Genomic DNA, 112,792 nt, shown 5'->3' with positions numbered 1-112,792 from the left:
AGGAACCAGCACACCAGGTACCAGGCGACCACCGCGGTGACCAGCCAGGGCACGAACGGGTCGTGGGTGGCGACCCGGAGGATCAGCAGGAGCGACGCCCCGGTCGTGGCGAGCAGCAGCACCAGGCCGATGAAGGTCAGCCGGGCCGCCCACTGCACCGCGCGGGGCTTGATGAGCCGCCCGGACACCAGCCGGTGCAGGGAGACCGGGCCGATGAGGGCGCCGGTGGCGGTGGCGCCCAGGACGACCGTCACGATGTAGATGGTCTTCTCGGTGTCCCCGAGGTCGGCGTACTTCGGGGTGAAGACGACGGTCAGCAGGAAGCCGAACAGGATCTGCACGCCCATCTGGGCGACACGGATCTCCTGCATGAGCTCGCCCCACATGCGGTCGGCGCGCTCGTCCTCGGTCTCGTCACGTCCCGTGCGCGTTTCGGCTGCCTGCACCATGCGGGACGGGTAACCCGGCGTCTGATCGTTCAAACAGCCGGGTGCCCCGCCCACCGGACTACCAGCGGCTCTCGACCTGGTCCTTGATCCGCCGCTCGTAGAGGTCCCGGATCGCGGCGAGCGTCTCGTCCGAGAGCTCCGGCAGCGCCGCGGCGGCCGCGTTGGCCCGGGCCTGCTCGGGGTTGCGGGCCCCGGGGATCACGGTGGTCACACCCGGCTGCTGGATGATCCAGCGCAGCGCCAGCTGGGCCGGGGTGTACCCCTCGGGCGCGAGGGCGGAGAACTCGGCGGCCGCCTCCACGCCCGTCACGTAGTCGACGCCGGAGAAGGTCTCGCCGACGTCGAAGGACTCGCCGTGCCGGTTGTAGGTCCGGTGGTCGTTCTCCGGGAAGACCGTGTCCTTGGTGTACTTGCCGGACAGCAGGCCGGAGGCCAGCGGGACCCGCACGATGATGCCGACGCCCGCCTCCTGCGCCGCGGGGAGCACCTGGGCCAGCGGCTTCATACGGAAGGCGTTGAAGATGATCTGCACGCTCGCCACACCCGGCCGGGCGATCGCGGTCAGGGCCTCCTCGCAGGTCTCCACGCTGACGCCGTAGGCGGCGATGCGCTCCTCCGCGACGAGGGTGTCCAGCGCGTCGTACACCTCGTCCGTCGAGTAGACCGGGGTCGGCGGGCAGTGCAGCTGCACCAGGTCCAGCCGGTCGACGCCGAGGTTGCGTCGGGAACGGTCGTTCCAGGCGCGGAAGTTGTCGAGAACGTAGTTCTCCGGGAGCTGCTCGACCCGGCGACCCATCTTGGTGGCGACCAGCACATGCAGGTCGGGCCGGCTCCGCAGGAACGCGGCGATCGTCTGCTCGCTGCGTCCGTCGCCGTACACATCGGCGGTGTCGAAGAAGGTCACGCCGGACTCGGCGGCGGCCTCCAGTACCGAAAGGGCTTCCTTGTCGTCGACGTCTCCCCAGTCGGCACCCAACTGCCACGTGCCGAGACCGACGACGGATGCCTGCTGACCCAACCTGCGGAAAGTGCGCTCGTCCATGGCGTCAGTCTGTCATCCGTCACCGACGTACGCGGAACGGGCTCCTCCATCCCGCCACCTGTGGATGATTCACTCACATGAGTGATTCATTTCGACGGACAAGCGCTCTCTGTCAACCCGGTCCCTAGCTTGTGCCCGTGACGGACAACTGGACCCGCAGAAGCTTCCTCCTGAGCGCAGCCGCTCTCACCCTGCTCCCGGCGGACCCGGCCGTGGCCGCGCAGGAACTGCCGGACTTCCCGGCCGGCGTCGCCCTCCACCGCTCGGCGTACCGCAACTGGGCCGGCGAGATCACCGCGGACGGCCTGTGGGCCTGTGCGCCGGCCGACGGCGAGCAGGTGGTCTCCGTCGTCAACTGGGCCTGGCGCAACGGCTGGCGGGTGCGCCCCCGCGGCTACGCGCACGGCTGGTCCCCGCTGACGATCACCGAGGGCACGGCGTCGGACGCGCCCGTGCTGCTCGTCGACACGACCACGCATCTGACCGGCCTGTCCGTTGAGGCGCCGCACGCCGTACGGGCCGGCGCCGGCGTCTCCCTGGAGACCCTGCTGACCTTCCTGGAGGGGCACGGCCTCGGACTCACCGCCGCGCCCGCCCCCGGCGACCTCACCCTCGGTGGCGCCCTCGCGATCGACGCGCACGGCAGTGCCGTCCCGGCGCAGGGCGAGCAGCGGCTGCCGGGGCAGACGTACGGCTCGCTCAGCAACCGGGTGCTGTCGGTGACGGCGGTGGTGTGGGACGAGAGCACCGGGGCCTACGCCCTGCGGACCTACGGGCGCGACGAGGCCGACGCCGCGGCGTTGCTGACCCACCTCGGGCGGACCTTCGTCACCGAGGTGGTGCTGCGGGTCGGCGAAAACTCGAACCTGCGCTGCGTCAGCCGTACGGACATCCCGGCCGGCGAGCTCTTCGCCGCACCCGGCGGCGACGGGCGCACGCTCGCCGGTTTCCTCGACGAGGCCGGTCGGGTGGAGGCGATCTGGTTCGCGTTCACGGAGTTCCCCTGGTTCAAGGTGTGGTCCGTCGAGCCGGTGAAGCCGCTGACCTCACGGCGCGTGACCTCGCCGTACAACTACCCCTTCTCCGACAACGTCCCGACGCCGGTGGCGGAGCTCGCGGGGCGGATGGTGTCGGACGCGGCCTGGTATCTGGCGCCGGTGCTCGGCAACGCACAGTACGACGCCGCCGCACTCGGCCTGGTGGCGACACTGTCCGCCGACATCTGGGGGCCGTCGAAGAACACGCTGCTGTACATCAGACCGACCACGCTGCGGGTCAACGCCAACGGGTACGCGGTGCTCACCTCCCGGGGCCAGGTGCAGCGGGTGGTGGCCGGGTTCACCGCGTTCTACCGGGAGCGGCTCATGGCGTACGCCGCTCTGGGGCGCTTCCCGGTCAACGGCTCGGTGGAGATCCGCGTGACGGGCCTCGACGACCCGGCCGAGGCCGAACTGGCCGGTGCCCGGGCCCCCTTGCTCTCCGCGCTGCGGCCCGACGGCGAGCACCCGGAGTGGGACACCGCCGTCTGGCTGGACGTGCTGACGCTGCCGGGGACGCCGTACGCGGAGGAGTTCCTGCGCGAGCTGGAGCAGTTCCTGCTGGACAGCCATGACGGCACGGACGCGCTCACCCGCGTCGAGTGGTCCAAGGGCTGGGCCTACACGCGAGACGCGGTGTGGGACGACGAGGAGGTGCTGGGCACGGTGGTGCCGGCGTCCCTCGGTGAGGGCGTCTGGGGACAGGCCGCCGGGATCCTGGACCGCCTCGACCCGCACCGCATGTTCGGCAACGCCTTCCTTGACCGGCTGTTCCGTTAGGGCGTGAGCTGTGCCTGCACCACGGGCGCGTACCGGTCGACGATGTCGTCGACCGTGCTCGCCCTCAGCCGGGCCCCGCGGGCGACGCCGTACATCACGCCGAGGCCCAGCAGGGTGCCGACGGCGAGTTCGGCGCGCAGACCGGTGTCGGGGCCGGTGAGGCGGTCGGCGAGGCGGTCGGTGACCTGGGTGCGGAAGTTGTCGCGGAGGATGTCGCCCTGCTCGCCGTGCAGGGGTGCGAAGGCGATCCGCAGCAGGGGGTCGGCGCCACGCTCGGTCTGGCTCAGCAGGACGTGCCGGACCATGTGGCGGCCGAGTTCCTCCAGCGGGGCGTCCAGCAGGGCCTCCGCGTCGGCCTCGAAGGACATGACGCGGGCGAAGAGGGCGTCCTTGTTGCCGAAGTACTTCAGGATCAACGGCGGGCTCACGCCGGCGCGTTCGGCGACCGCCTTGAGCGTGATGTCGGCGTGGGCGTGCCGGGCCAGGAGATAGCGGGCAGACCTGAGGATGGCGGCCTTGGTCGCCTCGGCGTCCCGGCGTACGGACGTGGACGTCGCCGCGGACGTGGACGTGGCGGCGGTCGGTGGAGTGCTCACAGGACTCATGCTCGCTCCATCACCTCCTTGCGGGCACCCCGGGCCCGGCGTGTCTCGCCGGCCGCCGGGTCGCCGGGGATGCACAGCGCGGTCGCGGCCCCCAGCAGCGCGACCACACCGGCGATGCCGAACGCCACCAGATAGGCGCGCAGGGTGGCCACCGGGAGTCCCCCGACCGGGCTCGTGTGCTGGACCAGCACCGCCGCCACCGCGGCGCTCGACACCGCCTGCCCGATCGTGCGCATCAGGACGTTGACGCCGTTGGCGGAGGCGGTCTGTCCGGCCGGGACGGCGTGCAGGATGAGGGTGGGCAACGCCGAGTAGGCCAAGGTCGTGCCCGTACCCACGACCGCGGCCCCGACCATGATCATCCACAGGTCGTGGCTGTCGACGATCCGCACGCCATAGCCGGCCGCGATGACGAGCGCCCCGAGGGCGAGCGTCACGCGCGGCCCACGGGCGGCCGAGATCCGCGCCGAGACCGGCGAGAACAGCAGCATGATGAGGCCGCCCGGCAGCAGCACGAGTCCGGTCTGCACGATCGACAGCCCGAGCCCGTACCCGGTCGCCTCGGGCGCCTGCACGAGCTGCGCGGTGACCAGGGAGTTGGCGTAGAACGCGAACCCGGTCAGCAGCGCGGCCACGTGCGACAGCCCGACCCGCGGCTTCGACACCAGCCGCAGATCGACCAGCGGCCGTTCGGCCCGCAGCTGGTACCACCACCACAGCGCCGTCACCACGGCGGCGGCACCGAAGAGACCCAGGATCCGCGGGCTGCCCCACCCCCACTGCCCGCCCCGCGAGACCCCGAGCAGCAGACACACCAGACCGGCGGCCAGACCGACGGTGCCGGGGATGTCGAACCGCCCGCGCTCCCGCACCGGGGACTCCCGCACCGCCCACCACACCCCGGCCACGCCGATGGCGCCCAGGGCGGCGGTCACCCAGAACATGGTGTGCCAGTCGGCGTACTGCACGATGAGCGCCGCGAGCGGCAGGCCCAGCGCGGCGCCGATGCCGACGGTCGAGCTCATCAGCGCCACCGCGTGACCCCGGCGCTCCGGCGGGAGCTCGTCGCGCAGGACGCTGATGGACAGCGGTACGACGGCGGAGGCGGCGCCGGACAGGGCGCGGGCGGCGATGAGCACCCGGATGTCGTCGGAGAGCGCGCACAGCACCGAGCCGACGGTCATCAGTCCGAGCGCCGCCATCAGGACCCGGCGTTTGCCGTACATGTCCCCGGCCCGGCCGAGGACCGGGGTGAGGACGGCGCCGGAGAGCAGGGTCGCGGTGACCATCCAGGAGACGGTGCCGGGAGAGGCGCCGGTGAGCCGCGGCAGGGCCGGGAGCAGGGGCACGACCACGGTCTGCATGACGGCCATGAGGATGCCGCCGAAGGCCAGCACCGGGATGGTCAGCCGCTCCCGCGGAGGCCGGGGTATCGCAGCGGGCTCGTCCATCGAAACTCCAGCGAGACGCGAAATGGTGGGTGAATGGCTATTCACCATAGCCGGTGAATAGCCATTCACCCAAGAGGAGATCCGGCTGCCTCCGCTCGCTCAGCGTCCTGGCGTGGACGTTGCGCGCGAGCTTCGGACCCAGCCGGCGCTTGAGCCGCCACAGGTTGGCGAGGGTGCGGAAGTTCAGACACTGGGCGTTGCCGTCGGAGGAGGCGCGCCCGATCAGGGGGTGGCCGTCCAGGACGTCGGCGAAGAGCTTCTCCAGCAGGGTCAGCCCCTCGGCCTCGTCCGCGCGGTCCAGGTCAGCGTCGGGCAGGTTCTCCGGGGTGATCCGGTGCTCGGCTTGTCGAGCGGTCCGCGCCAGCAGGTGACGCCCCAGCCATAGGTCGGGCCTTCGGGGTTGCGCTCGTGGACGGTGATGTCGAGGGACGGGTTCTGCAGCTTGAGCAGGACGGACAGATACAGGCCGACGGGCCCGCCTCCGACGCAGGGCAGCAGGGCTTTGCGTCAGCTTCCGCGGGTGAGGCAGGTCACCGGCGGGGCGCCGACACGGGAAAGATCATCCGGAAGGCGGGGCCGCGCGGCGGAATTTCCCCTTCCAGGCCCCCACGGGCACACCTCACAGCAAGATCATCTTCGTTCAAACTTGCACGAGATATCAGTAATTGTCCGGATCGTAGCCAACCGGTCGCAGATGCCGCTTCGGCACCGATAGGCATGCGGGGTCACCCGACGCACCGATCCGAAAGGACAGCCCCTGTGCCCGAACTGACCCGGCGTCACGCCCTCGCCGCGGCGGCCGCCGTCGCCGCCACGGCCGCCGTCACCCCGCAGGCCTTCGCCCATGACCACCACTCCCCCGAAACCTTCGACGAGGTCTACAAGGGCCGCCGGATACAGGGCCGCCCGGCCTCGGGCGGCGGCCACCACCACGGTGCCGGATACGCCGTGTTCATCGACGGGGTCGAACTGCATGTGATGCAGAACGCCGACGGCAGCTGGATCAGCGTCGTCAGCCACTACGACCCGGTGCCGACGCCGAAGGCCGCCGCACGAGCCGCGGTCGACGAACTGCAGGGCGCGGGGCTCGTCCCGTTCCCGGCCAACTGACCAGCCCCGTAAGCACTTTGGAGTACCGCACATGACCGTCCGCAAGAACCAGGCGAGCCTGACCGCCGACGAGAAGCGGCGGTTCGTCGCCGCCGTCCTGGAGCTGAAGCGCAGCGGCCGCTACGACGCCTTCGTCACCACGCACAACGCGTTCATCATGTCCGACACCGACAACAGCGAGCGCACGGGCCACCGTTCACCGTCGTTCCTGCCCTGGCACCGCAGATATCTCCTGGAGTTCGAGCGGGCGCTGCAGTCGGTGGACGCGTCCGTCGCGCTGCCGTACTGGGACTGGTCGACCGACCGCTCCCCGCGCGCCTCGCTGTGGGGGCCGGACTTCCTCGGCGGTACCGGGCGCAGCCGGGACGGCCGGGTGATGGACGGGCCGTTCGCCGCGGCGGCCGGCAACTGGCCGATATCCGTGCGGGTGGACGGCCGCACGTTCCTGCGCCGGTCGCTCGGTACGTCCGTACGGGAGCTGCCGACCCGGGCGGAGGTCGACTCGGTGCTCGCCATGCCGACGTACGACATGGCGCCCTGGAACAGCGCCTCGGACGGGTTCCGCAACCATCTGGAGGGCTGGCGCGGGGTCAATCTGCACAACCGGGTCCATGTGTGGGTCGGCGGGCAGATGGCGACCGGTGTCTCCCCCAACGACCCGGTGTTCTGGCTGCATCACGCCTACGTCGACAAGCTGTGGGCCGAGTGGCAGCGCAGACACCCGGGCTCGGCGTATCTGCCGGGCGGCGGGACGCCGGACGTCGTCGACCTCGACGAGACCATGAAGCCATGGAACGACGTGCGCCCGACGGATCTGCTGGACCACCGGCCGCACTACACGTTCGACACGGACTGAGACCGGGTGTCACCCGCTGATCAGGCCTCCGCCGTACGGCACTCCGGGTGCCCCCAGCCCTGTGCGTTCTTGGTGATGTCCGCGCCGGCCGCGTAGGGGCGGCCGCACAGGCAGCGGCCGGGGAACTTGGCCTTGATCGTGCGGGAGGACGAGCCCGACGAACCCGGACCGCCGCTCCGCCGGGCCGGCTTGGCCTTGGCGGGGCGGGCGGACTTCGGGGTGTCCGGGGAGGGCGGCGGCTCGGGCGAGCCCTGGTCGCTGCCCGCGGGCTCCTGGACGGTGGCGGCCTGGCTGGCGGCCCGGTCCGCGAAGTCGTTGAGGCGGTCGCCGTCGACCTGGTGGGCGGGCACGTAGCGGAAGTCGACCGTGCGGCCGTCCAGCAGTTCGTCGATGCGGACGACCAGCTCCTGGTTGGCGACCGGCTTGCCGGCGGACGTCTTCCAGCCGTTGCGCTTCCAGCCGGGCAGCCAGGTGGTGACGGCCTTGATGGCGTACTGGGAGTCCATGCGGATCTCCAGCTCCACCTCGGGGTCGACCGCCGTCAGCAGGCGTTCCAGCGCGGTCAGTTCCGCGACGTTGTTGGTGGCCTTGCCGAGCGGCCCCGCCTCCCAGCGGGCCGGGGTCTCCGTCTCGTCGGCGACGACCCAGGCCCATCCCGCCGGTCCGGGGTTTCCCTTCGAAGCGCCGTCGCAAGCGGCCACCACACGTTCACGCATGGCCCCGATCATGCCACGGACGGGCGGGGCGCCCGGCCGGAGGTCTCAGACCTCCGTGATGGTCGGCATCTCACCCTGCGTGGTGGTGAGGTCGATCACCGAGAAGCTCGCGCCCTGCGGATCGCTCAGCGCGGCGAACCGGCCGAAGGGGCTGTCCATCGGCCCGAAGCGCAGGACGCCGCCGAGCTTGGTGGCCTTGGCGACGGCGTCGTCGCAGTCGGGGACGGCGAAGTAGACGTTGACGTACGAGGGCACCTCGGGCGGGAACTCGTCCGTCATCTTCATGCGGCCGAGGACCGTGTTCTCGCCGACGTCGTAGATGCGGAAGTCGATCGCGTCGTCCTGCATCTGCTTGGCGCGGTACGGGAAGACGGCCGTGAGGAACGCGTCGGTCTTCTCGGGCTCGCGGGTGAAGACCTCGGCCCAGGCGTACGCGCCGGGCTCGCCGACGGCCTCGAAGCCCTCGTGCGCTCCGGCCTGCCAGACGCCGAAGACGGCGCCGCTCGGGTCGCGGCCCAGGCACATGGTGCCGAAGTCGCCGACGGCCATGGGCTCCATCAGCACCTCCCCGCCGTTCTCACGGATCTTGCCGGCGGTGGCCGCGGCGTCCGGGGAGGCGAAGTAGAGGCACCACTGCGACTGGCCCTCCTGGCCGGGCATGGGCGGTACGACGGCGGCGACGGCTTTGCCGTCCGCGTAGGCCTGGGTGTAGTTGCCGAACTCCGACGACGCCTCGCCGAAGGTCCAGCCGAGGACGTCGCCGTAGAAACTCTTCGCTCCCTCGACGTCACTGAACATCGCGTCGGCCCAACAGGGGGTTCCCTCAGGTTGCACGGCCATGGCTGCGGCCCTCTCCGGTTCGTCGGATGCTGCGGGGTTCGTGGATGGTCCGGTTTCTCACGCTAGCCATCAGTCCGTCGGGCCGCGCGCCGAACGGTTGGGTCTGTTTCAGACTGGAAAGGGGCGTTCACGGAGAGGGGGCATCGCATGGCGGCCGCGACGATGCGGGCGTGGTCCGTGGTGCGGCCCGGGCCCATGGAGGACTCCGGGGAGGGGTCCCTCCGGTTCACCCTCGCCGAGAAGCCGGTACCCGTGCCGGAGCACGACGAGCTGCTCGTGCGGGTGACCGCGTGCGGGGTGTGCCGCACGGATCTGCATGTCGCCGAGGGGGATCTGCCGGTGCACCGGGCCGGGGTGACGCCGGGGCACGAGGTGGTCGGCGTGGTGGCGCGGGCGGCGGGCGATTTCACCGTGGGTGACCGGGTGGGCGTGGCCTGGCTGCGCTCCACGGACGGCACCTGCGCTTACTGCCTGCGGGGCGCCGAGAACCTCTGCCCGGCCTCCCGGTACACGGGCTGGGACGCCGACGGCGGTTACGCCGAGTACACGACCGTGCCCGCCGCCTTCGCCCACCGGCTGCCGGACGGCCTGGACGACGTGGCGGCGGCGCCCCTGCTCTGCGCGGGCATCATCGGCCACCGCGCGCTGCGACGGGCGGCCCTCCCGCCGGGCGGACGGCTCGGGCTGTACGGGTTCGGCGGCAGCGCCCATCTGTGCGCTCAGGTCGCGCTCGCGGAGGGTGCCCGGGTGCACGTACTGACTCGTGGGGAGGCGGCCCGGCGGCTGGCGCTCGATCTGGGTGCCGTCTCGGCGCAGGACGCCTACGCCCTGCCGCCCGAGCCCCTGGACAGCGCGATCCTGTTCGCCCCGGTCGGCGATCTGGTCCCGGTGGCGCTGCGGGCCCTGGACCGGGGCGGGACGCTGGCGATCGCCGGGATCCATCTCTCCGACACCCCGCCGCTGCACTACGAGAGCGAGCTGTTCTACGAGAAACAGGTCCGCAGCGTCACGTCCAACACCCGCGATGACGCGCGGGAGTTCCTGGCCCTCGCCGCCCGGTACGGCGTACGCGCCACCACGCACACCTATCCGTTGGCGCGGGCCGACCAGGCGCTGCGGGATCTCAGGGCCGGCCGTTTCGACGGGGCGGCGGTGCTGGTTCCATGAGGCCGGACACCGCCTCGGCCAGGGTGGTGGAGGGGTTCAGCAGCTCCAGGGTGCCGTGGGCGCGCAGCAGCCGCAGTTGGCCGGGGTCACACAGAAGGGCGAATCCGCGGTCCGTCTCGATGACGCGGCGCCGGAAGCGCAGCAGCAGATTCAGACCCGTGGAGTCGAAGAAGGAGACCTCGCGCAGGTCGACGACGTAGGCCGGGCTGACCACCGCCACCAGGGAATCGAGCCAGAAGCTCAGGTGGGTGGCGGTGGCCAGGTCCATGTCGCCACGCAGTCCGGCCACCAGGAGGCCGTCGGCCGCGCGGCGGAGAGTGTGCTCGCCGGGAGGCCAGGTGACCGTGTCGACGGCCTCCAGGATGTTGTCGTGCAAATCGTCCGTCTCTCTGCCGTGCCGGCCACAGATTCCGGCACGGGCGCCTGCGGTGACCACGTCATCCCCGCACCGCACGCGCCCGCGCCGGAACTCCCCCTGGGTGGCTCCCCCTTGAACCGTGGGCAATTACTGTTCTACCTTCGCCACATGGTCGGGGCATCAACGCCCGCTCACCGGTTGCACAACGAGCGGACTGCAGTTGGGCCAGGTGATGCGGTATGCGTCCGCACCTCGCCCTGATCGAGGACGATTCCGATTTCGCACTGATGTGCCGTTCCTATCTGGAGCGGGAGGGCTTCACCGTCACCTGGGCCATGGACGCCCGCGTCGGCAAGTCGGCCCTGTACGAGGACGGTGTCGATCTGGCCGTCCTCGACCTGGGGCTTCCCGACGGCAGTGGCCTGGAGCTGCTGCGGGCGCTGCGCTCCACCAGCCGCCTCCCAGTCATCGTCGTCACGGGCCGCGGGGAGGAGGCGGACCGGGTGGCGGGCCTGGAGATCGGCGCCGACGACTACCTCGTCAAACCGTTCTCCCAGCGGGAGCTGGTGGCCCGCATCCGTGCGGTGCTGCGCCGCTCCCAGCCGCCGCAGACGCCGACCGTGCTGCAGATCGGCTCCCTGCGCATCGACACGGCCGCGCGCCAGGCCTCCTCCGACGGCTTCCTGCTCGCCCTGCGCCCCAAGGAGTACGCCCTGCTCGAGCTGCTGGCCGCCGCGCCCGGCCGGGTCTTCTCCGCGGAACAGCTCCTGGAGCGGATCTGGGGCGCCTCCTGGCAACAGCCCGCCACCGTCGTCGAGCACGTCTACCGGCTGCGCGGCAAACTCGCCCGGCTGCCGGCCCCCGCCCCGCGGATCACCACCGTCCGCGGCTACGGCTACCGACTGGACCCCTGAGCGCCCCGGAGAGACGCCATGGCCGACGCCCCGGACTTCCGGCGCCTCTTCGACGCCGTCCTGTCCCCGCTGCTGATCCTGACCCCCGACTTCACCATCGTCGAGGTCAACCGCGCCTATCTCACAGCCACCCGCACCGGGCGCGAGATCGTCGGGCACCCGATCTTCGAGATCTTCCCCGACAACCCGGACGACCCCTCGGCGGACGGGGTCGCCAATCTGCGGCGCTCGCTGGAGGAGGTGGTGGCCACGGGGCGTACGGACACCATGGCGCTGCAGCGCTACGACATCCCCACCGGCGAGGAGGGCGGTTTCGACGAGAAGTACTGGAGTCCGGTCAACACCCCGGTGCTGGACGCCGAGGGGCGGGTCTCGCACATCATCCACAGGGTCGAGGACGTCACGGAGTTCGTGCATGTGCGCCGGGTGGGGCGGGAGCAGCAGCGGGTGGCCGCCGAGGCGCAGATGCGCGCGGAGGGCATGGAGATCGACCTGTTCGTGCGGGCCCGGGAGATCCGTGAGGTCAACGAGCAGCTGCAGCGGGCCAACTCCGAACTGGACGCGGCCGGGCAGCGGCTCAGGGAGGAGCAGCAGGCCAAGGACCGGTTCATCGCGACCCTCTCGCACGAGCTGCGCAACCCGCTCGCGGCGGCCACCGCGGCCACCGAACTGCTGGCGCTCGACATGCCCGGCGGGCACCCCGCGCTCTCGGTGCTGGAGCGGCAGCTGGCCACGCTGGTGCGGATGAGCAACGACCTGCTGGACGGCACACGGGCGGTGACCGGGCGGCTGGAGCTGGTGCGGGAGCGGGTCGATGTCCGGTCCGTCGTCGAGAGCGCCTGCGCCGACATCCGCGGGCTGTTCGGGCACGAGGGCCGCAAACTGGACGTCGGTGTACCGGCCGAGCCGGTGGTCGTGGACGGTGACCGGCTGCGGCTGGCGCAGGTCCTGACGAACCTGCTGTCGAACGCCCTCAAGTACACGCCGCCGGGCGGGCGCACCGAGGTCGTCCTGGGCGCGGCGGAGGGCATGGCCCGGTTGACGGTCCGGGACGACGGGATCGGCTTCGACCCCGCCCGGTCCGAGGATCTGTTCGGGGTGTTCATGCGGGCCGCCCCGGCCGGTCCGGACACCCCGGAGGGCCTGGGTCTGGGGCTGGCGGTGGCGCGGACGGTGGTGGAGCTGCACGGCGGCCGGATCTCCGCGCACAGCGAAGGACCGGGCCGGGGAGCGGCGTTCACGGTCGTACTGCCCGTCGCCGACCCGGCGGCGCCGGAACCGGCCCGGCCCGTCGTGGTCCGCCCGGCGAAGCGTCAGCTGTCCATCCTCATCGTCGAGGACAACGCCGACCTCGCCCTCACCTACCGCTCCCTGCTCCAGCGGCAGGGCCACCACGTGACCGCGGTGCACACGGGTGCCGACGCCCTCACCGCGACCGGGGACGACCTCTTCGACGTCGTGCTCTGCGACCTGGGCCTGCCCGATGTCGACGGCTACACGGTGGCCCGTACGGTGCGCGCCCGGCCGCACGGGGAACGGCTGCGGCTGATCGCCGTGTCCGGTTTCAGCCAGGGCACCGACCGCGCACAGTCCCGGGCGGCCGGGTTCGACGCGCACCTGGCCAAGCCGCTGCCGCTGAACGACCTGATCGACCTCCTGGAGCGCTTCGACGCCGAGTGACCGGCCTACGTCTTCCCCCTTGTGCCCTCCTGTGCTTGCCTGGGGAACCGTTTTCGGTGTCCGGGGCGGGAGTTGCTGCATGCGGAAGCCGTGGATCGTGGGGATGCTGCTGACCGGAGTGCTGCTCGGCGCGTGCTCAGACCCGGCGTCGGGTCCCGAGGCGGCACCGCCGTCCCTTTCGGCACCGGAGTCGGCCGCCACCACTCATCAGCGGGCCGCCGGCAGCCCCGGCCCGTCGGCGAAGGCCCCCGTGGTGCTCTATCTCGGAGACTCCCTCGCCATGGAGGCCCAGGACGTGGTCGGCCGGGAGCTCCGCCGGGACCTGCGCGCGAAGTACACGGGCAAGCCCTATTCGGGGACCACGGTCTGCGACTACCTGGAGGGCACCGGCGCGAAGTCGCTCGTGCCGGACCGGGACAAGGCGGCCGCGCTGGTGCGCACGCTGCGGCCGGACTTCGTGGTGCTGCAGTTCTGGGGCAACGCGTGGGGCTACACCTGGTGCATGGACGGCATCACCCATGCCGAGCAGCCGACGACGTACTTCAAGCGGTACAAGGCCGACATGACCCGGCTGACCGCGCAGATCACCAAGGCGGGCGGCGGCCACCGGCCGCGGATCGTGTGGGTGGCGCAGGGCCCGGACCCGATCACCCCGGACCGGGTCCGACGCGTGAACGAGCTCTACGCCGAGCAGGCCGCCGCCTCGGACGATCTCGTCGCCGACGCGGGCGCCAAGGTGAGTGCGCCCGGCGCCCGCTACACCTGGGTGCAGTACCTGCCGTGCACCGCCTACGAGCGCGAGCACTCCGCCTACTGCACCCAGCCGGGCCGGGACCGGACGGCCCTCCACCTCGACAAGGACTATCTGCACTTCTGTCTGGCGCCGACGACGTCCACGCCGAAGCCCTGCCCGGTGCCCTCCCCCGGGATCGCGCGGATCGCGAGGGAGATCACGCGGGTGATCGGCGCGCACCCCGCCGGCTGAGGGGGCGGGGTCACTCCCCCGCGTAGGCCCGCTCCAGGGCCGCGATGTCGAACTTCCCCATCGCCATGAACGCCTGGGTCACGCGGGCCGCCTTCGCCGGGTCCGGGTCGGTCACCATGGCGTCGAGCGTGTCGGGGACGACCTGCCAGGACAGGCCGTACTTGTCCTTGAGCCAGCCGCAGGGGCCGGGCTCGCCGCCGCCCTCGGTGAGCTTGGTCCAGTAGTAGTCGATCTCCTCCTGGTTCTCACAGAAGATCATGAAGGAGGTCGCCTCGGTGAACTTGAACTCGGGGCCGCCGTTGAGGGCGATGAACTTGTGACCGTTGGCCGTGAACTCGACGGTCAGCACGGTGCCGGCGGGCAGGGGCATCCCCTCGGAGTAGTGGGCGACCTTGCCGATGCTGGAGTTCTTGAAGACGGAGACGTAGAAGTGGGCGGCCTCCTCGGCCTGGCTTTCGAACCAGAGACACGTGGTGAAACCGTCGGTTGCCATGGGTACCTCCTGGGCCTGCGGAACGCTGTCACCTCTGTCGACCGATCCTCGCCCGGAAACTCATCGGTCGCGTGGCCGGCTAATCCAGGTGGCCGCTACACCCTTCGGAACTAGCATCGCCGCCATGATGTCTTCGCCCGCCCACAGCGGCAGCAGTCTCCGTCCCTTCCGCATCGACATACCGCAGGCCGACCTCGACGATCTCCACGACCGCCTCGACAGGACCCGCTGGCCGGACGAGCTGCCCGGGGTGGGCTGGGCGTACGGCGTCCCGTCGGGCTATCTGCGCGAACTGGTGCGGTACTGGCGGCACGAGTACGACTGGCGAGCGGCGGAGGCGCGGCTGAACGAGTGGCCGCAGTTCACCACCGAGATCGACGGCGCCCACGTCCACTTCGCACACATCCGCTCCCCCGAGCCCGCTGCCACCCCGCTGATCGTCACCCACGGCTGGCCGGGGTCGATCGTCGAATTCCTCGACATCGTCGGCCCGTTGACGGATCCGGCGGCCCATGGCGGCGACCCCGCCGACGCCTTCCATGTCGTCCTGCCGAGCATTCCCGGCTTCGGGTTCTCCGGGCCCACCCGGGAGACCGGCTGGGGCGCCCGCCGGATCGCCGACGCCTGGACCGAGCTGATGACCCGCCTCGGCTACCAGCGCTTCGGCGCCCAGGGCGGCGACTGGGGCTCGGCCGTCTCCCGCGAGCTGGGCCGCGTCCACCCCGAGCGGGTCATCGGCATCCACCTCAATCTGCTGCCCGGCGCACAGGCGATGACCGAGCCGACCGAGGAGGAACTGGCGGCGCTGAGCCCCGCAGAGCGCGAGCGGACGCTGCTCTCGTGGCGCAAGTGGGACGCGTGGTTCCGGGACGGGGTCGGCTACTTCCACCTCCAGTCCACCCGCCCGCAGACCCTGTCGTACGCGCTCACGGACTCCCCGGTCGGCCAACTCGCCTGGATCGTGGAGAAGTTCCAGGAGTGGACGGACTCCCGGGAACTGCCCGAGGAGGCCGTCGACCGGGACCAGATGCTCACCAACGTGATGCTGTACTGGCTGACGGGCACGGCCGGTTCGTCCGCCCGGGTCTACTACGAGCGCGCCCATCCCAAGGGCGACCGGGTCGCGGCACAGCACCTGCCCTCGACCGCGCCCACCGCGGTCGCGTCCTTCCCCGGTGACCCGCAGATCCCGCTGCGCCACAAGGCCGAGCGGACGGAGAACATCGTGCGCTGGACGGAGCTGGACCGGGGCGGCCACTTCGCGGCGATGGAGGAGCCCGACCTGCTGGTGGACGACGTACGGGCGTTCTTCCGGCAGGTGCGCGAGAAGGGCTGAGCCCCGCCGCGGAGTACGCGCTCTGCCGTCGGCGAATCTGCCGCGGGCAGAGAAAGCGCTGAAGGGCGTCGCCCGAGGCCAAGAGTGGAGTCGACGGCACTTCCGCGACTCGAGGAGAACCGATGACTCCACTCACCACGCTCACCCCGCGGGCGGAGGAGGGCGACACACCGCCCTCCCGCTTCGACGACCAGCTGGCCGCCCAGCTTCTCGGCCAGCGGATCGTCCTGCTCGGCACGCAGGTCGACGAGGTCTCCGCGAACCGGGTCTGCTCCCAGCTGCTGATCCTGTCGGCCGAGGACCCGCGCACCGACATCAGCCTGTACATCAACAGCCCGGGCGGCTCGGTGTACGCGGGCCTCGCCGTCTACGACACCATGCGGCTCATCCCCAACGACGTGTCGACGCTCGCCATGGGATTCGCCGCGAGCATGGGCCAGTTCCTGCTCTGCGGCGGCACACCCGGCAAGCGCTACGCCCTGCCGAACGCGCGGATCATGATGCACCAGGGGTCGGCGGGCATCGGCGGCACCACGGCCGACATCGAGATCCAGGCGGAGAACCTGGACCACAGCAAGCGGACCATGGAGCGTCTCCTCGCCGAGAACACCGGCCAGACACCGGAGACCATCGCCCGGGACGGCGACCGCGACCGCTGGTTCACGGCCGAGGAGGCCCGGCGGTACGGCATGGTGGACCGGGTCGTGGCATCGCTCGCCGACGTCCGCCCGGCCGCCTCGAAGCGACGGATGGGGCTGTGACATGGCGAACTACACGATTCCGTACGTCGTCGAGCGCACCGCGCACGGCGAGCGCTCCTCGGACGTCTTCAGCCGGCTGCTGTCGGAGCGGATCATCTTCCTCGGCACCGAGATCGACGACGGCGTCGCCAATGTCGTCATCGCGCAACTCCTCCATCTGGAGTCGGCGGCACCGGACCACGAGATCGCGATCTACATCAACTCCCCCGGCGGCTCGTTCACTTCGCTCATGGCGATCTACGACACGATGACGTTCGTGCAGGCGCCGATCTCGACGTTCTGCGTCGGACAGGCGGCCTCCACGGCGGCCGTGCTGCTCGCCGGGGGCGATCCCGGGCGGCGGTTCGTGCTGGAGCACGCGCGTGTGCTGCTCGGTCAGCCGGCGAGCGGCGGCAGCCGGGGCTCGATCTCCGATCTCGCCCTCCAGGCCAAGGAGATGGTCCGCATCCGCGGCCAGGTCGAGGAGGTGCTGTCCCGCCACACCCACCACGACGTGGCGACCCTGCGTGCCGACATGGACCGCGACAAGGTGTTCACCGCCGAGGAGGCGGTCACGTACGGGCTGGCCGACGAGGTGGTGAGCCGGCGCCTCGTGACGGTGTGAGGCGCCGGGTCCCGCTCAGGCCGCCAGGCAGAGCCCGTCGTAGGACGAAGTGGACGCCCTGCGGCTGCCGGCCGAATGCCGGCTGGTGATCCGGACGAGTTCGCCCTGCGCCCGTCCCAGCAGGTCGCTAAGGCCCAGGCCGAGGGCGTGGGCAGCGGCCGCGAGGACCTCCGACGAGGCCTCCTTGCGGCCGCGCTCGACCTCGGAGAGATAGGGCATGGAGATCCGCGCCGCGTCGGCCACGTCCTTCAACGTGCGTTCCTGGGCTAGGCGTTCCCTGCGCAGGACGTCGCCGACGAGGTCGCGCCACAGGGGTTCCCTGGGGGCGGGTCCCGGAGGTACCGGGGCGACGGTGGCGGGGCGTTCGGACATCGGGCGGGCGGTCCCGGGGCGCGCGGCGGCCGGGCGCAGCGGGATCACGCGGGCTTGGTTCGTCGCTTCTTCGCTCACCTTCCCAGCCTAGAAGCGCCGGACGCGGAGGGAAGGGATCAGCGTTCTGCCCTGGGTGGAATCACCGGGGACGCAGGGCGCGGGCACGGTGTGGAGGGCCGGCGCATCTGCGGCGCGGTCCGGTCGTCGCCACTCGTGACGTACGCCACGCGCATGCGATGTCACGCACCGGGTAGGTGCTTTGAGAGGGCCCGCGGGCAACCCGCTGGTCAGCGGCAGGCGTACGCATAGCTCGTCGCGATCCGGGTACTCGCGGAACCGCGAAGCACAGTCTCGGAAACAAGCCGGGGCTGAAGAGGCTGACGTCAAGCCGTGACCCGCGTGGGAGAGGTAAATGGACACCGCCGTGATCCGGTCGGAGGGACAGGTCGTCGGGATCGACAGGACCGCCGGGACCAGCACGGGCGACACATCACTGCCTGGAATCGTGGAGCCGCGGAGCGTCGCACCGCGCGACGCCCGGGAGCTGTCCCGTCAGTTCTTCCAGCGTCTGACCGAGCTCGAAGAAGGCACGCACGAATACCAGTACGCGCGCAACACGCTGATCGAGATGAACATGTCCCTGGTGCGGTTCGCCGCCGGCCGGTTCCGCGGCCGCGGGGACGACATGGAGGACATCGTCCAGACCGGCATGATCGGCCTGATCAAGGCCATCGACCGGTTCGACCTGACCCGGGAGGTCGAGTTCACGTCGTTCGCGCTGCCCTACATCGTCGGCGAGATCAAGCGGTTCTTCCGGGACACCACCTGGGCGGTGCACGTACCGCGCAGGCTCCAGGAGCTGCGGGTCGAGCTGGCCAAGGCGCGCGAGGAACTGGCCAGCCGGCTGGACCGGGAGCCCACGGTGGCCGAGCTGGCCACCCTGATGAACATCGAGGCCGGCGAGGTGGTCGAGGCCCAGATCGCCGCCAACGGCTACAACTCCTCGTCCCTGGACGCCGCGCTCACCGGTGACGGGCCCGAGGGCGGCGAGGCGGTGCTCGCCGACTTCATCGGTGTGGAGGAGGACGGACTGCGGCTGGTCGAGGACTTCCATTCGCTCGCCCCGCTGATGGCCGAACTGAGCGAACGCGACCGGCAGATCCTGCACATGAGGTTCGTGGAGGAGGCCACGCAGGCGGAGATCGGCGAGCGTCTGGGCTGCTCGCAGATGCATGTGTCCCGGCTGATCAAGCGGATCATCACGCGACTGCGCACGGGCATGCTGGGTGAGCTGGGCTGCGCCTGAGAAAGAGTGCCGGTCCGGACGGGGAGTGACTGACGAAGGCGCCTTCGCCGGTCACCCCCTGTCGAGTCCTCCGGTCACGCCCTGTCGAGTCTCAGGACGGCGCTCACTCTCTTCCCGACCGGCACCCGCTCCGCGCTGACCTCGGCCGCCAGCGCGTGGACGATCTCCAGTCCGTGCCGGCCGACCCGTTCGGGGTCCTTCGGGAAGCGCAGGGGCAGGGCCGCGCTGCTGTCGTAGACGGACACGGTGACGGCCGCGTCCGTGCCCTCCAGGTCGAGGATGTACGGCCCGTTGCTGTGCCGGTCGGCGTTGGTGACCAGTTCGCTCACCACCAGGAGCACCTCGCCGTCGGCCCGGTCACCGATCTCGGCGCACCACTCGGTCCTGAGCTGGTCGAGGAAGTGCGCGGCGAAGTTCCGGGCCTCGGCGATGCATCCCGGTTCGCCCGTGTAATGGGCCGCCCGCCTGAGTGGGTCCACGGGCACGTCGAAACCAGTCGGTACCACTGCCCCGTCCAGGTGCTCGATCATGCAATTCTCTCTCGGAAGCCGGACTGGCCGGACGCTGCTGCACCAGTGCTCGTACCCCGAGCGGGGCCCCGCAGTCCCCGAAGCGGGTCGTGTCGGTCACACGGCCGGTGAGTCCACGGCGTCCCCCGGGGCACTGTACGTGTCCGCCGACCGGGTCGTCGTCTCGGATGCCAACGGGGGCTGTGGTGCCGAGGTGTCGGGCGGGGGCTCCTCCTCGGTCGTCCCCGGCGTGAGCGGCTCCGGGCTCGGGGGTGCCGAGGACGGCGCGGTCGAGGACGGCGCGGTCGAGGTCGGTGCGGTCGAGGTCGGCGGGCACGGGGTGGCCGAGCCGGTCGGGGTGCCCGTCGGGGTCCCGGTGGGCGTGCCGGTGGAGGTCGACACGCACGGCTGCGGGGAGGAGGGCGAGGCGGAGGGCGACGTGGAGGGCGACGTGGTCGAGCCGGATGACGAGGGTGCCGTCGGTGTGATCACGCTCGCGGACGGGGAGGCCGGGTCCACGGGCGGCTCGGTCGGCTTGTCCTTGTCGCCGGTGTCGCCGCGGTGCCGGGCGACCCAGTCGTCGGAGTCGGGGTCGTAGATCACGAAGATGTTGACGACGGTCACCGAGGGCGCGACCACGACGACGTTGGAGGGCCGGTACCCCGACCAGGTGTCGCCGGTCCGCTTCGGTGTGCTCTGCTGCGCGACCGGCGGGCTCAGCGGATTGCCGCAGGCGCAGCGCACCCGCGGTACGCCGCGGTCGTCGACCAGGACGGCGGTGCCGGCCTGGAGGACGGCCTGGTAGCTGGTGGCCTGCCCGTCGCGGTAGCCGTGGTTGGTGACGCGGGTGTCCATGCGCAGCTGGACCGGGGTGAGCGAGCGCAGATAGGCGGGGACGCCGGACGGCTGGACGCCGGCGACCGAGGCGAAGGCCTGGTTGACGGAGGACTTCGCCTGGAGGGCCTTGATCTGGGCCTCCACGTCGCAGCTGGAGATGTTCCGGGTGCCGCCGTAGAGACCGGGTGCGCCGCCGTCGACTCCGCGCACCGCGTTCGCCGACGCGGCGGCGGACTCGGTGGCCGGCGAGGGGGAGACGGGCGCTGCCGAGCTGTCGGTGGCGGTCGACTCGGTGAAGGGGTCGGGGCCCGTCTTGGCGGCGGCCTGGAGGAAGACCTCGCCGTCCTTGCCGGAACCTCCGCCGTCGGAGCGGCTGAAGACGAGGGCCAGGACCACGGCGGCCACGACCGCGGTGGCGAGCACGGCGACCCGGGGCACGGATCGCCACCAGGGGCGGTGCGGCTCCGGCGAGGGTGCTCCCCCGCTGCTGCCCGGGGGCTGTGAGGGCGGCCCGGAGGGCGGCTGGGAGGGTCCCGACAGCGGACCGGAGGGCGGTCCTGTGGGCCGGCCGGAGGACGGAGGTTCGACGCTCACGAGCCCTTCTTCCCGACGTGGGACTGCGGCGACTTTCTTGCGCTTTTACTGCATTTACGCCGCTTTTATCCACATCGTTCTCATTGTGTGCTCCGGTCCCCTGCCGCTCGCAAGCCGACGCGGACGGCCCTCCCGGCGGGCGGGGTCCGCGGCCGCTGCCTAGCGTGGACAGGGTGAGCCCGAGAACCCGCTCCGACCAGGCCATTGCCCCGCACGGCTGGGTGCAGGCCGTCCTCACAGTCCTGTCCGGGCTGATCGCCATGGGCGTGACCGCGGCCCTCGGACTGTGGGCGGCCGGGGCGACGGACCTCCCCGACGGCGCCTTCCCCCGGGTCGTGGCGGCGACGGTCGTCACCGCGGTCGGCGGCACGATCCGGCTCTCCGGCGACGCCGGCGGACTGGCCGACACCCAGGCGGGCCTGACCGTGATCCCGCTGTCGGTCACGCTGGTCGGGGCCCTGGTGATCGCGGCGGGTTTTCTGCGGCCCCTGCGTCACCGGGCGGTCGCGGGCGCCGGGGAACTGGCCGGCTGGGCGGGCCGGATCGCCGTGCTGTGGCTGCTCGGGCTGTTCGCCCTGGCCCTGGCCGCCCGCCAGACGTTCCAGCTCTCGCTAGGCGACAGCACGGTCTCCGATCTCGGCGACCTGTTCGGGGTCTCCCCGAAGATCGGCTTCGAGACGGACGTACCGGCGACGCTGCTCTTCGGCCTGCTGTGGGTGGCCGGAGTCCTGATCCTGGCGCTGCTGGTCTCGCACGGCGCACCGCTCCCGCCCCGACTGCTGCGCTTCCAGGCGACGGTACGGCCCGCGGCGTACGCGATGGTGGTGCTGCTCCTCGCCTGCGTCGCCCTGGGCAGCCTCATCGGGCTCGTCGTGGCGCTCACGCGCGGACACGCGCCCGAGACCCTCGCCGTGATCCTTCTCGGTATGCCGAACCTGGTCTGGCTGACGCTCACGATCGGTCTGGGCGCCACCTGGAACGGCCGGGTGGAGGGCCCCTTCGGGCTCCCGATGCCGCACGTCCTCGACGAGGTGCTGCGCGGCAAGGACACCGCCACGCTCGATCTGAGCACGCTCGCCGAGTACGACGGCCGGGTGTGGTGGCTCGTCGCCGTGGACGCGGTCCTGCTGCTGGCCGCCGCGTTCGTGATGGCGGCCCGCTCCCCGGCCCGCATGCGCGCCTGGCAGCACGCCCTGCACATGGCGGTCGCGCTCGCGCTCACCGTGCTGATGATCTGTCTGATGGGCCGTATCACCGCGCACTTCGGCCTGTCGGTCCTCGGCATCGGAGACCTGGGCGGCGACCTCGGCGGGGAGCTGCTGCTGAAACCCGAGCTGTGGAGCGCGGTCGGTCTGGCCGCGCTGTGGGGGCTGGTCGCGGGCTTCCTCGGCGCCCTGCTGGCACATCCGGTCCGGCGGACCGGCGAGGCGAGAACAGCCCGGACCTCCACGGCCTAGCCGTCCCTGAAGACCGGTCGCGCCCAGGACGGCGGCTGCTTCGGCCCCTCCTCGGGCGCGGATACGACCCTCAGGTCCACCTCCGTCGGTGCGTGTCCCCCGAGCCGGTCACCGGTCGTGGCCGCGCGCAGGGCCGCGACGAACGCGAGGCAGGTGTCGTAGCGGGCGTCCGGGCTCTTGGCCAGCCCCCGGGCGAAGACGGTGTCGGTCTCCCGGGCGAGGTCGGGGCGGAATTCGGTCAGGGGTGGCGGGTCGTCGTACTGATGGGCCCACAGCAGGGCCATGTCGTCGTCGCGGCGGAAGGGCGGGCGGCCCGCCAGGGACTCGTAGACGACACACGCGAAGCCGTAGACGTCGCAGCGGCCGTCCACCGGCTTGCCCGAGATCTGCTCCGGGGCCACGTAGTCCAGCGTGCCGACGAACTGGCCGACCGTCGTGAAGCCGGTCAGTGACAGGGACTTCTTCGTCAGGCCGAAATCGGTCAGGTAGGCGTGCTCGGGGTGCTCGCTGTCGGTGCCTCGGGCGACCAGGATGTTGCCGGGCTTGACGTCCCGGTGGACCAGGCCGTGTTCGTGGGCCGCGTCCAGTGCCGAGGCGACCTGGGCGGCGATCCGCACAGCGGTCGCGGGCGCCAACGGGCCCTGCCGGTCGAGGAGATGACGGAGGTCGCTGCCCTCGACGTAGCGCATCGCGATGTACAGGACGCCGTCTGTCTCGCCCGCCTCGAAGACGGGGACGATGTGCGGGTGGTCGATCGCGGCCGCGGCGCGCGACTCGTGGGTGAAGCGGCGGCGGAAGGTGTCGTTGCGGGCCAGTTCCGGGGCGAGGAGCTTGAGGGCGACCGTGCGGTCCAGGCGCAGGTCGCGGGCGCGGTAGACGACGGCCATGCCGCCGCGGCCGATCTCGCGCTCGATGCGGTAGCCCGCGATCTTCCGGCCGATCAGCTCGGAGGGCCGGCCGGAGAAGAGGCTTGTGTCACGGGCCATCGGGGGTCACGACCTGGGTCGGGGCGTGGTCCTCGGGGGCGGCGGCGGACCGTGGCGGCTCGTCCGTCGCGTACGTGCTCAGGCGGCTGCCGTCCGCGTACACCCAGCGGCCGTGCTGGGCGTCGTAGAGCCAGACCGACTCGCCGTCGACGACGACCCCGATGCGCCCGCCGCGGGTCCGTGCCTGGAAGGCCTCGCCGTCGAGGCCGCCCGCGGCCAGCTCCTCGACCGCGGCCCGGTAGCCGGCCAGCGTCTGCTCCGCGCGAGCCAGCAGGGGGCGCGGGTCGGCGGTACGGGCGAGGGGGCCGTCCGCGGCGGGCGGATCCGGCGGTACGGCGACCAGGAAGCGGCCGTCGACCCAGGCCGACCAGCCGTTGGCGCACAGCACGTGCGCCCAGTCGCCGTGCCGCTCCACCAGCTGGACCGGCAGCAGCGGGTCCAGGGGAACGGTGGGCCGGGCCGGGTCGGGGGTCTCCCAGGCGGGCATGCCGTGCTGGGGGACGACGTGGGTGGGCCGGAAGCCGGGGGTCGCCATCAGGCCCGCCCGCGGGTCGGAGTCGCTGTCATGGCCTGCCTCCCCAGCCGGGTCGCCATCGCCCGCGCCTACTTCCGCAGCACGGCCGGTTCGTGCCGGCGCAGCAGCCGGGACACGACGTAGCCGAAGACGGCCGACAGCACGACCAGCATGGCCACGTTGAGCAGCCACACCCCCGTCGAGTGCCGGAACAGCGGATCACCGGTGAGCTCTCCGGGCACGATCCGGGCGAGGCCGATCGTGCCGGCCATCGCACCGAGCGCCCAGCGCGAGGGCACGAGCCAGGACAGCTGCTCCAGGCCCGGCACCCCGTCGAGTTTCAACAGGGCACCGCAGAACACCACTTGGACGATGGCGAGCAGCACGAGCAGCGGCATCGTCACCTCCTCCTTGCGCACCAGCGCGGAGACGAGCAGGCCGAGCATCATCGCGGTGAACGCCAGCAGGGCGACGGCGACGGTGATTTCGACAAGGGGCGGCATCAACACGCCTTCGCCGCCGGGCGCGTTGAGATCGACGCCGAACAGGGCGACCAGGGTCAGTACGACCGCCTGGAGCACGGTGATCGTGCCGAGGACGACGACCTTGGACAGCAGGTACGCCGATCTGGACAGACCGACGGCCCGCTCCCGCTGATAGATCACCCGCTCCTTGACCAGCTCGCGCACGGCGTTGGCGGCGCCCGTCAGCACGCCGCCGACGCACAGGATGAGCAGCGCGTTCATCGCCGTCTCCTGCGTGAGCTTGCTGCCGGCCAGTGCGCGGGCCATGGCGCCCATCACGAAGGGCAGCGCGACCATGATGACGAGGAAGGTCCGGTCGGCGCTGAGCGCGGCGGCGTAGCGGCGGATCAGTGTGCCGAGCTGGGCGCCGCGACTGCGGGGCCGGGGCGGCGGGGTGATGACGACCGGCCCGGAGCGAGGCACCCGGGGCTGACCGGTGGCCTCGGTGACGTACTGCCGCTGGAAGGACGAGGTGCGGAACTCCCCCGCCCAGTCCCGGCCCTGGTCCCGCTCGAAGGCCTCGAACGCCTCCGGCCACTGTTCGTAGCCGAAGTAGGCGAGGGTGTCCTCGGGCGGGCCGTAGTAGGCGATCCTCCCGCCGGGGGCGAGGACGAGGAGCCGGTCGCAGACGTCCAGGCTGAGGACGCTGTGGGTGACGACGATGACGGTCCGGCCGTCGTCGGCGAGGCCGCGCAGCATGTGCATCACGGAGCGGTCCATGCCGGGGTCGAGGCCCGAGGTCGGCTCGTCGAGGAAGAGCAGCGAGGGCTTGGTGAGCAGTTCCAGGGCGACGCTGACCCGTTTGCGCTGGCCCCCGGAGAGGCTGTGCACGGGCTGGTCGGCGCGCTGTTCGAGGCCCAGTTCGCGGATGACCTCCTCGACGCGCGCCTGCCGTTCGGCCTTGGCGGTGTCCTGCGGGAAGCGCAGTTCGGCCGCGTACGACAGGGCGGCGCGGACGGTGAGCTGGGCGTGCAGGATGTCGTCCTGCGGGACGAGGCCGATGCGCTGGCGCAGTTCGGCGTAGTCGCGGTAGAGGTCGCGGCCGTCGTACAGGACCGTGCCGTGGTCGGCGGGGCGCTGGCCGGTGAGGGCGCCCAGCAGCGTGGACTTTCCGGCGCCGCTCGGGCCGACGACCGCGAGCAGGCACTTCTCCCCCACCGGGAAGGACACGTGGTCCAGGAGGGTCTTGCGGCCGCGGTCCACGGCGACCGTGAGGTCCTGTACGTCGAGGGAGACCTCGCCGGTGTCGACGTACTCCTGGAGCTCGTCGCCGACCAGGCAGAACGCGGAGTGGCCGATCCCGACGACGTCGCCGGGGCCGAGCGGGGCCCGGGTGACGGGGCCGCCGTTGAGATAGGTGCCGTTGTGGCTGCCGAGGTCGACGATCTCGTACGTGCCGTCGGGGTGGGCGCGCAGCTCGGCGTGCCGACGGGAGACGACGAGGTCGTCGATGACCAGGTCGTTGTCGGCGGCGCGGCCGATGCGGACGGTGCGGGTGGGCAGCGGGCGGACGGTGGTGGGCTGCCGGAAGGTGCCGGTGAGGGCAGGCATCGACACGGCCACCGCCGACGGGCGTTCGCGGGCGACCACCGGAGCCGGGCTGGTCAGCACCGCTCTCGGGCCGTCGGCGGGGTTGCCGAACCGGATCACACTGCCGGCGCCGACACTCCACTCGTCGATACGGCGGCCGTCGGCGTAGGTGCCGTTCGTGCTGTGCTCGTCCTCCAGCGTCCAGTGGTCGGCCTCGGGCCGCAGCACCGCGTGGTGCCACGAGACCCGGGCATCGTCGATCACGATGTCGCTCGACGGGTCGCGTCCGACGTGGTAGTCGCGGCTCGGACTCATCACCGTGGAGCCCGCCTCGGTCTCCAGGACGAGTTCGGGCGCAGTCGGCGTCACAGGCCGGTCTGCCATGCCGAAATTCTACCGATTCGCCCACATGTACGCCTGGCGTCGCGCTGCGGGCTCAGCCCACAGACACGACCAGCGCCGGGATGGTCCGCTGCATCCGCAGGGCGTCCACCGACTCGGCGAGCAGTTCATACTCGGTGGTCTCGTCGCTGGTGGCGATCCGGATCAGCCGTCCGGCCGCCAACTCGTCCGCGACCAGCTCCTGTTGGACGTCGTCGGCGCACCAGGTACGCAGGACGGCCGGCACGTCGGGCACATTGCCGGCGACCGGGACGAGCGCGCTCGGCGGGATGTTCCCGATCTCCGGCTGCGGGTCAAGGCGCTCGGCGATCCAGGACGCCCGGTCGCGCAGCCACCACAGCGCGAGCGCGAGGGTGGGAGCCCGGTAGCTGCCCAGGGGCACGCCGATACGTTTCCCCTCGCAGATTCCGTACGCGGTGACATGGCACAGGAATTCGTCGTGCACGTTCACTCCCCCGGTGCGTAGTGCGCCTGTCGGCTTGCCTCGCTTTCGGTGCGGCTCTCGTGCTGCGGGCACCGCGGCTCATGTGCGGTGTGTGATGACATCCTCGCTGGATGTGAATGCCCTTTCAGATGAGTATGTTCACTACTGAAACACTGTCACCACGACTTTCCGGCCAGTCTCCTGGCATATTCACAAAGGGAGTTGGCCGAAATCCGGCGACCGTCGCCATTACCCGAGAGGCAATCGACGGCCCGCGGCGCGGCGGGCAGGGGTGAGGCACCGGGTCACCCCCCTCGGGACCTGGGTCCTGACCAGCGGATACGACCTCGACGGAGGCTGATCTCCCATGCCCGCGAACACCAACCGGTACGAGAGTGCCGTCGCCCGTCACTTCGACGCCTGGAACGCCCTCGACGAGGAGACCCCGACCAAGGCGGTGGCGGCAACGAGGCCGACGGGAGCGCGCCCGTCGCGGGCTCCGACGTGATCACGCTGGACGAGCGGGGCCGCATCCGGTCGGTGCTCGGCTTTCTGGACCGGGTGCCCACGGGAGCGTGATGAGTTTTCGCCCTCGCGGTGGTCTCTTGAGAGGAGACCACCGCGAGCGAAAGGCATCAGCCATGAGTACGACCGAGAAACTGGACCGGCAATTCACCGCCGAGCTGGTCAAGAGCCCGGACAAAGGCGGCTGGACCTATCTCGTCTGGCCCGGGTCCGTCGCGTTCTTCGGCACGCGCGGCCTGGTCAAGGTGCGCGGCACGATCGACGGGCACCCCTTCCGCAGCTCCTTCATGGCCCTGGGGGACGGCAGGCACAAGCTGCCGGTGAAGGCCGAGGTGCGCAGGGCGATCGGGAAGGAGGCGGGCGACACGGTGACCGTCCGCCTCCAGGAGCGGCTCACTTCCTGAGCGAGCCGCCTACTTCTTGATCACGGCGTCGATACGGGCCAGCTCGTCCGCGTCGAAGTCCAGGTTGCCGATCGTGCCCACGCTGTCCTCGATCTGCTGCGGGCTGCTCGCGCCGACGAGGGCGGAGGTCACCCGGCCGCCGCGCAGGACCCAGGCCAGGGCCAGCTGGGCCAGGGTCTGGCCGCGGGACTTGGCAATGTCGTTCAGCTCGCGCAGCTGGGCGACCAGGTCCTCGGTGAGGGCGTCGGAGTTCAGGAACGGGCTGTCGCTCGCGGCCCGGGAGTCCTCCGGGATGCCGTCGAGGTAACGGCCGGTGAGCAGGCCCTGCTCCAGCGGCGAGAAGACGATCGAGCCAGCCTGGAGCTCGTCCAGGGCGTCCAGCAGGCCCTCGTCCTCGGGGCGCCGGTCGAGCATCGAGTAGCGCGGCTGGTGGATGAGGAGCGGAGTGCCGAGCTCGCCCAGGATCCGGGCGGCCTCGCGGGTCTGCTCCGCGGAGTAGTTGGAGATGCCGACGTAGAGCGCCTTGCCCTGCTGCACCGCGGAGTGCAGGGCGCCCATCGTCTCCTCCAGGGGAGTCTCCGGGTCGGGGCGGTGCGAGTAGAAGATGTCGACGTAGTCCAGGCCCATCCGCTTCAGGCTCTGGTCCAGCGAGGACAGCAGGTACTTGCGGGAGCCCCACTCGCCGTAGGGGCCGGGCCACATCAGATAGCCGGCCTTGGTGGAGATGATCAGCTCGTCGCGGTAGGCGGCCAGGTCGGACTTCAGGGCCTCGCCGAACGCGGACTCGGCGGCGCCGGGCGGCGGGCCGTAGTTGTTGGCCAGGTCGAAGTGGGTGACACCGAGGTCGAAGGCGCGGCGCAGGATGGCGCGCTGCGTCTCGACGGTGCGGTCCGCGGGGCCGAAGTTGTGCCACAGGCCGAGCGAGATCGCGGGAAGCTTCAGCCCGCTGCGTCCGGTGCGCCGGTAGGGCATGTCCGCGTAGCGGTCGGGGTGTGCGGTGTACAACGCGACTCCTGAGGGGTTGGCACGGTTTCCTGAGAACCAGGGTCATCTGAGAACCGTTGTCCACTCTTTCGTGACCTGGGCGCATTGGTCCAACAGAAGAATGCGATGGAATTCAGCGGAGCCGCTTCTGAGTGACGGATAGGCTTCCGGTTCATGGAACTCCGCCATCTCCAGCACTTCGTCGCGGTCGCCGAGGATCAGCACTTCACCCGCGCGGCCGAACGGCTGCTGGTCTCCCAGTCGGGGCTGTCCGCCTCGATCCGGGCACTGGAGCGGGAGCTGCAGACGCCGCTGTTCGTGCGCACCACCCGACGGGTGACGCTCACCCCGGCCGGGCGGGCCCTGCTGGGCGAGGCTGAGCGGATCCTGGCCCAGGTGCGCTCGGCCCATGAGGCGGTGGCCGCGGTGCAGGGCGTGCTGCGCGGGATGCTCGCGCTCGGCTCGGAGCAGTGCATCGCCGGCGTGCATGTGGCGGGTCTGCTCGCCGCGTTCCGGCGGCAGCACCCGGACGTGGAGATCTGTCTGCGGCAGGCCGGCTCGGGCGCGCTCGCCGAGGAGGTCGCGGCCGGGCGCCTCGATCTCGCCTTCGCGGTGCGCACCGCCCAGGAGGACACCGACCAGCTGCGTGTCGTACCGCTGGCCGACGAGCCGCTGACCGTCCTGTGCCACCCGGACCACCGGCTCGCGCGCGCCGGAGCGGCCGTCACCCCGGAGGACCTGGGCGGCGAGGTCTTCGTCGACTTCCACCCCGACTGGGGGCCGCGCCGCACCACGGACGCCGCGTTCGCCGCCGCGGGTGTACGGCGGGCGGTGGCGCTGGAGGTGAACGACGTGCACAGCCTCCTCGACCTGGTGGACGAGAACCTGGGCGTGGCCGTCGTACCGCGCCACTTCCGGCACAAGCGCCCCTCGCTCACCGCGCTGCCGGTGAAGGGCACCGCGGAGACCGTGTACGAGACGGTGGCCCTGCTGCCGCCCGAGCAGGCCACCAGTCCGGCGGCGCGGGCGCTGATGGCGCTCCTGGAGAAGGAGGGCGAAACAGGGGGCGTAGCTACACCCCAGGAGGGGGCTCACCCCTCCTGACCGGGCCCGTTCCCGACCGCAGACTCGTGACTGTTCTTCACGACAACTGCGGTCAGGAGTACGGGACATGACACGACCCACACGACGGAACGTACTGCGCGGAGCGGCGGCGATCGCGGCGGCGGGCGGCTTGATCGGCACAGGCGCGGGGGCGGGCGCGAGTCCGGCAGTCGCGGCTCCGCAGGCGTCCGCGGCACGCCGGTTCCCCTTCCTGGAGGGCGCGTTCGAGCCCGTGACGGAGGAACTGACGGCCTTCGACCTGCCGGTCACCGGACGCATCCCGCGCGAGCTGAACGGGCGCTGTCTGCGCAACGGCCCCAATGCCCTGGGTCTGGAGGATCCACGCGCACATCACTGGATGCTCGGTGAGGGCATGGTGCACGGCGTCCGGCTGCGCGACGGCCGCGCCGAGTGGTACCGCAACCGCTGGGTGCGCTCCTCGCAGGTGGCGAAGAAGCTCGGCGAGCCCTATCCGGGGCCGGTGCCGCCGGACGACTTCCCGTGCAACACGCACGTGATCCCGTACCGGGGGCGGATCCTCGCCCTCCAGGAGAGCGGTCCGCTGCCGTACGAACTCGACGACGAGCTGGGCACCGTGGGGACGTACGACTTCCGGGGCACCCTGAAGGGCCCGCTCACCGCGCACACCAAGTTCGACGTGGAGGCCGGTGAGCTGCACGCCATCGCCTACTACCCGACCTGGGACCATGTGCGGCACCTGGTCGTGGACCCGGCGGGACGGGTGTCCCGTACCACCAGGATCCCGGTGGCGGACGCGCCGATGATCCATGACTTCGCCCTCACCGAGCACCACGTCGTTCTCCTCGACATGCCGGTCACCTTCGACCCGGCGGGCGCCGAGCGGGGCGACCTCGTCCCGTACGTCTGGAACGACAGGCATCCGGCGCGGGTCGGGGTGCTGCCACGGAAGGGCGGGGCGGTGCGCTGGTTCGAGGTCGACCCGGTCTACTACTCGCACACGCTGAACGCGTACGAGGAGGGCTCGCAGATCGTCGTCGACATGACGAACTTCGACGCGCCCTTCTTCGTCGCCGGGAAGGGCTCGGGCGGCCCCTACGGGGCGGGCACCCCGCGCCTCGACCGGTGGACGATCGACCTGCACCACGGCCGGGTGCGGACCCGGACCCTCGACGACCGCCCGCAGGAGTTCCCGCGCGTGAACGAGTCGTTGGTGTCGCGGCGGCACCGCTACGGATACGCGGCGGCGTCCGCGGAGATGGCGCTGGCCTATATGACGGTGGACGGCAACCCGCCCGACCGGGTGTTCAGCAACGCGCTGATCAAGCAGGACCTGCTGCGGGGAACGACCCAGGTGCACCGGCTGCCGCGCGGGGCGGCCGCGAGCGAGGCCGTGTTCGTGCCGCGCGAGCACAGTGCGGCCGAGGACGACGGATACGTGATCGCGTACGTCCACGATCCGGATCGGGGTGCGTCCGATCTGCTCATCCTCGCCGCGCAGGACTTCACCGGGGAGCCGGTCGCCCGTATCCATCTGCCGGGACGGGTGCCGCTCGGTTTCCACGGGAGCTGGATTCCCGACGCGTGAGGCGCCGAGGTGCGATGGTGGAGGGCATGCATGCCAAGGACATCCTCATCGACGGTTTCAGCCGCATCCGGGAAGAAGTCCATGCCGCCGTCGAGGGACTGACCCCCGACGACCTCAACCGTCGTCCGAGCCCCGACGCCAACTCCATCACATGGCTCGTCTGGCACCTCACCCGGATCCAGGACGACCACGTGGCCGACGCCTTCGGCCTCGACCAGGTCTGGCTCACCCAGGACTGGGAGAAGCGCTTCGGCCTCGACCTGCCGCCCCGCGACCACGGGTACGGCCACACCTCCGCGCAGGTCGCGAAGGTGCGCGTCGACTCCGCCGAGCTGCTGACCGGCTATTACGACGCCGTCCACGCGCAGAGTCTGGAGGCGCTGCGCGGGGTGACCGCGGCGGACCTGGAACGTGTCGTGGACACGAGCTGGGATCCGCCGGTCACCCTGGGCGTCCGGCTCGTCAGCGTCCTGGCCGACGATCTGGAGCACGTCGGACAGGCCGCCTATGTGCGGGGGCTGCGTCAGAGCGCGGCTTCGTAACCCGGCAGGACGACGTCCTCGATGAGGGCCTTGCGCTCGTCGAACGGGATGAACGCGCTCTTGACGGCGTTCACCGTGACCGTGCGCAGGTCCTCGACCGTCCAGCCCGCCTCCTCGACCAGCAGGGACATCTCGCGGGTCATCGTCGTACCGGACACCAGACGGTTGTCGGTGTTGAGGGTGACCCGGAAGCCGAGGTCCTTGAGCGCGGTGATCGGGTGCTCGGCGATCGATGTGGCGGCACCGGTCTGGAGGTTGGAGGTGGGGCACATCTCCAGGGCGATCCGGCGGTCGCGGACCCAGCCCGCGAGCCGGCCGAGCTTGCCGTCCACGATGTCCTCGGTGATCCGGACGCCGTGGCCGATGCGCTGGGCGCCGCAGACCTGGAGGGCCTGGTGGATGCTGGGCAGGCCGTGGGCCTCGCCGGCGTGGATGGTGAACGGGACGCTCTCGCGGCGCAGCTTCTCGAAGGCGGCGAGGTGGTCGGCGGGCGGGAAGCCGTCCTCGGCGCCGGCGATGTCGAAGCCGACGACACCCGCGTCACGGAAGGCGACGGCGAGGCCGGCGGCCTCCTCGACCCGGTCGAACATGCGCATGCCGCACAGCAGGGTGCCGACGCGGACGGGGGTGCCGGCGGCGGCCGCCTTGGCCATACCGGCGGCGAGCCCTTCCTGCACGGTCTCGACGACCTCGGCCATCGTCAGCCCGCCCTGCGTGTTCAGCTCGGGGGCGTAGCGCACCTCGCCGTACACGACACCGTCGGCGGCCAGGTCGAGGACGTACTCCTCGGCGACGCGCAGCAGGCCCTCACGGTTCTGCATCACGGCGAGGGTGTGCTCGAAGGTGGCTATGTAGCGGACCAGGTCGCCGGAGTTCGCGGCATCGTAGTACCAGGCGGCCAGCTCGTCCGGGTCGGTGCTGGGCAGGGTGTGACCGACCTCGGCCGCGAGCTCGATCACGGTGGCCGGGCGCAGGCCGCCGTCGAGGTGGTCGTGCAGGGACGCCTTGGGGAGGCGGCGGATCACATCGGCGTCTACGCGCGTAGCAGTCATGGCGGGGTCTTTCGTCGAGCGGGGCGGAACGGCGGGAGGAGGGTCAGACGGCGGGCTGGAGCAGGTCCCAGCGATTGCCGTACAGGTCCTGGAAGACGGCGACCGAGCCGTAGGGCTCGTGACGGGGTTCCTCCAGGAAGGTCACGCCCGCGGCGACCATGCGGGCGTGGTCGCGGGCGAAGTCGTCGGTGTGCAGGAAGAACCCGACGCGCCCGCCGGTCTGGTCACCGACGCGGGCGCGCTGCCCGTCGTCCTTGGCGCGGGCCAGTACGAGCCCGGTGCCCTGGTCGCCCGGCGTCACGACGACCCAGCGGGAGCCGTCGGGGCGCGGGGCGTCCTCGGCGAGCCGGAAGCCGAGGGCCTCGGTGTAGAAGCGGATCGCCTCGTCGTAGTCGTCGACGACGAGGGTGACCAGGGCGATGCGTCTCATCGGGGCCTTTCGGAGGGCTTGATTAGCGGGAGAGGTTATACGTAAAACGTCGCGGGCGCCAGTCACCTTCCGATTCGGGGCTCCACGGATACGGACCGTGCCCGGACCTAGGCCTCGCGCCCGAGCCGGAGCGGGCCCCGGGACCGACGCGAGGTCGGCCGCATGCCGACTACCGTCCCGTCTCATGAAGATCGACAAGCCCGTCCGGCACCCCGAGGAGCGGAAGCGGGACGTCCTGGCCCGCCTGGAGCAGGAGGCAGACATCTGGGTGGCCTCGGCGGACGCCGATGGGCTGCCCTGCATGGTTCCGCTCTGGTTCGTGTGGCACGCCGAGTCCGTGTGGCTGGCGACCCGGCTCACCAATCCGACCGGGCGGAACCTGCGGGACGGCCGCCGCGCGCGGCTGGCGTTCGCGGACACGCAGGACGTGGTGCTGATCGACGGTTCCATCGAGACGTACACGCTCCAGGAGGTGCCGGAGGCCGCGGCGGAGGCGTTCCTCGCGAAGCACGGTTGGGATCCGCGGGGGGACAGCCCGTCGTACGCCTTCTTCGAGGTGCGCCCCACTGCGGTGCAGGCGTGGCACGGGGTGCGTGAGCTGGCGGGGCGGCATGTCATGCGGGACGGGGAGTGGGTGGTCCAGGGGTGAGGCGCCTTCGGCTGACGGCTGGGCTTCATCCTGTTACCGCACGGGAGTTACCTGAGAGTAATCCCCGGTGGTTTGATGTGCGGCGCCACTCAGCCCCCTCCACCCTCAAGGGAGATCCAGTGACGCCTCTCACACCGCGCCGCACCCTGGGCGCGACCGTGCTCGCGCTCGCCCTCGCGGTCACCGCCGCGCCCACCGCCACGGCCGCCGAACAGGTGCCGTCCGTGCGGGTGTTGACGTACAACGCGTTTCTGTTCAGCAAGACCCTGTATCCGAACTGGGGCCAGGATCACCGAGCCGCGGAGATCGTGAAGGCGTCCTTCTTCCACGGGAACGACGTCGTGGTGCTGCAGGAGGCGTTCGACAACTCCTCGTCGAACGCGCTGAAGAGCGCCGCGGCGGGCGAGTATCCCTACCAGACACCGGTGGTGGGGCGGAGCAAGGACGGGTGGGACGCGACCGGTGGGGCCTACTCGGCGACGACGCCCGAGGACGGCGGGGTCACGGTGCTCAGCAAGTGGCCCGTGCTGCGCAAGGAGCAGTACGTCTACAAGGACGCGTGCGGCGCCGACTGGTGGTCCAACAAGGGGTTCGCGTACGTGGTGTTGAACGTGAACGGCACCAAGGTGCATGTCGTCGGCACGCACGCCCAGTCGACCGATCCCGGGTGCGCCGCGGGTGAGGCCGCCGCGATGCGCAGTCGGCAGTTCAAGGCGATCGACGCGTTCCTGGACGCCAAGAACATCCCGGCGAGCGAACAGGTCCTGGTCGCCGGGGACATGAACGTCGACTCGCGCACCGCCGAGTACGCCACGATGCTCGCCGACGCGGGGCTCGCCGGCGCCGACGCGCGGACCGGGCACCCGTACTCCTTCGACACCGCGGAGAACTCCATCGCCCGCGACCGCTACCCGGACGACCCGCGCGAGGACCTCGACCACGTCCTGCACCGCACGGGTCACGCCCGGCCGGCGGCGTGGCGGAACGAGGTCGTCAAGGAGGAGTCTGCTCCCTGGACGGTGTCCAGCTGGGGCACCGACTACACGTACACGAACCTGTCCGACCACTACCCCGTGATCGGGTACACGGACTGATCAACCCGCCTTCGGGTGCGACGAGTCGAGCCGGGCCAGTTCGTCGTCGGCGAGGCGGATACCGCCGGCCGCCACGTTCTCGACGAGGTGGCCGGGGTTGCCCGTGCCGGGGATGGCCAGCACGTGCGGGCCCTGGTGCAGTGTCCAGGCGATACGGATCTGCGCGGGGCTCGCGTCGTGCGCCTTCGCGATGGCGAGCACCTCGTCCTCGTGGTGCGTGGTCGCGCCGTGCTCGCCCGCCGTGCCGGCCACCGCGTAGAACGGGACGTACGCGATCCCCTGCTCCCCGCAGATACGGAGGAGTTCGTCGGGGTGATCCAGTGCGTACCGGTTCTGGACGCTCACCACCGGGGCGATGGCCTGGGCCTCGGCGAGGTGGCGGGGTTCCACGTTCGAGATGCCCAGATGCCGGATCAGCCCCGCCTCGCGCAGTTCGGCCAGCGCGCCGAAGTGCTCAGCGATCGAGTCCTGCCGCATCCGCCTCAGGTACACGACGTCCAGGTGGTCGCGGCCCAACTGCCGCAGGTTCTCCTCGACATGGCCGCGCAGGTCCTCGGGGCGGGCCGAGGCGCCCCACTCCCCCGAGTAGTCCCGGAAGGGTCCGACCTTGGTGACGACGACCAGGTCGTCCGGGTAGGGGGCCAGCGCCGTGTTGATCAGTTCGTTGGCGGAGCGCAGGGAGGAGAAGTAGAAGGCCGCCGTGTCGATGTGGTTGACGCCCAGTTCCCTCGCCTTGTGCAGCACGGCGATCGACGTCGCGCGGTCGCTCGGCTCGCCGTGGTGGAAGGCGGCGCTGCCCGTCAGACGCATCGCGCCGAGGCCGAGCCGGTTGACGGTCAGGTCGCCGAGTTTCCAGGTGCCCGCGGCGTCCGCGGTGATCGTTTCGGAGGTCATCGGCGGAGTGTCACACACGTTCGCCCCCGCAGGCGCGCCCTTCGCGAACGCATGGGTGGCTCAGGAGACGGTTCAGGAGACGGTTCAGGAGGCGATCCGCACCCCGTACGTCGGCCGGTCGCCCGCCAGCGCTCGGCCCGTGACCAGCTCGGACTCGATACGGACGAAGGCTTCCCTGGACGCCGGCATCCACGAGCGCGGGCCGACGCGGGACAGTCGTTCGCGCTCGGCCGGGTCCGTCACCACGGCGGCGTGGCCGGTGACGACGACGCTCCAGCCGGCCCGGGCGGTGGCGTCGACCTCGTCGGCCTCGAAGGCGACCACGGCGCCGTCGACGGCCCGCGCCAGTTCGGACGTGGCCGAGGTCCGCAGGAGCACGGCTCCGTCACCGTCGAGGGCGAAGTTCACGGGCAGGACGGCGGGAAGGGCCTGACGGGTGTGCACGATGCGCCCGATGGGCGCGGTCGCCAGCAGGCGGAGACACTCCTCGCGATCGAGTTCGCGGAATCCGTCGTTGGAGTACATGGTCGTCCTTCGCGAGGTGCCGGTGTCTACGGTCCATCCTCCTGGGGTCGCGCGGAGCAGGTCAGAGGCGACCGACCCTCATCACATGGACGGTGGTCCCGGGTTGCCGGGCCGCATGTCCGGATGCGGAGCGGAACCGCCGAGTGCGATCCGGGGCGGCGGAGGCCCGAGGGATGATGAGACCTTCGATCAGTCAGGGGACGGGGGCTTCGGGTGGCGTACGAGTTGCAGGCGGTGATCGCGGGAGACGAGCTGCTGCGTGCGGCGTCGCGGGACGTCCCCGGTGCGCACGTGGTGCCCCTGCTCCAGGGCCTGTCGCTGCTGCCGATGACCGACGAGGTCTTCGACGCCGTCACGGACGGCGGCGCCGTCGGCGCTCTCGGGTTCTGGAAACTGCCCGGAGGCTTCGAGCAGGTGCTCGCCCAGTGGTCCGCGGCCGGGCCCGTCGCCTATGTCGAGGCCGAGTATTTCGGGGGCGCCGGCGAACAGCGCGCCGCGGTATGGGCCGAGGGGGCCCTGGCCCTGGGGCCCCTGGAGGCGGCAACGCGCCACGGTTCTCGCACCGTCACGCCTGTCTCGCAGGCCCTTCGGCGGCTCGGCGCACGCAGCAGTCTCGGGGAGGACGAGTTCTCGGCCGTCGGGCTGGACCGCCACCGCGACACCGACGACTGGATCCCGTCGGGCATGGGGTGAGGCCGGGCCGGTCCGTCGGCCCGGCCTGTGGTTCAGGCCAGCGGCTTGTCCAGTACCGCCTTGCGGTGGCTGAACGTCTCGATCGAGTACCGCCCGTGGTAGCTGCCCATGCCGCTCTCCCCCACGCCGCCGAACGGCAGGTCGGAGACGGTGAGGTGGGCGAGCGGGAGGCCGTGGCCGAGCCCGCCGGAGGAGGTCTCGGCGGCGATCCGGTTGCGTGTGTCCTGCGACTCGGCGAAGACGTACAGGGCGAGCGGCTTGTCGCGGTCGTTGATGAAGTCGATGGCCTCGTCCAGGCCGGGCACGGTGACGATCGGCAGGATCGGACCGAAGATCTCCTCCTGCATGACGGGCGAGGCCGGGTCGACGTCGGCGAGGACGGTGGGCGCGATGTACTTGGTGGAGCGGTCGGTGTCACCGCCGACGACCACGCGCCCCGAGTCGAGCAGGCCGCTGAGCCGGTCGAAGTGGCGCTCATTGACGATCCGGCCGTACTCACCGGAGGCCGAGGCATCGCTGCCGTAGACGGCCTCGACCGCCTTCCGGAACAGGGGCTCCAGAGCCGCCGCGGTCTCCGGGTCGGTCAGGACGTAGTCGGGGGCCACGCAGGTCTGGCCCGCGTTGAGGAACTTGCCGCGGGCCAGCCGGTCGGCGACGACGGAGAGGTCGGCGTCGCGGTCGACGAACGCCGGGGACTTGCCGCCGAGTTCGAGGGTGACCGGGGTGAGGTGCTCGGCGGCGGCGCGCATGACGATACGGCCGACGGCGCCGTTGCCGGTGTAGAAGATGTGGTCGAAGCGCTCGGCGAGCAGGGCCGTGGTCTCCGGGATGCCGCCCTCGACGACGGCGAAGGCCTCGGTGTCGAGGAACTGCGGCAGCAGGCGGGCCAGGACGGCGGAGGTGGCCGGGGCCATCTCGCTCGGCTTGACCACGACCGCGTTGCCGGAGGCGAGGGCGCCGACGACGGGGGCGAGCAGAAGCTGGGCGGGGTAGTTCCAGGGGGCGATGACGAGGACGACGCCGAGCGGGTCGTACTGCGTCCAGGCCGTGGCGTCGGCGCCGAGGTGCGGCGGGACCGGGGCGGGCTCGGGGCGCAGCCAGTCGTCGAGGTGATCGAGGGTGTGGTCGATCTCGCGGATCACGAAGCCGATCTCGGTGCGGTGGGCCTCGGTGGCACTCTTGCCGAGGTCGGCGTGGAGAGCGGCGGCGAGGTCGGCGCCGTGCTCGGTGAGCATCTCGCGCAGGCGGCCCAGCTGGGCGGTGCGCCACTCGACGGGCTTGGTGCGGCCGGTGCGGAACGTGGCGCGCAGCCGGGCCACGATGTCGGCGGGCTGCTCGGGGGTGGGCTGGTTCACGGTGCCTCGCTGGTGCTGCGCGGGCCGCTGGGGACGGCCTCGAACGGTTGGATGTAAACGCCAACCAATACTGCACCGAAATACATTCCCTTACCACGTAAGTGACTTTGCGCTATGCCCCGCTCACACTCGGGTGGCCGAGTCCAGTGTGGCGGCGAGCCGGTCCAGCAGGCTGCGCAGGAGCTCGTCGTCGCTGTCGCCGAGCGCGGGCCAGTCATCGCGCACCGCACGGTCGACGCGGCGCCAGTACTCCTGGCCGCGCGGGGTGAGGTGGGCGAGGATGCGGCGGCGGTCGAGGGGGTCGACGCGGCGGTGGACGAGGTTCTGGTCGACGAGCTGGTCGACGAGCTTGGTCAGCGTGGGCGGCGGCAGGAACGCGGCCTCGGCTATCGCCGTCATGTGGTGCCCCTGTCCGTCGGAGAGCAGGGCGAGCACCCGCCAGGCGTCGAGCGAGCAGCCCTCCTCGTCCAGCGCGGCCTGGAGGCGGCGCGCGGCCAGTCGCTCGGCCCGCGTCAGGAGCTGCACCAGGTCGCGGGGCTGACGCGGGGATGAGGTGGGCATCGCGCTCCTAGGTCACGGGGTGCGTACATCGTATGAGACAGGCTGGAGTTCACCGGACGGACCCGAAATCATGACGTCATGTTCCGGCACGATTCCCCCGCAGCCGAGTGGTTCACGGCCGACGCCTCGGTGCTCGGCGTGGCCCTCGTGTTCCCCATGCAGGGGCCGGCCGGGATCTTCGGGCCCACCTGTGAGCTGTGCGCGCAGCTGGCGGCCGAGGAGGTCAACCGCGCGGGCGGGGTGCTGGGGCGTGAGCTGCGGCTGCTGCCGGTTGACGGCGGCGGTTCGCCGCGCGAGATCGCCGACCATGTCGAGGCGCTGGTGGACCTGGGTGTCGTACAGGGTGTCACGGGCTGGCACATCTCCTCGGTGCGGCAGGCGCTGGCGCCGAGGATCGCCCATCGGGTGCCCTACGTCTACACCGCCCTGTACGAGGGCGGCGAGCACACGGCGGGCGTGTTCCTGACGAGCGAGACGCCTCGCGATCAACTCAGGCCCGCGATGGGTCTGTTGGCCCATGAGCGCGGGGTGCGCCGCTGGTTCGTCGTCGGCAACGACTATGTCTGGCCCCGGCGCACGGCACGGGCGGCGCACGGGTACGCCCGGGAGTCCGGCGGAGCGGTCGACGGCGAGGTCTATCTCCCGCTCGGCACCCATGACTTCGAGCCGGTGCTGCGGCGGATCGAGCGCTCGGAGGCGGACGCGGTGCTGATGCTGCTGGTGGGCAGTGACGCCGTGCGCTTCAACCGGGCGTTCGCCGCCTACGGGTTGCCCGCGCGCTGCCTGCGGCTCAGCACGCTCATGGACGAGAACATGCTGATGGCGAGCGGCCCTTCGGCGACCGAGGACCTGTACAGCACGGCCGGGTTCTTCGCCTCGCTCGCCAACCAGGACACGCTGGACTTCCACGGCCAGTACGCCGACCGGTACGGGATCGAGGCGCCCGCGCTCGGCAGCCTCGGCGAATCCTGTTACGAGGGCGTGCTGTTGCTCGCCGCGCTGCTCAAGCGGGCCGGGACGCTGGACGTCGCGGCGATCGGGGCGGCGGCCGGGACGGTGTCGTACGAGGGTCCGCGCGGGCTGATGCATCTGCGGGGCCGGCATGTGCGGCAGCGGATCTACCTGGCGCGTGCCGACGGGCTGGACTTCGACGTCCTCACGGAGCTCGACCTTCACGGATCCCGCCCTTGACAGGCGCCCGGCGGCGCCAAGATACTTCCCACAGAAAGTAATTAGAATGCCTCGGGCGAATTGTGATTTCAGTTTCTGAATGCAGATCACATACCGTCAGGGGCGTTTTTTGTTGCCTCCGGGAAAGTCGAGCGAAACACCCTCGAAACAGGGGGACTTGAGTCTGTGGACCGCACTTCAGCAGGCAGTCACCCGAGGGGGTTGGTTTGTCCAGCGGTTCCAGCGCTTCCAGCAGTTCCCGTGTTCTGCGCCGGCGTTTCCTGGCCGGCGGCGCCGCGCTCACCGCGGTGGTGGCCCTCTCCGCGTGCGGCGCGAAGACCGACGCGGCCGGCTCGTCCGACAAGGCCGCGGACATCGACGTCAGCGGTGACACGGTCAAGGTCGGTCTGCTCAACTCGCTCTCGGGCACGATGGCGATCAGCGAGGTGACCGTACGCGACTCCCTGAAGCTCGCGATCGAGGAGATCAACGCCTCCGGCGGCGTCCTGGGCAAGAAGATCAAGCCGATCAGCGAGGACGGCGCCTCGGACTGGCCGACGTTCGCCGAGAAGTCGCAGAAGCTCATCAAGGAGGACGGGGTCGCGGCCACCTTCGGCTGCTGGACCTCGGCCAGCCGCAAGGCCGTCAAGCCGGTCTTCGAGAAGAACAAGTCGCTGCTGTTCTACCCCGTGCAGTACGAGGGCCTGGAGGAGTCGCCGTACATCTTCTACACCGGCGCGACCACCAACCAGCAGATCGTCCCGGGCCTCGACTACCTCAAGAGCAAGGGCCTGACCAAGCTCTATCTGGTCGGCAGCGACTACGTCTTCCCGCGCACCGCCAACAAGGAGATCAAGGCGTACGCCAAGGCCAACGGCATGACGATCCTCGGTGAGGACTACGCGCCGCTGGGCTCCACGGAGTTCTCCACGATCGCCAACAAGGTCAAGGCGTCGAAGGCGGACGCCGTCTTCAACACCCTCAACGGCGACTCCAACGTGGCCTTCTTCAAGGAGTACAAGTCCGCTGGGCTCACCGCCAAGACCATGCCGGTCGTCTCGGTGTCGATCGCCGAGGAAGAGGTCAAGTCGATCGGAACGCAGTACCTGGCGGGCCAGTTGACGGCCTGGAACTACTACCAGACCACCGCGGGCGCGGCGAACGAGAAGTTCGTGAAGGCGTACAAGGCCAAGTACGGCCAGGACAAGCCGACCAGTGACCCGATGGAGGCCGCGTACACCTCGGTCTACCTGTGGAAGGCGATGGTCGAGAAGGCGAAGTCCTTCGACCCGGAGAAGGTGAAGGCCGCCTCCGACGGCATCACCTTCGACGCCCCCGAGGGCACGGTCACCGTGGACGGCGCCTCGCAGCACGTCTACAAGACCGCCCGGATCGGCGAGATCGGCACCGACGGCCAGATCAAGGAAGTCTGGAACTCCGGCAAGCCCATCAAGCCGGACCCGTACCTCAAGGGCTACTCCTGGGCCTCCGGCCTGTCCTGACCGACCGTCACCGTCCGTGGGGTCCCGCCGAGGGGCCCCACGGCGTCCGTATCCGGGAGCCGCCGTATGACCGTGATCCTCGGTCAGACCTTCACCGGCATCAGCATCGGTGCCGTCCTGCTGCTCATCGCGCTCGGCCTCTCGCTCACCTTCGGCCAGATGAACGTCATCAACATGGCCCACGGCGAGTTCATCATGGCGGGCGCCTACACGACGTACGTCCTGCAGAAGTCCATTTCCAGCGCGGGAATTTCGCTGCTGGTCGCACTTCCCGTCGCTTTTCTCGTGTCGGGCGCGCTGGGCGCGTTGCTGGAATGGCTGTTGATACGGCGTTTGTATCTGCGGCCACTTGACACTCTTCTCGTCACCTGGGGTGTCTCGCTGATGCTCCAGCAACTCGCGCGTGACATTTTCGGCGCGCCTAATGTGCAGACCCGGGCGCCGGACTGGCTGACCGGCAACATCACGGTCATCGGCGGGGACGACCCGCTCACCTTCGCCAACAGCCGGCTGTTCATCCTGGGGTTGGCGGTAGCGGCCGTGGTCGCGCTGTCGCTGACGCTGCGGCTGACGCCGCTGGGCCGCCGGATCCGGGCCGTCGTGCAAAACCGTGACCTCGCCGAGGTGTCCGGCATCTCGACCTCGACCGTGGACCGTACCGCCTTCTTCCTCGGCTCCGGACTCGCGGGCGTCGCCGGGGTCGCGCTGACCCTGGTCGGTCCGATCGGGCCGACGATGGGCACCAACATCATCATCGACGCCTTCCTGGTGATCGTGGTCGGCGGCATCGGACAGCTCAAGGGCACGGTCATCGTGGCCTTCGTGCTGGGCGTGCTCCAGTCGGTCCTGGAGTACTCCACGACCGTCAGCGTCGCCAAGGTTCTGGTGCTCGTCGCGATCGTCGCGTTCCTCCAGTGGCGGCCCCAGGGGCTGTACACGCTGCGTACGAGGAGTCTCGTATGAACCTCCTGAAAGGGAACCCCGTGAAGGGCCGCTCGGCACGCGCGTGGGCGGGCTTCGCCGGCGGTGCCGTCCTCCTCTTCGCCGTCGCCCCGCTCGCGCTGTCGGACTTCCGGCTCGGGCTGCTCGCCAAGTACCTGTGCACGGCCATGGTCGCCGTCGGCATCTGTCTGGCCTGGGGCCGGGGCGGGCTGCTGACGCTCGGACAGGGCGTGTTCTTCGGCCTCGGCGGTTACGCCATGGCGATGCATCTGAAGATCGCCGACGCGGGCCCCGGCAACCTGCCCGACTTCATGCAGCTGTACGGCACGGCCACCGAACTCCCCTGGTGGTGGAAGCCGTTCGAGAACCCGCTGTTCGCGCTCGCCGCCACCGTGCTGCTGCCGATGGCCGTCGCCGCGCTGCTCGGCCTGTTCATCTTCCGGCGCCGGGTCAAGGGCGCGTACTTCGCGATCCTCAGCCAGGCCCTCGCCGCCGCCCTCGCCATCTGGCTGATCGGGCAGCAGGCGACGACCGGCGGCACCAACGGACTCACCGACATCCAGGGCTTCTTCGGCTACACCCTCGACGACCCGGTCAACCAGCGGATGGTGTACTTCGTCATCGCCGCCGCGCTGCTGCTGCTCATCGCCATCGCCCGGCAGCTCATCAACAGCCGGTACGGCGAACTCCTCGTCGCCGTACGGGACTCCGAGGAGCGGGTGCGCTTCCTCGGCTACGACCCGGCGAACGTCAAGCTCGTCGCGTATGTCGTGGCCGCCGGGATGGCGGGGCTCGCGGGCGCGCTGTTCGTGCCGGCGGTCGGGATCATCTCGCCCGCGCTGATCGGCATCGTGCCGTCCATCGAGTTCGTGATCGGCGCGGCGGTGGGCGGTCGGGCCAGTCTGGTCGGTGCCGTGCTCGGCGCGATCGCGGTCGCGTGGGCCAAGACCGCGCTGTCGGAGGAGTTCCCTGCCGCCTGGACCTACTTCCAGGGGCTGCTGTTCATCGTGGCGCTGGCCTTCCTGCCGGGTGGCCTCGCCTCGCTCGCGGCGGTCGTACGGCGGCGGCGCCGCAGGACCGTGGAGCCCAAGTCGGCCGTGATCCCGGTGGGAGAGGCAGCATGAGCGGACTGGAAATACGCGGGCTGCGGGTCTCCTTCGACGGTTTCACCGCCGTCGACGGCGTGGACCTCGACGTCGCCCCGGGCGATCTGCGGTTCCTCATCGGACCGAACGGTGCGGGCAAGACCACCCTCGTCGACGCCGTGACCGGTCTGGTGAAGGCAGAGGGCTCGGCACGGTTCGGCGGCGAGGAGCTGCTGGGGCGGGCCGTGCACCGGATCGCGCGGTCCGGGATCGGGCGGACCTTCCAGACCGCCACCGTCTTCGAGGAGTTGACGGTGCTGCAGAACCTGGACATCGCGGCGGGCGCCGGACGGAGCATGTGGACCATGCTGCGGCGCCGCAAGGACGTCCCGGAGTCCGTCGCGAAGGCGATGGAGACGGTCGGGCTCACCGACCTCGCCGACTCCCCCGCCGGGACCCTCGCGCACGGCCAGAAGCAGTGGCTGGAGATCGGCATGCTGCTCGTGCAGGACGTCCGGCTGCTGCTCCTCGACGAACCGGTGGCCGGCATGAGCCACGACGAACGGCAGGCGACCGGCGAGCTGCTGCAGCGCATCAGCGAGGAACGCACCGTCGTCGTCATCGAGCACGACATGGACTTCATGCGGTCCTTCGCGCGCAGCGTGAGCGTGCTGCACGCCGGCAAGGTGCTCAGCGAGGGCACGGTGGCCCAGGTGCAGGCCGACCCGAAGGTGCAGGAGGTGTATCTCGGGCACACGGCGACCGAGGACGCCGCCCCTGCCGTCGTACAGGAGGCGTGATGCTCCAGATCGAAGACGTCCGCGTCGGCTACGCCCGCAGCACGGTCCTGCACGGGGTGTCGGTCGAGGTGCCGAAGGACGGCGTGGCCGCGGTGCTCGGGCACAACGGGGCGGGCAAGAGCACGCTGCTGCGGGCCGCCGTGGGTCTGCTCACGCCGGGCAGCGGGACGATCCGGCTCGACGGCGAGGACATCACGCGCCGCAAGCCGCACGAGCGGGTCGCGCGCGGGATGGCGTACGTGCCGCAGGGGCAGCAGTCCTTCCCGCATCTGACCACCGCGGAGAACCTCCAGCTCGTCGCCGACGGCCGCAAGCGCGGCAGGGAGGCGGTGGCGGAGGCGCTGGATCTGTTCCCGGCCCTGCGGACGCTGTCCGGCCGGCGTGCGGGACTTCTCTCCGGCGGTCAGCGGCAGCAACTCGCCATCGCCCGCGCCCTGGTGACGGGGCCTCGGATCCTCCTGCTCGACGAGCCGACCGAGGGCATCCAGCCGTCGGTGGTGGCCGAGATCGAGGAGACCATCCTGGCGCTGGCCGCGCGGGGCGGTCTCTCGGTGCTGCTCGTCGAGCAGCATGTCGGCTTCGCGATGCGGGCGGCGCAGAAGTACTACGTCCTCGAGGCCGGGCGGGTCACGTCCTTCGGCGAGGGCGGCAAGGAGTCGGAGCTCGCGGTGCGGGAGGCGCTCAGCGTGTGAGACGGCGTTCGAGGTAGCCGCGCTCGGCCGGGTTCCGGCTCAGCGCGATGGCCGCCTCGTACGCCCGCTCCGCCTCGGTGTCCCGGCCGAGGCGGCGCAGCAGGTCGGCCCGGACCGCGTGGAAGACGTGATAGCTGTCGAGATCGAGGGCGTCCACGAGGGCGAGGGCCGGTCCCGGGCCCTGCACCTCGGCCACGGCGACCGCGCGGTTCAGGGCCACCACGGGACCGGGCGCCAGAGCCATCAGGTGGTCGTACAGCCGGAGGACCTGCGTCCAGTCCGTCGGCGGTCCGTCGCTGTGGACGGCCTGGATGGCGGCCTGGATCTGATACGGCCCCGGTCGGTTCCGGCGCAGACACCGTCGTACGAGATCCTGCCCCTCCGCGACCAGTTCGCGGTCCCAGCGGTCGCGGTCCTGCTCGGGCAGCGGGACGAGGACACCGTCGGCGTCCTCCCGGGCGGCCCTGCGGGACTCGGAGAGCAGCATCAGCGCGAGCAGGCCGGTGGCCTCGGGTTCGTCCGGCATGAGCTCGGTGAGCAGGCGGCCGAGGCGGACAGCCTCCGCGCACAGGCCGGGCGTGCCCTCGTTGAAGATCAGGTAGATGACGGCGAGGACCCCGCGCAGCCGGTCCGGGAGGTCGGCGTCGCGGGGCACGCGGTACGGGATGCGCGCGTCGCGGATCTTCGCCTTGGCGCGGACCAGGCGCTGGGCCATGGTCGGCTCGGGGACCAGGAAGGCGCGGGCGATCTGGGGTGTGGTGAGGCCGCCGAGGAGCCGCAGGGTGAGGGCGACCTGGGCCTGGGGCGCGAGCGCGGGGTGGCAGCAGGTGAAGATCAGGCGGAGCCGTTCGTCGCGCACGGGGCCCTCCTCGGGCGGTGCGTCGGGGGCGCGGAGCAGGGCCGCCTCGGCATGTCTCGCGTCGCGTCCGGCCTCGCGGCGCAGCCGGTCGATCGCCCGGTTGCGGGCCGTGGTGATGATCCAGCCCGCCGGGCTCGGTGGCAGGCCCGTCTCCGGCCAGCGCTGCACCGCCGTGGTGAAGGCGTCCTGCACCGCTTCCTCGGCGAGCTCGATGTCGCCGAGGTGGCGGACGAGGACGGCGACGGCGCGGCCGTACTCCGCGCGGAAGACGGCCTCGACGTCGACGGGCGCAGGCATCAGTCCTCGGTCTGGTGCATGAAGGGGCGCACCTCGATGGGCAGGGTCGTCGCCCAGGTCGCCTTCCTGCCCCACTCCAGGGCCGCGTCCAGGTCGGGAGCCTTGATCAGGCAGATGCCGCCCAGATACTCCTTGCCCTCCGCGTACGGTCCGTCGGTGATCAGCACGTCCCCGCCCTTGGGGCGCAGCACGGTGGCCGTCTCGGGGCCGTGCAGTCCGCCGGCGAAGACCCAGGCCCCCGCCGCACGGAGTTCCTCGTGGAAGGTGCCGAGATTGCGGACGATCTCCGCCATCGCCTCGGGCCCGGGCGGTGTCCCGTCGGTCGGGGTGATCACACTGAGCAGGTAGTACTGCATGACGTCCTCCTTGGCGCCGTGTCCTTCTCTCAGCTCCTACACGAACGGCACACCCCCGGATCGACACCGCGCACGACGACATCGGGAGAATCTTTTCCATGACCATCGCACCGCACCCGCTCGTCGTCCGCACCCAGGAGCTCGCCGTCCGTCTCCTCGCCCCGCAGGCGGCCCAGGTCGACCGGGCAGAGGTGCCCGCAAGCCATGTCGAGGCGATCAGGAAGTCGGGGCTGCTCGGGGTGAGCGCACCGCAGGAGTACGGCGGAGCGGGCGCCCCCGACTCGGTGGCGCGGGAGATCCAGGAGATCCTCGCCGGGGCGTGCTGCTCGACCTGGTTCGTGCAGACCCAGCACCACACTCCGGTGCGGATGCTGGCGAAGTCCGAACTCCCGGTGCGGGAGCGCCTGTTGGGACCGCTGGCCGCCGGCGGGCTGCTGGCCGGGATCGCGTACGCGCATGTCCGCGCCTTCCCTCGCGTCCCGGTCCGGGCCACGGCCGAGCGGGGCGGCTGGCGGTTCGACGGGACCGTGCCCTGGTACACGGGCTGGGGCCTGAACGACGTCATGCTGCTCGCGGGCGTGACCGGCTCCGACGAGATCGTCTTCGCCTTCGCCGACGCCCGCGAACAGCCGGGGATGCGCGCCTCGGAGCCGATGCGGCTGGCCGCGCTCACGGCCGCCCGTACGGTCTCCCTGGACCTGGACGGCCTGTGGCTGCCGGAGGAGAGCGTGGTGCTGTGCACTCCGCAGGAGAAATTCGCCCTCCTGGACATCCCACGGAGCACGAACACCTCCCCGGCCGTCTTCGGGGTGGCGTACGCCGCGCTGCGCGTGCTGGAGTCCGGCGGCGGGGCGGGGACGGCTCAGGAGCTGCGCGGCCAGGTCGACGAGGTGCGGCGGCGGGCGTACGAACTGGCCGATCACCCCGTCGCGCACGAGCACGTCGAGGAACGGCTCGCGCTCAAGACCCGCTCGTACGACCTGATGCGCGCGGCCACGACGGCGGCGGTCGTGGCCGGGGGCGGCCGCACCATGGACGTACGCCATCCCGCGCAACGGCTGTTCCGGGAGGGGATGTTCCTGCTGGTCCAGGGGCAGACGTCGGTGGTGCGGCGGGCGCATCTGGGCGCGCTCGGCTCCGACTAGCTCGCGAACGGCACCTGCGCCGAAGGGGCTTCCTCCGTCGCGAACGGGTGCCGCCACAGGCCCTCCGCGGCGAGCCTCGGGAGCACGCCCTCGCCGAACCAGTACGCCTCCTCCAGGTGCGGATAACCGGAGAGGACGAACTCCTCGATGCCGAGGGCGTGGTACTCCTTGATCCGCTCGGCCACCTCGTCGTGGCTGCCGACCAGGGCGGTGCCCGCGCCGCCGCGGACCAGGCCGATGCCGGCCCAGAGGTTGGGGTGGATCTCCAGGGTGTCGCGGCTGCCGCCGCTGTGCAGGGCGAGCATCCGCTGCTGTCCCTCGGACTCGCTGCGGGCGAGCCCGGCCTGCACCGACTTGACGGTCTCCGGGTCGAAGACCTCCAGGAGCCGGTTCGCTTCCGCCCACGCCTGCTCGGAGGTGTCGCGGGTGATGACGTGCAGGCGGATGCCGAAGCGGAGGGTGCGGCCGTGCCGGGCGGCCAGGCCCCGGATCCAGGCGATCTTCTCGGCGACAGCGGCCGGCGGCTCACCCCAGGTGAGGTACACGTCGACGTACTTCGCCGCGACCTCGCCGGCGATCGGCGACGAACCACCGAAGTACACCTCGGGTACCGGGTCGGGCACCCGGGCCAGCCTGGCGTCCTCGACCTGAAGGTGTTCGCCCTTCAGATCGACCGCCTTGCCCTCCCACAACCCCCGTACGACGTCCAGGAATTCGCCGGTACGACGGTAGCGGTCGTCCTTGTCGAGGAAATCGCCGTAGGCCCGCTGCTCATGGCTCTCGCCGCCCGTGACGACGTTGAGGAGCAGGCGTCCGCCGGTCTGCCGCTGGAAAGTGGACGCCATCTGCGCGGCGAGGGTCGGTGAGACGAAGCCGGGGCGGAAGGCGACCAGGAACTTCAGGCGCTCGGTGTTCTGGCTGACCATCGCGGTGGTCAGCCACGCGTCCTCGCACCAGGCACCGGTCGGGGTGAGCGCGCCGACGAAACCGAGGTCCTCGGCGGCGCGGGCGATCTGGCTCAGATAGGCGACCGTCGGCGGCCGGTCCCGTCCGGAGGCGGTGGCGGGGGTGCCGTGGCCGCCGCCGACGACGTGGCGGCTGTCGCCGTTGGTGGGCAGGAACCAGTGGAAGGTGAGGGACACGTGGGGGTCTCCGATCGGGGTCTTCGTGGTCAGAGCAGACCGTGGCGCGGTGGCCTGCCCGACCCGCTGGAAGATCCGGCACATCGGCCGGTATGTGCTGGGCGGCACCACGTGGAGCGGGACTTCTCGCGGGTGTTGGCGGCGGCCGTCCTCAGGGCGCCGCCCGCGATGCCCAGGCAGAAGTTGACGAAGACCAGCTGGATGGCGGGGACGTTGAGGCCGAAGCCCCAGTCGGTGCGCTGTTCGATCTTGCCGGCGACGAGGCCACCGCTGACGTCGGGGACCCGGTAGGCGAATTTCACGGGCTCTGCTTTGACGGGCTCTGCGGGCACGCGGAACTCCTGTTGCGGAATGTTTCCGGGCACGCCGAATTCAGGAGATGCGCGAGCGCGGTCAACGCGGTGAATTCAGGCGGGAAAGAAGGAGAGAAGGCGGCGGAACCTGAGAGATGATCAGGCCGCGGGGCAACAGGAGGCGCTGGAGACGCGTGCGAGGTCGACATGGCGTCGCCGCGTGAGGTCCAGTCGCATCTTCATGCCGTCGATCGTCGCAGCCCCCGGCGAGCAGCGTCAAGGAGAACCCGGCCGGTCTCGTATCCCGGACCATTGAATTTCACGAACGTGTGACAGGGAAACCCTTCAACAGCCCGGGAAACCGCCCGCATTCTGCAGGGCGTGCGTACCGAACAACTGGAATACATCGCGGCCGTGACCCGGCTCGGTTCGCTGCGCCGGGCCGCCGAGGAACTGCGCCTTTCCCAGCCCGCGTTGAGCGAGACGGTGCGGAATCTGGAGCGCGAGCTGGGCGTGGATCTCCTGGAGCGCAAACGCTCGGGCGCGACGATGAGCACGGAGGGCCGGGAGCTGCTGCCGCACATCATCAATGTGCTGGACGCGGTGGACCGGCTCAGGTCCGCCGCGGGCGAGCAGTACCGCATCAGCAGGATGGTGCGGGTGGGCACGGTGAACGCGGCGACCGTGCCGCTGCTGATCCCGGCGGTGCGGGAGTTCCGTGCCACGCATCCGGTCACCCAGGTCGAGGTGGTCGGCGCCCGGCAGACCGACATCCACCGCGCGCTGTCGGAGGGCGGTTTCGACCTCGGCCTCGTCAACCATCCGGAGGGCGACGACGTGCCGGCCGGGCTTGAGGGCACGGAGCTGCTGTGCGGCCGCCCGGTGGTGTGTCTGCGGCCGGACAGCCCGCCGGCCGCACGAACCGCCCTGTCGGTGACCGACCTGCTGGAGGCGCCGCTCATCGCGACGCGCTCGGGCTATGTCATGCACCGTTACGTGCACCGGCTCCTGGACGGCCGGGCGCCCTCGTTCTCGTACTCCACCGACGGCGCCGAGATGGGCAAGCTGATGATGGCGGAGGGGCTCGGGGTGACGGTGCTGCCCGACTTCAGCGTGATCGACGATCCGCTGGTGCGGTGCGGGATGATCACCCATCGCCCGATCGCCGGGGACTCGACCCGGGTCCTGCTGATGCTCCAGCGCCGCCGGGCCGATCCCGTACCGCGGGCGGTCCAGGATCTGCACGATGTGTTCGTGGCGCGGGCGCGAGTGCTGAGCTGAACGCTCAGGACTCGTCCTGCGACTCCACGACGACCAGGAACGCGTCCTGCTTCAGGTCCATCACGACCGTCGCCGGCTCACCCTCCTCACGTAGCTCGGCCGCGTACTCCTCCGCCGGCCACGATCCGCGCGGAGCTCCCGCCGGGAACCGCTCCAACACCTTCGCGCCCATAGCGGCAGACACCTCCAGCATCGACCTTCGAATCGGGACTACGACCTCTCGTCGTAGCACTTCGCCTGCCCGCAACCGGCTCCTCCATGTCCGGCCGGACCGAACCCGTCGGCGTCCGCACGGAACAAGCGGAGGAAGGAGTCACTGCATCCGGGACGGCTCCGCCCGTGGAAGTGATCACAGGGGGACGTCGACACGGAGGACCGAGAACGGATGAACGCCGAGGAAACCGGACCCGGGCCGCGCTGTCTGGTGACCGGCGCCACGGGATACATCGGAGGCAGACTCGTCCCCGAGCTGCTGGCCGCGGGGTACCGGGTGCGCTGTCTCGCCCGGTCCCCCGGCAGGCTGCGGGACCACCCCTGGCCTGGGCCGTGCGCGGCCGCCTGGACCGGCTGGTGGGCGGCGTCGGACTGCGCCGTGGCCGCCGTGACGCGGCCCGGCTGCGGACCGGTGACTCGCTGGACTTCTGGCGGGTGGAGGAGATCGAGCCGGGGCGTCTGCTGCGGCTGCGGGCGGAGATGCGGCTGCCGGGCCTCGCCTGGCTGGAGATGTACGCCGAGACCGACGAGGACGACCGAACCCGCTATCGCCAGCGAGCCCTGTTCCATCCGCACGGCCTGCTCGGCCACGTCTACTGGTGGAGCGTGTCCCCCTTCCACGCCGTGGTGTTCGGCGGGATGGCCCGCAACATCGCACGGACCGCGGCCCACCCTTCCCCCACCGGCTGACCCCCGCCCCGCCCCTCCCCCGGAGCCCGCACCATGACCGTCTCCCTCGTCCTGTTCACCTCCGACCTGCGCCTCCACGACCACCCGCCGCTGCGGGCCGCGAACGACGCCGCCCAGGTGATCCCCCTCTTCGTACGCGACCGAGGAGTCACCGACGCCGGGTTCGCCGCACCGAACCGGCTGGCCTTCCTGGCCGACTGTCTGCGGGACCTCGACGCGGGACTGCACGAGCGGGGCGGCCGTCTGGTGGTCCGCTCAGGTGATGTCGTGGCGGAGGTCTGCAAGGTGGCCGCCGAGACGGACGCCGACGAGGTGCACATGGCGGCGGACGTCAGTGCCTACGCGCACCGGCGCGAACGGCGGCTGCGACGTGCGCTGGAGGCGGAGGGCCGTCGGCTCCATGTCCACGACACGGTCACCTCGGCGGTCCCGCCGGGCACGGTGGCCCCCGTCTCCTCGGACCACTTCGCCGTGTTCACCCCGTACTTCCGGCACTGGAGCGGCGTCCCCCTGCGCGAGCCCGTCGCGGCCCCGCGGGCGGTACGGGTCCCGGACGGCGTCGGCTCGGAGCCCCTGCCCGGCCGCGGCGGGATGCCGGGGCTCTCGCAGGGCCTGGCGCCCGGCGGGGAAGCGGCGGGGCGGGCCCGGCTGGCGTCCTGGCTGCGCGACGGCCTCACCTCCTACGAGGAGCGCCACGACGACCTGGCCGGCGATGCCACCTCGCGCTTCTCCCCGCACCTCCACTTCGGCACCCTCTCCCCGGTCGAACTGGTCCACCGGGCGCGCAAGGCGGGAGGCCCGGGCGCCGAGGCCTTCGTACGACAGCTCGCCTGGCGCGACTTCCACCGCCAGGTCCTCGCGGCGCGCCCCGCCGCCGCCAGTGCCGACTACCGCACGAAACACGACCGTTGGCGGTCCGAGGAATCCGCGCGGGCGGACATCGAGGCATGGAAGGAGGGGCGCACCGGCTTCCCGGTGGTCGACGCGGCGATGCGCCAACTGCGCCACGAGGGCTGGATGCACAACCGCGGCCGGCTGCTCACCGCGAGTTTCCTGACCAAGACGCTGTACGTCGACTGGCGTGTCGGCGCCCGGCACTTCCTGGAGCTCCTGGTCGACGGCGACCTCGCCGACAACCAGCTCAACTGGCAGTGGATGGCGGGCACCGGCACCGACTCCCGCCCCAACCGGGTGCTCAACCCGGTCACCCAGGCCAAGCGGTACGACCCGGACGGCGCCTACGTCCGGCGCTGGGTGCCCGAACTGGCGGGCCTCGACGCCCGTTCGGTGCACGAGCCGTGGAAGCTGCGCGGGCTGGACCGTGCCGCCATCGACGACTACCCGGACCCGATCGTCGAACTGTCCGACGGCCTGGCCCGGTTCAAGCGGGCGCGGGGACTCGACTGACGCGGCCCGCCCCGCCGACGACGGAGACCGGCCCGCGGCGTCAATGCCGGTCGTCCGGGCCCGAGACCGCGCCGGCCAGGGTTCCGACCGCGTCCTTGAGGGTCGCTGGCCGCAGCAGGTCGCGGGTCGCGCGGCCGGACCAGCCCGGGCCGCCCAGCACGACCACGGGCCGACTGCGGGCGCCCCTGATGCCCCAGGAGGTGTCGGCGACATGCCGGGCCAGAGACGGGCTCGCGGTGGAGCGGGCCTGCGCCCACAGGAACACCGCCACGGGCCCCAGCCGCCGCACCGCCGCGGCAAGGGCCTCGCCGGGCACCGCCGCACCGAACATCCTGGTGGGCAGGCCGAGTTCACCCAGTGCGGCGTTGAGCGCCTCGATCGGCAGGGTGTGCTGTTCACCGGGCACACAGGCCAGCAGGACGGGGCCGGCGGCCGGGCTCGCGCCCTGCCGTGCGGCGGACGGTGTGCACCGGCGCAGGACGGTCGACACGTACCAGGACAGCAGATGCTCGACCTCCACGTAACGGTCGCCGGAGGACGCCCACTTGCGCCCCACCGCGTGCAGCGTGGGCACCATCACCTCCTGCCAGGCGACGGTCACTCCGTACCGTTCCACGGCGGTTTCGAGCTGCCGCTCGACCTCGGATGCGTCGAGCCGTACGGCGGCCCGTGCGAGGCCCCGGCACTCCTGGCGCACGTCGCCGAGCGGGAGGGTGCCCGCGGCGCGCGAACGCGCACGGGGCTGCCGGGGTTCGTCGACTTCGGGCGGCGCGGAGTCCGTCGCCCGCTTGGCGAGGCGCGCCGCCTCGGCCGGCGGCACCCCCGACGCGGTCAGCCGGCACATCCGCTCCAGTACTTCCACGTCCCCGGAGCTCCAGCGGCGGTGGCGTCCGTCGGCCCGCACGGCGGGTCCGATGCCGTACCGGCGGTCCCAGGAACGCAGCGTGGTGGGCGAGACCCCGAGGCGCCGGGCCAGCGCACCGGTCGTCAGGGCCGCGTCGGCGGTCTCCGAGGCGCGGTCCGGTGGGTCCTGCGGCGCCGGTTCGACCGGCGGCTCAGTCATGGGGCGACTATACGACGCAGAATCGATGCGAGTTGCCGGCCGGGCTCGGCCACTCCCACGATGGGGCGACCGGACGACATCCCGACCGGAGGAGCGGTCGCCATGAGCCAGCAGCACCACGTCACGCTCGCGTCCGCCGCCGTATCCCCTTGGGCACCGGCGGAGGAGTCGTACGCCGACGAGGAGCTCGCCCGGGGCCTGGTGGCCGGTGACGAGGCATGCCTGGAAGCGGCCTACCACCGCTGGTCGACGCTGGTGCGCACCCTCGCCTGGCGTTCCCTGGGCGACCGCGGCGAGGCCGAGGACGTGACCCAGCAGGTGTTCCTCGGGGTATGGCGGGGCCGCGCCGGGTTCCGTCCCGAGCGGGGCACGATCGGCGGGTGGATCGTCGGCATCACCAGGCGGAAGATCGCCGACGCGCTCACCGCCCGGACCCGCCGCGCCGACCTCCTCGCCGCCGCCGGTTCCTCCCTGGCGCTCGCCGATCCCGCCGCAGGACATCCCGAGTCGACCCTGGGCCGGGTCATCGTCCGGCAGGAGCTGGCGAAGCTGCCGTCGGCCCAGCAGAAGGTCCTGAAGCTGGCCTTCTACGCCGACCTGACCCAGCCCCAGATCGCGGCGTGCACGGGCTGGCCGCTGGGCACGGTCAAGAGCCACGCGCGGCGCGGACTCCACCGGCTGCACCTCCGCCTGCGCGAGGAGGGGTTCGGCTGACGAAGCAGCACGACCGCCTCCGGGGCGAGTCGGTGCTCCCCGGAGGCCATCCGACCTCTACACATAAGGGAAAAATAAGAGCAGAATGTATCTACGCGGCGCTTACCGCATACCGCACAAGACGCGGTCTGGCCTGCGAGTCAAAGGAGACGAGTCATGGCCAACGTCTCGCCCACCAGAGGTGACATGACCAGCCACCCTGATGTTTCCGAAATGCGGGCACGGTACGCCCGTATGCTCGGCGGTCGCGATGTGGCGCTCGTGGACGGACCGGTGTTCCTGCTCGGTCTGTACTGCGCCGTATCCCCCTGGATACTCCACTACACGACGAGCCAGCCCGCCCTGGTGCCCCACAACCTGATCGTGGGCATCGCGATCGGCCTGCTGGCCCTCGGATTCACCCAGACCCCGGAGCGCATGTACGGCCTGAGCTGGGCCTTCTGCGCGGTCGGCGTGTGGATGATCGTGTCGCCGTGGATCGTCGGCGACAGCCCGGACGCCGGTGTCGTCCTGAACAACGTCATCATCGGCGCCCTGGCGGTGATCCTGGGGCTGATGTGCACCGGTACGGCGGCGAAGAGCGCCCCCAGGCCGTAGGAACACCCGGAGAGGAAGACATCCCGGCCGGTCCGCACCCCGCGGACCGGCCGCCCTCAGTGACCTCGACGTCACGAAAACGAGTGTCCAGAGACACGCGCCGGCTGCCACGCTCCCTCCATGGATCACTCCGAGGTGCTGCTCATCGGCGGCCGTGCCGGTGTCGGCAAGACGAGCGTGGGGTGGGAGGTCTCGGCGCGGCTGCGGGCCGCGCAGGTCGCCCATGCGGTGATCGACGGCGACTTCATGGGGCAGGTGCACCCCGCGCCCGAGGGGGACCCGCATCGGGCGGTGATCGGCGAGCGCAACCTGGCCGCCGTGTGGGGCAATTACGCCGAGCTCGGCTACCGACGGCTCGTGTACGTGAACACGGTGAGCGTCCTGGACGAGGCGACGGGAATGTTCCGGCGGGTGATGGGCGACTCCGTGCGGATCGTACGGGTCCTGCTCACCGCGACCGACGAGACGACCGAACGTCGGCTGAGCGGGCGGGAGTTGGGGTCCGAGCTGGCGGCGGAGCTGCGGAACAGCGCACGTAAGGCACGGATGCTGGACGAACGTGCGCCCGTCGGCACCTTACGGGTGGTGACCGACGGGCGCACGGTGATCGGCGTCGCGGCCGAAGTCGTTGCCGCGACCGGTTGGATTCCGGCGAGCGTCAGCTGACGTTCAGTGCCGTGCCGTCGATGACGAACGACGTCTGGAGCGTGGCGTCGTAAGCGATGCTGGTCGCGGTCTCGGCGGTGTCGACGTGCAGATGGAAGCCGAGGGTGGCGGAGGTGCAGGCCGACGGGATGGTCACCGACCGGGACAGGGTGTCGGTGTGCGCGGAGCCGTAGCCGACGAGCCAGGCGCGGTAGGAGCCGGTGCGGGCGGACTGGCTGCTGGAGTTGGTGATCACTCCGCTGGTCGTGGCCCAGGGGGAACTGCCCGACTCGAAACCGTTGTCGCCCAGGAGCTGGGCGGCGGTGCCTGTGCCGCCGCCACCCCCGCCACCACCGTCGTCGCCGCTGCCTCCGGAGAGCCATCCGCTGGCGTTCAGGGTGAGGGCAGCGTCTTCAGGCTGTAGTCACCGGTCTTCTGCAGCGCCACGCCCCACGAGGAGATGGCCCCCGTCCAGTCCGTCTCGCCGGCGGGCGAGGCGTCCTCGCCCAGCGGGGGCGGGCCGGCTGGTGGAGATGATCCAGTCGGCGTTCCCGGCCGTCTCGGCATGGACGTTGTCGAACAGGAATGGAGGAGCTGAGCAGGCATCACTTCGGGCAACGGACGGAGCTCGACCTCGCGTTGACCCGTCGTTGAAGTCGCACGGAGTGTGCGGGCCCTTCGGGGGCATCCGCACTACTGCGGGGGTCTTGAGAAGAGGGGCTGAGATGGAGATCTCGGGCATCATCAGTGCCATCGTGATCGGCATCGTGATCGGTGTGCTCGGCCGGCTCGTGGTACCGGGCCGTCAGCGCATCGGAATTCTGCTGACCATCGTCGTCGGCATCGTGGCGGCGCTGCTCGGCTCGGCGATCGCCGCGGGCTTCGACGTGGCGGACACCAACGGTGTCGACTGGGTCGAGTGGCTCATCCAGATCGGCCTCGCCGCGCTCGGCGTCGCCGCTCTGGACCGGTCGAGGGGATCGCGGGCCCGCCGCTGAGGGGCGCCACCGGTACGACGTGGTTCCCGTCGAGGGAGTGGTCGGGCGGCCACCGTCTTCGCGGCTCACCGCCCGACCCGGACCCCGCCGGGTTCCCGGACGACATCTTCAACGCGCCGGGTCGCACCCCACGACTGCCCGTCTCGGCCACGCCCGCGCTCAGACCTGCGCCGCACGCAGCGCGGCGAGTCCCTCATGGCTCGACGCGTACACCGGCGTCCAGCCCAGCTCGCGCTCGGCCTTGGCGATGGAGACCCGCAGCGACGACGCCACCATCACCTGCGCGTACGACATCGGCCGCATCATCCACAGCGGTACGGTCATCGGCTTCGGCAGCCCGAACTCCTCGGCCACGCGCACGACATGGGCCCGGAACCCCATGGGGGTGCGGTCCGCGATGTTGTACGCCTGCCCCGGGCGACCGTGTTCGACGGCGGCGGCCATCGCGCGCCCCGCGTCGCTGAGCTCGATCCACGGCAGGACCCGGCCGCGGTCCGCGGGGAGGGGCAGCCCACGCTTGCGGAGCATGGGCAGCAGGTTCTCGGTGCCGCCGGGGCCGTAGAAGGCGCCGTAGCGCAGGGCGACGCCCTCCAGCCCGGCGGCCTCGAAGGTCAGCTGCTCCTTGGTCCGCATGCCGGCCAGGTGCCGTTCCAGCTCCGGGTCGTCGCCCCGCGGGCCGAAGGTGTCGTCCTCGGTGACCTCCCGGTCGCCGTGGTCGCCGTAGCCGTAGCCGAAGACCATCGACTCGGAGACGAAGCGGCGGGCGCCGGTGGCCCGGGCGGCCTCGATCAGGTGGGCGGTGCCCTCGATGCGCAGCGCGTCGGTGGCATACATGTCGCGGTGGCGCGTGGGGGCCTTGCGCAGGGCGGTCGCGGCGTGGATCACCGTGTCGAAGTGGTGGCCGTCGACGGCCCGCAACAGGGCGTCGCGGTCCATGAGGTCGGCCCGGATGCCGTTGTCCCGGCCGCGGCCGAGCGCGGTCACCTTGTGGCCGGCCTCGGTGAGGGCCCGGGTGATGTGGCGGCCGAGGACTCCGGTGGCGCCGGCGAGGAGGATGCTCTGGTTCGTCGTCATGTCATTGCGACGGACCGGGCGACCGAGGATGTGACATCCCCCGAGAACACGACCTGGGTCACGGTGTGTACAGGTACGGCGTCGTCGTGGTCAGCGGCTCGAAGCCGAGACGCTCCAGGATGGGGCGGCTGGTGGGCAGAGCGTCGACCTGGAGGTAGCGGTAGCCGCGCTCGAGGGCCTCGCGGGCCCTGAGGGCGACCAGGGCACGGTAGATGCCGCGGCCGCGCCAGGCCTCGACGGTGCCGCCGCCCCACAGACCGGCGAACCGGGTGCCGGGCACCAGCTCCATCCGGGCCGCGCTGACGGGGGTGTCCCCGGCCAGGGCGACGACGGCGACCACGGTGTCCGGGTCGGCGGTGAGCTGGGCGAGCAGCTGGTGGCGCAGCCGGGTGCTGTCGGTGCCGAAGGCCGCCTCGTGCACGTCCGCCACGAGGTCGACGCCCGCCCGGTCGGTGACCGGCAGGACGCGGATGCCCTCGGGCGGTCCGGCATCGAGGGTCAGATCGGCGACCTCGCCGATCATCAGGGTCTCCTCGGGCTGTGCGGTGAACCCGGCCGTCCTGAGCCGCTGTCCGAGGTCCACCGGCAGGTCGTGCCCGTACAGCTTCCACTCGAACTCGCGGCCGAGCCCGGAGTAGTACGCGATCTGCTCGGCGATCGCCGCGTCGGCGTCGCCGTCGTCCAGGTCGGACCAGACCACGCCGTTCCAGCCCTGCTCGGAGGAGAGCTGGCGGACCACCTTGCCGACCCGCTCGATCCGGGACTCGGGGCTGTCCGGCTGAGCGCCTTCGCGCATGTCCCGGTCGTACAGGGCGAGTACCGCGGCATGATCCATGAGCTCACTCCAGCACCAGGAGCAGCGTGAGGCAACACCTTTCCGAGCCGTGGTCCACCTGTCGTGCCGCTTCTTCCCGGCCGGCCGGGGACGGACATAGGGTGCGGGGTCGAAGATCACGCCGCGAGGGAGGGCCGTAGGCCATGGTCGTGAAGGACAGCGAGCTGCCGTATCTGCGGCGTTGTGTGGAGCTGGCCGCCGAGGCCCTGGAGGCGGGGGACGAGCCGTTCGGTTCGGTGCTGGTGGGGGCGGGCGGCGAGGTGCTCGCCGAGGACCACAACCGGGTGGCCTCCGGGGACCGCACCCGTCATCCCGAGTTCGAGCTGGCGCGCTGGTCGGCGGCGCACCTGACGCCCGGGGAGCGGGCGGCGGCGACCGTCTACACCTCCGGTGAGCACTGTCCGATGTGCGCGGCCGCGCACGCCTGGGTGGGCCTCGGCCGGATCGTGTACGTGGCCTCCTCCGGGCAACTGGCCGAGTGGCTCGGCGAGTTGGGGGTCCCGGCGCCGCCGCTGCGGACCCTGTCCGTGCATGAGGTGGCACCCGGCGTGATCGTGGACGGTCCAGTGCCCGAGCTCGCCGAGGAGGTGCACGCACTGCACCGGCGCTTCCACCTCGGGTAGCCGTCTGTGATCTCGGGATGCAGCGGTCCGGGGGCGGTGCCTACGATCGAAATGGATCCCGGACCAGGTGGACGGCCCGGTCTCCTCCACAGGGGGGAGGCGCTTGCCCTTGCTGCCGGTACATCGGCTGATGACGGCCCATATCGCGTTGGTCGCCGTCGCCACCGCCGTCTACATGACGGTCCCCCGTGCGCTCGCACCGGTGTGGGCCGTCATCGGACTCGCCGGTGTCGCCGCCGTACTCATCGGTAGCCATGTGCACCGCCCCGCTCACCGCTGGCCCTGGTGGGTGCTCGCGGCAGGTCTGCTGACCTTCATCGCGGGAGACACGTACTACAACGTCATGGAGGAGTACTTTCACGCCTCCAACCCCTTCCCCTCCCCCGCCGACGCCCTCTATCTGGCCACCTATCCGCTCTTCGCCATCGGCCTGTCCGGGCTGGTCCGCTACCGCTGGGACGGCCACGACCTGCCCAGTCTGCTGGACGCACTGATCTTCACCGGGGGCCTCGGGCTGCCGGTGTGGGTCTATCTGGTGCAGCCGCTCAGCGAGCTGGAGGGGATGACCTGGCAGCAGCGGGCGATCAGCATCGCCTATCCGCTCGGCGACATCCTCGTCCTCGCCCTGCTGGCCCGCATGCTCACCTCCAGCACCGTGGACGGCCACAACCAGTCGGTCCGGCTGCTGGTGGTCGGCACGGTGACACTGCTCGGCTTCGACATCGCCTACGGGATGCTGCAGCTGCACGGGATGTGGCAGGCGGGCACCCTCATCGACACCGGGTGGATCGTCTTCTACACGGCCTGGGGCCTGGCCGCCCTGCATCCCTCCATGGTCGAGCTGACCACCGCCGTGCCGCAGAAGGAGACCCTGCTGCCGAGGCCGCGCCGGCTGGTCATGCTCACCGTGGCGACCCTCATCGCACCGGGGATCCTGCTGTACGAGGGAATGACGGGCGCGGCGCACCACGCCCCCGTCATCGCCGCCTTCTCCGGGGTGCTGTTCCTGCTGGTCATCCTGCGCCTCGCGGGAATGGTCGTGGCCCACCGCAAGGCGGTGGCGCGGGAACTCGCGCTGCGCCGGGCGGGCGCCTCATTGGTCTCGGCGGTACGGCAGGAGGAGGTCGCCCGGTCGTGCGAGGCGGCCGTCGACACCCTGCTGGGCCCCGCGGTCAGCCACCGCACCCTGCTCCTCCCCGCCGACCGGGTGGCGGAACTCGCCACGGGCAGCGCCCGGATCCTGCCCTCCGACGAGCTGAGCTCCGACATCGCCGGCCGCCTCGACGGCCACCCCGCCGTCCTGGCCTGCCCGATGACCTCGCCCGACCGTCCCACGGCGCACGTCCCGGGCGTGCTGCTGGTCGCCGGGCCGCCCGAGCCGCTCGCCGAGACCCGCGGCTCGCTGGAGATCCTCGCCGCGCACGCGGGCCTGGCCATGGAGCGGGTCGTGCTGCGCCAGGAGGTCGTGGCGCGGGAGAGCGAGGCCTATTTCCGCACGCTGGTGCGCAACACCTCCGACGTCATCCTGATCGTCGAGGACGACAACACCGTCCGGTACGCCAGTCCGTCCGCCGAGTCCGTCTTCGGCACCTCCGAGCTCGCCGGGGCCTCGCTGCCCGACCTGGTGGATCCCAGCGACCGCAACCGGGCGGCCCGGGAGCTGGCCGCCATCCGCGACAACGGGCCGCGCGCCACCCACGACCACTGGTGGGTGCGGCACCGGGACGGGCGGGTCGAGGTGGAGGTGCGGTGCAGCGACTTCCGGGACGAGCGCACCGTGGGCGGTCTGGTGGTCACCCTGCGGGACGTGACCGAGCAGCGGCGCCTGGAGCACGAGCTGACCCAGCGGGCCTTCCACGACTCGCTGACCGGTCTGCCCAACCGGACCCTGCTCCTGGAGCGCATCGAGCGCGCCCTGCTGCGCGGTCGGCGCGAGTCGTCCCTGACATGTCTGCTCTTCATCGACCTGGACGACTTCAAGCTGGTCAACGACACCCTCGGGCACTCGGCGGGCGACCATCTGCTGATCGCCGTCGGCAGCCGGCTGTCCAAGGCGCTGCGGCGCACGGACACGGCGGCCCGGCTCGGCGGTGACGAGTTCGCCGTCCTCATGGAGGACGCCCGTGAACCCCTGGACGCGGAACTGCTGGCGGCCCAGGTCATCCAGACGCTGACCCGGCCGTTCGTGCTGGGCGAGGAGTCGGTGACCGTGTCCGCCAGCGTGGGCGTGGCCACCGCGCGGGACAGCACCGACGCGGACGAGCTGCTCGGCCACGCCGACCTCGCCCTGTACGCGGCGAAGGCCGCCGGCAAGATGCAGTGGCGGCGCTTCCAGCCGCTGCTGCACACACGCATGGTCGAGCGGCACGATCTGCAGAGCCGGCTGGCCCGGGCGGTGGCCGACAAGGAGTTCGCGCTGCGCTACCAGCCGGTCGTGGACATCACCGCGGGCGAGGTCGTCGGCTTCGAGGCGCTGGTGCGCTGGCCCTCTCCGCACCACCAGGTCTCCCCCGAGCAGTTCATCTCGCTGGCCGAGGAGACCGGGCAGATCGCGGTGCTGGGGTCGTGGGTGCTGGAGAACGCCGTCCAGGACATCGCGGGGCTCCAGCGACTGCCGGTGCGCGGTAGCCCGCCGTACGTGAGTGTGAACGTCTCCGCCCGGCAGTTCCGGGACGCGGGGTTCGTGGATCAGGTGGGTGAGGCCCTGCGGACGCCCGGGCTCGCGCCCGGATCGCTGCAACTGGAGCTCACCGAGACCGTGTTGCTCCGGCACGACATGCAGATCCAGGGGGTGCTGCAGGCGCTCAAGGAGCTGGGTGTGCACATCGCGGTCGACGACTTCGGTACGGGCTTCTCCTCGCTGCGCTATCTGCGGGACTTCCCCATCGACGTACTGAAGATCGACAAGACGTTCATCGACGACATCACCCACGACCCCCAGCAGGTCGCGCTCGTCGAGGGCATCGTCCGTATCGCCGACACCCTCGGGATGCAGGTGATCGCCGAGGGGATCGAGGAGCCGGGGCAGCGGGATCTGCTGGCGGGCATGGGGTGCCGGTTCGGGCAGGGGTACCTCTTCGCCCGGCCGATGACGGTGGAGCAGAGCGAGCGGGTGCTGCGGCGACGGGACGGGAAGCGGTTCATGCCGACGGAGCCGGAGCCGCCGCACGGAGCCCCGCCGGTGCGCAGCGGGCGGGCGACCCGGTACGCGGACCTGGAGCATCTGCGGCGCACGTCGTTCATGAGCGACGCGGTCCTCGACGAGGTGCGGGGGCGGCACATCCGCAGCCGCGGCCACTGGCTGATCGACTTCGCCTCCTGCAACTACCTCGGGTTCGACTGGGATCCGGAGATCGCCGCCCGTATCGAGCCCGCGGTGCGCCGCTGGGGCACGCATCCGAGCTGGTCGCGGCTGATCGGCAGTCCGCGACTGTACCCCGAGATCGAGGAGCGGGTCACCGAACTGCTGGGCGCGCAGGACACGTTGCTGCTGCCGACGCTGACGCTCATCCACTCCTCCGTGATCCCGGTCCTCGCCGACGGCGGCCATGTCCTCGTCGAGGCGACCGCGCACCGGACCATGTACGACGGCTGTGTGGCAGCCCGTTCCCAGGGCGCCACCCTGCGCCGGTTCCACGCCGAACGGCCCGACGAACTGGACGAGTTGCTGGCCTCGGCCACCGGCAGCGGGCCCCGGCTGGTGTGTCTGGACGGCGTCAACAGCATGAGCGGCAACATCGCCGACCTGCCCGCCCTGACGGCCGTGTGCCGAGCCCGGGGCGCGACGCTCTACATCGACGACGCGCACGGCTTCGGGGTGATCGGCGAACGCGGACCTGACGAGTCGTGTCCGTACGGTTCGCGGGGCAACGGTGTGGTGCGGCACACCGGTGAGTCGTACGACGGGATCGTGCTCGCCGCCGGTTTCTCCAAGGCGTACTCCTCGCTGCTCGCGTTCGTGGCCCTGCCCACCGAGCTGAAGAACCGGCTGAAGACGGCTGCGGCGCCCTACCTCTACTCGGGCCCGTCGCCGACCGCGTCCCTGGCCACCGCGCTCGCCGGTCTCGACGCCAACGACCGGCGCGGTGACGGCATCCGGGCGGATCTGTACCGCAAGACGGTCCGGGTGCTGGACCACCTCGGCGACCTGGACGTGCGCACCCTCAACACCGACCGGCTGCCGATCCTGGAGATCCCCCTGGCCGACGCGGCCGATCTGGACGCGGTCGCCGCGTTCCTGTGGGAGGAGGGCATCTATGTGACGCTCGCCGCCTATCCCCTCGTACCTCGTGACCGGGTGGGTTTCCGGGTGCAGATCACCGCGGCCAACTCCGACGAGGACATCGACCGGCTGACCGCGACCCTGTCCCGGCTGGCCGCCCGCTTCCCGCTGCGGCCGAAGGGCTGAGCCGGCCATGACGACGCACAACGACGACGTGGACTGGGACAGTTGGCCGATCGCCGACTACCTCGCGGAGAACTACCGTGATCTGCACCCCTCGGACGCGGCGGTCATCGCCCATCACTCGGAGTTCTACCGGCGGTTCGCGCCGGGGAGCATCGGCCGCGCGGTGGAGTTCGGGGCGGGGCCCAACCTGTACCCGCTGATCCTCGCGGCCGCCGCGAGCCGCCGGATCGACGCGGTGGAGGCGGGAGCGGGCAACGTCGCCTATCTGGAACGGCAGATCCTGTGCGGGCCGGACGCGAGCTGGCTGCCGTTCCACGCGTTGTGCCGGCGGCTCAACCCCGGTCTGCCCGCGACACTGGCCCGCTCCCTCGCCCAGGTGCATGTCGTGCACGCCGACGTGCGGGAGCTCGAACCGGGCGGGTACGGCCTGGCGTCCATGCACTTCGTCGCCGAGGGCGCGACCGAGGACCGCGAGGAGTTCACGGAGTTCTGCCGGGCCTTCGTGCGGTGTGTGGCGCCTGGTGGGCATCTGGTGGCCGCGTTCATGGAGAACATGCCGACGTACCGGATAGGGCCCGCGTCCAGCTGGCCGGGATGTCCGGTGGACCCGGAGACCGTGGAGGCCGTGTTCACGCCTCTGACAAGGGAGTTGACGATCACGCGCATCGACTCCGACCCGACCCTCCCGGACTACGGGGACTCGGGGATGGTGCTGCTGACCGGGGTGGCCGGGGGGTGAGTGCCGGCGGAGGCCCCACCGGTCGCCGTCCGATGGGGCCTTCCGGCTCCCCGGGGAGAATGGGGTCAGCGTTCCGTCCGCGGGCGGAAACGACGGACCAGGGCCGCGCCGCCGAGGAGCAGCGCGGCGCTGCCCGCGAGGGCGGGGAGGGTCTGGTCCGCTCCCGTGCGGGCCAGCGAGGCCACCGGCTGCCGGGGCTCGGGAAGGGGCGCCTCGGGGCCGTGGTGCGGCTTCGGCGGGGCCGCGTCCGGCTTGGGTTCCGGCTTCACCGGGGTGTCCTGGGGCTCGTCGCCCGGGGTGTTCACGGACTCGTTGCCGGTGGCGGCGTTGCCGATGCCGACCACGCTCACGGTGTTGCCGGTGACGTTCACGGGGAGGTGGACCGGGAGCTGGACGCCGTTGCCGGAGACCACTCCCGGTGAATCCTTTCCGCTGCCCTGTGCGGCGGCACCGGGGGGCGCCGGGGTGTCCTCGCCGCCGTCGTTCACGCAGGTGTTGCCCGCGGCGGGGTTGAGCAGCCCCACCACGTTCACGGTGTTGCCGCAGACGTTCACCGGGACGTGCACCGGAAGCTGGATCGTGTTGCCGGAGCCGACTCCGGGCGAGCCGGCCGACTCGCCGTCCGCCGCGGAGGAGCCACCTGCCGCAAAGGCGGCGGTCACGGGCATCGTCACAGCCATCGCACCGGACACGGCGGCGACGGCGATCACACCGTTTCGGGTAACCCTTCTCATAGGTTCCCTGCCTTCCAGACTTGGTTCGCGGGCACTCACCCGCACCGCATAAAACGCAGGCGAACCATCCGAGTTATGGCTTATCAGCCTTTCACCCCATCGAGCGTCACGGTTATCGAACTAGTCGTAAAACCGTCGAATGCGTGCGTATGGAGCGGCTCAGGTGTGACACGGGAGGGGCGCAGGGTAAGGCAGTCCCCGCGGTCGCGCCCGTCCGGAGGCGGCGCCCGCAGGGGCCGCTTATCGTGATCGAGGGCGCTGTGATCGCGCCCCGCATGGAGGCATCGATGCTGGCCAAGCTGTCGAAGCGGCGCTGTGTGATCACTGCGGCGGTCGGCCTGGCTCTGCTGGTCGGGGCGCTGCCCACGACAGCGGCGGACCGCGACCGCTCCGAGCTGTCGCGGTTCTACGAGCAGAAGGTCACATGGTCGGGATGCCGGGGCATGGACGCGGCCACGGACCTCCAGTGCGGCAAGGTCACCGTCCCCCTCGACTACGCGAAACCGTCCTCGGGAACCCTCGATCTGGCGCTCGCACGCTATCGGTCGTACGGGAAGCCGAGAGGTTCTGTGTTGCTGAACTTCGGCGGTCCCGGCGCCGCCGGAGTGGGTGAACTGGCGGCCGACGGCGACGGGTTCATGGGCCTGGCCAAGGGCTACGACGTGGTGTCCTTCGATCCGCGCGGCGTCGGCCGGTCCTCACCGGTCAGCTGCGGGGACGGCACCGACGAGGCGCTGGCGGCGACGGAGGACGGGGACGATCCGCGGGCACTGCTGAGGCAGTTGCGGCGAGTGGCCGCCGCCTGTGCCGAGCACTCCGGTCCCGTGCTCCCCCACATCGGCACGGTCAACGCCTCCCGGGACATGGACATCATGCGTGCGGCGCTGGGCGACAGGAAGCTCAACTACCTCGGCTTCTCCTACGGAACCCGGCTGGGCGCGGTGTACGCGGCCCAATTCCCCGAGAAGGTGGGCCGGTTGGTGCTCGACGGGGTGGACACCCTGACCGAGCCGCTGACCGAGCAGAGCAGGGTGGGCGCCGAGGGGCAGCAGACCGCACTGGACGACTTCGTCGACTGGTGCACCGAGGACATCGCGTGCCCCTTCGGCCAGGACTCACGCAAGGCCCGGGAGCAGGTCGTACGGCTCGTCGACTCCCTCGACGAGGATCCGGTGCCGACCGACTGGGGCGACACCTTCTCCGGCCAGGACCTCGTGGGCGCCATCGGGCAGGCCCTGTACAGCAGGGAGCTGTGGCCGCTGCTGGAGCGGGCCGTCGCCCAACTCGTCGAGGACGGCGACACGCGGGGCATCGAGGCGTTCGCGTCGGGCGGGACGGCGCTCCCGCACCGCGCGGAGCCGGACCGTCCGAAGACCACCGGCGCGAAGACGGAAGGGGCGCGGACGGAAGGCGCGGAAACCGACGACCCGGGCACGCACGCCGGTCTCGCCGACGAGGACGAGGTCCCGCTGGACAACCTCCCGGCGGCCCTGATGGCGATCAACTGCGCCGACGACCCGGACCGCCCCACCGCCGACGCGATCGCCCGCGACCTCGGCCGGCTGCGCACCGAGTACGAGGAGGCCTCCCCCGTCTTCGGCCGCTACCGGCTCACCGAGGTGCTGACCTGCTACGGCCGCCCCAAGGGCACCGACTACATCCGCGAGGAGGTACGGGACGTCGACACCCCGAAGATGCTCCTGGTCGGCACCCGCGGCGACCCGGCGACGCCGTACCGCTGGACCGTGGAGACCGCTAAGCGGCTCGGCGACTCGGCGGTCGTGCTCGACAACAAGGGCGACGGGCACACCGGATACACCTCCTCCAGGTGCGTCCAGCGCAAGGTCGACGCCTTCCTGCTGTACGGCTCGCTGCCGCCGAGCGGGAGTTCGTGCGGGCCGGAGGAGGACGACCGGTGAGGTCGATCGCCGTCGCCGCCGCCCTGTTCCTGGCCGTCCCGGCGAGCCAGGCCACCGCCGCCACGATCCCGGCCCCCGCTTGCCGGGAGCAGGGGCTCGCGCTGCGGGCGTCGGCCGACGGTCCCGCCGTGGTCCGGGTCAGCGTGACCAACCGCGAGGGCCGCGCCTGCACGGTGAGCCGGGCTCCCGGCGTGACCTTCGAGAACCTCGACGGTTCGGCGCTCCCGGTGCCGAAGGGCGCGACGGGGCGCTACCGCCTCGGCCCGGGCGGCACCGCGTATGCGACCGTCCGCACCGTCGCCGACCCCATGGACCCCGAGGCCCGCCGCGTCGGAGCCCTCGCCGTCTCCGCCGACCCCGCCCACCGAGGCCGCGCCTTCGCGGCCGCCGAGCTCGGGACGGAGGACGCGATCCGGGTCTGGGAGCCGGTGACGAGCTGGTGGCAGCCGTCGGCGACCGCCGGGGACAGGGCGCTGGGCATCGACTGAACCCGCCCGCCTGACGGCCCTCGGGTCTTGCGGGTCAGACCTCCCAGTACGCGAGCCGCTTCAGAGCCGTCGCCGTCCCGTCGAAGCCGTCGTCGCCGAGGAGGTCGCGCACATCCGCGTTGAAGCGGTCGATCTCCGGCTGCGCCGCCTTCAGCGCCGCCTCCCCCGCCGACGTCAACTCCAGGACCACGGCCCGGTGTTGCAGCGGATGCGCCTGCCGCGACACCAGCCCTGCCATGGTGAGGCGCCCGACCAGCCCGGTCACGGCCGACTCCCGCAGACCGAGGGTCCGGGCGAGCTCCTGCTGGGTGATGCCGGGGCTGTCCTGTACGGCGAACAGCGCACCGAGCTGGGCGGTGGTGACACCGGCCGCGGCGAGGCAGCGCCGGTCCAGCGTGGTGCGCAGACGATGCGCCGCCCGCTGCAACAGGTAGTACAGACGCTGATCCGGCTCGGTCATGGGCCGATCTTGACAGACCGCACCGAGCCGCGCCACCCTCACTTCACTAGTGAAGTGAATGCGAGAGGTGGCTGCGCCGATGGATCTCGAACTCGCACGGAAGGCCCTCGCGGAGCAGCCCTTCAGCAGGCTGCTGGGCGCCCGTCTGACGGAGTTCGGAAACGGCGAGGCCACACTCGAAGTGGACATCCGGCAGGAGCTGCTCCAGCAGTACGGCTTCGTCCACGGCGGCGTGGTCTCCTACGCGGCCGACAACACCCTGACGCTCGCCGCGGCCACGGTCGTGGGCCCGGGGCTGATCACCTCCGGGTTCACCATCGACTATCTGCGCCCGGCGACGGGCGAGATCCTGCGCGCACACGCCGAGGTGGTACGGGCCGGCCGCACCCGGGTCGTCAGCCGCTGCGAGGTGAGCACGGTCGACACCTCCGGCACGCAGACCCTGTGCGCGGTGGCGCAGGGCAACATCGCGGTGATCGACTCGGCGGGCTCTCCCGGCGGCAGGGGCTAGGTCAGAACTCCACCGAGTCACGCACGATCGGGCATGTCATACAGTGCCCGCCGCCGCGCCCTCGGCCGAGTTCGGCGCCGACGATGGTGATGACCTCGATACCGGCCTTGCGCAGCAGCGTGTTGGTCTGGGTGTTGCGGTCGTAGGTGAACACCACGCCGGGTTCCAGGGCGACCGCGTTGTTGCCGCTGTCCCACTGCTGGCGCTCGGAGGCGTAGACGTCTCCGCCGGTCTCCACGACCCGCAGACCGGGCAGCCCCAGCGCCTTGGCGACGACGTCCACGAACGGGGTCGAACCCTCGTCGACGAGTTCGACGCCGGGCGCCTTGTCGCTGGGGCGCAGGGAGAAGGTGTGGACAGCGTCCATGATGGCCGGGTAGAGCGTGACCAGGTCGCGGTCGGCGAAGGTGAACACCGTGTCGAGGTGCATCGCGGACCGCAGCTTCGGCATCCCGGCGACGACGACGTGCTCGGCGGCACCGTTCTTGAAGAGCGCTGCGGCCACCTGGGTGATCGCCTGGCGCGAGGTGCGCTCGCTCATGCCCATCAGGACGACGCCGTTGCCGACGGGCATGATGTCGCCGCCCTCGAACGTCGCCTGTCCCCAGTCCAGTTCGGGGTCGCCCCACCAGACGGTGGAGCCCGCGAAGTCGGGGTGGAAGCTGTAGACCGCCTTCATCAGCAGCGTCTCGTCGTGCCGGGCGGGCCAGTAGAGCGGGTTGAGGGTGAGGCCGCCGTAGAGCCAGCACGTGGTGTCGCGGGTGTAGAGGGTGTTGGGCAGCGGCGGCATCAAGTACTCGCGTACGCCGGTCGATTCGCGGGCGAGTTCGATGTAGGGGGTGCGGTGGTCCTCGGGCAGGTCGGTCGTCGCCAGGCCGCCGATCAGATACCTGGCCAGCCGCTCCGGTTCCAGGGACTCCAGATAGGTACGGGTGCTGTCGACGAGGCCGAGGCCGACCTCGTTGGCGACGATCTTCCGGTCCAGGAGCCAGTCCCGGGCGCCCGGCACCGCCATGGTCTGGGCGAGCAGATCGTGCAACTCCACGACCTCGACGTCGCGTTCACGGAGTTTGTTGACGAAGTCGGCGTGGTCGCGCTGGGCGTTCTCCACCCACATGACGTCGTCGAAGAGCAGGTCGTCGGAGTTGGTTGGGGTGAGCCTGCGGTGGGCGAGCCCGGGGGCACAGACCAGCACCTTGCGCAGTCTGCCGACCTCGGAGTGGACGCCGTACGCGGGACGGGTGGTGTCTTGGCTACTGGTCACGGTGCACCTTCCGGGACGTCACAGGCTGATCCAGCCCACTGCCAGGGCCACGATGCCGAGGACCGCGCCGGCCACCGACACGGCGAGGATGACCAATTCGCTCGGCGAGAACAGGCGTCGGCCCTGTTCCCTGCGCGCCATCACGAACAGCACGGTGGCGGGGGCGTAGATGATGAAGGAGACGAGCACGAACTTCAGGCCCGCCGCGTAGATGAGGAACGCGGTGTAGAGCGTGGCGATGACGGCGATCGCCAACTGGCCCAGTGGACCGCCCCGTCCGATCTTCACCGCGAAGCCCGCGGCCAGCAGGAACGGGATCAGCGTCAGCGCACTGGTCAGGTCGAGGGCGAAGTTGAAGGCGTCGTCGGAGAACAGGGTGACGACGAGGACGATCTGGCTGAGCACCGTGGACATCACGAGCGCCGGCACGGGCACGTCGGCCGCCGTGGCGCGCTTGAGGAAGCGGGGCATGTCGTCGTCCTTGGCGGCCACGTACAGCACCTCGGCCGCCATCAACGTCCAGGCCAGATAGGCGCCGAGGACGGAGACGATCAGACCGACACTGACGAAGACCTTGCCCCAGGTGCCGACCGCGTGCTCCAGCACCTCCGCCATGGAGGGCTGGCGCAGTTCGGCGATCTCCTCCATGGGCATGAGGCCGTACGACACGATCGTCACCGACGCGAAGATCGCGAAGACGCTCACGAAGCCGAGGATCGTGGCCCGGCCCACGTCCTCACGACGCCGCGCGTGCCGGGAGTAGACGCTCGCGCCCTCGACGCCGAGGAACACGAACACCGTGGCCAGCATGGTGCCCTTGACCTGGTTGAACAGTGAGCCCGCGTAGTCCGCGCCGCCGAAGTTGCCGGCGAAGACGCTCGGTTCGAGATAGAAGAGCGCCAGGATGACGAAGACGATGATCGGCACGACCTTGGCGACCGTGACGATGCGGTTGATCGCCGCCGCCTCCTTCACTCCCCGGCTGATCAGCGCGAAGAACAGCCAGAGCCCGACCGAGGACAGCACCACCGCGAGGGCCGTGTCGCCGTCGCCCAGCGCGGGGGCGATCGCGCCGATCGTCGACATGATGAGCACCCAGTACGTCACGTTGCCGACGCACGCGCTCGCCCAGTAGCCGAACGCCGAGAAGAAACCCAGGTATTCGCCGAATCCGGCTTTCGCGTAGGCGTAGACGCCCGCGTCGAGATCGGGCCTGCGCACCGCGAGCGTCTGGAAGACGAAGGCGAGCATCAGCATGCCGGTGCCGGCCACGGCCCAGGCGATGAGCGCACCGGCCACCCCGGTCTCCTGCGCGAACCGCCGCGGCAGGGAGAACACACCGGCGCCGACCATCGAGCCGACCACCATGGTGGTCAGCGTCGGCAGGGACAGCTTCGCGGCGGGGGGCGACTGGGTCTTGGTGTCGGCCTGACTCATCGGAGACCTACCGTCATGAGGAGACCCAAGCGACGCTAACAGCGAAATGTCCCGATTGCCTGACTTCCTTGCCCCTAATGCCCTCTCCGGCAATCAGTCCTATCGTGCTGATATGGAGCACGCACTCAGTCCCACAACCCTCTCCGAGCTCCGGCGCCCACGCCCCTATCCGGCGGTGTCCGTGCTGACTCCGACACATCGCCGCGAGCCCGACAACGCCCAGGACCCGGTCCGGCTGCGCAATGTCGTGGCCGAGGCCAAGAAACAGCTGGAAGCCGATCCCGCGGTTCCCCGGGAGCGGCGCATCGACGTCGCCCGCCAGCTCGACCAGGCCCTCGCCGAGGTGGACCTCGCACACGCCGAGGACGGTCTGGTCATCTTCGCCGCACCAGGTGAGCACCAGGTGTGGTCGCTCGCCCGCAGCGTGCCCGAACGTGTCGTGCTGTCGGACACCTTCCTCACCCGCAACCTCGTCTCCGCGCAGGCCTCCGAACGCCCCTTCTGGGTCCTGTCGGTCGCCCCCGACCGGGCCACCCTCTGGAACGGCGGCACCGACCGTGTCGCCGAGGACCGACTCGCGGGCTTCCCCCTCACCCGGGACCACCGCGAGAACTTCGACGCCGAGCGCCAGGAGCGGATCGGCGACATGCCGAGCACGTTCCGGGACGAGAGCACGCGTCACTTCCTGCGCGACGCCGACACCGCGATGGCCAAGATCCTCAGGGATCAGCCACGACCGCTCTACGTCACCGGCGAGCAGGCCGCGCTGTCCGTCCTGGACGAGGTCGGCACGGTCACCAAGAACGCGGTGCACGTCCCGCACGGCGGCCTCGCCCACGGCGCCCCGGACGCGGTGTGGCACGCGGTGCGGCCGCTGCACGAGGCGGAGACCCGCAAGGACACCGCCGCCGTGGCCCGCGAACTCGAGACGGCACGCGGCCGCCGGGCCTTCGCGGCCGGTGTCGACGAGGTCTGGCAGAACGCCCGCGAGGGCCGCGTCCGGCTGCTCGCCGTCGAGGAGAACTACCGGATCACCGTGCGTGACGCCGGCGGCGACCATCTGGTCCCGGCCGCGAGCGACGACGTCGACGCCCGCGAGGACATCGTGGACGAGATCGTCGAGCAGTGCCTGGAGACGGGCGCCGACGTCCGCTTCGTACCGGACGGCACCCTGGGCGACGCCCGGGGGATCGCGGGGGTGCTGCGCTACTGACGCCGACCTCGGGGACGACCACACTGCACGGAAAGGCCCTGACATGGCGCAGACATCCGGCGGGGTCCGACACCCCGACATGAGCGCACGACGCCTGGGCGGAGGCCTCACCCTCTTCGCCGGCTGGGCACTGGAACTGAGCGGGACGCTCAGCATCCTCCTCGGTGTCGTCGGCGTCACCCGCGACACCATCTTCAGCTCGCCCGACTACACCTACGAGTTCAGCCTGACCGCCTGGGGCTGGATCCACATCGTCGTGGGCATCGGGCTCGTCGCCGCCGGCCTCGGGGTGCTCCTCGGCAAGAGCTGGGGCACCGGGGCCGGCGCCGCGCTGGGCGCGGTCAGCCTGATCACACAGTTCATGTTCATCCCGTTCTATCCGCTGTGGTCGATCAGCGTGATGACGCTCGACATCGTCGCCGTCTGGACACTGGCCAGAGCCATGACGCCGGACGACTCGCGCCCCTGAAGCGGGACGGGCTGCGACCGGCCCCCTTCAGACGTTCCCGAACAGCGCGCTCAGCCCGCGCTCGACCTCCGCGCCGACGTCCTCCTGCCCGGCCGCCACGACCGCGTACGTGCGCAGCAGGAAGCGGCGCAGCGCGGAGGTGTCGAACTGGAGCAGGGCCAGCCCGTACGGCGAGTGCAGCTCCACGACCGTCCGGGCCCGGCCGCACGGCCACAGGTGCACGTCCCCGCTGCCCGCCGGACCGCGCAGGCCCGCCTCCAGCAGGGTGCGGGCGAAGGTCCAGCTGACCACCTCGCCGTCGAGGGACACCTCCGGCGGAAAGTCGAGGTGCACCGCGAGCGGGTCCGCGGAGGTGTAGCGCAGCGTCGTGGGAACGGGCAGCTCCTGCTCCTCGGCGGTGATCAGACGCGCCTGGGTGCGCTGCTCGATGTCGATGTCCATGGTCGGTCTCCACTCCGGGTCGGAGGTCGGCCGGATTGCCGATGTCTTTACGACCTCGCAGGTGCGGTCTGCATTACGCCGAAGCCCCGGTCAATTGATGTGACCTACGTCACCCTGAAAAGGTGCATTCTTCATTTAGGGTTACGAACTTGTCCGAACCCATCGCAGGGGAACGGAGAGTTCCTGCATGTCACCCGAGTCCGCCATATCCGCGTACACCCGCGTCTACGAGGAGGAGCAGCCGCGCCTGGTCGCCTACGCCCGCTCACTGACGGGCAACGCCTGGGTCGCGGAGGACCTGGTCGCCGAGGCGCACTTCCGGGTCTGGCGGCGGCTGTCCGCGGGGCACGAGGTCGACAACGTCCCGGCGTATCTGATGACGACCGTGCGCCATCTCGCGGCGACGGTCGGCACCCGCGCCGCGCGGGAGACGCCGGTGGACCCCTGGGCCGCCGAGGGGGTCGAGCCGCGCGTCACGGCCGACGATCCCGCGGAGCGCGTCTCCTCCGTCGACCTGCTGAACCGCGTGCTCGGCCAACTCCCGCAGCGGTGGGTCAAGGCACTGTGGCTCGCGGAGGCGGAGGGTGTCCCGATGGAGGACATCGGCCCCCGCATCGGCACCAAGCGGGGTGCCACCGCCGTACTCCTGCACCGGGCGCGCGAGGGTATGCGGCAGGCGTTCCTGCGGGCGCATCCCGGAACTCCGTCGGACCCCGCCTGCAAGGCGCACTGGGACCGCATGCCGGCCTACGTCCGTGAGGCGGCCACCCCTCGGCAGTCCGAGCAGCTCCACGCCCACCTCGACGACTGCCCCGACTGCCGCGCCCGCCTCGCAGCGCTGATGACCGCCAACGACCGCCTGCCCGCGCTGGCCGGTCCGGCACTGCTGGTCTTCGTCCTGGGCGGCTCGGGCAAGTTCCTGCTTCCGCTGGCCGCGGGGGCCGGTGCGGGTGGGCACGGGAGCGGCCTGCTGCACGCCGTACGTCATGTCGTGACCGGCGGTTCCAAGGCACCGGCCGCCGCGATGACCGCCATCGGGGCGACCGTGGCGGGCGCCGCGGTGGCCGCCGGGATCGTGCTGAGCAGCGCGGGCGAGTCCACGCCGGTGCCGCAGCAGCGGGCCGCGACCGTGCTTCAGACGCAGGGGGCCGACCAGGAGACGGCGCCTGCGGAGGAGCGGGGCGAGGAGGAACGGGGCAGGGAGGAACGGGGCGGGCAGGAGCGGGGCGCCGAGGCGGCCGACGATCCCGGAACCATGGCCGGGGAAGCGGCGCCGACTGCGGCGAGCCCGGTGGTTCCCGAGGCGGGGGTGGCGGTGCCTGAAGAAGCGGTCCCCCCGTCCGAGGTGGCGACTCCGGAGGGCACGCCGTCGCAGCCCGAGCCGACGGCGCCGGTCACGACGCCGGGGATCACCCCGACACCTGGTCGAACCCCGACCCCGACCGCGACCCCGACCCCGACCGCGACCCCGACACCTACTCCGACACCGACCCCCACACCCACGGCGGTCCTCCCGACCCCCACCCCAACGCCGACCGTGGTCATTCCGACGCCCACACCCGCGTCACCGACGCCCGTCGTCCCCACGCCGACCCCGACCCCCGAACCCACCGGCGGAACCCAGGTGTGCGAGCCCTGGCACGGCCCGATCTACATCTGCTACACCCCATAGAACACAAGGCCGTCGAACACATAAATGAATGCCAACCCGGAGCCCCGGACGATCCGTCAACTCACGTACGCTGACTACGACTTGCCCCACCGGGCGAGGTACGCCAAACGCACGGTGAAACCCCTCCGTGAAGACTGTGGCATATGCCAGAAGCACCACCGTATCGTGTGTTGCCAAATCCCTTACAGGGCGTCGCGGGCTGTGCCACAGTCGTAACGGTCCCTCCGCCAGCCTTTGGTCGTATCTCCCCGCATCGGAGCGCGTCATGCCGTCCCACCTCTCTGCGGACCGCCCAGCCGCCCAGCCGCCAGGCCCCGGCTCGGTCGACGCGCTCATATCGCAGACGCGGCGGCTCAAGGGCGACGTGGACGCCGTACGACGGGACGCGCAGGACGACGGATCGGACCCGCAGGGACGCTGGCAGCGCGCGCTGTACGACCTGGCACTGCACCAACTCAACGACCTCGACGAGCACTTGGGGCAGTTGCGGGACGGACCGCCGGTGCCGACGTCGGTCGATGCCGCGCCCGCCCCCCGGGCCGTGCCGACCGCTCCCCGGCGTGGCTCCCTGCTCAGCAGGGTCGGCAGCGCGGAGTGGAACCTGCTGACGGACGAAGCGAATTGGTCCGGGGAGCTCTACCAGATCCTGGGCCGCGACCCCGCCGCTCCCCCGCTCACCCTCGACGAGCTGCCGTCCCTGGTGCTCGACGAGGACCGGGCGAAGCTGACGTCGATGGTCACGGACTGCCTGGTCGACGCCAAGCCCATCGACGGGGAGTTCCGGGTGGTCCACCCGGACGGTGCCGTGCGCACCGTGCACATGATGGGCGAGCCCGTGCTCGACACCGACGGCAGCACCGCGTCCATGTGGGCCGTGCTGCGGGACGTGAGTGAACTGCGCCGCAGCCAACGGGCGGTGAGCGAGACCCGTGACTCGCTCCAGCGCCACCAGCACCGCGCGCAGACCGAGCACCGGCTCGCGGTCGAGCTGCAGGAGGCTGTGCTGCCGCCGTGGCGCGGCTCCCTGCGGCTCCCGCAGCACGGCCCCAGGACCCTGGACCTGGCGGCGCACTATCTGCCGGCGTCGACCAGCGCACTGATCGGCGGCGACTGGTACGACGCCCTCGAACTCGCCGACGGCGACATGCTGCTCAGCGTCGGCGACCTCACCGGGCACGGCGTGGCCGTGACGTCCGGCATGGCCACGCTGCTCGGTGCCGTGCGCGGCATGGCGATGGCGGGCACCGAGCCGGGGCAACTGCTGTCCTGGCTCAATCAGTTACTCGACGCCACCGTGCAACCCGCGCTCGGCAGTGCGGTCTGCTGCCGCTACCGGCCCGAGACGCGCACCCTCGTGTGGGCACAGGCCGGGCACCCCGCCCCGCTGCTCTTCCGCAACGGGACGGGGCGCAGGCTGAACGCACCGGACGGCGTCCTGCTCGGTGCGACCTCGGGCGCCGCCTACGAGCAGGCCGAAGAGCCCCTCGAAACCGGCGACCTGCTCCTGCTGCACACCGACGGGCTGCTGCCCAGGAACAACGAGAGCGAGGCCGTGCACCGTCTCCTCGACCTGGCCCCGCGCTTCGACGAGGCGAGCACCGCACAGGACTGCGTACGGATGGTCGTGGAGGAGTTCGGCGAGACCGAGCGCGACGACGACGCCTGCGTACTCATCGCCAAGGTGACTGTCTAAAAGGTGACTGTCTAAGAGTTACGAGAACGGCGCACAAACCCCCTATGCCCGTGCGCTGTTGCCGCTCTTCACCGGCCTCGGCAGCGCCAGCTTGATCTCCTCCCTCAGCTCATGGATCTTCGGGTAGCTGGAGTACTCGGCGGTGAGCCGGTACATCTGGCGCAGCCGGTCCCAGGTGCGGTGCGAGGAGTTCGACCCCATCGACACCAGGGCCAGCCGGGCGTACCGGTCCGCCTGTTCCGGGTCGTCCGCGATGAAGCAGGCGGAGGCCATCGACAGGAAGTCGAAGATCTTCGACCGCTGCCGTCCGTCGACCCGCAGGGCCAGGGCCTTCTCCGCGTAGTGCTGGGCGTGCGCGGCCGCACCCGGCTCGTGCTCGGCCAGCGTGCGGTAGGCCAGGGCCTGCATGCCGTACAGATCCTCCTCCTTGAACATCTGCATCCAGCTCGGCGGCGGTACGTCGCCCCGGTCGGAGACGAAGAGGTCCTCCGCCCGGCCGAGGGTGCGGCGCATGGCCTGGCCCTTGCCCATGGAGGCCTGCGCCCAGGCCTCGATGGTGTAGAGCATCGCCTTGGTCCGCGGCAGCACCTCGTCGCCGGAGCCGGACTGGGCGAGCTTCATGAGGTCGAGTGCGTCGTCGGGCCGGCCCAGGTGCACCATCTGGCGAGCCGCTCGGGAGAGCGCCTCCCCGGCGCGGGGCCGGTCGCCGCCCTCTCGGGCCGCGTGGGCGGCGATGACGAAGTACTTCTGGGCCGTGGGCTCCAGGCCGACGTCATGTGACATCCAGCCCGCGAGGACGGCGAGGTTGGCCGCGACGCCCCACAGGCGCCGCTGGAGATGGTCGGGGTGTCGGTAGGCGAGCATGCCGCCCACCTCGTTGAGCTGGCCTACGACTGCCTTGCGCTGCAGCCCGCCGCCGCGGGCCGCGTCCCACGCCCGGAACACCTCGACGGAACGCTCCAGTTCCTCGATCTCCTGAGATCCGATGGGGGCGGCCTCATAGCGGTCGAACCCAGCGGGGTCGGCGTGCAGGGGATCGTCGAAACGGGGAGCGTCGGCCGTCAGGGCCGGATCGGTGTGGAGCCAGTCGTGCATGGCGCTGCTGAGTGCGGATCCTGCGGCGAGCGCGGCACCCGCGCCCACCAAGCCGCGTCGGTTGAGCATGAGGTCCATTCCCGTGAATTCGGTGAGGACCGCAGCCGTCCGCTCGGGCGCCCACGGCACACCGTCGGGATGTTCCGCACTCCCGCCGCCCTGCCGTTTCCCCGTGCGCCCGTGCCGGACCAGACCGAGGTCCTCGATGGTCACGACACGGCCGAGACGCTCGGTGAACAGGGCAGCCAACACTCGGGGCACCGGGTCGCGCGGGATCTCTCCCATGTCGATCCAGCGCCGCACCCGTGAGGTGTCGGTCGACAGCTGGGGGTGGCCCATGGCCGCCGCCTGCCGGTTGACCAGCCTCGCGAGTTCACCCTTGGACCAGCCGGCCAGGCCGAACAGGTCCGAAAGTCGGGTGTTGGGTTGTCCGCTCACGTCAAGCCCCCAGGTTCTCGGCTGAGTTGACAGTAGCCCGGTGAGAGTTGCCGAGCGACTATTCGCCAGGGTTCGCCAGGGTGCGCCAGATGGTGTGCCACTGGGCGATGGGTGTCAGGTAGGAACGCGCCACCCCGACTCGGCCGCCGCCATATGACGGATGCATTCCCCAGGGTGCACCCGGGCGGCCGGGCCGGGTAGCGCACTTGCACAGACATGCACTGCAGGCACACGAAGGGATCTGTCTCGCCCATGTACGCAGCATCGTCCTCCGTGTCCGCCCCGCCCCGGTCGCTGCACCCCCGCCCGGCGGGCAGCGGCCCCTACCTCGACCCCGCTCGCCCGGCGGCCCCCGTGCTCGGAGCCGGCAGGACGCGGCGCGTTCCGGGGATCGGAACCCAACCGCTCAGCGGGAGACTCGACTTGTCCGGCCCTCAGGGCGCGCAGTTGCGTACGGCGATCGCCTCGGTGCACCGGATCTGTCCGGAGTTCGCTCCGGTCCAGGTGCTGCGCCGCAGCGGACGTTCCGTCCTCCTGGTGGGGACGACCGGGCGCAGCACCGCCGTCGCGAAGTGTTTACTGGACAACTCCCCCGCGTGGGCCGAGCGGATCCGGCACGAGATAGCGGCATACCGTTCCTTCGTCCGGCATCGCCCGCCCGTGCGGGTGCCGCGACTGATCGCGGCGGACCCGGACAACTGCACTCTGGTGATCGAGCGGATGCCGGGGCGCGTGGCGGCACTGCACCGGCACCCGGCAGAGGCACCTCCGCGGGCGGACATCCGCGCCGCGCTCGGCGCCGTCTGCCGGCTGAACGCCTGGCGGCCACCGGCGGGCACCTTCGACGCCCCGCTGGACTACGCGGCCCGTATCTCCCGCTACCACGAGCTAGGGCTGCTCACCGACCGGGACATGGGCGACCTGCAGAAGCTGCTGCACGGCATCGCGGCGACCTCGGGGCGGCACGGCATGGGCCAGTTCTGCCACGGCGACGCCCTGCTCTCCAACATCCTTCTCTCACCGGCCGGTCCAGTGCTGGTGGACTGGGAGCACGCGGGCTGGTATCTGCCGGGCTACGACCTGGCGACGCTGTGGTCGGTGCTCGGGGACGCACCGGTGGCCCGTCGTCAGATCAGCCAGATCGCACAGTCGGCGGGGCCTGCCTCACGTGACGCGTTCCTGGTGAACCTGATGCTCGTACTGACCCGTGAGATCCGTACCTATGAGACGGCCGTGCAGCGTTCGATGCACGACACGACCCCGGCGGCACCGGGAGTGGCCCACCCAGGTGCTGCGCCGTCCGGCGAGGAGCAGCGGCTGCTGCTGCGGCGGCTGCACGACGACTGCCAGCTGGCCCGACGGGCCGTGCGTGCGGCGGTCGGCACTCGCTGACGGGGACGTCGGTCCGCGGTGCGCCCTGGGACAACGGCGCACCGCGGACCTTCGTATGTCCGCATGTGACGGGCGAAACTCCCGGGAACCCTGGTTGACAAGGGAAATCCCGTGCTTCTGGGCATGATTGACGGATCGTCGGCAAGCCGGTACCACTGACGCACGCCCGGCCCCGTACGGCTCATCGCACCCGACCGTCCCAGGAGGCTGCCATGCGAGGATCCGACCCCACCAGTTCCTCAGGGCACAGACACAGACGGGCCGCCGTCGGCGCGGCCGCCACCGCGGCACTGCTGCTCCCCCTGCTCGGCGCGGCCCCCTCCGGCACCCAGAGCTCGGCGAGCAGCCTTCAGCTGGCGTTCGCCTCGGCGGCCGCCGAGTACCGGGTGCCGCAGAGCGTCCTCCTCGGCGTCTCCTATCTCCAGTCGCGCTGGGACGCGCACGCCGGAGCCCCGAGTGTGACCGGCGGCTACGGCCCGATGCACCTCACCGACGCCCGTGCCGCCCTCGCGGAGGCCACCCACCACAGCGAGGGCACGGAGGACGCCCGCGGAGACAGCGCCCGCGCGGCCCTGCTGCCCACCACCGAGGCACCGGTTCCGACCGGGTTCCCGGCCCGTCTGAGGACCTTGCCGAAGGCGGCGGAACTGACCGGCCTGAGCGCCGAGGAGCTTCGTACCGATGCCGCGGCGAACATCGCCGGCGGTGCCGCGCTCCTCGCGGCCGCCCAGAAGGACATGGGCGAGCCGCTCAGCGAGGACCCGGCGGACTGGTACGCGGCGGTGGCGCGGTTCTCGGGCGCGGACGACACGGCCACCGCGGCTGCGTACGCCGATGATGTGTACGACGTGATCCGCACCGGCGAGGAGCGCGCCACGGACGCCGGTCAGCTGGTGGCCCTGGCGGCCCAGCCGGGCATCGCCCCCGACACCGCGCAGCTGCGGCAGGCCGGTCTGCGGACGCTCTCCGCGGGGGCCACGGAGTGCCCGAAGTCGGTGTCCTGCGAGTGGATCCCGGCGCCGTACGAGGAGTTCGGCGACAACGACTACGGCAACCACGACCTGGGCAACCGGCCGAAGTCCCAGAGCATCAGGTACATCGTCATCCATGACACCGAGGGCGCCTGGGAGGGTGTCCTCAACATGGTCCAGGACCCCACCTATGTGTCCTGGCAGTACACCCTCCGCTCCACCGACGGCCATGTCGCCCAGCATGTGAAGGCCAAGGACGTCGCCTGGCACGCGGGCAACTGGTACGTCAACGCCAAGTCGATCGGTCTGGAGCACGAAGGGTTCCTGGCGAATCCGGACGCCTGGTACACGGAGGCCATGTACCGGTCCTCGGCCCGTCTGGTGAAGTACCTCGCCGCGAAGTACGACATCCCGCTGGACCGGCAGCACATCATCGGGCACGACAATGTGCCGGGCCCGACCGCGTCCACCATCGGCGGGATGCACACCGACCCCGGCCCGTACTGGGACTGGCGCCACTACTTCGAGCTGCTCGGCCGGCCCTTCGGGGCGACCGCCGGCAAGCACGCCGGTGTGGTGACCATCCGTCCCGACTACGCGACGAACCGGCCCGAGTACACCGGCTGCGTCACCAAGGGCGAGCCGTGCGCCGCGCACGGATCGAGCGAGGTACGGCTGTACTCCGGCCCCGGCGAGGACTACCCCCTGATCAAGGACATCGGCCTCGGTACGACGCCGGGGACCGGGGTGAACGACATCTCCTCACGGGTCTCCACCGGCCAGCAGTACGCGGTCGTCGAGCGCAAGGGCGACTGGACGGCGATCTGGTACCTGGGCCTGAAGGCCTGGTTCAGGAACCCCGGGAAGAATCCGGCCGCGGTCCCGGCGTCCGGGCTGCTGGTGACCCCCAAGGCCGGTCTCGAGGAGATCCCGGTGTACGGACGCGCCTACCCCGAGGCCTCCGCGTACCCGGCGGGGGTGCCCGTGCAGACGGTGTCGCCGCTGCCGTACAAGCTGCTGAAGGGGCAGAAGTACGTGGCCGGCGAGAAGGTGCCGGGTGAGTACTACTACGCGGTCACCTTCACCACCGACTCGCACCAGGTCGTGGTCGGGAAGGATCTGTACTACGAGATCCAGTTCGGTCACCGGGTGGCGTTCGTGCGGGCCGCGGACGTGGATGTGCGGGTCTCGCGGTAGGGGCGGAGCGGTGTGCGGGGGTCCGGCAATTGTCTGGACTGGCGATCGGGGGCTACTGGACAACTCCCCGCGGCGGAAAGCTGAGCTCATGGCACCTCGGGACACCGTTGCGGCGAACGGTACGGGGGTGTTCCGGGTGCCGCCGCGGTGGGCCTGACGGCCTTGCCCGCGGGCGGGCTCCGGAGGGTCGTGGACGGGGGGAACCCGACCTTCCGGAGCCCACGGGACGATGGGGGCCGGATCAGCTCTGCTGGAAGAGCTCCGCCGGCAGCGGCTTCAGCAGGGCGTACAGGTCGTCCGTGATCGGACGGTCCCATGCGGCGATGGTCACCAGGACGTTGTCGCTGCGGTCGAACTGCACGCAGGAGATCCGGCCCTCGGAGAGCTTGAGGCGGCGCACGATCAGAAGGTTGTCGCCCTGCATCACCGGGGTGTCCTCGCTGCCCACGACGGTCACCTCCTCGTCGTTCTCCAGCGCGAGCAGCAGCTGGGCCACCTCGAAGGGGACCTCGCCGTCGTCGAGGTCGCGGGCCGGGGAGCCCTCGGGGAGGTTGCCGATGATCATCGCGGGGCCGCGGCCGCCGAAGAGGTCGTAGCGCAGGAAGACGCCCTGGCAGGTGCCGTCGGGGGCGGGCAGGAGGCCGGCGCCGAGGTTGCCGGGCCAGTCGCCCGGGTCCATGGCCAGGACGTCGAAGTCGGGGCCGGCGGGGGTTGCGCGGCGGCGGAGGAACGACATGCGCCCATGGTACGGGGCCGCGTCGGTGGCCGTGCGACTGCGGGTACCGGGGGCGGCCCTCAGGGTGCCAGTCCCGACGGCGGTTTCAGAGCCTCTGCCAGTCCGGTGTTGTCCGTCCCCATTTTTCTGTAGACCGCCGACAGCAGACGGACCACCGTCGGCTCGTCCACGTTCAGGTCCTTTGCGATCTCCGCCCTGGTTCGGCCCTCTGCCGTCATGGTGGCTGCCGTGCGCTCGCGGGTCGTCAGGGTGTCCGTGTCCGTCGTGTGCAGGCGACGCGGCCGCAGTCCCGCCGCGGCCAGTTCGTCCCGTGCCTCCTCCACCAGACCGTCCGCGCCGCACAGGACCGCCGCGTCCAGCCCCCTGTAGAGGTGCTCCGCCGCCTCCGTCGGCCTGCCCGTGCGCCGTAGCTCCGTGCCCAGGGCCACCAGCGCGCACGCCAGCTCGTATGCGGCCGGCGAGCACTCCAGGTGGGCGACCGACTCCTCCAGGTATTTCACCCGTACCGAGCCGGAGGAGACCTCGGCCGCCGTGCGCAGGGCCGTGCCGATGGCGGACGGGGTGCCGAACTGGCGGGCTCGGGCCAGCGCTTCCAGGGCCGTGGCGACCGCGCGTTCGGGGGCGTCATGGCTCTCGGCGCGGGCCAGGTGGAGCTGCCAGGGGCACCAGGCGGGGTTGCGGATGCCGCGGGGGTCGAGGCGGCGGCCCGCCGCGGCGAGCTCGGCGGCGGCGTCCTTGGTGAGGCCGCGGGCGAGGAGCAGTTCGCCGTACACGGTCTGGACGTCGGGGAAGACGACGGCGGCCGGGAAGGGTTCGCTGAAGGAGTAGTCCTCGGCGGTCCGGGCGGCCTCCGTCACGCGTCCGCGGGCGAGCAGCACCTCGATGAGGATGCCGACGGCGTACCAGTGGGCGGGGGTGCCCGGTCCGACGCGTTCGGCGAGCCGGAGGCCCGCGCGGACGAAGTCCTCGGCCTCGGCGAGGCGGCCGCGGCGGTAGCGGACGTACGCCAGGAGGGTGTAGCCGAAGGAGAGGTGGGCGCCGTGCCAGCCCTGGCGTTCGAAGTCGGCGATCCCGGCGGCGAACAGTTCCTCCGTGCGGCCGGGACGGTCGGCGTACATGAAGGCCAGGGCGACGAGGACGGGTACCTCGAAGCCGCGGTCGGACTCGGCCCAGCCGAGGCCGCCGGTGAGGGCGCGTTCGGCGTGGTGGAGGGCCACGTGGGCGGGTTCCCCGCGCAGGATCGCGTCCCAGGTGCGCAGTCCGATGATGTACCGCTCGGTGAGGTCGCGGCCCCCCAGGCGGTCGGCGAGTTTGGTGAGGCGGCGGGAGCGCGAGGGGTGGTCGGGTTCGTCGGCGCGGAAGGCGTCCCACATGAACTGTTCGGCGACCATGCGCAGTTTGACGCGGGCGTCCTCGGTGACGCGGATCTCGCGGGCGAGGGTCTCGGATGCCTCGGCGAGGCGGTCGCTGTGGGCGAGGACCTGGGAGAGGCGGTAGACGATGTGGTGCCTCAACTCCCGGTTAGCGATTGGCTCTTCGAGAGCGGCGCGCAGATGGTTGACCGTGGTGGCCGGTTCGGTGAGGAGGGAGGCGCTGCCCAGTTCGTACAGGACGGCGGCCCGCTCCTCGAAGGGCGGGGGTTCGCGCAGGGCGCGGGCGAGGTAGCTGCGGGCGGCGTCGGGGGCGCCGGAGCGGAGGGTCTCGCCCGCGGCGGCGCGCAGTTGCTGGACGACCCAGGTGTCGCCGTCGGGGTGGGTCTCCAGGAGGTGGCGGGCGGCGGCGGAGGGGCCCTGTCCGTCGTTGATGAGGCACCAGGCGGCCTGGCCGTGCAGGGCGACGCGGACGCCGGAGGGGATGGCGCGGTAGACGGCGGTGGCGATCAGCGGGTGGACGAACTCCAGGGTCTCGGCGCCGGTGAGGATCCGGGCGCCGCGCAGCGCGTCGGCGGCGTCGGCGGCCTCCTCGTGGCCGAGTCCGGCGACGGCGGCCGCCAGCGCGGGGTGGATCTCGGTGCCGAGGACGGCGCAGGCCCAGGCGAAGCGGACGGTGGAGGTGCCGAGGCGTTCGAGGCGGGCGATCAGTCCGCTGCCCTTGACGGCGGCGGCGAGGTCGCGCAGCAGATGGGCCCCGGCCTCGGTGGGGGTGAGGCCGCGGTCGCGGACCTTGGCGGTGAGTTCGACGGTCTCGAAGGGGTTGCCCGCGGTGACGGCCCAGCACTCGCGGCAGAACGCGTCGTCGGCGTAGGTGCCGAGCGCCTCGCGCACGAGTCCGGCGACGGCGACGGCGCTGAGCGGTTCCAGGTCGATGGGACGGCCGCCGGCCCTCCCGGGCAGTCCCCTGAACGACTCGGCGTGGTCGGGGAGTTCGTCCGGCCGGTAGGCCACGACCAGCAGGAGCGGGAGTTCCTCGGCGCGCGGCGCGAACGCGGCCAGCCAGCGCAGGGATTCGGGGTCCGCCCAGTGCGCGTCGTCGAGGGCGAGGACCATCGGAGCGCGCTGCACGGCGAGATGGGTGAGCACCCAGTCCAGGCCGTCCCGCAGGCCCTGCTGGTCGGGCGGGGCGCCGTCGGTCGGCGCGCACAGGCCGAGAGCGGGGCCGACGATGTCGTACCAACTGCCCAGCTGTGAACGGAGATCGGCCTCCGCCGCGCCGGCGAACTGGGGTTGCAGCAGCTGCCGGGCGACATGGAAGGCGACGCGCTGCTCCTGGTCGCCGCCGCGGGCGGAGAGCACCGTGCAGCCGCGGGCGGCGGCCCGCCTGCGTACTTCGGCCAGCAGGGTCGTCTTGCCGATCCCGGCGCGCCCGGCGAAGGCGAGGAGGGCGCCACGCGGCCGGCCGGCCGACTCGGCACCGTCTGCGCGCAGACCGGTGAGCTCGCCCAACGCCTCGTCGACGGCGGCGAGTTCACTCTCACGCTCGAAGAGCGTCCGATTGCTCCTTGCATTGCGCCGGCCCATGCCGCACCCCCTGTCACGGTGGTGCGTCCGCGCGGGGAGCAGGCGCGCACCGTGACCTACAGGCACCTCAGCGTACGCCTGCCGGGGGTCCCGCGAACCTGTTCGGCCGTTACTGGCCGAGGCTGTCGGCGCTCTTCCTGTGCCGCTCGTGGTGGCGGGCGACCCGTGCCCGGTTTCCGCAGGACGGTTTGCACCATTCCTGCCGTGGATGCTCCTTGATGAAGTACCGCACGCAGCGCGGCGCGTGACAGGCACGCAGCCGCTGCCGTTCGGGGCCGGCGAGGAAGGCGACGGCGGCCTGCGCGAGCGTCGCGGCGAGGTCTCGTCCGCCGCTGACCGGCTCGTGGTCCACGACGGGTTCGCCGCCCTCGGCCCAGTGCAGCACGGGGACGGTGGGGGTGCGGGCGGCCGCCGCGTTGAGCCGCTCGACCGCCTCGGGCACCGGCATGAGCCGCGCCGCGTCGGCGGGGCTCGGCTCCGAGGGACGTACCGCGCGGGCGAAGAGGGCGCGGACGGCGGCGCGCAGTTCGCGGACGGCGGCGAGGTCGGCGTCGGCGGGGACGTGGGCCGCGGCGTCCCGCACGATGCCCGGATGCGCGCGGACCCAGGCGGTGAGGCCGGCCAGGTCGGTCAGGTCGTCGGCGACGCCGCCGTGGCCGTCGTGGCGGATGGTGAGGGCGAGGTCGAGGGCGAGCCGGGCGTCACCGCTGATCGAGTCCTGCATGGACCCGATGATAATGGACCTAATGACAGGGGGGCCGTCATCCATTAGAGGGTGCCGGTGGAACCACCGCGACCGGGCTCGCCGCGTGCAGCAGGACCGCCTGGGTCACCGAGCCCATCATGCGGGCGGGGGCCAGCAACCGGCGCCGGTGGCGGCCGACGACGACCAGGTCGGCACCCTTGGACGCCTCGACGAGGTGGCCGGCCGCGTCACCCGGAGCGATCCAGGGGTCGGTCCGGACGGCGGGGTGACGCTGGCGGTGCGGGGCGAGGAAGCCCTCGGTGAGGGTGCGGGTCTCGCCCTCGACGGCGTCCTGGTCGACCGTCACCGGCACGAGTTCGCCCGGCATCGCCCAGTTCTGCAGCGGCCACTGGTAGGCGGCGACGACCTGAAGCCGGGCGCCGCGCAGGGCGGCCTCGGTGAAGGCGAAGGCGAGCGTCGCCTCGTCAGGGCTGTCGGCCCGGAGGCCGACGACCACCCGCGGCCCCGGCTCGGCCGGCGTCCCGTCCTGGATCCGGCGCCCCGGCTTCGGGACGACGACCACCACGCACTCCGCGTCCCGTGCGGCGGCCATGCCGTTGGAGCCGAGCAGCAGACCGGCGAAGCCACCGCGCCCACGGGAGCCGAGCACCAACAGCTGGGCGGTGGCGCCCAGTTCGGGCAGGACCGCACTGGGGACGCCCTCCAGAGCGAGGTACTCCAGCGCCGGACGTTCGACGCGTCCCGCCAAATAGCGGCGCACCTGGCCGAGGACCGTGTCGCCCTCGGCCTCGGGCCGCCCGGCGGGCAGCACCTCGGGCCCGGCCCACGCGGGGTACTGGTGCACATGGACCACCCGCAGTGGCGCCTCGCGCACCAGGGCCGCCTCGAACGCCCAGTCCAGGGCGACCAGGCTGTCGTCCGAACCGTCCACCGCCACGATGACCGGCAGGGTGCTCATGGGTTCCTCATCTCCGGAGTACGACCTCCCCCGGGGCCGGCGTCGCTCAGGCGACGGCCCCGGGAGGCTGCTCAAGGTCGCGTGTCCGGAAAAACGGGTGAACCACCCCCGGATCGGCCCGTCAGGTCATGCCGGACCCGAACCGCTCGTCATCACGTGAGGTCGAACTCCCCTTCCCTCGCCCCCGACACGAAGGCACCCCACTCGGCAGGGGTGAAGATCAAGGAAGGGCTCTCCGGGCGGCCGCTGTTGCGCATCGCGATGAATCCCTCGACAAAGGCGATCTGGACATCCCCCAGGCCGCGGCTGCTGGACTGCCATTCGGCGGTGGTCAGGTCCAGCTCGGGCTTGTCCCAGCCCATGAGCGGCTGCTGCTGGATGGTGGTCTCGGCCACGTCCGTGCTCCTCCCGATTGCGTCGTCCGCGGGTCAGCCTAGCGATCGTCCCCGACCGCGGACAGGCCACGTGAGGAGGACCTTTCGGTGACCTTCCGGGAGGCATTTCACGCATCAGGGGGTTCGGCCCCCACGAGCCACATCGAGAAGAACTGGGAGCCGCCGCCGTAGGCGTGCCCGAGGACCTTGCGGGCCCCGTCCACCTGGTGCTCCCCGGCCTGTCCGCGCACCTGGAGGGCCGCCTCGGCGAAGCGGATCATGCCGGAGGCGCCGATGGGGTTGGTGGACAGGACACCGCCGGACATGTTGACGGGAAGATCGCCGTCCAGCTCCGTCACCCCGGACTCGGTGAGCTTCCAGCCCTCGCCCTCGGCGGCGAAGCCGAGGTTCTCCAGCCACATGGGCTCGTACCAGGAGAACGGCACATACATCTCCACGGCGTCGATGTCGCGCCGCGGATCGGCGATGCCCGCCTGCCGGTACACGTCGGCCGCGCAGTCCTTGCCTGCCTGCGGCGACACCGCGTCCTTGCCGGCGAAGAGAGTCGGCTCACTGCGCATGGCGCCCCCGAGCATCCAGGCCGGCGGCCGCGGCGCACGGGCCGCCCCCGCCCGGTCCGTCAGCACCATCGCGCAGGCGCCGTCGGAGGACGGGCAGGTCTCCGAGTAGCGGATCGGATCCCAGAGCATGGGCGAGGCCTGGACCTTCTCCAGGGTGATGTCGTGTTCGTGCAGATGCGCGTACGGGTTCTTCAGCGCATTGCGCCGGTCCTTGTACGCCACCAGCGAGCCGACCGTGTCGGGCGCCCCGCTGCGCCGCATGTACGCCCGTACGTGCGGGGCGAAGAAGCCGCCCGCCCCGGCCAGCAGGGGCTGCTGGAAGGGGATCGGCAGGGACAGTCCCCACATGGCGTTGGACTCGGACTGCTTCTCGAAGGCCAGCGTCAGCACGGTCCCGTGCACCCGGGCCGCGACGAGCCCGGCGGCCACCAGCGCCGTCGACCCGCCGACCGAGCCCGCCGTGTGCACCCGCAGCATCGGCTTGCCCACCGCGCCGAGCGCGTCGGCGAGATACAGCTCCGGCATCATCACGCCCTCGAAGAAGTCGGGCGCCTTGCCGATGACGACGGCGTCGATGTCCGCCCAGGTCAACTCGGCGTCGTCGAGGGCGCGTCGGGCGGCCTCCCGCACCAGCCCCGCGATCGACACGTCGCGGCGCGCCGCGACGTGCTTGGTCTGACCGACGCCTACGACGGCCACGGGCTCCTTGCTCATCGCGGATCCCCTTCGAGTACGGCGACCAGGTTCTGTTGCAGACAGGGGCCGGAGGTGGCGTGGGCGAGCGCCCGGTCGGACTCGCCCCGGTGGATGCGGGAGGCGGCCTCGCCGATGCGGATGAGACCGGCGGCCATCATCGGGTTGGCGGCGAGCGCACCGCCGGACGGGTTGACGCGCACATCGTCGTCCAGCCGCAGCGCCCCCCGCAGGACGACCTCCTGCGAGCTGAACGGCGCATGCAACTCGGCGATGTCGACGGGCCGTTCGAAGGCACCGGCCTTCTCGGCGGCCAGGCGGGCGGAGGGTGAGTCGGTCAGGTCGCGGACGCCGAGGGAGTGCGGTTCGATGCGGTGGTCGATGCCGCGGATCCAGGCGGGCCGCGCACACAGTTCGCGGGCGCGTTCCCCGGCGGCGAGGATCACGGCGGCGGCCCCGTCGCCGACGGGCGGGCAGTCGCCGGTGCGCAGGGGCCGTACCACGTAATCACCTTGCGGGACGGGCCCCTTGAGCTGGGCGCGCGGGTTGTCGACCGAGCGGCTGCGGGCGCCGACGGCGGCCAGGGCCGGTTCGTCGGTGTCGCCCGCGTCGATGAGCGCCTGGGCCTGGAGGGCGGCGAGGGCGACGGAGTCGGGCCACAGGGGGGCCACGTAGTACGGGTCGAGCTGCCGGGTCAGCACATCGCGCAGGGAGCCCGGCGAGGACTTGCCGTAGGAGTAGACGAGGGCGGTGTCCGCGTCCCCCGTCAGCAGCTTGGTCCATGCCTCGTACAGGGCCCAGGCGCCGTCCATCTCGACGTGCGACTCGGAGATCGGCGGCCAGGCGCCGACGCCGTCGAGGGCGAGGGTGAAGGAGAAGGCGCGGCCTGCGAGGTAGTCGCTGGAGCCGGAGCAGGTGAAGCCGATGTCGGCGGTCTTGAGGCCGGTCTGGTCGAGGACGTCGTGCAGGACCGGCATGAGCATCTCCACCTCGGACTGTTCCGCGGTGGAGCGCAGGACGTCGGACTGGGCGAAGGCGACGACGGCTATCTCGCGCACCCCTGAGCTCGCTTCGCTGGTCACAGCAGCTCCTTGTACATCTCGTAGTCCGCGTCGGGTTCGCCGGTGGGCCGGTAGTGGTCGGGATAGCGGCCCCCTTCCGTCCACACCGGCTCGACCCGCAGCCCCATCCGCACCTGGTCGTACGGGATGCCGCCGATCCGCCCGTGCAGGGCGAGGTCGGCGCCGTCGAGGGCGATGTGGGCGTAGACGTAGGGGACTTCGATGTCGAGATTCGCCGTATGCGCGGCCTTGATGTTGACGATGCAGAACGTGGTGACCGTGCCGCCGGGGCCGACTTCGACCTGTTCCGAGGTGGCGACGCCGCAGGTCGGACAGGCGCCGCGGGGCGGGACGTACACCTTGCGGCAGGACGGGCAGCGTTCGCCGACGGCCCGGTGTTCGGCGAGGGCGTTGATGTAGGCGGTCTGGGCGCGGCCGGGTGAGTAGGTGTAGTCGAGGCGGGCCGCCGCGACGATGCCGGTGACCGGGTCCTCGAACTCGCCGCTGTGACCGGCCGGTTCGGCAGCCTCGCCGTCGTACGGCTCGAAGCAGGCGATGTCGGTGATCGCGCCGACGCGGTCCTCGGCCCAGCGGACGCGGACCCGCATGCCGGTGTGGACGGCGTCGGGCCCGGGGGCGTCGAGGGCGTGGAGGAGGGCGGTGTCGGCGCCGTCGAGGCGGACCAGGACCCAGGCGAAGGGGGCCTCCAACGGCTGGCCGCGGCGCGGCTCGTGGTTCCAGGCCCAGGTGGTGACCGTTCCCGTGGGGGCGACTTCGACGAGGTCGCGGATCTCCTCGGCGGTGACGGGGTCGTACTCGACGGGGGGTACGAGGGTGCGGCCGTCGGTGGTCTTCACGCCGAGGACGACACGGTCGCGCAGGCCGGTGAGGAAGGCGCTCTGGACGGGTCCGAGGGAGCGGGTGAAGGGGAATTCGACGACCAGGGGAGCTTTGAGGACTTCGGGCACGGTGAACTCCCTTGTCAGGCTCGCTTGTAGACGGGCGGGCGCTTCTCCGCGAAGGCGCGGGCGCCTTCCTTGGCGTCGGCGGTGTCGAAGACGGGCCAGCCGCGCTTGAGTTCGGCGGCGAGGCCTTCGGTCTCGGTGAGCTCGGCGGTCTCGTAGACCGACGCCTTGACGGCCTCGACCGCCAACGGGCCGCAGGCGTTGATCTGTTCGGCGATCTCCAGGGCCTTGGTCAGCGCCTGGCCGTCGGGGACGACATGGCCGATCAGGCCGATGTCCGCGGCCTCCCGGGCGGTGTACGGGCGACCGGTGAGCAGCATCTCCAGGGCGTGGGTGCGGGGGATCTGCCGCTGGAGACGGACGGTGGAGCCGCCGATCGGGAACAGGCCGCGTCTGACCTCGAAGAGGCCGAAGGTGGCCGACTCGCCGGCGACGCGGATGTCGGTGCCCTGGAGCATCTCGGTGCCGCCCGCGACGCAGTGGCCCTCGACGGCGGCGATCACCGGCTTGCGGGGGCGGTGGTGGCGCAGCATCGCCTTCCAGTGCAGATCGGGGTCGGCTTTGAGCCGGTCGCGGTACTGCTCCCCCTCCATGCCCTTTCCGGCCAGGGCCTTGAGGTCCATGCCCGCGCAGAACGAGCCGCCCGCGCCGGTGAACACGATCGAGCGGATGGAGTCGTCGGCGTCGGCCTCGACCCAGCCGTCGTACAGGCCGACGAGCATCGCCAGCGAGAGGGCGTTCCTGGCCTCCGGCCGGTTGAGCGTGAGCACCAGTGTGGCGCCCTCGCGCCGCACGGTGAGGTGTTCCGTCCCACCCATTGACCGTCTCCCCTCGAAAAGCTCTCCCACTGGCAGAACGAGAACAGGTTGCAGGAGTGGACCCGGCTCTTCAAGAGTTTTCTGACAGACAGTCAGATTTCTTCGCGCGGAGCCTTCACAGTGAGCCCGCCCTTTGCTCTGATGACCGGCAACCGGTGCGGAGCGAGGTCAGGAGGAGCGGTGGAGTACAACCTTGCCGACCTGTTCGAGTCGGTCGTCGACGTGGTCCCGGACCGCGAGGCGCTGGTGTACATCGACATCCCCGGCACGGGTGCGGAGCGCCGGCTGACGTACGCGGAGCTGGACGCGGCCGCCAACCGGATCGCTCACCATCTCATCGACAGCGGGATCCGGCCGGGTGAGCACGTCGGGCTGCATCTGTACAACGGGATCGAGTATCTGCAGGCGGCGATCGGCTGCCTCAAGGCCCGGATCGTGCCGGTGAACGTCAACTACCGTTATGTCGAGGACGAGTTGGTCTATCTCTACCGGGACGCCGATCTGGTGGGGCTGGTCTTCGAGACGGAGTTCACGGACCGGGTGGCGGCGGCGCTGCCGCTGTCGGAGAAGCTCCGGCATCTCATCAGGGTGGGTGCCGGAGGCTCGGGCCCGGACGCCGTGAACGCCCTGGACGCCGTGGACTTCGCGGAGGCCGAGGCGGGCGGGTCCCCGGAGCGGGGGTTCCCGAAGCGTTCCGGGGACGACCAGTTCATCATCTACACCGGCGGCACCACCGGGATGCCCAAGGGTGTGATGTGGCGTCAGGAGGACCTGTTCTTCTCGGGGATGGGCGGGGGCGCCCCGACCGGCGAGCCGGTGAAGAAGCCCGAGGAACTCGCCGAGCGGGTCGCGGCCGGCGGCGCGGGGATCACCTTCTTCCCCACTCCCCCGCTGATGCACGGCACGTCCACGCTCACCGCGTTCATCGGCTTCAACTTCGGCCAACGGGTCGTGCTGCACCGCAAGTTCTCCCCCGAGGACGTCCTGCGGACCATCGAGCGGGAGAAGGTCTCCAGCATGTCCCTGGTCGGGGACGCGATGCTGCGGCCGTTGATCGACGCCCTCGAAGGGCCGATGAAGGGCACGGACACCTCGTCGATGTTCACCGTGTCCTCGTCGGGCGCGATCATGTCGGACACCGTGCGCCGGCAGTTCCAGGCGCTCGTCCCGAACGTGATGCTCCTGAACAACTTCGGCTCCTCCGAGTCCGGCTTCAACGGCACGGCGACGGAGGACTCCGGGCCCGACCGCGGCTTCCGCGTCCGGGTCAACTCCCGTACCCAGGTGGTCGACCCCGCCACCCACGAGCCGGTGGCCGTGGGCGAGGTGGGCCGGGTCGCCCAGTGCGGCCATGTGCCGCTCGGCTACTACAACGACCCGCGGAAAACCGCCGAGACCTTCTTCGAGAAGGACGGCGAGCGCTGGGTGCTCCTCGGCGACATGGCGACCGTCGACGAGGAGGGCGTCGTCACCGTCCTCAGCCGGGGCTCGCAGTGCATCAACACCGGCGGCGAGAAGGTGTACCCGGAGGAGGTCGAGCAGGCGCTGAAGTCCCATCCGGACGTGTACGACGCGCTCGTCGCCGGGGTGCCGGACGCGAAGTGGGGACACCACGTGGCGGCCGTCGTACAACTGCGGGAGGGGGCGGTACGACCCTCCCTGGACGACATCCAGACGCACTGCCGGACCCAACTGGCCGGGTACAAGATCCCGCGGCAGCTGGTGATCGAGGAGTCGATACGGCGATCCCCCAGCGGGAAGGCGGACTACCGGTGGGCCAGGGAGGTCGCCGTGCGGGCGGACGGGTGAATTCCGGTCCGTCGTGTTGAACCGAAGGTGACGTGCGAACGTACTGGTGATGGCAGGCTCACTCACAGGGCCCTGTTCGCCATGCCATCGCAAGACCGTACGGAAGGACCGCCGGGTGTCGCTCTTCACACCTCGCTCTCGTCAGCAGCCGGAAGCCACCGGGAGCGAGGCGGACCCCGTCGTCGAGGCTGAAGGGACCGAAGGAGCCGGAGGAACCGAAGGGGCCGAAGCGGTCACCCGGAAACCGGGATGGTTCGGCTGGCGGGCCCGGTATCCCCGTACCGCACGCGGTGTGACCATCGGTACGACCGTCCTGGCCGGGGCGCTGGTGCTCGGTGCGCTGCTCATGCCCAACCGGCTCGACCGGATGAATCTCCAGGCCTTCCTGCGCCTTCCCGTCGAGGCGGTCCTCCTCGCGGGCCTGCTGCTCGCGCTGCCGAGGCGGGCACGGCGGATCACGGCCGTCGTCGCGGGTGTGGTCCTGGGGCTGCTGAGCATCGTCAAGTTCCTCGACATGGGCTTCCGTGAGGCCCTGGCCCGGCCGTTCGACCTGGTCTTCGACTGGATCCTGCTGGACGACGGGGCGGACTGGGTCAGGGAGTCGTTCGGCCGCACCGGGCAGGTGCTCGCGGTGACCGGGGTGATCGCGCTGTTCGTCGCCGTGCTCGCCCTGTGCACGCTGGCGGTGGTGCGGCTGTCGAACGTCATGGTCCGGCACCGCCCGGTGGCCGCCCGCACCACCCTCGTCCTCGGCATCGCGTGGATCCTCTGCTTCACCCTGGGCGTGCAGTACGGCGGAGTCACCCTCGCCACCAAGGGCAACTCGGAGTTCGTGGCCAACCGGGTGCAGCAGGTGCGCGACGGCATCTTCGACGCCGAGGTCTTCGAGAAGCAGGCCGCCGTCGACGCGTTCGCCAAGACCCCGCCCGACCAGCTGCTGACCGGGCTGCGCGGCAAGGACGTCCTGTTCACCTTCGTCGAGAGCTACGGCCGGGTGGCGATCGACGACCCGGCGATGGCCCCGCAGATCGACGCGGCCCTCACGGCGGGCGACAGCAGGCTCAAGGCGGCCGGTTTCGCCTCCCGCAGCGGCTGGCTCAGGTCGCCCGTGACGGGCGCCGGCAGCTGGCTGGCCCACTCGACGTTCCTGTCCGGCCTGTGGGTCAAGAACCAGCAGCGCTACCGGAGCCTGACCACCGGCGACCGCGCGACCCTCACCAGCTACTTCCAGAAGACCGGCGACTGGCGCACGGTCGGGATCGTCCCGGGTGTGCGCAAGACCTGGCCCGAGGGCAAGTACTTCGGCCTCGACCACATCTACGACTCCACACACCTCGGCTACAACGGCCCCTACTTCAGCTGGACCCCGGTGCCCGACCAGTTCAGCCTGGAGGCCTTCGAACGCCTGGAGCACGGCAAGAAGAACCGTGACCCGATCATGGCGGAGATCATCCTGGCCTCCAGCCACAACCCCTGGTCCCCCATCGCCCGCATGGTCGACTGGGACCAGCTCGGCGACGGCTCGGTCTTCGAGCAGATCAAGAAGGAGGGCACCGACCCCAAGGAGGTCTGGAAGAGCTCCGAGCGCGTCCGCACCGAGTACCGCAAGGCCATCGAGTACTCCCTGCAGAGCCTCACCGAATGGGTCCAGCGCTACGGCGACGACGACACGGTCCTCGTCTTCCTCGGCGACCACCAGCCCGTCCCGACCGTCACCGGGGGCAGCACCAACAAGGACGTGCCCATCACGATCGTCGCCCGCGACCCGAAGGTCCTCGACCGGGTCTCCGACTGGGGCTGGACGGACGGCCTCAAGCCCGCCGCGAACGCGCCGGTGTGGGGCATGGACACGTTCCGCGACCGCTTCATGACGGCGTACGCGAAGTGAGACCGGCCTCGTGGAGGAACGGCTCCACGGCGGCCAGGAAATCGTCGGGGCGGGTCTCGTGCACGAGATGTCCGGCGTCGATGGTCACGAGCCGGGCATCGGGAATGCGCTCGGCAACGGCCGCGACCTGCTCCTGAGGAATGGAACTGTCGGGCCCGCCCCCGATCACCAGCGTGGGCATGGTGATCCGCCCCATGTGGTCCCACCACACAGGATCGGGGGCGTTGCGCTGCTCGTCCGTCGCCCGCACCATCTCCCAGTCGAACGGCAGGTCTCCGTCGGGGCGTTCGGCGGGCGGCCGGGGCGGGTCGAGCGGGAGGGGCGCGGGTACGTCCTCCAGCACGAGGCGGCGTACGAGTCCGGGTGTCCGCTGGGCGAGGAGACAGGCGACGACGCCGCCGAGGGAGTGGGCGACGACGTCGGTGCGTGCGATGCCGAGGGCGGTCAGGAAGCCCTGTACGTCGTCGCGCATGTCCTCCAGGGCATAGGTGCCGGGCCAGTCGCTGCGCCCGTGGCCGCGCAGGTCGGGGGCGAGGACGCGGCGCGGGGACGGACTCGCGGCGAGCTGTTCGGCGACCGGCACCCAGTCCGCTCCGTCGGCGCCGCGGGCGTGCAGCAGGAGAAGCGGCGGCGCGGTGCCGGGCCCCCAGGTGCGGTAGGCGAGGGTGATGCCGTTGGCCTTGACGGTGTCCATGGCGGGAAACGTAACCGGCGGGGTTCGGGTATGGCGCCTACTCTGCCGAGGGCAGAGCGGGATCGAGGAACGTGAGGATCCGCCGCACGAACCACTCCGGATCGTCCAGCCACGGATAGTGTCCGGCGCCGGGCTGCACCGCGACCTCGGCGGCGGGAAACACGTCGGCGGTCCGCCGGGCCAGTTCGGGCCGGGGCGCGTTGTCGACCTCCCCCGAGAGTACGAGCACCGGACGCTCCAGCCGGGCGAGGGCCTCCCGGGTCGCGGGCGGGTCATAGGCGCCGGGGGATCCGTACACGTCGGCCGCCTCGTCGTTGAACTCCTGGTCACCGCGGGCGTCATGAGCGGCGGCGGCCTCGTCCCAGCGGCCGTAGAAGAAGGGCGCGAACACGGGGTCGTAACCACCGGTCCCGTCGAGCGAAGCCGCGAACGCGGGGAATGCCGTGTCGAACCAGGGCTCGCCCTTCCGCAGCAGGGCCGCCGCCAACCGCTCCTCGTCGGTCACCGGCATCCCCAGCGCCCACGGGATGGCGGTGACCAGCACCAGCCGCCGCACCCGCTCCGGGTACCGGGCCGCGTACAGCATGGCGAGACTGCCGCCGGCCGAGTGCGCGAGCAGGTCCATCCGCTCCAGCCCCAGCTCGACCCGCAGCGCCTCCACGTCGTCGACGAGCCGGTCACAGCGGTACGTCGCCGGATCGGCCGGTGCCGCGGACTCGCCCGTGCCCCGCAGATCCAGCAGCACAAGCCGCCGGTGGGCGCTCAGGCCTCCCAGGTCCCCGAGGTAGCCGGAGGCCCGCATGGGCCCGCCGGGGAGGACGACGAGGGGTTGACCGTCGCCCCGGAGGTGATAGGCGAGCTGGGTCCCGTCGGGGGCGGCGAAGATCGGCATGGCGCCCATCCTCGGCGCTGCCCGCGCTGGGCCGCAACGGGGTTCCGTCAGAGGGCGACGGGGCGGTGAGCCGAGAAAGTGTGGGGCGCCCTCTTGCCTGATCACGGGTGGGCTGGATTACTGATCCCCGAGACCTCGACCGAATGATCGGTCGCCCGTATTGCTGTGATCGGCGAGGGAGGCGTCCCGGTGGCGGATGCGACGGAGCTGTGGGACGCGGGGGAACGGCTCGATGAAGAGGCGTTGAGGGCACTGCAGTTGGAGCGGCTCCAAAGGGCCCTGCGGCATGCGTACGACAACGTGCCGTTCTACCGGGAGTCCTTCGACAAGGCCGGTGTCCGTCCCGAGGACTGCCGTACCCTCGCCGACCTCGCCCGGTTCCCCTTCACCACCAAGGCGGACCTGCGCGAGAACTACCCGTACGGGATGTTCGCCGTGCCACGGGATCAGGTCCGCCGTATCCACGCCTCCAGCGGCACCACCGGAAGGCCGACCGTCGTCGGGTACACGGACGGTGATCTCGCCCTGTGGTCCGACATGGTCGCCCGTTCCCTCCGGGCGGCGGGCGGGCGGCCCGGTGACATCGTGCATGTGGCGTACGGATACGGCCTGTTCACCGGCGGCCTCGGCGCCCACTACGGTGCCGAGCGGCTCGGCTGTACGGTCGTCCCCGCGTCCGGCGGTATGACGGCGCGTCAAGTCCAGCTGATCCAGGACCTGAAGCCCGGCATCATCATGGTGACCCCGTCGTACATGCTGACGATCCTCGACGAGTTCGAGCGGCAGGGCGTCGATCCACGGGGCACCTCGCTGCGGGTGGGGATCTTCGGGGCCGAGCCCTGGACGGAGCAGATGCGCCGGGAGATCGAGGAGCGGTTCGCGATCGACGCGGTCGACATATACGGGCTGTCGGAGGTCATCGGTCCGGGCGTCGCGCAGGAGTGCGTGGAGACCAAGGACGGCCTCCATGTGTGGGAGGACCACTTCTTTCCCGAGATCGTCGACCCGGTCACCGGCGAGGTGCTGCCCGACGGGGAGAAGGGTGAGCTCGTCTTCACCTCGCTCACCAAGGAGGCCATGCCCGTCATCCGGTACCGCACCCGGGACCTGACGCGGCTGCTGCCGGGCACGGCACGGGTGTTCCGGCGGATGGAGAAGGTCACCGGCCGCAGCGACGACATGGTGATCCTGCGGGGCGTGAACCTCTTCCCCACGCAGATCGAGGAGATCGTGCTCCGCACCCCGGGCGTCGCACCGCACTTCCAGCTCCGCCTCACCCGTGAGGGGCGACTCGACGCCCTGACCGTGCGGGCCGAGGCCCGGCCGGACGCCACCCCTGAGGACCGGGACGCGGCCGCGCGGGCCATCACCGCGGCCGTGAAGGACGGTATCGGCGTGTCCGTCACCGTGGAGATCGTCGAACCCGAGTCGCTGGAGCGGTCGGTGGGCAAGATCCGGCGGATCGTGGACCTGCGGCCGCGCTAGCTCAGGCGGTTCCTGAGCTCCCGTTTCAGGATCTTCCCGCTCGCGTTCCGCGGCAGCTCGTCCACGAACACCACCCGCTTCGGTGCCTTGAAGTGGGCGATCTTCTCGCGGGCGTGGGCGATCAGAGCCTCCTCCGTCACCTCTCCCCTGGGCACGACCACCGCCGTGACCGCCTCGATCCACCGCTCGTCGGGCAAGCCGATCACCGCCACCTCCGCGACGGCCTCGTGCGTGTACAGCGCGTCCTCGACCTGGCGTGAAGCGACCAGTACGCCACCGGAGTTGATGACGTCCTTCACCCGGTCGACGATCGTGAAGTAGCCGTGGGCGTCGCGCACCGCGAGGTCGCCGGAGCGGAACCAGCCGTCGCGGAATGCCTCGGCGGTCTCCTCGGGCTTGTCCCAGTAGCCCTCGCACAACTGCGGTGAGCGGTAGACGATCTCGCCGGGCGTGCCGTCGGGGACGTCCTTGCCGTCCTCGTCGACCACCCGGGCATCGACGAACAGGACGGGGCGGCCACAGGAGTCCATGCGGCCCTTGTGCTCACCGGGCGCCAGGACCGTCGCCAGGGGGCCGATCTCGCTCTGGCCGAAGCAGTTGTAGAAGGCGAGTTTCGGAAGCCGTTCGCGCAGGCGCTCAAGGACGGGCACCGGCATGATCGACGCGCCGTAGTACGCCTTGCGGAGGCCGTCGAGACGGCGGGTCGCGAAGTCGGGGCGGTTGGACAGCCCGATCCACACCGTCGGCGGGGCGAACAGGCTGTCGGCGCGGTCCGCCTCGATCAGGTCGAAGATCCGGTCGCCGTCGGGGGCGTCCAGGATGATGTTCGTCGCGCCGACCGCGAGGTAGGGCAGCAGGAACACATGCATCTGCGCCGAGTGGTACAGCGGGAGCGAGTGCACCGGGCGGTCGCCCGCGCTCAGGTCCAGGGCCGCGATCGCGCTCAGGTACTCGTGCACCAGGGCGCGGTGCGTCATCATCGCGCCCTTCGGCAGGGCCGTCGTACCGGAGGTGTAGAGCAGCTGGACGAGGTCCTCGGTGCGCGGCTCGGGGCCGTCGTACACGGGTGCCGATTCCAGGCGTGCCAGCAGGGAGTCGTCCGCGTCGCGCAGGGGCGTCGTACGGACGCCTTCGCCCAGCCGGTCCGCCAGGTCCGGGTCCGCGAGGACCAGCGTGCTGCCCGACTGGCCCACGAGGTACGCCAGGTCCTCGCCGGTCAGGTTCTGGTTGACGGGGACGTGCACCAGGCCCGCGCGGGCGCAGGCGAGGAAGGCGATGAGGTAGGCGTCGGAGTTGTGGCCGTAGGCCCCGACCCGGTCACCGGGCTCAAGACCTTCGGCGAGCAGCACGCTCGCCGCCCGGGAGACGGCCTCGTCGAGCTCCTCGTACGTCCATGAGCGGTCGCCGTACTCCACCGCGACCCGCGCCGGGGTGCGCCGGGCGCTGCGGCGCAGCACCCCGTCAACCGTGCTGCCTTGTCCGGGCGTCATACAGAACAACCTACCCGTTGGTACGCTCAACCGCTCCTTCCCTCAATGACGTTGGGAGGCACCATGCGCACCCGCCTCAGACGCACGGTCGTCACGGCCGTCGCCCTGCTCACCGCCACCTCCGCCCTGCCGGCGGCCGCGGTCGAGAGCCGCAACCACGAGCGGCACCCGTCGCACGGCGGACTGTCCGCCACGATCCGCTACACCGAGTACGGCATCCCGCACATCCTCGCCAAGGACTACGCGGACCTCGGCTTCGGCACCGGCTGGGCCCAGGCCGCCGACCAGGTGTGCACGCTCGCCGACGGTTTCGTGACCGTACGCGGCGAGCGCTCCCGCTACTTCGGGCCCGACGCCGCGCCCGACTTCTCGCTCTCCTCCGCCGCCAAGAACCTCTCCAGCGACCTCTACTTCCGGGGCGTGCGGGAGGCGGGCACGGTCGAGAAGCTGCTCGCCGAACCGGCGCCGGCGGGGCCGAGCCGGCAGGCGAAGGAACTCATGCGGGGCTTCGCGGCCGGCTACAACGCCTGGCTCAAGCAGAACCGCATCACCGACCCCGCCTGCAAGGGCGCCGCCTGGGTGCGCCCGGTGACGACCCTGGACGTGGCCGCGCGCGGGTTCGCGCTCGCCGTCCTCGGCGGGCAGGGGCGTGGTGTGGACGGCATCACCGCCGCCCAGCCGCCCACCACGGCCGCCGCAGTGACACCCGATGCCCGGGACACCGCGCGTGCGGCGCGTGAACTCCTCGCCACGGACACCGCCGACATGGGCTCCAACGCCGTCGCCTTCAGCGGCGCCACCACGGCCGGCAGCCGCGGACTGCTGCTCGGCAATCCGCACTACCCCTGGCAGGGCGGCCGCCGCTTCTGGCAGTCCCAGCAGACCATCCCCGGTGAACTGAACGTCTCCGGCGGCTCGTTGCTCGGCACGGCGACGATCTCCATAGGCCACAACGCGAACGTGGCGTGGAGCCACACCGTGGCCACCGGCGTCCCGCTCAACCTCCACCAGCTCACCCTGGATCCGGCCGACCCCACGACCTACCTCGTGGACGGCAAGCCGGAGCGGATGACCAAGCGCACGGTGACGATCCCGGTGAAGGACGGCACCGCGGTCACACGGACCCAGTGGTGGACCCGGTACGGACCCGTCACCACCTCCCTCGGAGCGGCGGTCCCGCTCCCGTGGACGAGCACGACGGCGTACGCCCTCAACGACCCCAACGCCACCAACCTGCGCGCCTCCGACACCGCCCTCGGTTTCAGCAAGGCGCGTGGCACGGCAGGCGTCCTCGGCTCGCTCCAGCGCACGCAGGGCCTGCCGTGGGTGAACACGATCGCCGCCGACTCGGCCGGCCACACCCTGTTCACCCAGTCCCAGGTGCTCCCCCGCATCACCGACGACCTCGCCCAGCGCTGCTCGACCCCGCTGGGGAAGCTCACCTATCCGTCGGCGGGGCTGGCGGTCCTGGACGGCTCGCGCACCGACTGCGCGCTCGGCAGTGACGCGGACGCCGTGCAGCCGGGCGTCTTCGGTCCGGCGAAGATGCCGACGCTCACGGACGCCCCGTACGCGGAGAACTCCAACGACAGCGCCTGGCTGGCCAACGCGGACCGGCCGCTGACCGGGTACGAGCGGGTCTTCGGCACCATCGGCACACAGCGTTCGCTGCGGACGCGCGGCGCGGTCGAGGACGTGGCGGCGATGGCCGGGCGCGGGCGGCTGACCGTGCGGGACCTTCAGGCACAGCAGTTCGCCAACCGGGTGCCCGCGGGCGACCTCGCCGCGGCGGACGCGGCGAAGGCGTGTGCGGCGCTGCCGGGAGGTACCGCGACGGGCAGCAACGGCACGGCAGTCGACGTGCGTGAAGCGTGCGGGGTGCTCGGCGCGTGGGACCGCACCGTGAACACCGACAGCCGGGGCGCACTCCTCTTCGACCGGCTCTGGCGCAGGATCCCGGCCGCGCAGTTGTGGAAGGTGCCGTTCTCGGCGGCCGACCCGGTGCGCACCCCGAACACCCTCAACACGGACTCGGCAGCCTTCCCCACGGCCCTCGCGGACGCCGTGACCGAGCTGCGCGCGGCGGGCATCCCGCTCGACTCCCCGCTCGGGCGGCACCAGTTCGTCGTACGGGGCGGACAGCGCATCCCGGTCTCCGGCGGCACCGAGTCCCTCGGCGTCTGGAACAAGGTCGAGCCGGTGTGGGACCCGGCCGGCGGGGGCTACACGGAGGTGACCACCGGCTCCAGCTACATCCAGGCCGTCGGCTGGAACGGCAGCCGCTGTCCGGTCGCCCGCACCCTTCTGTCGTACTCCCAGTCCTCGAACCCGAACTCGCCCCACTACAGCGACCAGACGCGGCTCTACGCCCAGGAGAAGTGGGTGACGTCCCGCTTCTGCGAGAAGGACATCCTGTCGTCTCCGTCGCTGAAGGTGGTCCGGGTCCGCTCGTGAAAGGGGTCAGACGGGCCGGGTGCGCCCCTCCCAGTACGGGTCCCGCAACCGCCTCTTGTACAGCTTGCCGTTGGGGTCCCGGGGCATCTCGGTGATGAAGTCGACCGTCTTGGGGCACTTGTAGCCGGCGAGTTGTCCGGCGCAGTGGGTGAGGAGGTCGGTGGCCAGCTCCGGTCCGGGTTCATGGCCCGGGGCGGGTTCGACCACGGCCTTGACCTCCTCGCCCCAGTCGTCGTGCGGGATGCCGAAGGCGGCGGCGTCGGCGACGGCGGGGTGGGAGAGGAGGACGGACTCGATCTCGGCGGGGTAGATGTTGACCCCGCCCGAGATGATCATGTCGATCTTGCGGTCGCGGAGGAAGAGATAGCCGTCCTCGTCGAGAAGACCCAGGTCGCCGACGGTGAAGAAGTCGCCGATGCGGTTCTTCCTCGTCTTGGTCTCGTCCTTGTGGTACGAGAAGCCGCCGGTGTTCATCTTCAGGTAGACCGTGCCCAGTTCACCCGGCGGCAGCCGGTTGCCGTCGTCGTCGAGGACGGCCAACTCGCTGATGGGCCAGGCTTTTCCGACCGTGCCGGGCTTCTTCAGCCAGTCCTCCGCCGTGGCGAAGGCGCCGCCGCCCTCGCTGGCCGCGTAGTACTCCTCCACGCACGGGCCCCACCAGTCGAGCATCGCCCGCTTCACATGGTCGGGGCAGGGGGCGGCGCCGTGGATGGCGTGGCGCATGGAGGAGACGTCGTAGCGGTCCTTGACGTCCTGCGGCAGGGCCAGCAGACGGTGGAACTGGGTCGGGACCATGTGGGTGTGGGTGCACTGCTCGCGGTCGATCAGGCGGAGCATCTCCTCGGGTGTCCACTTGTCCATCAGTACCAGTCGGTGGCCGATGTGCAGGGACGCGCTCGCGAACTGGAGCACTGCCGTGTGGTAGAGCGGTGAGCAGACCAGGTGGACGTTGTCGTCGTACGGCTTGATGCCGAAGATGCCGAGGAAGCCGCCGAGGTAGGCCTCCTCGGGGAGCTTGCCGGGCAGGGGGCGGCGGATGCCGCGGGGGCGGCCCGTGGTGCCCGAGGTGTAGTTCATGACCCATCCGAGCTCGCGGTCCGCGGGGGCCGACTCCGGTTGTCCGTCGAGGAGTTCGGCGTACGGACGGAAGCCCTCGACCTCGCCGATCGCGTACCGGTGGGTGGCGGGGAGGCCGGCCTCGTCGGCGGCCTGGCGGGCGGGGGCGGCGAAGCGTTCGTGGGCGAGGAAGACCTTGGCGCCGGAGTCGGCGACGATCCAGGCGATCTCCGGGCCGACGAAGTGGTGGTTGACCGGGACGAGGTAGAACCCGGCCTGGGTGGCGGCGAGATGGGCGGTGAAGAACTCGACGCCGTTGGGCAGGACGACGGCGAAGGCGTCGCCGCGTTCCATACCGGCCGCGCGCAGGCCGTGGACGAGACGGTTGGCGGCGGCGTGCAACCGGCCGGCGGTCCACTGTTCGCCGTCCGGAGCCACGAGGACGGTGCGGTCGGGGTCGGCGGTGGCCTGGGCCCAGAAGCCCGCGGGGGGTGTGCTCGTCACTGGCCGCTCCTTCCGGCGATGCGGTTGATCCGGTCGACGGCCTGGTCGAAGCCGCGGGTGAGGTCGTCGAAGATCTCCTGGACGGCGCGTTCGCTGTTCATGCGGCCGACGATCTGCCCGACCGGGGTGCCGAGCAGCGGCTCGACCTCGTACTTCTGGATGCGGGTGAGGGCGTCGGCGACGAGCAGGCCCTGGAGGGGCATCGGGAGGGTGCCGGGGCCGTTCGGGTCGTCCCAGGCGTCCGTCCACTCGGTACGCAGCTGGCGTGCGGGTTTCCCGGTCAGGGCGCGGGAGCGGACCGTGTCGCCCGAACCGGCGGCGAGCAGCTTGCGCGTCACCGCGGACGAGGACATCTCCGCCTCGGTGCAGGTGAGCCAGAGCGAGCCCAGCCACACACCCTGCGCACCGAGTGCCAGCGCAGCGGCCACCTGGCGTCCGCTGCCGATACCGCCCGCGGCCAGTACGGGCAGCGGGTCGACGGCGTCGACGACCTCCGGCGTGAGCACCATGGAGGCGATCTCACCGGTGTGCCCGCCGGCCTCGTACCCCTGGGCGACGACGATGTCGATGCCGCCTTCCTTGTGCTTGAGGGCGTGCCGGGCGCTCCCGGCGAGCGCGGCGACGAGGACACCACGGTCGTGCGCGCGTTCCACGACATCCGCGGGCGGTGAACCGAGGGCGTTGGCGAGCAACTTGATCGGATAGTCGAAGGCGACGTCGAGCTGGGAGCGCGCGACCTGCTCCATCCACCCGGTGATCCGCCAGCCGGACGCCTCCCCCTCGGCCAGTTCCGGCACGCCGTACTTGGCGAGGGTGTCCTTGACGTACTGCCGGTGTCCCTCGGGGATCATGGCCTCGACGTCGGCCTCGGTCACGCCCTCGACCTTCTTGGCGGGCATCACGACGTCCAGCCCGTACGGCCTGCCCTCGACATGGGCCTCGATCCAGTCCAGGTCGCGTTTGAGGTCGTCGGGGGCGGTGTAGCGGACCGCGCCGAGCACGCCGAAGCCACCGGCCCGGCTGATGGCCGCAGCGACGGCGGGGAACGGCGTGAAGCCGAAGAGGGCGTACTCGACTCCCAGTTTCTTGCTCAGCTCCGTCTGCATGGGCGCAGGATGCCGCAGTCCTCCGGAGGACGGAAGAGGTTTCCTGATGCTCCGTCAGATTCCGTATGCCCCATCGGATTTCGTCTCGGGGTTAGAGTTCGACGATGACTGATGAGGTGTCCAACGCAATGACCCGCCGTCAGCTCACCCGAAGAGCCCTCGCGTTGGGGGGCGCGCTCGTCATCGCCCCGTTCCCGGCGGGACCGGCCGAGGCGTCCGCCGCTTCGGCCACCACCACCTTGCGCCGTGGCTCCCCACGGCAGGCCGGCCTCCTGGAAGAGCATCTCCGCCGACTCGTCACCGACGCCGAGGCGTTCCTCGGCCCCTCCCCCAAGCACCCCTGGTACGCGGGCGCCGTCCTGCTCGCCGGACGCGGCGGCACCGTGGCCCTGCACCGGCCGATCGGCATGGCGGTGCGCTACTCGGCGTACGACGAGACGACCGACACTGGCGTGGAGTTCCCGTCGGCGGACCAGATCCCCATGGCCGAGGACACCGTCTTCGACCTGGCCTCGGTCTCCAAGCTGTTCACCTCGATCCTGGCCATGCAGCAGATCGAGCGGGGCGCTCTGGAGCTGGAGGGCAAGGTCGCCTCGTACCTCCCGGAGTTCGGCGCCGCGGGCAAGCAGGACATCACGGTCCGCCAACTCCTCACCCACACCTCGGGTTTCCGCGCGTGGATCCCGCTGTACAACGCGCCGACGTACGAGGAGAAGCTCCGACTCATCTGGAACGAGGCCCCGCTCAACCCGCCGGGCACCAAGTACCTCTACTCCGACCTGAATCTGATCTCCCTCCAGCTGCTCCTGGAGAGGATCACGGGCCGCGGGCTGGACACCCTCCTCCGCGGGGAGATCACGGACCCCCTGGGCATGCACCGCACCCGCTACAACCCGCCCGCCGTCTGGAAGCCGCGGATCGCGGCCACGGAGGACGCCCGTAAGCCCTGGTCAGGCCTGGACCGGGGGCTCGTATGGGGTGAGGTGCACGACGAGAACGCCTTCAGCCTGGGCGGGGTAGCGGGCCACGCGGGGGTCTTCTCCTGTGCCTGGGACCTGGCGGTACTGGGCCGGACCCTGCTGAACGGCGGCGCGTACGGCCGGGCCCGCATCCTCCGCCCCGAGTCGGTGGAACTGATGTTCACGGACTTCAACACCGCCTTCCCCGGAGACGAGCACGGCCTGGGCTTCGAGCTCTACCAGCACTGGTACATGGGCGCGATGGCCACCCCGCGCACGGCGGGCCACACGGGCTTCACCGGCACCTCGCTGGTCCTCGACCCGACGACCGACTCCTTCCTGATCGTGCTCGGCAACTCCGTGCACCCCGTGCGCAGTTGGCGTTCGGGATCGGCTCCCCGGGTCGCGGCCGCGAACAACCTGGCGCGCGCGGTGCCGGTACGTCCGCGGCAGGGCCGTACCGCCTGGTTCGCGGGGATGACGACCCTCACGACCGCCACCCTCACGCTCCCCGCCCTCGACACGTCCGCCGGCGACGCTCGGCTGCGCTGCGCCCTGTGGTGGGACACCGAGCCGCAGGCGGACGTCCTCGCCCTGGAGTCCTCGACAGACGGCGGGGCCACCTGGCAGCCGGTCCCCTTCACCACCACCCGCCCCGACGAGACGCACCCGACGGGCACGGTCACGGGCTGGTCGGGCCGGGTCTGGCACCGGCTCGCAGCGGATCTCCCGGCGCACGGGAACGTGACCCTGCGATGGCGCTGTACGACCGACCGGCTCTACGTGGGCCGTGGTGCGTACGTCGACGGCCTGCGCGTGGAGGCCGCCGACGCGGTCCTGTTCGACGAGGCCCGCCCTGCGGACGCCGCGCGGCTGGCGGCGGTGGGCTGGCAGGCCTCGGCGGACTGACCGAGGAGGCTTCGGGTGGCTCCGGTCACCATGCGGTGATGAGCGGCGCGTCGGGTTCGTACTGCCGCCAGGCCTCGTTGAGACGTGCGATCCGGTCCGCGGCGGCGATGCCGCGCAGGGCGGCGACCTTGCCGTCGGCGACGTCGAACGCCACGACCCCCACGACCCGTTCGTCGACGACGGCGAGGACGGCCGGGGAGCCGTTGAGCTGCGCGATGTACATCGCGGGGGTGCCGCCGGCCATCCGCCGCTTCGCCTGCGTCGGCTTGAAGCCGGCCCGTACGAAGGAGGCGATGCGCTCGCGCGTCGTGTACCGCAGCAGCCGCCTGGCCAGTCCGGCGCCGTCCGAGACCAGAGTCGCGTCGGCGGTGAGCAGCGCCACCAGCCGTTCGGTACGCCCCGACGTGGCCGCGGCGAGGAACTCCTCGACGATCCGGCGCGCGGCCGCGGGGTCCACCTCCTGACCGCCGCGGCGCTCGGCGGCGACACGGCGGCGGGCCCGGTGGACATGCTGCTGGCTCGCGGACTCGGTGATGTCGAGGATCCCGGCGATCTCCCCGTGGCTGTACGAGAAGGCCTCGCGCAGGACGTACGCGGCCCGCTCGACCGGCGCGAGGCGCTCCATGAGGGTCAGTACGGCCAAGGACACCGATTCGCGCTGCTCGACGGTGTCGGCCGGGCCGAGCATCGGGTCGCCCTCCAGGAGCGGCTCGGGCAGCCAGTCCCCGGCGGCGCGCTCGTGGCGTGCCTGCGCCGAGCGGAGCCGGTCCAGGCAGAGGTTGGTGACGACCTTGGTCAGCCAGGCCTCGGGCACCTCGATGTGGTCCCGGTCCGCGCTCTGCCAGCGCAGGAACGTGTCCTGCACGGCGTCCTCGGCGTCGGCGGCCGAGCCGAGCAGACGGTACGCGAGCGAGGCCAGCCGTCCCCGGCCGGCCTCGAATCGGTCGATGGCTGCACTGTCCATGCGAAGGAGCCTATGCGGAGGAACCTAGGCGGCGGCCCTCGCGGGGGCATGGTCGGGCGTGGTGGCCAGACGGTGCCTGCGCTTCGGCATGCCGAAGGTCGGGTGGGCGATGCTCCACCCGGAGCCCAGGAGGATGCCCGACTTGAACAACGCGGCGGTCCGGCCGCCCAGGTACCACGACTTCGACTGCACGTCCTCGCCCACCGCCTGGAAGATCGCGTCCCGTCGCCCGAGGCTGATGTGGTTGCCGACGTACTTCAGCCCGACGGTCGGGACCTTGCCGTCCGTCAGGCGCGCGATGATCGCGGCGGTCGCCTGCATGGTGGTGTACCCGGCCGAGGCGCAGGACATCGGCAGCAGCCGGCCGTTGTCGCCGATCGCGTAGGCGCAGTCACCGACGGCGTAGACGTCCGGGTGCGAGACGGAGCGCATGGTGCGGTCGACGGCGATCCGGCCCGTCGCGGTGACCTCCAGGCCGCTGGCGGCGGCGATGGGGTGTACGGCGAACCCGGCCGTCCACACCGTCACGTCGGCCGGGATGGACCTGCCGTCGGCGGTGATCACCCGGGCCGGCTCGACGGCTTCGACGGTGGTGTGCTCGTGGACGGTGACGCCGAGCCGGTCGAAGGCCTGGCGCAGATGGCGGCGGGCCTTCGGGGAGAGCCAGTCGCCCGGTTCGCCGCGGGCGGCGAGCGCGACCGAGAGGTCGGGCCGGGCCTCGGCGAACTCGGTCGCGGTCTCGATGCCGGTCAGTCCCTCACCGACCACCAGGACGGTGCCGCCCTCGCCCAGACCGGCGAGGCGCTCGCGCAGCCGCAGCGCCGAGGACCGGCCGGCGACATCGAAGGCGTGCTCGGCCGCGCCGGGCACGCCGTGGTGGGCCACCGAGCTGCCGAGCGCGTACAGAAGGGTGTCGTAGACGAGCTCGTCCTCGCCGTCCTCGCCGGTCACCGCGACGGTCCTGCGCCCGGGGTCCACGCCGGTGACTCGCGCGAGGCGCAGCCGTATCCCGGTGCCCGCGAAGACCTGGGCGAGACTGCGGAACTCGATGTCCCGGCCGATCGCGAGCTGGTGCAGCCGCATCCGCTCCACGAAGTCGGGCACGGCGTTGACGACGGTGATCTCCACGTCGGCGGGGGAAAGCCGGCGGGCCAGGTTCCCGGCGGCGAAGGCCCCGGCGTATCCGGCGCCGAGGACGATGATGCGGTGCTTCATGGCGATGCTCCTGTCTCGTTCGCGGACCCCTTGAACGAGACGGAGCACTGATTCCTGACAGAAGCTGAGTGTGACGTGGGTCACTGGCCAGGGGCGCCGGTGCGAGGCTCCGCAGGACGCCGGTCCCTCAGGCGCTCAGGCGCTCACCCGCCCTCCCCCAGGACCGCCATCGCCGCGTTGTGCCCCGGCACCCCGCTCACCCCGCCCCCGCGCACGGCACCCGCCCCGCACAGCAGCACATTGGCGTGCCGTGTCTCCACGCCCCACCGTCCGGTGCCGTCCTGGGCGTAGGGCCAGGACAGTTCGCGGTGGAAGATGTTGCCGCCGGGCAGGCGCAGATCCCGTTCGAGGTCCAGCGGTGACTTCGCCTCGATGCAGGGGCGCCCTTCCGCGTCCACCGCGAGGCAGTCGGCGATCGGTTCGGCGAGATGCGCGTCCAGTTGCGCGATCGTCGCCTTCAACAGCTCCTCGCGTACGGAGTCGTTGTCCCGGTCGAAGAGCCGTGCGGGGGTGTGCAGGCCGAACAACGTCAGTGTCTGGTAGCCCTGTTCGACGAGGCCGGGGCCGAGAATCGTGGGGTCCGTCAGCGAGTGGCAGTAGATCTCGGAGGGCGGCGCGGCCGGCAGCGACCCCGCGGCGGCCTGGGCGTGTGCGGCGGCGAGCTGCCGGTACCCCTCGGCGATGTGGAAGGTCCCGGAGAACGCCTCACGCGGATCGACGGACCCGTCCCGCAGCTTCGGCAGCCGCGTCAGCAGCATGTTCACCTTGAGCTGCGCACCTTCGGCGGGAGCCGGCGCCTCGTCACCGGTGAGCTCCGCGAGCGCCTGCGGGGACGCGTTGACGAGCACGTGCCGCCCCACGGCGACGCCCTCGCCGTCGGCCGTTCGATACGTGACCTCGGCCGTGCGCCCGTCCGTGGCGATCCGCACCGCCTCGTGCCCGGTGGCGATGACGGCGCCCCCGTCCCGTGCGGCGCCGGCCAGGGCCTCGGTGAGGGCGCCCATGCCACCGACGGGGACGTCCCAGTCGCCCGTGCCGCCGCCGATCACGTGGTAGAGGAAGCACCGGTTCTGGCTCAGTGACGGCTCGTGGGCGTCGGCGAAGGTGCCGATGAGCGCGTCGGTGAGGACCACTCCCCGCACCAGGTCATCGGCGAACCGCTCCTCCACGGCCACACCGATCGGCTCCTCGAACAGCACCCGCCAGGCCTCCTCGTCGTCCACCCGGCGCCGCAGCTCGTCGCGGGTGGGCAGCGGTTCGGTGAGGGTCGGGAAGATCCGTTCGGCGGCGCGGCCGGTCATACCGTAGAACCGCTCCCAGGCCCCGTACTCGCGCGTCCCGCCCGTGAGCCGGGCGAAGGCCTCCCGGGTACGTCGCTCGCCGCCGCCCACCAGGAGCCCGGTCGGCCGCCCGTCCCGCTCGACGGGGGTGTACGAGGAGATCGTGCGCTTGCGCACCCGGAAGGTCAGCCCCAGGTCCCGGACGATCTTCTTCGGGAGCAGGCTGACCAGGTACGAGTAGCGCGACAGCCGTGCGTCGACCCCGGCGAAGGGCCGGGTGGAGATCGCGGCGCCGCCGGTGTGCTCCAGGCGCTCCAGGACCAGAACGGAACGTCCGGCCCGGGCCAGATAGGCCGCGGCGACGAGACCGTTGTGACCTCCGCCGACGATCACGGCGTCGTACGTGTGTCCATCCAGTGCAGGCATGTCTCTTCGTAACACGCGATGATCGTCAGCGGCCAGGGGTGTACGGCGACGGGGTCAGGGGCCGCATCCGGTGGGTGGCGTGGCCGGCGCGCGCCGGGGCAGCAGCAAGGCGGGCCTCGAAGCGCGGCGGCAGGGCCGCCGGAGGCGCCGCGCCGTCGCAGCGCGCGGAACCCGCACAACGAGCCAGGCCCCACCGGGCACCGTCCGCCCCTGCGGCGCCCCCACCACAGGGCCGCCGCCCCCGGCCCACGACGTCACGGTCCGCCCGCCGCCCGCTGCTGCCGCAGCACCGCCACCCTCCGGTACAGCTCGACCGCCTCCGCGCCGCGGCCGAGTTGTTCCAGGCAGTGGGCCTCGTCGTTGCGGCTGGCGAGGGTGTCGGGGTGGTCGGCGCCCAGGACGCGTTCGCGGGCGGCGGCGACTCGGCGGTACTCGGTGAGGGCGTCGGCCCAGCGGCCGAGCCAGCCGAGGCCGACGGCCACCTCGCGGCGGCTGACCAGGGTGTCGGGGTGCTCCGGGCCCAGGACGCGCTCGCGGATCGCGCAGACGTCCCGGGATTCCGCGAGGGCTTCCTCCCAGCGGCCGAGGCGGCCGAGGTTGACGCCGAGGCCGTGGCGGGCGCGGAGGGTCTCGGGGTGGGCCGGGCCGTGGATGCGGGTGCGGTCGTCGATGAGGTCGCGGTAGAGCTGGAGGGCGTCGCCGCTGCGGCCGAGGCGGCCGAGGCTGATGCCGACCTCGTAGCGGGCGGCGAGGGTGTCCGGGTGGTCGGGGCCGAGGGCCTGGGCGCGGGCCTCGGCGACCTCGTGGTAGGTCTGCAGGGCTTCCGGCCAGCGGCCCAACTGGCCGAGGGCGTAGGCGACTTCGTAGCGGGTGACCAGGGTGTCGGGATGGCCGGGACCGAGTACCCGGGCGCGGGCCGCCGCCACGTCGCAGGCCATGCGGTACGAGTCCTCCAGGCGGCCGAGTCTGCTGAGGTTGAAGGCGAGGTTGTGGCGGCAGCGCAGGGTGTCGGGGTGGTCGGGTCCCATGGTGCGCTCGCGGGCGGCGAGGACGGACGTATAGACCTGGTGGGCGTCGAAGTGGCGGCCCAACTGCCCGAGGACGTACGCCATTTCCTGGCGGGCGGCGAGGGTGTCGGCGTGGTCCGGGCCGAGGGAGAGGCTGCGGCTGCGGGCGACGTGCTTGTACTCGCGCAGGGCGTCGGCGGCGCGGCCGGTGCGGCTGAGGGTGAAGGCGACCTCGTAGCGGCTGGCGAGGGTGTCGGGGTGGTCGGGGCCGAGGAGGTGCTCGCGTTCGGCGGCGACCGCCCGGTGCACTTCACCGGCCTCCGCCCAGCGGCCGAGCCGGCCCAGGCTGAGCCCGGCGTTGTGGCGTCCGGCGAGTGCGGTGAGCGTCTCCGGGGGCGGGGCGGGCGGATCCTCGTCCGGGGCGCGGGTGTCGGGGCGGCCCGCGGCGGGCCGCGGGATCCACTCGCCGGTCAGCCCGGCACCGGCGTCCGGAGGTGTGGCCGCCAGCCCCGCACCGGTGGCCTTGTGGCCGGTGGTCATGCCCCGGGTCCAGGACGGCAGCCGCACCTCACGGGCCGTGGGCTCGGGCCTGAGCACCGGCTGGGGGGTCACCACCGTGGGCACGTACGCCGGTGTCGTACGGCCCAGGCTGATCCGGCGGCCCAACTCGCGCGCATCGTGCGGACGTTGCTCGGGGAGCTTGGCCAGCAGGTCCAGGATGATCTTCTCGAAGTACTCGGGGACCTCGGCGCGATGGCTGCGCGGCGGCCGGGGCGGGGTGTCGCGGTGGCCGACGAGGATCGCCCAGGCGTCGTCGAGGTCG

General features: G+C 71.3%; 104 protein-coding genes and 5 pseudogenes (2 of these 109 only partly in view). 52 read left to right on the top strand and 57 right to left on the bottom strand.

The window, feature by feature from the left end:
- Both PH203_RS21005 and PH203_RS21000 read right to left on the bottom strand, forming a co-directional pair.
- A protein-coding gene (locus tag PH203_RS21005; protein ID WP_289921804.1) for a DUF6328 family protein crosses the window boundary here: on the bottom strand, positions 1-449 show its 5' portion. Its footprint begins 40 nt before the window's first position; 449 of the gene's 489 nt are visible here — the first part of the coding sequence; its start codon is at positions 447-449; the stop codon falls past the left edge of the window.
- A 58-nt stretch (positions 450-507) separates the two neighbouring features.
- Positions 508-1,491: an aldo/keto reductase gene (locus PH203_RS21000; RefSeq protein WP_289921803.1), complete on the bottom strand. Its 984-nt coding sequence runs from the start codon at positions 1,489-1,491 to the stop codon at positions 508-510.
- A gap of 137 nt (positions 1,492-1,628) precedes the next feature.
- On the opposite strand from PH203_RS21000, the gene PH203_RS20995 reads away from it, so the two are divergent.
- Positions 1,629-3,308, top strand: a complete 1,680-nt coding sequence (locus PH203_RS20995; protein ID WP_289921802.1) for a cholesterol oxidase substrate-binding domain-containing protein — start codon at positions 1,629-1,631, stop codon at positions 3,306-3,308.
- Here the strand turns inward: PH203_RS20995 and PH203_RS20990 are convergent.
- The 3 genes and pseudogenes from PH203_RS20990 to PH203_RS20980 form a co-directional block, all read right to left on the bottom strand.
- The gene (locus PH203_RS20990; protein WP_289921800.1) at positions 3,305-3,913 is read right to left on the bottom strand and encodes a TetR family transcriptional regulator; all 609 of its coding nucleotides are present in this window, start codon (positions 3,911-3,913) and stop codon (positions 3,305-3,307) included. The genes PH203_RS20995 and PH203_RS20990 overlap by 4 nt on opposite strands.
- The gene (locus PH203_RS20985) at positions 3,910-5,364 is read right to left on the bottom strand and encodes an MFS transporter (protein WP_289921799.1); all 1,455 of its coding nucleotides are present in this window, start codon (positions 5,362-5,364) and stop codon (positions 3,910-3,912) included. The genes PH203_RS20990 and PH203_RS20985 overlap by 4 nt, the downstream gene beginning before the upstream one ends.
- A gap of 163 nt (positions 5,365-5,527) precedes the next feature.
- Positions 5,528-5,862: pseudogene (locus PH203_RS20980) on the bottom strand (hypothetical protein); the annotation flags it as partial.
- 261 nt (positions 5,863-6,123) lie between these two features.
- Here PH203_RS20980 and PH203_RS20975 point away from each other — a divergent pair.
- Both PH203_RS20975 and PH203_RS20970 read left to right on the top strand, forming a co-directional pair.
- On the top strand, positions 6,124-6,474 hold the full coding sequence (locus tag PH203_RS20975) for a tyrosinase cofactor (protein ID WP_289921798.1): 351 nt from the start codon (positions 6,124-6,126) through the stop codon (positions 6,472-6,474).
- Positions 6,475-6,505: 31 nt separating this feature from the next.
- Entirely contained in the window at positions 6,506-7,330 is an 825-nt protein-coding gene (locus PH203_RS20970) for a tyrosinase family protein (RefSeq protein ID WP_289921797.1), read from the top strand.
- Positions 7,331-7,350: 20 nt separating this feature from the next.
- Here PH203_RS20970 and PH203_RS20965 read toward each other — a convergent pair whose 3' ends face one another.
- Both PH203_RS20965 and PH203_RS20960 read right to left on the bottom strand, forming a co-directional pair.
- Complete coding sequence (locus PH203_RS20965) at positions 7,351-8,058, bottom strand: ribonuclease H (RefSeq protein ID WP_289921794.1); 708 nt, start codon at positions 8,056-8,058, stop codon at positions 7,351-7,353.
- 33 nt (positions 8,059-8,091) lie between these two features.
- Entirely contained in the window at positions 8,092-8,886 is a 795-nt protein-coding gene (locus PH203_RS20960) for a VOC family protein (protein WP_289921792.1), read from the bottom strand.
- Between the two features lie 162 nt (positions 8,887-9,048).
- Between PH203_RS20960 and PH203_RS20955 the strand changes: the two genes are divergently transcribed.
- Entirely contained in the window at positions 9,049-10,053 is a 1,005-nt protein-coding gene (locus tag PH203_RS20955; RefSeq protein WP_289921905.1) for a zinc-binding alcohol dehydrogenase family protein, read from the top strand.
- On the opposite strand, the gene PH203_RS20950 is transcribed toward PH203_RS20955, so the two are convergent.
- Positions 10,010-10,429 carry an STAS domain-containing protein gene (locus PH203_RS20950; RefSeq protein ID WP_289921791.1) on the bottom strand — a complete coding sequence of 140 codons (420 nt, stop codon included), beginning with the start codon at positions 10,427-10,429 and terminating at the stop codon, positions 10,010-10,012. The genes PH203_RS20955 and PH203_RS20950 overlap by 44 nt on opposite strands.
- Before the next feature lie 221 nt (positions 10,430-10,650).
- On the opposite strand from PH203_RS20950, the gene PH203_RS20945 reads away from it, so the two are divergent.
- From PH203_RS20945 to PH203_RS20935, 3 genes are all read left to right on the top strand, one after another.
- Entirely contained in the window at positions 10,651-11,325 is a 675-nt protein-coding gene (locus PH203_RS20945) for a response regulator transcription factor (protein ID WP_289921789.1), read from the top strand.
- Between the two features lie 18 nt (positions 11,326-11,343).
- Positions 11,344-13,005 carry an ATP-binding protein gene (locus PH203_RS20940; RefSeq protein ID WP_289921787.1) on the top strand — a complete coding sequence of 554 codons (1,662 nt, stop codon included), beginning with the start codon at positions 11,344-11,346 and terminating at the stop codon, positions 13,003-13,005.
- Positions 13,006-13,084: 79 nt separating this feature from the next.
- Positions 13,085-13,990 carry an SGNH/GDSL hydrolase family protein gene (locus tag PH203_RS20935; RefSeq protein WP_289921786.1) on the top strand — a complete coding sequence of 302 codons (906 nt, stop codon included), beginning with the start codon at positions 13,085-13,087 and terminating at the stop codon, positions 13,988-13,990.
- Between the two features lie 10 nt (positions 13,991-14,000).
- Here the strand turns inward: PH203_RS20935 and PH203_RS20930 are convergent, their stop codons facing one another.
- Positions 14,001-14,483 carry a VOC family protein gene (locus PH203_RS20930; RefSeq protein ID WP_289921785.1) on the bottom strand — a complete coding sequence of 161 codons (483 nt, stop codon included), beginning with the start codon at positions 14,481-14,483 and terminating at the stop codon, positions 14,001-14,003.
- A gap of 124 nt (positions 14,484-14,607) precedes the next feature.
- Between PH203_RS20930 and PH203_RS20925 the strand changes: the two genes are divergently transcribed.
- The 3 genes from PH203_RS20925 to PH203_RS20915 all read left to right on the top strand — a co-directional run bounded on the left by PH203_RS20925 (position 14,608) and on the right by PH203_RS20915 (position 17,184).
- A complete protein-coding gene (locus PH203_RS20925) occupies positions 14,608-15,819 on the top strand; it encodes an epoxide hydrolase family protein (protein WP_289921784.1) in 1,212 nt (403 codons plus the stop codon).
- A 122-nt stretch (positions 15,820-15,941) separates the two neighbouring features.
- A complete protein-coding gene (locus tag PH203_RS20920; protein ID WP_289921783.1) occupies positions 15,942-16,580 on the top strand; it encodes an ATP-dependent Clp protease proteolytic subunit in 639 nt (212 codons plus the stop codon).
- Position 16,581: 1 nt separating this feature from the next.
- Positions 16,582-17,184 (top strand): ATP-dependent Clp protease proteolytic subunit, encoded by a 603-nt coding sequence (locus tag PH203_RS20915; protein ID WP_289921782.1) that lies wholly within the window; start codon positions 16,582-16,584, stop codon positions 17,182-17,184.
- 15 nt (positions 17,185-17,199) lie between these two features.
- Here the strand turns inward: PH203_RS20915 and PH203_RS20910 are convergent, their stop codons facing one another.
- A complete protein-coding gene (locus tag PH203_RS20910; protein ID WP_289921780.1) occupies positions 17,200-17,634 on the bottom strand; it encodes a helix-turn-helix transcriptional regulator in 435 nt (144 codons plus the stop codon).
- Between the two features lie 334 nt (positions 17,635-17,968).
- Here PH203_RS20910 and PH203_RS20905 point away from each other — a divergent pair, with 334 nt between their 5' ends.
- Positions 17,969-18,862 (top strand): RNA polymerase sigma factor SigF, encoded by an 894-nt coding sequence (locus PH203_RS20905; RefSeq protein WP_289921778.1) that lies wholly within the window; start codon positions 17,969-17,971, stop codon positions 18,860-18,862.
- Positions 18,863-18,936: 74 nt separating this feature from the next.
- On the opposite strand, the gene PH203_RS20900 is transcribed toward PH203_RS20905, so the two are convergent.
- Both PH203_RS20900 and PH203_RS20895 read right to left on the bottom strand, forming a co-directional pair.
- Complete coding sequence (locus PH203_RS20900; protein ID WP_289921776.1) at positions 18,937-19,392, bottom strand: ATP-binding protein; 456 nt, start codon at positions 19,390-19,392, stop codon at positions 18,937-18,939.
- 96 nt (positions 19,393-19,488) lie between these two features.
- Positions 19,489-20,802 carry a DUF6777 domain-containing protein gene (locus PH203_RS20895; RefSeq protein ID WP_289921774.1) on the bottom strand — a complete coding sequence of 438 codons (1,314 nt, stop codon included), beginning with the start codon at positions 20,800-20,802 and terminating at the stop codon, positions 19,489-19,491.
- A gap of 173 nt (positions 20,803-20,975) precedes the next feature.
- Between PH203_RS20895 and PH203_RS20890 the strand changes: the two genes are divergently transcribed.
- Complete coding sequence (locus PH203_RS20890; RefSeq protein WP_289921773.1) at positions 20,976-22,259, top strand: streptophobe family protein; 1,284 nt, start codon at positions 20,976-20,978, stop codon at positions 22,257-22,259.
- On the opposite strand, the gene PH203_RS20885 is transcribed toward PH203_RS20890, so the two are convergent.
- The 4 genes from PH203_RS20885 to PH203_RS20870 all read right to left on the bottom strand — a co-directional run bounded on the left by PH203_RS20885 (position 22,256) and on the right by PH203_RS20870 (position 26,660).
- A complete protein-coding gene (locus PH203_RS20885) occupies positions 22,256-23,245 on the bottom strand; it encodes a serine/threonine-protein kinase (RefSeq protein ID WP_289921771.1) in 990 nt (329 codons plus the stop codon). The two genes, PH203_RS20890 and PH203_RS20885, sit on opposite strands and share 4 nt — an antisense overlap.
- Positions 23,235-23,780: a hypothetical protein gene (locus PH203_RS20880; protein WP_289921769.1), complete on the bottom strand. Its 546-nt coding sequence runs from the start codon at positions 23,778-23,780 to the stop codon at positions 23,235-23,237. Before PH203_RS20880 ends, PH203_RS20885 begins: the two co-directional genes overlap by 11 nt.
- 68 nt (positions 23,781-23,848) lie before the next feature.
- On the bottom strand, positions 23,849-26,197 hold the full coding sequence (locus PH203_RS20875; protein ID WP_289921767.1) for an FHA domain-containing protein: 2,349 nt from the start codon (positions 26,195-26,197) through the stop codon (positions 23,849-23,851).
- A 52-nt stretch (positions 26,198-26,249) separates the two neighbouring features.
- The gene (locus tag PH203_RS20870) at positions 26,250-26,660 is read right to left on the bottom strand and encodes a hypothetical protein (RefSeq protein WP_289921766.1); all 411 of its coding nucleotides are present in this window, start codon (positions 26,658-26,660) and stop codon (positions 26,250-26,252) included.
- A gap of 346 nt (positions 26,661-27,006) precedes the next feature.
- Here PH203_RS20870 and PH203_RS20865 point away from each other — a divergent pair.
- Positions 27,007-27,218, top strand: a pseudogene (locus PH203_RS20865) (hypothetical protein).
- A gap of 62 nt (positions 27,219-27,280) precedes the next feature.
- Positions 27,281-27,568: a DUF1905 domain-containing protein gene (locus PH203_RS20860; RefSeq protein WP_289921765.1), complete on the top strand. Its 288-nt coding sequence runs from the start codon at positions 27,281-27,283 to the stop codon at positions 27,566-27,568.
- 9 nt (positions 27,569-27,577) lie between these two features.
- Here the strand turns inward: PH203_RS20860 and mgrA are convergent, their stop codons facing one another.
- The gene (gene mgrA, locus PH203_RS20855) at positions 27,578-28,573 is read right to left on the bottom strand and encodes an L-glyceraldehyde 3-phosphate reductase (RefSeq protein WP_289921764.1); all 996 of its coding nucleotides are present in this window, start codon (positions 28,571-28,573) and stop codon (positions 27,578-27,580) included.
- A gap of 153 nt (positions 28,574-28,726) precedes the next feature.
- Here mgrA and PH203_RS20850 point away from each other — a divergent pair, with 153 nt between their 5' ends.
- The 3 genes from PH203_RS20850 to PH203_RS20840 all read left to right on the top strand — a co-directional run bounded on the left by PH203_RS20850 (position 28,727) and on the right by PH203_RS20840 (position 31,765).
- A complete protein-coding gene (locus PH203_RS20850) occupies positions 28,727-29,656 on the top strand; it encodes a LysR substrate-binding domain-containing protein (RefSeq protein ID WP_289921763.1) in 930 nt (309 codons plus the stop codon).
- Positions 29,657-29,723: 67 nt separating this feature from the next.
- Positions 29,724-31,223: a carotenoid oxygenase family protein gene (locus PH203_RS20845; protein ID WP_289921762.1), complete on the top strand. Its 1,500-nt coding sequence runs from the start codon at positions 29,724-29,726 to the stop codon at positions 31,221-31,223.
- A gap of 26 nt (positions 31,224-31,249) precedes the next feature.
- Complete coding sequence (locus tag PH203_RS20840; RefSeq protein WP_289921761.1) at positions 31,250-31,765, top strand: DUF664 domain-containing protein; 516 nt, start codon at positions 31,250-31,252, stop codon at positions 31,763-31,765.
- Here the strand turns inward: PH203_RS20840 and PH203_RS20835 are convergent.
- Positions 31,747-32,817 carry an adenosine deaminase gene (locus PH203_RS20835; protein ID WP_289921760.1) on the bottom strand — a complete coding sequence of 357 codons (1,071 nt, stop codon included), beginning with the start codon at positions 32,815-32,817 and terminating at the stop codon, positions 31,747-31,749. The two genes, PH203_RS20840 and PH203_RS20835, sit on opposite strands and share 19 nt — an antisense overlap.
- Positions 32,818-32,860: 43 nt before the next feature.
- A complete protein-coding gene (locus PH203_RS20830; protein WP_289921758.1) occupies positions 32,861-33,247 on the bottom strand; it encodes a VOC family protein in 387 nt (128 codons plus the stop codon).
- Between the two features lie 184 nt (positions 33,248-33,431).
- On the opposite strand from PH203_RS20830, the gene PH203_RS20825 reads away from it, so the two are divergent.
- Together PH203_RS20825 and sph are read left to right on the top strand one after the other, a co-directional pair.
- Entirely contained in the window at positions 33,432-33,896 is a 465-nt protein-coding gene (locus tag PH203_RS20825; protein WP_289921757.1) for a pyridoxamine 5'-phosphate oxidase family protein, read from the top strand.
- A gap of 119 nt (positions 33,897-34,015) precedes the next feature.
- Positions 34,016-34,990 carry a sphingomyelin phosphodiesterase gene (gene sph / locus PH203_RS20820; protein WP_289921756.1) on the top strand — a complete coding sequence of 325 codons (975 nt, stop codon included), beginning with the start codon at positions 34,016-34,018 and terminating at the stop codon, positions 34,988-34,990.
- Here the strand turns inward: sph and PH203_RS20815 are convergent, their stop codons facing one another.
- Positions 34,991-35,884, bottom strand: coding sequence for an aldo/keto reductase (locus PH203_RS20815; protein ID WP_289921755.1), 894 nt, complete (start codon positions 35,882-35,884; stop codon positions 34,991-34,993).
- 84 nt (positions 35,885-35,968) lie between these two features.
- A complete protein-coding gene (locus PH203_RS20810; protein WP_289921754.1) occupies positions 35,969-36,409 on the bottom strand; it encodes a pyridoxamine 5'-phosphate oxidase family protein in 441 nt (146 codons plus the stop codon).
- 213 nt (positions 36,410-36,622) lie between these two features.
- Between PH203_RS20810 and PH203_RS20805 the strand changes: the two genes are divergently transcribed.
- Entirely contained in the window at positions 36,623-37,102 is a 480-nt protein-coding gene (locus tag PH203_RS20805; RefSeq protein ID WP_289921753.1) for a hypothetical protein, read from the top strand.
- A gap of 32 nt (positions 37,103-37,134) precedes the next feature.
- On the opposite strand, the gene PH203_RS20800 is transcribed toward PH203_RS20805, so the two are convergent.
- A complete protein-coding gene (locus tag PH203_RS20800) occupies positions 37,135-38,526 on the bottom strand; it encodes an aldehyde dehydrogenase family protein (protein WP_289921902.1) in 1,392 nt (463 codons plus the stop codon).
- 54 nt (positions 38,527-38,580) lie between these two features.
- The gene (locus PH203_RS20795) at positions 38,581-39,018 is read right to left on the bottom strand and encodes a MarR family transcriptional regulator (protein WP_289921752.1); all 438 of its coding nucleotides are present in this window, start codon (positions 39,016-39,018) and stop codon (positions 38,581-38,583) included.
- A 78-nt stretch (positions 39,019-39,096) separates the two neighbouring features.
- Here PH203_RS20795 and PH203_RS20790 point away from each other — a divergent pair, with 78 nt between their 5' ends.
- The 6 genes from PH203_RS20790 (at position 39,097) to urtE (ending at position 45,209) form a co-directional block, all read left to right on the top strand.
- A complete protein-coding gene (locus PH203_RS20790; RefSeq protein WP_289921751.1) occupies positions 39,097-40,209 on the top strand; it encodes a substrate-binding domain-containing protein in 1,113 nt (370 codons plus the stop codon).
- A 206-nt stretch (positions 40,210-40,415) separates the two neighbouring features.
- Complete coding sequence (gene urtA, locus PH203_RS20785; protein WP_289921750.1) at positions 40,416-41,690, top strand: urea ABC transporter substrate-binding protein; 1,275 nt, start codon at positions 40,416-40,418, stop codon at positions 41,688-41,690.
- A 66-nt stretch (positions 41,691-41,756) separates the two neighbouring features.
- A complete protein-coding gene (gene urtB, locus PH203_RS20780) occupies positions 41,757-42,653 on the top strand; it encodes an urea ABC transporter permease subunit UrtB (protein WP_289921749.1) in 897 nt (298 codons plus the stop codon).
- On the top strand, positions 42,650-43,756 hold the full coding sequence (gene urtC, locus PH203_RS20775; protein WP_289921748.1) for an urea ABC transporter permease subunit UrtC: 1,107 nt from the start codon (positions 42,650-42,652) through the stop codon (positions 43,754-43,756). The genes urtB and urtC overlap by 4 nt, the downstream gene beginning before the upstream one ends.
- Positions 43,753-44,517, top strand: a complete 765-nt coding sequence (gene urtD / locus PH203_RS20770; protein ID WP_289921747.1) for an urea ABC transporter ATP-binding protein UrtD — start codon at positions 43,753-43,755, stop codon at positions 44,515-44,517. The genes urtC and urtD overlap by 4 nt, the downstream gene beginning before the upstream one ends.
- Positions 44,517-45,209: an urea ABC transporter ATP-binding subunit UrtE gene (urtE, locus tag PH203_RS20765; protein ID WP_289921746.1), complete on the top strand. Its 693-nt coding sequence runs from the start codon at positions 44,517-44,519 to the stop codon at positions 45,207-45,209. Before urtD ends, urtE begins: the two co-directional genes overlap by 1 nt.
- On the opposite strand, the gene PH203_RS20760 is transcribed toward urtE, so the two are convergent.
- Together PH203_RS20760 and PH203_RS20755 are read right to left on the bottom strand one after the other, a co-directional pair.
- On the bottom strand, positions 45,199-46,365 hold the full coding sequence (locus tag PH203_RS20760; protein ID WP_289921744.1) for an RNA polymerase sigma factor: 1,167 nt from the start codon (positions 46,363-46,365) through the stop codon (positions 45,199-45,201). The two genes, urtE and PH203_RS20760, sit on opposite strands and share 11 nt — an antisense overlap.
- Complete coding sequence (locus tag PH203_RS20755; RefSeq protein ID WP_289921742.1) at positions 46,365-46,721, bottom strand: YciI family protein; 357 nt, start codon at positions 46,719-46,721, stop codon at positions 46,365-46,367. The genes PH203_RS20760 and PH203_RS20755 overlap by 1 nt, the downstream gene beginning before the upstream one ends.
- 98 nt (positions 46,722-46,819) lie before the next feature.
- On the opposite strand from PH203_RS20755, the gene PH203_RS20750 reads away from it, so the two are divergent.
- Positions 46,820-47,866, top strand: a complete 1,047-nt coding sequence (locus PH203_RS20750; RefSeq protein WP_289921741.1) for an acyl-CoA dehydrogenase family protein — start codon at positions 46,820-46,822, stop codon at positions 47,864-47,866.
- Here the strand turns inward: PH203_RS20750 and PH203_RS20745 are convergent.
- The 3 genes from PH203_RS20745 to PH203_RS49690 form a co-directional block, all read right to left on the bottom strand.
- Positions 47,863-49,008 (bottom strand): LLM class flavin-dependent oxidoreductase, encoded by a 1,146-nt coding sequence (locus PH203_RS20745; RefSeq protein WP_289921740.1) that lies wholly within the window; start codon positions 49,006-49,008, stop codon positions 47,863-47,865. The genes PH203_RS20750 and PH203_RS20745 overlap by 4 nt on opposite strands.
- A 29-nt stretch (positions 49,009-49,037) precedes the next feature.
- A complete protein-coding gene (locus PH203_RS20740; RefSeq protein ID WP_289921913.1) occupies positions 49,038-49,340 on the bottom strand; it encodes a hypothetical protein in 303 nt (100 codons plus the stop codon).
- Positions 49,341-49,460: 120 nt separating this feature from the next.
- The gene (locus tag PH203_RS49690) at positions 49,461-49,538 is read right to left on the bottom strand and encodes a putative leader peptide (protein ID WP_353962852.1); all 78 of its coding nucleotides are present in this window, start codon (positions 49,536-49,538) and stop codon (positions 49,461-49,463) included.
- Positions 49,539-49,682: 144 nt separating this feature from the next.
- On the opposite strand from PH203_RS49690, the gene PH203_RS20735 reads away from it, so the two are divergent.
- The gene (locus PH203_RS20735) at positions 49,683-50,582 is read left to right on the top strand and encodes a LysR family transcriptional regulator (RefSeq protein ID WP_289921739.1); all 900 of its coding nucleotides are present in this window, start codon (positions 49,683-49,685) and stop codon (positions 50,580-50,582) included.
- 4 nt (positions 50,583-50,586) lie between these two features.
- Here PH203_RS20735 and PH203_RS20730 read toward each other — a convergent pair whose 3' ends face one another.
- Positions 50,587-50,775, bottom strand: coding sequence for a hypothetical protein (locus PH203_RS20730; protein ID WP_289921737.1), 189 nt, complete (start codon positions 50,773-50,775; stop codon positions 50,587-50,589).
- 192 nt (positions 50,776-50,967) lie between these two features.
- Here PH203_RS20730 and PH203_RS49685 point away from each other — a divergent pair.
- The 3 genes and pseudogenes from PH203_RS49685 to PH203_RS20720 all read left to right on the top strand — a co-directional run.
- Positions 50,968-51,084, top strand: a pseudogene (locus tag PH203_RS49685) (NAD-dependent epimerase/dehydratase family protein); the annotation flags it as partial.
- Positions 51,085-51,113: 29 nt separating this feature from the next.
- Positions 51,114-51,485, top strand: a pseudogene (locus PH203_RS20725) (DUF2867 domain-containing protein); the annotation flags it as partial.
- Between the two features lie 33 nt (positions 51,486-51,518).
- Positions 51,519-52,892, top strand: a complete 1,374-nt coding sequence (locus PH203_RS20720; RefSeq protein ID WP_289921736.1) for a deoxyribodipyrimidine photo-lyase — start codon at positions 51,519-51,521, stop codon at positions 52,890-52,892.
- 40 nt (positions 52,893-52,932) lie between these two features.
- Here the strand turns inward: PH203_RS20720 and PH203_RS20715 are convergent, their stop codons facing one another.
- A complete protein-coding gene (locus PH203_RS20715; RefSeq protein WP_289921735.1) occupies positions 52,933-53,955 on the bottom strand; it encodes a MerR family transcriptional regulator in 1,023 nt (340 codons plus the stop codon).
- A gap of 102 nt (positions 53,956-54,057) precedes the next feature.
- Here PH203_RS20715 and PH203_RS20710 point away from each other — a divergent pair, with 102 nt between their 5' ends.
- The 3 genes from PH203_RS20710 (at position 54,058) to PH203_RS20700 (ending at position 55,932) form a co-directional block, all read left to right on the top strand.
- Complete coding sequence (locus PH203_RS20710; RefSeq protein WP_289921733.1) at positions 54,058-54,669, top strand: sigma-70 family RNA polymerase sigma factor; 612 nt, start codon at positions 54,058-54,060, stop codon at positions 54,667-54,669.
- A 156-nt stretch (positions 54,670-54,825) separates the two neighbouring features.
- Positions 54,826-55,266, top strand: coding sequence for an SPW repeat protein (locus PH203_RS20705; protein WP_289921731.1), 441 nt, complete (start codon positions 54,826-54,828; stop codon positions 55,264-55,266).
- Between the two features lie 120 nt (positions 55,267-55,386).
- Complete coding sequence (locus PH203_RS20700; protein ID WP_289921730.1) at positions 55,387-55,932, top strand: hypothetical protein; 546 nt, start codon at positions 55,387-55,389, stop codon at positions 55,930-55,932.
- Here PH203_RS20700 and PH203_RS20695 read toward each other — a convergent pair.
- Positions 55,925-56,494, bottom strand: a pseudogene (locus PH203_RS20695) (hypothetical protein); the annotation flags it as partial. The gene PH203_RS20700 and the pseudogene PH203_RS20695 sit on opposite strands and share 8 nt — an antisense overlap.
- 142 nt (positions 56,495-56,636) lie before the next feature.
- On the opposite strand from PH203_RS20695, the gene PH203_RS20690 reads away from it, so the two are divergent.
- On the top strand, positions 56,637-56,909 hold the full coding sequence (locus PH203_RS20690) for a GlsB/YeaQ/YmgE family stress response membrane protein (RefSeq protein ID WP_289921729.1): 273 nt from the start codon (positions 56,637-56,639) through the stop codon (positions 56,907-56,909).
- Between the two features lie 159 nt (positions 56,910-57,068).
- Here PH203_RS20690 and PH203_RS20685 read toward each other — a convergent pair whose 3' ends face one another.
- On the bottom strand, positions 57,069-57,983 hold the full coding sequence (locus PH203_RS20685; protein ID WP_289921728.1) for an NAD(P)-dependent oxidoreductase: 915 nt from the start codon (positions 57,981-57,983) through the stop codon (positions 57,069-57,071).
- A gap of 58 nt (positions 57,984-58,041) precedes the next feature.
- A complete protein-coding gene (locus PH203_RS20680; protein WP_289921726.1) occupies positions 58,042-58,818 on the bottom strand; it encodes a GNAT family N-acetyltransferase in 777 nt (258 codons plus the stop codon).
- Between the two features lie 143 nt (positions 58,819-58,961).
- Here PH203_RS20680 and PH203_RS20675 point away from each other — a divergent pair, with 143 nt between their 5' ends.
- From PH203_RS20675 to PH203_RS20665, 3 genes are all read left to right on the top strand, one after another.
- A complete protein-coding gene (locus tag PH203_RS20675) occupies positions 58,962-59,441 on the top strand; it encodes a nucleoside deaminase (RefSeq protein ID WP_289921724.1) in 480 nt (159 codons plus the stop codon).
- Between the two features lie 130 nt (positions 59,442-59,571).
- Positions 59,572-63,849 (top strand): aminotransferase class I/II-fold pyridoxal phosphate-dependent enzyme, encoded by a 4,278-nt coding sequence (locus PH203_RS20670; protein WP_289921722.1) that lies wholly within the window; start codon positions 59,572-59,574, stop codon positions 63,847-63,849.
- 7 nt (positions 63,850-63,856) lie between these two features.
- Positions 63,857-64,588, top strand: coding sequence for a class I SAM-dependent methyltransferase (locus PH203_RS20665; RefSeq protein WP_289921720.1), 732 nt, complete (start codon positions 63,857-63,859; stop codon positions 64,586-64,588).
- 65 nt (positions 64,589-64,653) lie between these two features.
- On the opposite strand, the gene PH203_RS20660 is transcribed toward PH203_RS20665, so the two are convergent.
- Positions 64,654-65,298, bottom strand: a complete 645-nt coding sequence (locus tag PH203_RS20660; RefSeq protein ID WP_289921717.1) for a chaplin — start codon at positions 65,296-65,298, stop codon at positions 64,654-64,656.
- A 311-nt stretch (positions 65,299-65,609) separates the two neighbouring features.
- Between PH203_RS20660 and PH203_RS20655 the strand changes: the two genes are divergently transcribed.
- Together PH203_RS20655 and PH203_RS20650 are read left to right on the top strand one after the other, a co-directional pair.
- Positions 65,610-67,241, top strand: a complete 1,632-nt coding sequence (locus PH203_RS20655) for an alpha/beta hydrolase (RefSeq protein WP_289921901.1) — start codon at positions 65,610-65,612, stop codon at positions 67,239-67,241.
- A complete protein-coding gene (locus PH203_RS20650) occupies positions 67,238-67,729 on the top strand; it encodes a DUF4232 domain-containing protein (protein WP_289921715.1) in 492 nt (163 codons plus the stop codon). Before PH203_RS20655 ends, PH203_RS20650 begins: the two co-directional genes overlap by 4 nt.
- Before the next feature lie 34 nt (positions 67,730-67,763).
- Here the strand turns inward: PH203_RS20650 and PH203_RS20645 are convergent, their stop codons facing one another.
- Entirely contained in the window at positions 67,764-68,189 is a 426-nt protein-coding gene (locus PH203_RS20645; protein WP_289921714.1) for a MarR family winged helix-turn-helix transcriptional regulator, read from the bottom strand.
- 79 nt (positions 68,190-68,268) lie between these two features.
- On the opposite strand from PH203_RS20645, the gene PH203_RS20640 reads away from it, so the two are divergent.
- Complete coding sequence (locus PH203_RS20640; RefSeq protein WP_289921711.1) at positions 68,269-68,700, top strand: PaaI family thioesterase; 432 nt, start codon at positions 68,269-68,271, stop codon at positions 68,698-68,700.
- A gap of 1 nt (position 68,701) precedes the next feature.
- On the opposite strand, the gene PH203_RS20635 is transcribed toward PH203_RS20640, so the two are convergent.
- Together PH203_RS20635 and PH203_RS20630 are read right to left on the bottom strand one after the other, a co-directional pair.
- Complete coding sequence (locus PH203_RS20635; RefSeq protein ID WP_289921709.1) at positions 68,702-69,964, bottom strand: arginine deiminase; 1,263 nt, start codon at positions 69,962-69,964, stop codon at positions 68,702-68,704.
- An 18-nt stretch (positions 69,965-69,982) separates the two neighbouring features.
- Positions 69,983-71,401, bottom strand: a complete 1,419-nt coding sequence (locus tag PH203_RS20630) for a basic amino acid/polyamine antiporter (protein WP_289921708.1) — start codon at positions 71,399-71,401, stop codon at positions 69,983-69,985.
- 112 nt (positions 71,402-71,513) lie between these two features.
- On the opposite strand from PH203_RS20630, the gene PH203_RS20625 reads away from it, so the two are divergent.
- Positions 71,514-72,614 (top strand): chemotaxis protein, encoded by a 1,101-nt coding sequence (locus PH203_RS20625; protein ID WP_289921706.1) that lies wholly within the window; start codon positions 71,514-71,516, stop codon positions 72,612-72,614.
- A 79-nt stretch (positions 72,615-72,693) separates the two neighbouring features.
- Positions 72,694-73,083 (top strand): hypothetical protein, encoded by a 390-nt coding sequence (locus tag PH203_RS20620; protein ID WP_289921704.1) that lies wholly within the window; start codon positions 72,694-72,696, stop codon positions 73,081-73,083.
- Between the two features lie 27 nt (positions 73,084-73,110).
- Here the strand turns inward: PH203_RS20620 and PH203_RS20615 are convergent, their stop codons facing one another.
- On the bottom strand, positions 73,111-73,524 hold the full coding sequence (locus PH203_RS20615; protein ID WP_289921702.1) for an SsgA family sporulation/cell division regulator: 414 nt from the start codon (positions 73,522-73,524) through the stop codon (positions 73,111-73,113).
- A 187-nt stretch (positions 73,525-73,711) separates the two neighbouring features.
- Here PH203_RS20615 and PH203_RS20610 point away from each other — a divergent pair, with 187 nt between their 5' ends.
- Both PH203_RS20610 and PH203_RS20605 read left to right on the top strand, forming a co-directional pair.
- Positions 73,712-75,196, top strand: a complete 1,485-nt coding sequence (locus PH203_RS20610; RefSeq protein WP_289921699.1) for a sigma factor — start codon at positions 73,712-73,714, stop codon at positions 75,194-75,196.
- Between the two features lie 265 nt (positions 75,197-75,461).
- On the top strand, positions 75,462-76,889 hold the full coding sequence (locus tag PH203_RS20605) for a SpoIIE family protein phosphatase (protein ID WP_289921697.1): 1,428 nt from the start codon (positions 75,462-75,464) through the stop codon (positions 76,887-76,889).
- Positions 76,890-76,931: 42 nt separating this feature from the next.
- Here the strand turns inward: PH203_RS20605 and PH203_RS20600 are convergent, their stop codons facing one another.
- The gene (locus PH203_RS20600) at positions 76,932-78,422 is read right to left on the bottom strand and encodes a hypothetical protein (RefSeq protein ID WP_289921695.1); all 1,491 of its coding nucleotides are present in this window, start codon (positions 78,420-78,422) and stop codon (positions 76,932-76,934) included.
- Between the two features lie 252 nt (positions 78,423-78,674).
- On the opposite strand from PH203_RS20600, the gene PH203_RS20595 reads away from it, so the two are divergent.
- Positions 78,675-79,814: an aminoglycoside phosphotransferase family protein gene (locus PH203_RS20595; protein ID WP_289921694.1), complete on the top strand. Its 1,140-nt coding sequence runs from the start codon at positions 78,675-78,677 to the stop codon at positions 79,812-79,814.
- Positions 79,815-80,026: 212 nt separating this feature from the next.
- Positions 80,027-81,982, top strand: coding sequence for an N-acetylmuramoyl-L-alanine amidase (locus PH203_RS20590; RefSeq protein ID WP_289921691.1), 1,956 nt, complete (start codon positions 80,027-80,029; stop codon positions 81,980-81,982).
- A gap of 241 nt (positions 81,983-82,223) precedes the next feature.
- On the opposite strand, the gene PH203_RS20585 is transcribed toward PH203_RS20590, so the two are convergent.
- The 9 genes from PH203_RS20585 to PH203_RS20545 all read right to left on the bottom strand — a co-directional run bounded on the left by PH203_RS20585 (position 82,224) and on the right by PH203_RS20545 (position 91,831).
- Positions 82,224-82,718, bottom strand: coding sequence for a hypothetical protein (locus PH203_RS20585; protein ID WP_289921689.1), 495 nt, complete (start codon positions 82,716-82,718; stop codon positions 82,224-82,226).
- A 59-nt stretch (positions 82,719-82,777) separates the two neighbouring features.
- The gene (locus tag PH203_RS20580; RefSeq protein ID WP_289921687.1) at positions 82,778-85,675 is read right to left on the bottom strand and encodes an AAA family ATPase; all 2,898 of its coding nucleotides are present in this window, start codon (positions 85,673-85,675) and stop codon (positions 82,778-82,780) included.
- Between the two features lie 109 nt (positions 85,676-85,784).
- Positions 85,785-86,399 carry an ABATE domain-containing protein gene (locus PH203_RS20575; RefSeq protein ID WP_289921686.1) on the bottom strand — a complete coding sequence of 205 codons (615 nt, stop codon included), beginning with the start codon at positions 86,397-86,399 and terminating at the stop codon, positions 85,785-85,787.
- Between the two features lie 37 nt (positions 86,400-86,436).
- Entirely contained in the window at positions 86,437-87,339 is a 903-nt protein-coding gene (locus tag PH203_RS20570; RefSeq protein WP_289921684.1) for a universal stress protein, read from the bottom strand.
- A 152-nt stretch (positions 87,340-87,491) separates the two neighbouring features.
- On the bottom strand, positions 87,492-87,734 hold the full coding sequence (locus tag PH203_RS20565; RefSeq protein WP_289921683.1) for a DUF397 domain-containing protein: 243 nt from the start codon (positions 87,732-87,734) through the stop codon (positions 87,492-87,494).
- Positions 87,735-87,841: 107 nt separating this feature from the next.
- A complete protein-coding gene (locus tag PH203_RS20560) occupies positions 87,842-89,008 on the bottom strand; it encodes a thiolase domain-containing protein (protein ID WP_289921682.1) in 1,167 nt (388 codons plus the stop codon).
- Positions 89,005-90,069 (bottom strand): thiolase domain-containing protein, encoded by a 1,065-nt coding sequence (locus tag PH203_RS20555; protein ID WP_289921681.1) that lies wholly within the window; start codon positions 90,067-90,069, stop codon positions 89,005-89,007. The genes PH203_RS20560 and PH203_RS20555 overlap by 4 nt, the downstream gene beginning before the upstream one ends.
- Entirely contained in the window at positions 90,066-91,016 is a 951-nt protein-coding gene (locus PH203_RS20550; RefSeq protein WP_289921680.1) for an OB-fold domain-containing protein, read from the bottom strand. The genes PH203_RS20555 and PH203_RS20550 overlap by 4 nt, the downstream gene beginning before the upstream one ends.
- Positions 91,017-91,030: 14 nt before the next feature.
- Positions 91,031-91,831 (bottom strand): crotonase/enoyl-CoA hydratase family protein, encoded by an 801-nt coding sequence (locus tag PH203_RS20545; RefSeq protein ID WP_289921679.1) that lies wholly within the window; start codon positions 91,829-91,831, stop codon positions 91,031-91,033.
- 180 nt (positions 91,832-92,011) lie between these two features.
- Between PH203_RS20545 and PH203_RS20540 the strand changes: the two genes are divergently transcribed.
- Positions 92,012-93,640, top strand: a complete 1,629-nt coding sequence (locus tag PH203_RS20540) for an acyl-CoA synthetase (RefSeq protein ID WP_289921678.1) — start codon at positions 92,012-92,014, stop codon at positions 93,638-93,640.
- Positions 93,641-93,689: 49 nt separating this feature from the next.
- Positions 93,690-95,528 carry a sulfatase gene (locus PH203_RS20535; RefSeq protein WP_289921676.1) on the top strand — a complete coding sequence of 613 codons (1,839 nt, stop codon included), beginning with the start codon at positions 93,690-93,692 and terminating at the stop codon, positions 95,526-95,528.
- Here the strand turns inward: PH203_RS20535 and PH203_RS20530 are convergent.
- Both PH203_RS20530 and PH203_RS20525 read right to left on the bottom strand, forming a co-directional pair.
- Entirely contained in the window at positions 95,506-96,222 is a 717-nt protein-coding gene (locus PH203_RS20530; protein ID WP_289921674.1) for an alpha/beta hydrolase, read from the bottom strand. The genes PH203_RS20535 and PH203_RS20530 overlap by 23 nt on opposite strands.
- A 37-nt stretch (positions 96,223-96,259) precedes the next feature.
- Positions 96,260-97,114: an alpha/beta hydrolase gene (locus PH203_RS20525; protein ID WP_289921672.1), complete on the bottom strand. Its 855-nt coding sequence runs from the start codon at positions 97,112-97,114 to the stop codon at positions 96,260-96,262.
- Positions 97,115-97,303: 189 nt separating this feature from the next.
- Between PH203_RS20525 and paaK the strand changes: the two genes are divergently transcribed.
- Positions 97,304-98,599, top strand: a complete 1,296-nt coding sequence (gene paaK, locus PH203_RS20520; protein WP_289921671.1) for a phenylacetate--CoA ligase PaaK — start codon at positions 97,304-97,306, stop codon at positions 98,597-98,599.
- On the opposite strand, the gene PH203_RS20515 is transcribed toward paaK, so the two are convergent.
- On the bottom strand, positions 98,596-100,089 hold the full coding sequence (locus PH203_RS20515; RefSeq protein ID WP_289921668.1) for an acyl-CoA synthetase: 1,494 nt from the start codon (positions 100,087-100,089) through the stop codon (positions 98,596-98,598). The two genes, paaK and PH203_RS20515, sit on opposite strands and share 4 nt — an antisense overlap.
- A gap of 63 nt (positions 100,090-100,152) precedes the next feature.
- Here PH203_RS20515 and PH203_RS20510 point away from each other — a divergent pair, with 63 nt between their 5' ends.
- Positions 100,153-102,543, top strand: a complete 2,391-nt coding sequence (locus PH203_RS20510) for a penicillin acylase family protein (RefSeq protein WP_289921666.1) — start codon at positions 100,153-100,155, stop codon at positions 102,541-102,543.
- Between the two features lie 6 nt (positions 102,544-102,549).
- Here PH203_RS20510 and PH203_RS20505 read toward each other — a convergent pair whose 3' ends face one another.
- Positions 102,550-104,103, bottom strand: coding sequence for an acyl-CoA synthetase (locus PH203_RS20505; protein ID WP_289921664.1), 1,554 nt, complete (start codon positions 104,101-104,103; stop codon positions 102,550-102,552).
- A complete protein-coding gene (locus PH203_RS20500; RefSeq protein ID WP_289921663.1) occupies positions 104,100-105,209 on the bottom strand; it encodes a nitronate monooxygenase family protein in 1,110 nt (369 codons plus the stop codon). The genes PH203_RS20505 and PH203_RS20500 overlap by 4 nt, the downstream gene beginning before the upstream one ends.
- Before the next feature lie 104 nt (positions 105,210-105,313).
- Between PH203_RS20500 and PH203_RS20495 the strand changes: the two genes are divergently transcribed.
- Positions 105,314-107,077 (top strand): serine hydrolase, encoded by a 1,764-nt coding sequence (locus PH203_RS20495; RefSeq protein WP_289921662.1) that lies wholly within the window; start codon positions 105,314-105,316, stop codon positions 107,075-107,077.
- Positions 107,078-107,102: 25 nt separating this feature from the next.
- Here PH203_RS20495 and PH203_RS20490 read toward each other — a convergent pair whose 3' ends face one another.
- The 4 genes from PH203_RS20490 to PH203_RS20475 all read right to left on the bottom strand — a co-directional run.
- Positions 107,103-108,041, bottom strand: a complete 939-nt coding sequence (locus PH203_RS20490) for a sigma-70 family RNA polymerase sigma factor (protein ID WP_289921661.1) — start codon at positions 108,039-108,041, stop codon at positions 107,103-107,105.
- Positions 108,042-108,065: 24 nt separating this feature from the next.
- Positions 108,066-109,256, bottom strand: a complete 1,191-nt coding sequence (locus tag PH203_RS20485) for an FAD-dependent oxidoreductase (protein ID WP_289921660.1) — start codon at positions 109,254-109,256, stop codon at positions 108,066-108,068.
- 143 nt (positions 109,257-109,399) lie between these two features.
- The gene (locus PH203_RS20480) at positions 109,400-110,962 is read right to left on the bottom strand and encodes an NAD(P)/FAD-dependent oxidoreductase (RefSeq protein WP_289921659.1); all 1,563 of its coding nucleotides are present in this window, start codon (positions 110,960-110,962) and stop codon (positions 109,400-109,402) included.
- A 254-nt stretch (positions 110,963-111,216) separates the two neighbouring features.
- Positions 111,217-112,792, bottom strand: partial view of a serine/threonine-protein kinase gene (locus PH203_RS20475; protein WP_289921658.1) — the 3' portion only. 662 nt of this gene lie beyond the right edge of the window; the window shows 1,576 of its 2,238 coding nt (coding positions 663-2,238); its start codon lies beyond the right edge, outside the window — the gene reads right to left on this strand; its stop codon occupies positions 111,217-111,219.

Source organism: Streptomyces sp. S.PB5, assembly GCF_030403745.1.
Classification (GTDB): Bacteria; Actinomycetota; Actinomycetes; order Streptomycetales; family Streptomycetaceae; genus Streptomyces.
Note: the sequence above shows the minus strand (reverse complement) of the source record. Positions and strands in the feature narration are given on the sequence as shown.

Bases quoted from the DNA above. Each gene is read 5' to 3' on its own strand.
- PH203_RS20845 (WP_289921762.1), top strand. From the start codon at position 29,724: ATGACACGACCCACACGACGGAACGTACTGCGCGGAGCGGCGGCGATC.
- PH203_RS20840 (WP_289921761.1), top strand. From the start codon at position 31,250: ATGCATGCCAAGGACATCCTCATCGACGGTTTCAGCCGCATCCGGGAA.
- PH203_RS20480 (WP_289921659.1), bottom strand. From the start codon at position 110,962: ATGCCTGCACTGGATGGACACACGTACGACGCCGTGATCGTCGGCGGA.
- PH203_RS20560 (WP_289921682.1), bottom strand. From the start codon at position 89,008: ATGAGCAAGGAGCCCGTGGCCGTCGTAGGCGTCGGTCAGACCAAGCAC.
- PH203_RS20815 (WP_289921755.1), bottom strand. From the start codon at position 35,884: ATGACCTCCGAAACGATCACCGCGGACGCCGCGGGCACCTGGAAACTC.
- PH203_RS20605 (WP_289921697.1), top strand. From the start codon at position 75,462: ATGCCGTCCCACCTCTCTGCGGACCGCCCAGCCGCCCAGCCGCCAGGC.
- PH203_RS20615 (WP_289921702.1), bottom strand. From the start codon at position 73,524: ATGGACATCGACATCGAGCAGCGCACCCAGGCGCGTCTGATCACCGCC.
- PH203_RS20795 (WP_289921752.1), bottom strand. From the start codon at position 39,018: ATGCCCACCTCATCCCCGCGTCAGCCCCGCGACCTGGTGCAGCTCCTG.
- PH203_RS20715 (WP_289921735.1), bottom strand. From the start codon at position 53,955: ATGACTGAGCCGCCGGTCGAACCGGCGCCGCAGGACCCACCGGACCGC.
- PH203_RS20965 (WP_289921794.1), bottom strand. From the start codon at position 8,058: ATGATCGGGGCCATGCGTGAACGTGTGGTGGCCGCTTGCGACGGCGCT.
- PH203_RS20495 (WP_289921662.1), top strand. From the start codon at position 105,314: ATGACTGATGAGGTGTCCAACGCAATGACCCGCCGTCAGCTCACCCGA.
- PH203_RS20655 (WP_289921901.1), top strand. From the start codon at position 65,610: ATGCTGGCCAAGCTGTCGAAGCGGCGCTGTGTGATCACTGCGGCGGTC.
- PH203_RS20485 (WP_289921660.1), bottom strand. From the start codon at position 109,256: ATGAAGCACCGCATCATCGTCCTCGGCGCCGGATACGCCGGGGCCTTC.
- PH203_RS20500 (WP_289921663.1), bottom strand. From the start codon at position 105,209: ATGCAGACGGAGCTGAGCAAGAAACTGGGAGTCGAGTACGCCCTCTTC.
- PH203_RS20595 (WP_289921694.1), top strand. From the start codon at position 78,675: ATGTACGCAGCATCGTCCTCCGTGTCCGCCCCGCCCCGGTCGCTGCAC.
- PH203_RS20915 (WP_289921782.1), top strand. From the start codon at position 16,582: ATGGCGAACTACACGATTCCGTACGTCGTCGAGCGCACCGCGCACGGC.
- PH203_RS20925 (WP_289921784.1), top strand. From the start codon at position 14,608: ATGATGTCTTCGCCCGCCCACAGCGGCAGCAGTCTCCGTCCCTTCCGC.
- PH203_RS20860 (WP_289921765.1), top strand. From the start codon at position 27,281: ATGAGTACGACCGAGAAACTGGACCGGCAATTCACCGCCGAGCTGGTC.
- PH203_RS20585 (WP_289921689.1), bottom strand. From the start codon at position 82,718: ATGTCGTTCCTCCGCCGCCGCGCAACCCCCGCCGGCCCCGACTTCGAC.
- PH203_RS20675 (WP_289921724.1), top strand. From the start codon at position 58,962: ATGGTCGTGAAGGACAGCGAGCTGCCGTATCTGCGGCGTTGTGTGGAG.
- PH203_RS20810 (WP_289921754.1), bottom strand. From the start codon at position 36,409: ATGTACTCCAACGACGGATTCCGCGAACTCGATCGCGAGGAGTGTCTC.
- PH203_RS20940 (WP_289921787.1), top strand. From the start codon at position 11,344: ATGGCCGACGCCCCGGACTTCCGGCGCCTCTTCGACGCCGTCCTGTCC.
- PH203_RS20640 (WP_289921711.1), top strand. From the start codon at position 68,269: ATGGATCTCGAACTCGCACGGAAGGCCCTCGCGGAGCAGCCCTTCAGC.
- PH203_RS21000 (WP_289921803.1), bottom strand. From the start codon at position 1,491: ATGGACGAGCGCACTTTCCGCAGGTTGGGTCAGCAGGCATCCGTCGTC.
- PH203_RS20750 (WP_289921741.1), top strand. From the start codon at position 46,820: ATGACCATCGCACCGCACCCGCTCGTCGTCCGCACCCAGGAGCTCGCC.
- PH203_RS20575 (WP_289921686.1), bottom strand. From the start codon at position 86,399: ATGCAGGACTCGATCAGCGGTGACGCCCGGCTCGCCCTCGACCTCGCC.
- PH203_RS20850 (WP_289921763.1), top strand. From the start codon at position 28,727: ATGGAACTCCGCCATCTCCAGCACTTCGTCGCGGTCGCCGAGGATCAG.
- PH203_RS20990 (WP_289921800.1), bottom strand. From the start codon at position 3,913: ATGAGTCCTGTGAGCACTCCACCGACCGCCGCCACGTCCACGTCCGCG.
- PH203_RS20670 (WP_289921722.1), top strand. From the start codon at position 59,572: ATGACGGCCCATATCGCGTTGGTCGCCGTCGCCACCGCCGTCTACATG.
- PH203_RS49690 (WP_353962852.1), bottom strand. From the start codon at position 49,538: ATGCGACTGGACCTCACGCGGCGACGCCATGTCGACCTCGCACGCGTC.
- PH203_RS20700 (WP_289921730.1), top strand. From the start codon at position 55,387: ATGGATCACTCCGAGGTGCTGCTCATCGGCGGCCGTGCCGGTGTCGGC.
- PH203_RS20825 (WP_289921757.1), top strand. From the start codon at position 33,432: ATGAAGATCGACAAGCCCGTCCGGCACCCCGAGGAGCGGAAGCGGGAC.
- PH203_RS20935 (WP_289921786.1), top strand. From the start codon at position 13,085: ATGCGGAAGCCGTGGATCGTGGGGATGCTGCTGACCGGAGTGCTGCTC.
- PH203_RS20590 (WP_289921691.1), top strand. From the start codon at position 80,027: ATGCGAGGATCCGACCCCACCAGTTCCTCAGGGCACAGACACAGACGG.
- PH203_RS20680 (WP_289921726.1), bottom strand. From the start codon at position 58,818: ATGGATCATGCCGCGGTACTCGCCCTGTACGACCGGGACATGCGCGAA.
- urtD (WP_289921747.1), top strand. From the start codon at position 43,753: ATGAGCGGACTGGAAATACGCGGGCTGCGGGTCTCCTTCGACGGTTTC.
- PH203_RS20880 (WP_289921769.1), bottom strand. From the start codon at position 23,780: ATGGCGACCCCCGGCTTCCGGCCCACCCACGTCGTCCCCCAGCACGGC.
- PH203_RS20510 (WP_289921666.1), top strand. From the start codon at position 100,153: ATGCGCACCCGCCTCAGACGCACGGTCGTCACGGCCGTCGCCCTGCTC.
- PH203_RS20885 (WP_289921771.1), bottom strand. From the start codon at position 23,245: ATGGCCCGTGACACAAGCCTCTTCTCCGGCCGGCCCTCCGAGCTGATC.
- PH203_RS20545 (WP_289921679.1), bottom strand. From the start codon at position 91,831: ATGGGTGGGACGGAACACCTCACCGTGCGGCGCGAGGGCGCCACACTG.
- PH203_RS20665 (WP_289921720.1), top strand. From the start codon at position 63,857: ATGACGACGCACAACGACGACGTGGACTGGGACAGTTGGCCGATCGCC.
- PH203_RS20955 (WP_289921905.1), top strand. From the start codon at position 9,049: ATGCGGGCGTGGTCCGTGGTGCGGCCCGGGCCCATGGAGGACTCCGGG.
- PH203_RS20920 (WP_289921783.1), top strand. From the start codon at position 15,942: ATGACTCCACTCACCACGCTCACCCCGCGGGCGGAGGAGGGCGACACA.
- PH203_RS20970 (WP_289921797.1), top strand. From the start codon at position 6,506: ATGACCGTCCGCAAGAACCAGGCGAGCCTGACCGCCGACGAGAAGCGG.
- PH203_RS20930 (WP_289921785.1), bottom strand. From the start codon at position 14,483: ATGGCAACCGACGGTTTCACCACGTGTCTCTGGTTCGAAAGCCAGGCC.
- urtB (WP_289921749.1), top strand. From the start codon at position 41,757: ATGACCGTGATCCTCGGTCAGACCTTCACCGGCATCAGCATCGGTGCC.
- PH203_RS20730 (WP_289921737.1), bottom strand. From the start codon at position 50,775: ATGCTGGAGGTGTCTGCCGCTATGGGCGCGAAGGTGTTGGAGCGGTTC.
- urtE (WP_289921746.1), top strand. From the start codon at position 44,517: ATGCTCCAGATCGAAGACGTCCGCGTCGGCTACGCCCGCAGCACGGTC.
- PH203_RS20760 (WP_289921744.1), bottom strand. From the start codon at position 46,365: ATGCCTGCGCCCGTCGACGTCGAGGCCGTCTTCCGCGCGGAGTACGGC.
- PH203_RS20630 (WP_289921708.1), bottom strand. From the start codon at position 71,401: ATGAGTCAGGCCGACACCAAGACCCAGTCGCCCCCCGCCGCGAAGCTG.
- PH203_RS20755 (WP_289921742.1), bottom strand. From the start codon at position 46,721: ATGCAGTACTACCTGCTCAGTGTGATCACCCCGACCGACGGGACACCG.
- PH203_RS20535 (WP_289921676.1), top strand. From the start codon at position 93,690: ATGGCAGGCTCACTCACAGGGCCCTGTTCGCCATGCCATCGCAAGACC.
- PH203_RS20515 (WP_289921668.1), bottom strand. From the start codon at position 100,089: ATGACGCCCGGACAAGGCAGCACGGTTGACGGGGTGCTGCGCCGCAGC.
- PH203_RS20610 (WP_289921699.1), top strand. From the start codon at position 73,712: ATGTCACCCGAGTCCGCCATATCCGCGTACACCCGCGTCTACGAGGAG.
- PH203_RS20530 (WP_289921674.1), bottom strand. From the start codon at position 96,222: ATGGACACCGTCAAGGCCAACGGCATCACCCTCGCCTACCGCACCTGG.
- PH203_RS20900 (WP_289921776.1), bottom strand. From the start codon at position 19,392: ATGATCGAGCACCTGGACGGGGCAGTGGTACCGACTGGTTTCGACGTG.
- PH203_RS20705 (WP_289921731.1), top strand. From the start codon at position 54,826: ATGGCCAACGTCTCGCCCACCAGAGGTGACATGACCAGCCACCCTGAT.
- PH203_RS20570 (WP_289921684.1), bottom strand. From the start codon at position 87,339: ATGAGCACCCTGCCGGTCATCGTGGCGGTGGACGGTTCGGACGACAGC.
- PH203_RS20625 (WP_289921706.1), top strand. From the start codon at position 71,514: ATGGAGCACGCACTCAGTCCCACAACCCTCTCCGAGCTCCGGCGCCCA.
- PH203_RS20720 (WP_289921736.1), top strand. From the start codon at position 51,519: ATGACCGTCTCCCTCGTCCTGTTCACCTCCGACCTGCGCCTCCACGAC.
- PH203_RS20620 (WP_289921704.1), top strand. From the start codon at position 72,694: ATGAGCGCACGACGCCTGGGCGGAGGCCTCACCCTCTTCGCCGGCTGG.
- PH203_RS20710 (WP_289921733.1), top strand. From the start codon at position 54,058: ATGAGCCAGCAGCACCACGTCACGCTCGCGTCCGCCGCCGTATCCCCT.
- PH203_RS20875 (WP_289921767.1), bottom strand. From the start codon at position 26,197: ATGGCAGACCGGCCTGTGACGCCGACTGCGCCCGAACTCGTCCTGGAG.
- PH203_RS20525 (WP_289921672.1), bottom strand. From the start codon at position 97,114: ATGCCGATCTTCGCCGCCCCCGACGGGACCCAGCTCGCCTATCACCTC.
- PH203_RS20905 (WP_289921778.1), top strand. From the start codon at position 17,969: ATGGACACCGCCGTGATCCGGTCGGAGGGACAGGTCGTCGGGATCGAC.
- PH203_RS20645 (WP_289921714.1), bottom strand. From the start codon at position 68,189: ATGACCGAGCCGGATCAGCGTCTGTACTACCTGTTGCAGCGGGCGGCG.
- PH203_RS20960 (WP_289921792.1), bottom strand. From the start codon at position 8,886: ATGGCCGTGCAACCTGAGGGAACCCCCTGTTGGGCCGACGCGATGTTC.
- PH203_RS20490 (WP_289921661.1), bottom strand. From the start codon at position 108,041: ATGGACAGTGCAGCCATCGACCGATTCGAGGCCGGCCGGGGACGGCTG.
- PH203_RS20835 (WP_289921760.1), bottom strand. From the start codon at position 32,817: ATGACTGCTACGCGCGTAGACGCCGATGTGATCCGCCGCCTCCCCAAG.
- PH203_RS20790 (WP_289921751.1), top strand. From the start codon at position 39,097: ATGTTCCGGCACGATTCCCCCGCAGCCGAGTGGTTCACGGCCGACGCC.
- PH203_RS20945 (WP_289921789.1), top strand. From the start codon at position 10,651: ATGCGTCCGCACCTCGCCCTGATCGAGGACGATTCCGATTTCGCACTG.
- PH203_RS20985 (WP_289921799.1), bottom strand. From the start codon at position 5,364: ATGGACGAGCCCGCTGCGATACCCCGGCCTCCGCGGGAGCGGCTGACC.
- PH203_RS20580 (WP_289921687.1), bottom strand. From the start codon at position 85,675: ATGGGCCGGCGCAATGCAAGGAGCAATCGGACGCTCTTCGAGCGTGAG.
- PH203_RS20830 (WP_289921758.1), bottom strand. From the start codon at position 33,247: ATGAGACGCATCGCCCTGGTCACCCTCGTCGTCGACGACTACGACGAG.
- PH203_RS20690 (WP_289921729.1), top strand. From the start codon at position 56,637: ATGGAGATCTCGGGCATCATCAGTGCCATCGTGATCGGCATCGTGATC.
- PH203_RS20685 (WP_289921728.1), bottom strand. From the start codon at position 57,983: ATGACGACGAACCAGAGCATCCTCCTCGCCGGCGCCACCGGAGTCCTC.
- urtC (WP_289921748.1), top strand. From the start codon at position 42,650: ATGAACCTCCTGAAAGGGAACCCCGTGAAGGGCCGCTCGGCACGCGCG.